Raw genomic sequence first — 115,343 nt, forward strand, 5'->3', positions numbered from 1 at the left:
TTTCGCTAGATCGACTCCAACAACTGAAATGTTATTCATAATCTTCTCCACTTACGTAAAATCATTTAGACAACGTAAAAGGGAGGAGCGTCCATCTCATTATTTGTATAGTGCGCATGCGCGTTTACCTCATTAGACCAGCTAAAACGCGCACAACTAAGTTTTTGTATTTATTGGGTAAAACGAAATATAGAAAAATAACCTTTTAGAGAAAACGCGCATGCGCGTTTATTAAACCTGTTATTTAAATAAACACCAATATAAGGCATTGATGTTACAGGACAAATATTTTCTCCTCAAGTATAAGTGCGCATCATTTGTACAATATTTTTCTGGAAAAATGAGCAAAGCAGATAATACTGTGTAAATAAACAGTTTAAGAGTGACTTCCCATGACAGCTAAAAAAAGCCCTTTTTTGACTCAAGTGAGTCAAGGTATGCGTATGCGCGGTTATAGTATCAAAACTGAAAAAGCATATTTATATTGGATTAAAGCCTTTATCAACTTTCAAAGAAAGCGCCACCCAGAAGTCATGGGCCATGCTGAAGTGACGCAATTCCTAAGCTTTTTATCTAACTCGCGTAATGTCGCAATTAATACACAGAAGGTTGCGCTTAATGCACTTGTGTATCTTTATCATAAGCACTTAAAACAAGAGTTAGGTGACTTGGGCTTTAGATATGCAACCAAGCAAAGGCAGTTACCTATTGTACTTTCAACAGACGAAGTTGCAGAGGTTCTTTGCCAGCTCAATGGGCGAGACCAGCTTATTGTCCAGTTACTCTATGGCAGCGGGCTACGTATCTCAGAATGTTTGAGATTGCGTATTCAGGATATCGATCTTGCACGTTGCTCACTCACTGTCAGAAATGGAAAAGGCCACAAAGATAGACAAACCATTCTCAGTCAAAAATGTGCTAATAAACTCCCTGCTTATATTGATGCTGCGCGTGCTATTCAAATTAAAGACAATACCAATGGTATTGGGCCATCTTTACCCAATGCACTAGAACGTAAATACCCCAATGCATTTAGGCAAGCAGGGTGGATGTTTGTTTTCCCATCAAGTACCACAAGTGATAACCCTTATACTAAAACCCACTGTCGACACCATTTACATCAGAGTGTTATTCGAAAAGCGCTTGCGGCAGCGGTACGAAAAACTAATATCATCAAGCGTGTTACATGCCATACTTTTAGGCATAGCTTTGCTACCCATTTACTTCAGGCTGGGAGAGATATAAGAAGCATTCAGGAGCTACTCGGTCACAATGATGTTAATACCACTCAAATCTATACTCATGTGCTTGGTCAACATTATGCCGGAACCGTTAGCCCGCTAGATAATCTTTAATCTACTTAAACGAGAGTCTCCTAGATTGACTTGTAACAATGTCCATATCTAACGGCCAGTTCAGAATCCTTGCTTCTCGTTTGTCACACAAAGTTTCGCTTTACTCACCGTGCTGCAGCAGTATCTGCACATAAGGTCGTTCCTTCACATCTGACCCATAGGGATATGGGAAATGTCATTATGATGTAGGGAACATCATTGACCGTGTGATCACGACATTCGGACATCCTGTCCAGCAGCCGCTGCAGGTGATTGATAGCTAAGTAGCTGCAACGCAAAATGTACTCACCCTTAGCCAATAACTAAAACATGTAATCAACCTTAATTCGAAGACTAACAAGCTTTGGGGCATTTCTAATTTAGAAACCAAACATCTCTGCCGAATGAGTACGCCAATTAACAAGTGTAGATACGGCTGAAGCCGTCGAAAACAGGGTGAGAGATAACGAAGTTATCAAGCTCTCGAACGAGAGGCATGGATGCCGAACTGGCTTTTAAACATGGAGGTAGTTTGTTTTCGTTGAGCCTACAAGGCCAATTATGTTCCTTACATAATTTGGCATTTCCTCCATCCTTGGAGGTCAGACGTACTTGAGGCGTGCTTCAGCAGTGTCTGCACATAAGGTCGTTCATTCACATCCATGTGGTCACGACATTCGGACATCCTGTCCAGCACCCGCTGCAGGCGATTGATAACTATGAATCAACAAGTTCAAACTGCTACTTGGTAGCACCAACCCCAAAAATGTAATCAGCCTTCATTCGAAGGCTAATCAACTAGTTGTAAGCTTCTAAACATTCAACAATTAAGTCAACAAAGCCTTGTCTATCGAGCTTGCACAATACTTGGGTGTTGTGTGGATTATTGGTTAGCTGATAGCGGTCAACCACCGTCATGCCCTGGGTGTACTCACCTTTGGTTTCAACACCGACCCAGCAATCGTACGAGGTGAATAACTCAGGCTTGAGTAACCAAGCGATGGTGCAAGGGTCGTGCAACGGTGCGCCTTCAAAACCCCATTTGGGATCCCTGTGGTAGATCATAAAGAAATCCAGAAGTTCGGCCACACACTTGGCGACTGGGTTATGAATTGCACGAATACGTTCAATATCTTCATCCATGATCTGCGCCTGGTGGGTAATGTCTAGGCCGCACATGGTGATAGGAATGCCCGATTTAAACACCATGTCAGCCGCTTCCGGATCGACGAAGATGTTAAATTCAGCCGCAGGTGTCCAGTTACCGGCTTCAGCTGCGCCGCCCATCAGTACGATGCGCTCAATCTTGCAGTGAAGCTCTGGGTAAGTTGCTAAAAATAGCGCAATATTGGTCAGCGGGCCTGAAGGCACTAGGGTTACGGTTTCATCACTTTCGCGCACTTTTTGCGCCATCAACTCGATACCTGAAATCGTTAGCGGCTCAAATGCAGGGTCGGGCAGTTTAGGGCCATCTAGGCCACTTTCTCCATGGACATTATCGGCAATGATCAGCTCTCGGGCTAAAGGCTTAGGCGCTCCTGCTGCAACAGGAATATCGTGACGCTCAAGTAGGGTTAGAATACGCAGCGCGTTGTTCAATGTTTTGTCTGGGGTTTGGTTACCTGCGCTGGTTGTTACCGCTAACGGTTTAAGTGCACTGCTGCTCATAGCGAGGATCAGAGAGATGGCATCGTCATGGCCTGGATCGCAGTCGAGGATAATTGGGGTAACTTTTTGGGATAGTGGTTTTGCTTGAGTAGGGCTCATTGTTTGGCTCCGCAAAATGAGTGACTATTAAAATAATTTATCGAATTTGTTTAGCATCCTAGTGAGTTATAGAGGTAAAAACTGTGACTGAGCAATCGCTTTGGGCCGCTGTGCAGATGTTTTGCTTCATGTTTACGCATTTGTTCAGCTTTTGCACAACCTATAAAAAAGGCCCTTACTAAAGCAATATTAGTAAGGGCCGAGTGTCGCTCTTGCTGTGTTAGTGGCTTAATTGCAACACTTCAGTAAACAAACTGCTCTCTATAGAATTCACTATTAGTAACCTGCAGTTTCGCTACCTGCGCGGCGGGGATCACTGGAGCCAAATATGCCTTGCTCTGTGACCATAATCGACTGAGTGGAGCCCATGGCATTATTTACCTTGACCTCATGGCCCTTGGCTTGAAGCAAGCTTTGGGTATCACGGTTAAGGGTATGCTCAACCCGCAGCACGTCCGGTAACCACTGATGGTGCACACGAGGGGCATAGGTCGCCTCGGCAATATTCAGATCATGATCGATAACATTCATGATGATCTGCATCGTGGTGGTGATAATGCGTGAACCGCCTGGGCTACCTGTAACAATATAGGGCTTGCCGTCTTTCATCACTATGGTTGGGCTCATTGAGCTCAATGGGCGCTTATTGCCTTCAACGGAGTTGGCTTCACCGCCCACTAAACCATAACCGTTCGGAGTGCCGGGCTTGGCTGAAAAGTCATCCATCTCATTATTGAGTAAAATCCCGGTACCTTTTGCTACAAGGCCTGAGCCATAGCTGAAGTTGAGGGTATAGGTATTCGATACCGCGTTACCCCACTTATCAACCACAGAGTAATGGGTGGTTTGATTGCTCTCATAGGGGGCAAGTTTGCCCGGCTTGATTTCGCTGCTAGGGGTTGCCTTGTCTAGGGAGATTTGGCTCGCTAGGTGCTTGGCATAATCTTTACTCAGTAGCGCTTTGACAGGCACATCATAAAAGTCAGGATCGCCTAGGTACTCGCTACGGTCGGCATAGGCGCGTTTCATTGACTCGGTCATCAGGTGCAGTGTGGCGGCAGTGTTGTGGCCTAACTCTTTAATTGGGTAACCCTCAAGCATATTGAGCATCTCGATAATGTGTATACCGCCAGAGGAGGGAGGTGGCATAGAGACCACTTGATAACCGCGATATTCACCCACGACAGGCTCACGCTCGACAACTTTGTAGTTTTTGAGATCGGCTAAGGTCATGATCCCGCCAGCTTCTTGAATGGCACTAACCAGCTTTTCTGCTGTTTCGCCTTGGTAGAAGCCTTTGCTACCGTGCTTGGCGATGAGTGATAGCGAATGAGCCAGTTCGGGCTGCTTTAATAACTCACCACTTTGATAGTCACTGCCGTCGGCCTTATAAAAAATTTCGGCAGAGCTAGGCCACTGTGCGATGCGTCTCTTAAGGCCCGATAGTGATGCTTGTAGATCGGGGGTAACAATAATGCCTTGTTTCGCCATCTTTATCGCTGCGTCGGTCACCTGTTTCATGGTCATAGTGCCGTATTTCTCGAGTGCCAACTCCATGCCCATCACAGTGCCGGGGACGCCGACAGCTAAACCGTGTTCACGGCTGAGCTTATCGACAGGATTGCCATCTTTATCGAGGAAAATATCGCGATGTGCGCTACTCGGGGCCATTTCTCGGTAATCGATGGCGATAGTTTTGTTAGGCTCATTTAGGTGAACCAGCATAAAGCCGCCGCCACCGATGTTGCCTGCTCTTGGCAGAGTTACCGCTAAACTAAAGCCTACGGCTACCGCCGCATCGACCGCATTACCGCCCTGTTTTAAGATCTCAACACCCGCTTGTGTGGCAAGAGCTTCTTGACTCGACACCATGCCGTACTTAGCCCAGATTGGCTGAGCGGTAGCGATATGGCTATAGATAGAGGTTTCGTTGGCCTGTGCGGGCAGGGGAGTTGTGGCACTAAGCGTTAACGGAATAGCCATTGAAATGGTGAGAGCCAATGCTTTTATCGAATAAGGCTTAAGTGAATAAGATTTAAGCAAGAAGGTCTTAAAAGCGCGCATGTTCAATCCTTTGTATTTATTGTTATCGCGAAACAGTAATGGTTGTCTGTTATGGCTTGAAGACAATCTGTTAGAACATTGTGACTTCAAACCTTATGACAGCAATGTGACGTTAATAGTCAATAAATGCAAGTGTGCGGTGCTGGGTTTATGAGCATTGCTTAATGAGCACTGCTTGAGGTTCAAGAGTTGTGCTGCTTTCTATTAAGGCAAGGCTAAAGCTTTAGTTCGACAGTGCCTTTAGTCTTGCTGACTCGGATTTCGCCTCTTGTAGGCCTTCGATTAGCTTATCCACCTGGGCATCATTTAGGCAGTAGAGCGACACGATATCGACTGCAAATTCGCCAACGGCGGTAAACTTTACTCCGCCATTAGCACAAAGAACCGGTGCCATGTAGGCTGATACGTAGAGCGTTGCGTCATTGGCACTGACTGATATTTTTTTGCCTTCAATGGTCATTGCATGGGAAGTTGTTGAGGTAAGTAAACCCATAATCATGATTAAAGCGATAATAATGTGAATGAAACTTGAGCTAAATATTCTGGTCATGTGGCGGTTCTCTGTAAGTTATGTTGGTATGAGTATACAGGTGTATACCGTCTGGGTTCAATACAGTTGTCTAGTTTGTTGTATTTTTCTTGAACTCAGTCAAATGAAAACGGTTGTGCAGCTTTTTAGCTTGATAGGAGAAGATTGATATCTCGGCGATAAGTATTGGAAATGATAGGGATTAGGTGAAAGGATAAGAAAATGCCAAGCATTGAGCCTGGCATTTTGGTAAAGATAATTTATTGGCTGCTTAGCTGTTGCTGTATAGACGCCGCTAATTTGTGGACCCACTTATTATAGTTTCGGTGGATCTCACCATCGCTATAATCGAGGTTAGTACTATCTACATAGTTGATATTGTAAAAATGCTCATCATAGCTAATACGCACATGTGCTTTATGGGATCTCACCGTGATGTAGGCATCGATGGTGTTGTTGTCAGCTTTGATTGGCGTCCAGCCCTTGGCTTTACAGCCTTTCATTATCGCAACTTCTATCGACTGCCTACTCTCTGCTGGTATCGGTTCTTGAGTTAGGTTGACGAGCTTAACTGAGGTGCAAGCTGACAAAGATAACGCGCTTACTAGTAAAAATAGTATTTTGAATGATTTCATTAGGTGTACCTTTTTATCCTTTGCTCTGTAAGCTTGATCCATTCGATTATTAAATCTAACTAACGTCTCTACTCTAAACGAGGCTTAGCCTAGCGCTAACCATATACCCACTGCTAACATCAAGCTACCTGCAATACGGTTCATCCATTTGATATTATCGCTGCGGCTTAAGAATATTCTAAGGCTCTTACCACCTGCGGCATAGGCCATCATGCTGATGAGTTCTGTGAATAGAATAATGCTCACCAGCGCTACAAGCTGTGGGGCAACGTCGCGTTCGACGCTGATAAACGGTGGTAATAAGGAGACCATAAACGCCCAACCTTTAGGATTGGCGATAGCGGTGAAAAAGCCTTGGGAGATCAGCTCAATATTACTGACGCTAGGCGTTTGCTGACCTTCAATGATGGCCATCTTGCCTCTTGAGCGCCACATATTGATGCCGATATAGCATAGATAGAGCCCGCCTACCCATTTGAGCATGGCAAAAAGCTCTGGGTAGTTAAGCATGATGCTGGCTACGCCCATTACCGCAGCAACGGCAACTAAAGCGACACCAACCAGCTCGCCGACCATCATCCACAGGGTACGACGAAAGCCAATACTCATGCCAAGCGTCATGGCTAATGTCATGCACATACCGGGTGTGATAGAGACAAAAAAGAATGTGGGAAGAAATACGGCTAATAAAGTTAAATCTGGCATTTTTTATAAGTTAAACAGCTAAACGTGAAAAGGCGCACAGTGTAGAGAAGAAGGGCAATTTTGGATAGGGGAAGATAATAAAAAACCAGCCTTTTAGCTGGTTTTTATCCTAATTGGCTCATCGTCACCAATCAAGGTGAAAGGGCTGTGGTTTAAAGCACGCCGCGGCGCTGTTGATCGCGCTCAATGGATTCGAATAAAGCCTTAAAATTACCTTCACCAAATCCGAGGTTATTCTTACGCTGAATGATCTCGATAAAGATGGGACCAAATAGGTTTTTGGTAAAGATCTGCAGTAGGTAACCTTCATCATCGCCATCAACCAAGATCTGATGATGCTTAATGCGCTCACGATCTTCCGTTACCTGGGGCACCTTGTCGAAGATGGTATCGTAATATTCAGGAATAATATCTAAGGTCTGAATCGATGTGCCTTCCATCGCATCGAGTGAGCCAACAATGTCACGGCTTCTAAAGGCAAGGTGCTGAACGCCTGGACCATCGTATTCACGTAGATACTCATCAATCTGGTTTTTATCGTTGCCTTTACCTTCATTAATCGGGATACAGAAGCTGCCATCGGGTGAGCGCAGGGCGTAGGAGATAAGTGCCGTTTGTGAGCCTTTGATGTCAAAGTAACGAACCTCAGTAAAGCCAAAGATATCTTTATAGAAGTTTGACCAATACTCCATGGTTCCTTTGTAGACATTATTGGTAAGATGATCCACCTCGATAAAGCCTTTCTCTTGAACGATGATCTGCTCGTCTAGATCTTCAAAATCGGTGGCATAGATATTATCTGTTTCGCCAAAGGTATCGATAAAGTAGATTAGGCTATCGCCAATACCGTAAATAGCGGGATAGGGCATGTCTTTTGCTGCGTCATCGGCAGGCTTTGCACCACGGGCTACCGCGCTATCGAATGCAAATTGGGCGTCTTCGACACGCCAACCCATAGAACAAATAGCCGGGCCATGGCTTTTTGCAAACTCGGCAGAAAAACCTTTGCGCTCGGTATTCAATAAAAAGTTAATGTCGTTCTGCTTGTAGTACAAAATCTCTTTCGTTTTTGACTTCTTTAACAGTGAAAAGCCAAAATCGATAAAGACTTGATGCATGAAGTCTTGTTCTGGTGTCGCAAACTCGGTGAATTCGATGCCGAGTAGGCCCAGTGGGTTTTGTTCGCTTGCCATTGTTGTGTCCTCTGTCAATTTATTGCTACATGCCAGCCATTCTGTTGATGGCTTCTTTTGATAGCTTAAAGTCTTGATAAATCGCCTTGGTTAGCTTTCAATCCAAGAGCGGTTGTAGTCGTTGCTCATGCAATGCTTTACATGTTCGGTTAGTTTTAGTGGGGCGAAGGTGTCGACCATCACTGCGTATTCATAAGTTTCAGTTTTGCCGATAGAGGCCTCTGTGCGGCCCGGCTGTGGACCGTGGGGTACCCCTTTTTGATGCAGGGTCATATAGCCTGCTTCTATGCCGGTACGACTCATAAAGTCACCGTCGACGTAATACAGCACTTCATCGCTGTCGATATTGCTATGGTAATAGGGGGCTGGAATCGACTCTGGGTGGAAATCATAGGGACGAGGCACGAAATTACAGATCACAAAGTTGTGGGCTGTAAAGACTAAGTGATCCGATGGCGGTAAGTGAATTTGGCCAACCTTTGGCGCGTACTCTTGAATGTTGAACGCCCAAGGGTATACACAGCCATCCCAACCCACGAGGTCGAATGGATGCCACTCAAGTGATGTCAGTTGATACTTATCGCCAAACTTACAAATAAGTGGGAAGTCGCCTTTTTCTACTATGGCCTCCTGTAACTCGGGTGTGCGGAAATCGCGCTCACAATAGGGGGCAGACTCTAGCATCTGGCCATATTCATTTCGAAAGTGCTTGGGGACTTCGACCATGCTCGATGACTCGATGACAAATAGGCGTACATTGCTGTAGTCATCAAACTTTAATTGGTAAGTCGTGCCCCGTGGGATCACTAGGTAGTCCCATTTTTTAACAGCTAGTGCGCCATATTCACTCAAGAGTGTGCCTTGACCTTCATGAACAAAAATCACTTCATCGGCATAGGCGTTGCGGTAAAACTCAGTACTTTCTTCGCTAACGCACGCGGTATACATGGCCACATCATTATTAAAGAAGATTTTATTGCGACTGCTAAAAAAATTGCCGCCGCAGTCGGCCTTCTTGGTGTCGAGCTTATAGTTCTGTACTAAAGAGTCTTGCCAGTCTTCGCCGTGGGATAAGCTATAAGGACTCACAGCTAATGCCTTCGTCGGCATGTTGTGATGGTACTTATTGGAGTAGATATTAGAAAAGCCGTGGGTAGAGAACAACTCTTCACGATAGAGCTCTCCATTGTCTTTTTTAAATGTGATATGGCGTTTAGGCGGCACCATTCCTTGCTTCACATAAGATGGCATATTTGCTTTCCTTCGGCGCTCAAGCGCACTTATTAAAATAATAATGTGATCTAGATTCAATTTAGTTGCTTGAATGAGCAAAAAAAAGAATAATAATTAACCTAACTTAATCGAAATTTTAGATGGTAATTTAAGGTTTACGCGGGAGGAGCTTATGCGTATCGATGTCGATGCTTTCAAAGTGTTACAGGTTCTAGTCGAGGAAGGCAGCTTCGCTAAGGCCGCAGAGCGCTTGCATAAGGCGCAATCTGCGGTGAGTTATCAAGTGAAGAAGCTGGAGCAGCACCTTGGTGTAAACCTTTTTTGTCGCGACCAATATCGGGCCGAACTCACTCCCGAGGGGGAGGTTATCTTGGCCGAAGGGCAAAAATTGCTGCAGTACCTTGCTAATATTGAACATTTAGCCAGTCGGTTTAGCGAAGGCTGGGAGCCTAAGCTTGAGATCATCATAGATGGTGCCCTGCCGATGAAGCCAATTATGCGAGCGTTGAAACGGCTGTCGCAGTTACAACTACCGACAAAGGTTCAGCTAAATATGGAGTTCTTAGGGGGCGTACAGGATAGGTTCGAGCGTGATAGCGCCGATCTAATGCTAGTAAAAGATTACCGCACCGGCCCGAATTATCGCCCTCAACCACTGCCGCAGATCACTAGTGTTTTGGTGGTCAGTGCCGAGCATCCTTTAGCGAAAGAGCAAAGTTTGAGTTTATTTGAACTGCAGCGCTATGTGGAATTAACCATCGAAGATTCATCGGCCGATAAACATTATCGAGATGAGTTGCAGTTCGGGGGAGATAAGGTGTTTTATCTCTCGGGCTTCATGATGAAGAAAAACGCACTCATGATGGGGTTGGGTTTTGGTTGGATGCCTGATTTTCTCATTGAAGAGGAGCTAAGCAATGGCGAGCTTGTCGAAGTGGATTTTAGTGGTGGCAGTCGTTACAGCTTTATTCCTCAGTTAGTTTCAACCATGGAGCGTCCGCTCGGCCGAGCGGGGCGTTTGTTTACCAGCTTAATTATGGAGGAGTTTGCCTTAGAGAAAAGCCTCGACTAAGAGCGAGACCTAGATCAAGCTTAAATCCTGCGCTTATTGCCGTTTTACTATCACTAGAATTGCAAAATGCGTATATAAATGCGATTGCTCCTTTAGCATTATCACTCTGCAGTACGTTTTAGAATAGCTTCTATCAACGAGGCTCCTGTATGAAAATCAATTTTAAATCGTTAACTGTCTGATTTGCTACGTTATTTATAACTTTCACTGTTTGTTTTAAACGTTAAGCTTGAGTTCAGTTTAGCCCAATTAGAATAGTCTTAATTAAGCTTGGTACAGCATATGCAAAAGTTAAGTTGCAGAAGTAAGTTCATGGCCATTATGGCGCGGCTTAAATTTAAGATGCATAGCTAGGTTAGGTGGAGGTTTATGATGAACAACTCAATATTACAAGGTTACCTTACTAGCCTGTACAGTAAGTATGTGAGCGATCTTAAGCTAGGTGAGCATCATGTCTCAGATAAAAGGCTTCAAGAGTTTGTTGCCGATCTAAAAAAGGCGGGTATCTTACTAGAGACATTTAACTGGGGCGAGTGGTATCAAAATAGCTATATGGTGGATAGACCTGAATACATAGCCGATGCGTCATTTTACGAGTGCCAGATCTTGTTAACTGCCATGTCACGCCTCCATAGGTTTAGCCCTGGGATCTTAAGTAACATGCGCTGCCAAGGAGTGTTAATCGCCATTTTGGAACGTTTTCAAAGCCTTTATTATCAAAAGGCTGTTTAATGGTAATGAAAAAATTCCCGCATTAGCCTGCTATACCTCAACTAGAAAGAGCCGCAATATGCGGCTCTTTTGCTTTGCAATTCGTTAAGCTGGTCTAGCCCTCGAAAGGCACCGGACGAGGTGTATTCTTATTAGACGGTGGTAAGATTGGCAACACAATTTGTGGCTGCTCACCAGTTAAAGAGTTTAGGAATGCGACCATCTCTTTGACCTCATTATCTGACAGCTTTTGTCCAAGCTGAATATCTGCCATGGTGTTGACCGCTTCTTCAAGCTCCCAAACACTGCCATCGTGGAAGTACGGATAGGTAAGCTCGATATTACGCAGTGTAGGAACCTTGAATACAAATTTATCGGCTTCTTTGCCTGTCACGCCTTTTCTACCCTCTGCTGGGTTATTGGTGTGGAAAGGCTTAACAAGACCCATCTTCATATACATGGTGCCACCAACCGCAGGGCCGTTGTGACAGCTCACGCAGCCTTTATCTTTAAATAGTTGGTAACCCGCCTTTGCTTGATCTGTGATTGCATCTTTATCGCCCTGAAGATATAGGTCGAACGGCGCATTTGGTGTGACTAAGGTTTTTTCAAACTCAGCAATGGCGTCGGTGATCATATCGATGCTGACATCTTTAGAGTCATACACTTTTTCAAAGCGTGCTTGGTATGCTGGCATAGAGCGTACCGTATCTACTGCTAGCTCATGGCTAAAGCCCATCTCTTTAGGGTTGGCAATTGGTCCACCCGCTTGCTCTTTAAGATCTTTAGCTCGACCATCCCAAAACTGTGCTAGACCATACTCGGCATTAAGTACGGTTGGTGAGTTAATCGGGCCTTCTTGCCAGTTATGCCCAATAGAGGTTGGTAGTGCATCAACGCCACCTATCGATAGGTTGTGGCAAGAGTTACATGAAATGAAGCCTGATTTAGATAATCTTGGTTCGAAAAATAGCATTTTACCAAGCTCTACTTTCTCTGGGTTGGTGATCACTGCCGCAGGGATAATTTCAATGGGCTCGTTAGCCGCATTTGCGCTGACGGATAAGGTGGAAAGTAGTGCGATGGAGAGTAAACTAAGCTTATTCATAATGGCCTCAAGTAAACATTACTGTCTGTAGGGTTAATTTATGAACCAATAATAATGAGCTTTAGAAAAAGAATATAACGCTTTGTTTCGATTAGGACTATCGTGGATTTGGATTGATATTTTGCGATATAGATCGCAGACAGACTACCTAATGATAGGTAGGTTAGGTTAAGCCTTAACCGAAAGAGGAACCCCTAATCGCAGTTAGGTTCTAATTGCAGTAAAAAACCGTTTAAGAGATAAAGACGGCTCCACTCTTATTTGTTCAGTCTTCTCAAAAGTAGTTTTCTATCTAACCAGCGTGCAGTTTGACTAAGGTGGACTTGGCTTTTTTTTAGCCAGTGACGCGCCCAAGGGTATTCAAGGCTCAATATTGCAAGGCCTATAGGCAGCAGTAACCAAGCTGGCCCGGGTAGCACAATTAAAAGCGCGCCTGCAAGCGTTAGACTCGCACCTACCAGCGTAATAACCGCTTTTTTTATCATTTTATTTACCTCTAGCTTTGTCTGCGTTTACTCCTCACTCGTTATCAGTGTAAACCAAAGTAAAAGTAATCATTTGTGTTAATTGTAACAAAGATTCCTTTTCAATAATCCTGCTTATAAAGCGGCTAGTGCTTAGATGCATCAAGGCTAAGGCTTGGTGTTATTCTGGGTTTTGACTAAAATCTTTGTGTAGATTAGATAAATTTCTTACTGAGCGCCAAGGGGATGATATCGGCTTTTGCAGTAAGTTATAGGGCAGGATGTGATATTGATTCTTAGTATGTGTATTCAGCTTAAAACAGTTTGGCGATCTTTTCGTAAAAGGTTCGCTAGGGCTAGCTTGTGCCTATTGCTTATCGGTTACTCAAGTGCGCTTTATGCTGACACCCTGTATTTGACATCTCTGCACTGGCCACCTTTCTCCGGTGCGCAGTTAAAGAACCAAGGGGCCTGTATTGCTATCGCAAGAGCGGCTTTAGAGGCGGAAGGGCATACACTCGTTGTGGACTTTTATCCATGGAGCCGTGCGGTGAGAATGGCATCTCGTCGTGACTCTAAATATTTAGGTTACCTACCCGAATATACTTACCCGACCGATAAGTTTATCTTTTCATTGCCGATGGGGAGAAGCGCACTAGGTATAGTCGAGCAAAAAATACACCCGATTAGTTGGACGCAACAAAGCGATCTTAATCACTATACGATAGGAGTGGTTAAAGATTATGTGAACACCCGTGAGCTTGACAAGATGATGGCACTCGGCATTCAGCCTTTTGAGGCGGTCGCATCGGATCTGCATAATGTAAATAAGGTCGCTACAGGCCGGATCGATGCGGCAATTATCGACGAACATGTGCTGCAATACTTACTCGCTCAGCCCAATATGAAGCATGTGAGGGATAAGGTGCAATTTAATAAAAAGTTACTGACCTACAAAGAGTTATTTATCGCATTTAAGAATAATCACGCAGGCCGTATGTGGCGCGACAGGTTCAATCAAGGGATAAGTAAAATCGATGTGCAGCAGATCTTAGAAAAGAATATGCGCCAATAACGCGTATTTCAGCTCCTAGTTAAGAGGCTGATTTTAAGGAAGCGAGTTTAACTGAGTAGGTTTAACGGAGCGAGTATGGCGACAGTGGTGTTAATCCGCGGTCTGATGCGCGATAAACGGCATTGGAATGAGTTTGCTAAGCTTCTGCAAAAGCGCCTACCTAATGGGCATCAGGTTATCTCGTTAGATATTTTAGGAAATGGCGACTCTGTGGACAGCAGAGGTCCGCTGACTATCGATGAATATGCTGAAGAGCTTCTATTTCGCCTGCGACAGCTTACCTGTGATGATTGCTATATCGTTGGATTATCGATGGGCGGCATGATAGCGCTACAGATGGCAAGTTTACAGGCAAAGTCTGTGGACATGGCTAACGAGGTACAAATAAAGGGGGTGGCTGTGCTCAACGCTAGCGCAGCAAATCTGTCACCTTGGTATCAGCGTTTTCAACTCGGGGCGGTGTTTAATGCGTTTCGTCACAGAGTTAAGGATCCAAAAGTCAGTGTACTGGAGGCCATGATTATTGCTTCAACGAGTGTGACTCAAGGCCGTAACCTACATTTAGTGCTCAAGTGGACTCAATACCGCACACTTGGCCATACGCATTTTTCCAATGTGCTACGCCAACTCTGGGCCTGCCGTCAGTTTAATTGCCCGGCTAAGATAGCGACGTCAATTACAGTCATGAGCGGTCTTAAGGATAAGTTGGTTAGCCCCAATTGCAGTCAAAAGCTTGCGCGGTATTATCGAAGCAAGCTTGTTGAGTTTGACTGCGCAGGACATGACTTGAGTTTAGATTGTCCTGAAAAGCTTTGTCAGATGCTAATTGAGCGTTTCTTTCTCAACTCCTAAGCTTTAGCAACGACGGTTTGGCCGATAGGCGTTAAACTCAATATGGCCAACTTTAGATGCTGTAAGGCAAATGGGATCCCTATGATGGTGACGGCACAGGCTAACGCATGAACGATATGACCTATTGCTAACCAGATCCCGAAAAATAGGAACCAAATAATGTTCCCCACCATGCCAAATGCTCCGGTTCCAAGGTCTTCGTTGCCTGTCAGTGTGCGCCTGTTAATGGCGTCTTGTCCAAAAGGCCAGAATGTCATTTCGCCTATCACGAAACAGGCTCTGCCAAAGGGGATGCCAATAATGCTGATAAAGCAGAGCAGTCCAGCTAGCCACCATGCGAGTCCCATCACAAAACCACCTAAAACAAACCAAGCAATATTAAACACTAAACGAAGTACTGCCATTAACGGCTCCTTATATTTGTACTCGCCCTTGTGGGCTAACTATAATTAAGCGATTTTCGTGCCAAACTCGCAATCAGCTGTATTTGCAGGTTTTATATGGGTTTTGCATTGGTTTTTAGTTTGGTGGAGTGGCAGGTTTGACTAATAGTTAGTAATTTCAACACCATGAATAATGAGAATTGACTAACTGTTGTGAACAATTGAGGTCAGCATTGGCCTGCTAGCTCTATTTATCACTGCGTTAAATGATTACGCGCACAAAGAGTTAAGGTTTACAATGGCAATATCAACCAGAACCAAACGATGAATTAACGGCTAGCGAGTTAAGTACCAAGTCTTTGTCGCTTGAAGTAAGCCCTCGTTAAACCATCTGTAATAATAGAATGTGAGTGAGTAGCTTTTGTTAACTAATACCCCTGTAGAGTCTATTAATTTTAATGGTATTCAGATCTATGTAAAACGTGACGATCTGCTTAGTGAAGAGTTTTCTGGCAATAAAGCCCGCAAATTTGCTTACTTTCTTGATAATGACGTAGTAGGAAAGAAGGTTTTAGTGGGTCATGGCTCACCCGTTGCCAACTCCTTATATTCCATGTCGGCGCTCGCCAAGCTCAAGGGATTACAACTGGATTTTTATGTCGATCATATTGCCAAGCAGGTATTAACTTCGACAGTGGGTAATTATGCAGCAGCCATAGCCAATGGAGCCAATGTTATTGACCTGTCTAAAGTTACCGATCGACAAGCGTTAAGCTGCATCGAGTATATCGAGCAAAAAGTGTTACCAGGAAACGATGAGCTGTTGTTTGTACCTGAAGGTGGCCGCTGTGAGTATGCAAGATACGGCGTTCACAAACTGGCACAAGAGGTTATTGAGTGGGCTAATGCACAGCAGTTAAGTCAACTACGTGTTTTCTTACCCTCTGGTACTGGCACGACTGCTGTGTTTCTCAGTGAATACCTCGCGATGAAAGCGCCGCATATTCAAGTGTTTACCTGCGCCTGTGTGGGAGACTCTGAATATTTGCAGCAGCAGTTTAGGTATCTTGTTGCGGATGAGAGTTTGCACCCACAGATTGTCGAACTCGGTAAGAAGTACCATTTCGGTAAGCTGTATAAGCCTTTTTACGAGATGTATAACAAGGTCTGTGCGTCTGGCATTGAGTTTGAACTCTTGTACGATCCTCTTGGCTGGATGTGCGTCGAGAAGTTACTCAACAGTGGAACGGTGCAGCCAATGCTTTATATTCATCAAGGTGGCTTACTGGGGAATGCGACTATGCTACCAAGGTACCAACGTAAATACGGTAACTAATGAGCAGTACAAAATGGTTTAAGGTTGGGGTTTCCATTTGGTTAGGCTTAATACCTTTTAAGGTATGGCCTAACCCAAATGAATTTGACTAAATAGCTGAGTAGATGTTTCAGTCCTATTCGTTTGCCTATGAAGACAAACATTCGATACGAGTGAGAGGAGGTGTATCGAAGAGTCAGTTTTTACTCGTTACTAGCTTATTTATTACCAGACAATAACCATTTCATAAATGATAGCGCTTCAGTACGCTTAGAAAAAGTCTGTCTATTTTTGCCTCGACTGTCAGTAAAGGCGATTGATGTTTTGTTGACTGAAATTGAGTCTACTGGAAAGTTAACGGTAATTTCATGTCCATTTACTAGGTATGACATATGCCACACTCCTTATATTTATTGCTACCTATTATAGGTAGTGTTTTTTAACAATAAGATATCCTTAGCATTTTTGCGAAAGATGAATTTTAAGTTCTCTGTGAGAGTACTCATCTTTTTATGCTTATACAAGCTGCTTGTGTTCAATAATATCTGTAAATATGTTTACTAGATCTCAAAATAAACATAAAACAAGCTACTAAAGTTAAGCATAAAGTTATGACAGTGATATGACTGTCAATAAAGATGATTTAACCTGTTGAGATAACGCTTATGTGGGGATCGAACGACGAGTCGTGGATTTTACAAAAAGACGGTTTTAACTATCTAAAAGGGACTTTCTTAAAAACTGGACGAATTATATTCAGTAAAAAAGCAATGTCAATAAGCCAAACTAAAATTTTGTCTAAATAATTGCCATAATGAAGTGTTAATAAGGAGTTGGAGTTTGTTAAGGTATCGGTAGTGCTTGCCATAATAGCAAGGGTACCTATTTTTGAATGGAGTCTATATGCCACTGCGAATTTTAAATACCTTGTTCCTGCTTATGGTATTTTCGAGCTCGTTTTTTACCCATGCAACAGGGCTTGTATCGGTAGCCAAGCAGTCTACTGAAGCGTCTGAAACTCAGTTACCTAAACAAGAGTCTTATGACTATAAAGACAGTCTATTTCGAGACACCCCAAGAGGCGCGCTAGCAGGCCTTTTTGAAGCGGCGTTTGAGCAAAATTATGACAAGGCTGCTAAATATTTAGATCTGCGTTACCTGCCCGAAAGCATGAACGCCGACCTCGGACCTGAATATGCTAAGCAGCTGATCGCCATTATCGAGCGTAATATCTGGGTTAATTTGCAAGAGGTAGATGATACTCCCAGCGGAAGCAGCAATGATCAATTGCCTAATTATCGGGACGCCTTTGGCCGAGTAGAGGTGAAAGGCAGTGAAATTACCTTATTACTTCAAAAAGTCCCTGACAAAGAGCTAGGTTCTATATGGAAGATCTCTAACGCGACGATTGCGAAAGTACCACTGCTATATAGCGAGTTGGGCTATGGACCTGTGGTCGAGTGGTTTGTACAGCATATCCCACAGGGGCATCTTTTTAAGTTAAACCTCTGGGAGTGGGCGCTTCTTGTCTGCTATCTATTACTTGCTCTGTTGGTGGTCATGCCAATAACTTGGATCGTTAAAAAGTTCATATTACGCAGTGAGTACCAGTATAAAGAGGATGTGGCGCATCTGATTATCGGCCCATTTCGCCTACTCGTTGCGCTATTACTGGTCAGGGCGTGGATGGCACACACCACACTGTCGGCTAACGTGATTGAAGTGGTGAATACTGGTGTCTTACTCTTAATCGCGGTGATCTGGTTTATCTGGTCGTTAACCGATGTGATTCAAAACAGTTTACGCCTGCGTTGGATAAAGCGAGGCAATAGTCAGAGTGCATCTCTATTAAGGCCTCTGGCCAATTTTACTCGAGTGGTGTTGGTGGCGTTATCGGTCCTTATCTGGCTAGAGCACTTAGGTTTTGATGCGTCAACGATATTGGCGGGTTTGGGCATTGGTGGTATTGCCATCGCCTTAGCCTCAAAGCAGTCGATTGAAAACTTTATCGGCACGATAACCCTCTACTCATCGGCGCCGATTAAAGTGGGTAATATCGGCCGTTTTGGCAGCATTACTGGCACTGTGGAGGAGATTGGACTTCGCTGTACCCGGATAAGAACCATCGATCGTTCGGTGATCAATGTGCCCAATGCGCGATTGTCAGAGATGGATATAGAAAATATTTCCGAACGGGAAAAAATCCGCCTTAAAACGGATATTCGCCTAGATTATCGGACAACAACTGAGCAGATCCACAACATTATTGATGATATACGCACGCTATTAGAGGAACATGAAAAAGTGGAGGAGAGCCCACTGAGAGTGACTTTTAAAGGTTTTGGTTTATATGGTTTGCAACTCAATGTGTTCGCTTATATCGGTACCACAGATTTTGCAGAGTTTCAGTTAGTGTCAGAAGAGCTACATTTTGGGATCATGAACGTCGTAGCAAGACATGGCTCGCGCATTGTGCCAGTGGTGCCGGTCGCGACAACTCAAGGTTAAATAAAAGGTTATTCTGTGGCATAGGTAAATGATTTACACTTGCAAATCATTATAATCTAGGCCAAATAACAAGATTTTCTAAGGGACTCACATGGCTCAAATGCTGGCAAGTGTCGATCAACGTACTAAGCTCGTGGGTGAAAACCGACTCGAGCTGTTACTGTTTCGGATCAGTGCGACTCAGCTCTTCGCGATTAATGTTTTTAAAGTGAAAGAGGTGGTTAAGGTTCCAAAATTAAGCGCCATGCCGGGCAGCCATAACAGTATCATTGGAGTCGCAAACCTGCGTGGTATGTCTATACCAGTTATCGATCTGCGCAAGGCGATTGGTTTTAGGCCCTCGGTTATTCAGCCTGAAAGCAATCTGATCGTCACGGAATATAACCGCTCCGTGCAGGGGTTCTTGGTCGATAAGGTTGAACATATCGTTAACCTTACCTGGGGCGATATTATGCCGCCACCAAAATCCGTTGGGCGTGATAACTATTTAACCGCAATAACACGTATCGAATATCAAGATAAGCAAGAACTGGTTTCGATTATCGACGTTGAGAAGGTGCTTGCCGAGATCATCCATTACGATATTAAGCTGTCGGACGGCGTACTCGATGAGCGCTTGTTGCCTTTGATGCATGGTCGTAGAGTGTTAATTGTCGATGATTCGGCAACTGCACGGCGTCAAGTGCGTGAAACCCTCGAGCAATTAGGTTTAGAAGTGATAGAGGCAACAGATGGCCTAGTCGCACTGAATCTTTTAAAGGGTTGGTGTGATGAAGGCAAAGTGATAACCGATCACATTTTAATGTTGATCACCGATGCCGAAATGCCAGAGATGGACGGTTATAAGCTCACTCATGAGGTGCGTAGCGACAAACGCATGTCAGATTTGTTTATCACTTTAAATACTTCTCTAAGTGGTAGTTTCAATAATGCCATGGTGGAGAAAGTCGGCTGCGATCGCTTTATCTCAAAGTTTCAACCGGACCTGTTAGTTGAGGTGGTACAAGACAAATTAAGAGCAAGCTTAACGGTTTAGCTAAGCTACTCGATTGAAGAGCCGCGACTGAAGTCTAAGCTGAGTTATTCTGCGTGCTCTTCTCTTAAATCCTGTAGTACCTGTTTTTTCAATTCAGGCACAGCAGCAATATTAATCTGGGCGATACGTACCGCAAAGCCGAACCTCTCTTTACCAACGATAGCGATTACATCTTCTAAAAAGCGTTTATCGAGGGTGAACTGTTTGGCGTAAAACCCAATGGCTTGGCTGACCGAACGGTAGCTCACGCCATCGAAGCTAAATGAGGCCTCGTAGCCATAATCGTCGATGACAACACCGTTAAGACTCAAAGGCCAGCCGCTATAGTTAACCCGGTCTCGGGCGATTTCATACATCATCCAGCCGCTTTTCCTAAAACCACCGAAGACTTTGTCCTCGAACTCAGACTCCTCTAGCTCCTGCTTGGTCCAATTAACACCTATAGCAAGGTGCTTCTCGTAGATCCGCATTAGCTCATCTTTGACCGCCATTTTACAGTCCCAAATTGAGGTCAACTTATGTTGCTTAGCGAGCCTTAAGCATTCACTGCAACAGGGAACGGTTAGGGAGGGGTGAGGAGTATAGGTTTCTTTAAGGTAACTCCATTGCTGATTGCTTGGCTCGCCGCAAAACCAGCAGCTATGCCTATGCTCAAAGGGAATATCGATTAAGGGGGCTAAATCCAGCACAGAAGCGTTCCTTCGTATAAAAACAAAGCGCACAATGGATTAGATTGTGCGCTTTGGCAGTTACGTCACATGAGACTAGTGATTACTCTTTTTCGATGTCCACAAGTGAAGTGGCTAGAACGATTGGGTCGACTTCTTGGCAGTCTTGATCGGCAATCCAGTCCACACCAATCAGTACGCCGTCATCGTTAAGATCGCCAACCCAGAACTCTAGAAACTCTTCAAGAGTAATAGCTACAGCTTTGTAGTCTTGCCATTCGTCAGTGCAGTGGCTTTTTGCTTGCGCTTCTTCAGACCATAAAGGCATCACGTCTGTGGCTTCATACTCAGAAGAGTCGCAGACAACCCAGCCTTCACCTGTTTCATCTTGTAGGCCCCAAACAACTTGGGATAATTTTACGTTGTTGATGAAACTTTCTAATGCAGGAGTCATTTCAGTCATGATTAATCTCTTGTTTGGTTAGATATCGATTAGCTATCGAAAAGACGAGCTTTAATGGGTATTAGTCTGCAGTTGACGCCGGATTTTAGCAAGTTATTTAAGGTATATATCTCAGTTACAAGTTACCAAGAGCAGGATATTTCAACGCCATTCGTTTGCAAATTGAGCACTTGCAACACAAACATCATTTGGTCGTAATATTTAAGTGAATTTAGTCTATATTATGCAGCGAACATAGTATGATATTTTACAAAGGTTTGATTAAACAATGCTCAAGGAGTAAGCGAGATTAAGTGTATTTAAGGAAAGTTTAATCAAACAGGGTCATGTTATACGTTACAGTCATTCATTTTGGGAGTCTTCAATTGTTAAAATCAATCCCCCTGGCTACAGCGCTTCTTCTATCTACCTCTGCTGCTTATGCGGCAGACGAGCAGCCAAACTGGGCTAGCTGCGTGGCCGATCTACAACAGACGGCAAAATCTGAAGGTTTGTCTCAACAAACTATCGAGCACACCTTGGCAAACGTTAAATATGTGCCAAGAGTGATAGAGCTAGATCAAAAACAACCAGAATTTAGTAGCTCTTTTGAAAATTACTTCAGCAAACGTGTCACCGACTGGCGAGTGGAGCAGGGAAGGAAGCTCTATCGTGAGCATAAAGTGCTATTACAAAAACTGGCAAAGGAGTATGGGGTTCCGCCTCAGTACCTACTCGCATTCTGGGGACTAGAAACCAACTTCGGCTCCTACAAGGGCAAGATGTCGGTGTTAGACTCTTTGGCGACCCTTGCATGCGATCCAAGACGCAGTCGCTATTTCACTACTGAATTAATGCAGGCATTAAAGCTTAAAGAGCGTTACAACTTTGCTGAAACCGATATGGTTGGCTCTTGGGCTGGTGCTATGGGGCACACTCAATTTATGCCATCGGCCTATGCAAAATACGCTATTGACGGTGATGGTGATGGTAAAGCAGACCTGTGGAATAGTACCGAAGATGCGTTAACTTCTGCGGCTAACTTCCTACAAAATTTAGGCTGGAAGCGCAACGAACGTTGGGGGCGAGAAGTAACGCTGCCTGCAAACTTCTCCTATGCTCACCTCGGTAAGGCCGAGGCGCAGCCGTTGACTCGTTGGGCTGAGCTTGGCATCACTCAGACAAATGGTGCACCTTTGAGTACGCCTGATATGCAAGCGGCGCTGTATCTACCATCGGGTCATACTGGGCCTGCGTTTTTAGGTTATGACAATTTTGACGTGATCATGCGCTGGAACCGGTCAACCTTCTACGCTATTGCTGTTGGCCACCTTGCCGATAGGATCAATGGCGGCGTAGCTCTTAATGTGGCACCACCTAAGATGCCAAACCTTAGCCGAGCTCGGGTTAAAGAGTTACAAGCCCAATTAAATACCCTAGGTTATGATGTCGGTAAGCCAGATGGTATTTTAGGTGCGAAGTCATTGAAAGGGCTGAAAGCTTTCCAAAAGAGCCAAGGACTCGTAGCCGATGGATATCCAGACGAAGCTACATTTAAGGCATTGAAAGTTAAATAGAGTTGTAAATTGCTAGGGGTGTAATCAAAACGATTGCACCCTTACTCTTTGTCGCTTAGATTAGAATCCATAAAATTTTGTTGGGGAATATTATGGACGATTTAACGCACGCGCAGCGACAACGTTTAGCCTTTATTGATTTTAGTCTGCAGTATTTTGGCCAAGTTTCACGGCAAGATCTGATTAAGAAGTTTGCCACGGGACTCGCCGCTGCAACCCGAGATTTTCAAAGTTACAAAGCCTTGGCGCCAGAGAACATGCGCCTAGTGCATCAGACGAAGAGCTATCACCGTCTCGACGACTTTACCCCGCTATTTGAGCACGAGCCACAAGCTATTTTGCACGGTTTAGCAAAAGGGTTCGGTGATGGTCTTTCTCATCCAGTTCAGCCTAGTAGTGTATGCATAGATGCGCTGCAGCTCATTCATCCACACACCTCAATCGTTGCGGCGCTGATGCGCGCCATTCAAGATAAGCAGGCGGTAAAGGTCGCCTATGTGTCGGTCTCCTCTGGAGAGAAAAGCCGCGAAATCGTTCCCCATGCGTTAGTCAATAATGGCCAGCGCTGGCACGTTAGAGCCTATGACAGGGTTAATGGGCTCTTTACTGACTTTGTAGCAACGCGTATTAAGTCCATTGAGCTGATTTGCGCTGAGATTAACGATAACGAGCACAGCGAGAATGATTTAATGTGGCATAAAGAGGTGCAGCTGATGCTAGTGCCTCACCCATCTTTGGCGCACCCAGAGGCGATTGAGCTGGACTATCAAATGCAAGATAAGCAACTAACATTAACTTCTAGGGCGGCTTTAGCCGGGTATCTGCTGCGTCAGTGGAGTGTTGACTGTTCAACTAAACACCAGATCACTTCAGGTGTTTGCCAGTTAGCGTTGGCGAACACAGAGGTTCTGCAACAGATTGAACACATAGCTATTGTGCCAGGCGCGAAGCATTAGTTTTTAACCGATCCAATGCCCTCTCGCCAAGGCGTAACGGCAGATAAAACTAGAGGCTTTTAGTCAGTTTTGCTAAGCTGCGGCCATTAATTAGAGTTAAGGAATACCATGAGTATTAAAGACGATTCAGTTGTGCAGTTTAACTACACACTACGTGATGAGCAGGGTGATGTGTTAGAAACCAATGAAGGTTTAGACCCGATTGCCTATCTTCACGGCCATGACAACATGATGCCTGGTGTAGAAGATGCGCTAACGGGTAAAGAGGTTGGGGCTAAGTTTTCTGTGACTCTGCCAGCAAGTGAAACTTATGGTGAGCGTAACGAAGATTGCGAGCAGCGTGTTTCTGTAAAGCATCTACAGGGTGCGAGCGTTTGGAAGCCAGGAATGCGAGCATTGATCAGCACAGATCAGGGCCAGCGCCAAGTGACTATCTTAAAAGTAGGTAAGTTTATGGCAACAGTGGATATCAATCATCCACTGGCGGGGCGAGAGTTGACCTTCGATCTAGAAGTCATGGGCGTACGTGATGCGACCAGTGAAGAGATTGCCCACGGTCATGCCCACGGTAAAGGCGGCCACCAACACTAAGTTGATGTCGGCGGATAGAAGCCCAACAGTGTTGGGCTTTTTTGTGGTTTTTAAAGAAGATAGTTCATTATGATTATTCAATTTTCCGCAGGAAAACTCATTGTTTCACCATTTGAAGTGCAAGTACGACTGAATAATGGTTGCCAGCTATATGCCATGGTTGACGATATCAAGTTTCATCAAGATGCACTGATACTTGTTGCCGATGCTGGCGCGGTGCGTTGGAACCTCAAGCTCGACTCAAATGAACAGCTACAAGAGATTAAAGACGAGCTTGGTATCTGCTGAATAAGTGAGTTAGCTGAGTGCTAAGTGTTGCTCATTAGGCTGCTATATCAAATTTTTTTTTGCTTTTCCGATAATAGTAAATAGAAAGGAACCCTATGTCTGTTTCCCAATTAGAGCGTATTACCATCGAACCAACTGTTGCCGCTAATGCCTGTGTTATCTGGCTTCATGGCCTAGGCGACTCCGGCTCAGGCTTTGCCCCTATTGTGCCAGTATTAGAACTTGGTACTGAGCATGGGATCCGTTTTATATTCCCCCATGCGCCAGAGCAAGCTGTGACCATTAACGGCGGCTATATTATGCGTGCTTGGTATGATATTAAGAGCATGGAACTGCACGAACGTGCTGATAAGCAAGGTGTTGAGCAGAGTGAGAGACTGATCATAGCCTTGATTGAGGAGCAAGTCGCGCTTGGGATCCCAACAGAGAATATTGTATTAGCGGGATTTAGTCAGGGTGGAGTAATGAGTCTTTATACCGGGCTTAGGTTACCACACAAACTGGCTGGCATAATGGCGCTTTCTTGTTACCTTCCAAGTGGTGATAACCTGCCTAAAGGGCTGTCAACTGTAAATCGTGACACGCCAATCTTGCTGCACCATGGTGTCGAAGATGATGTAGTGCCAGTGGACGCCGGCGAAATGGCCTTTAAGCTACTGCAAGGCGAGGGGTTTAACACCCAATGGAAAGCTTACAACATGGCCCACAATGTTGTGCCTGAACAGCTACAAGATATCTCACTTTGGCTGCAATCAGTGTTGCCATACGGTAAGTAAAATCTGTTTGCTTAAATTTTGTGCAGCGTGGCGACGGGAGTTTCGTTGCCTGCTGTTCTGCAATCAGGATAATCAACTCTATTTTGATATTATTTTAACTTAATGTATTTTAATATTTTATTCTTTTGTTAGCTTTTTCTCTCTCGATTTTCCCTATGCTTTCCTGTTTAGTTAACTTGCCTTGTTTTATATAGTGAATGATCTAACGCGTAATTTGTTTATAAAAGAGTCGCTTAGATCACGATGTGTAATAATTGTGACACAAATTATAGTTAAGGTTTGCTAAGATAGGGCGCGATTAAAAATCATCGTATTTTCTGCGAGATCATTTTAAAGCGATGAAATATAAAAATAATCAAGGGGTTGATTGTAATGAATAAGATTTTACTAAAAGGACTAGTTGCAACGGCTGTTGTATCTGCGTTAACAGCTTGTGGTAGCGATAATAACGACAACACGCCTAAGACATGTGCAGAAGCGGGTGAGGCATGTAAGACGTTCACAGTTTTGCATACTAACGATAACCATGGTCGCTTCTGGGAAAATAGTAAGGGCGAGTACGGTATGGCGGCTCGCATGACGCTTATCGAGCAGATCCGCTCTGAAGTTGAAGCTGCTGGTGGTGATACTATTTTGCTTTCGGGTGGTGACATTAACACGGGTGTACCAGAGTCTGATATGCAGGATGCAGTACCAGATTTCGTCGGTATGAACCTACTTGGTTACGATGCAATGGCAATTGGTAACCATGAGTTTGATAACGAGTTATCAGTACTCGATATGCAAGCTAAACTAGCTGACTTCCCAATGCTAGCAGCAAACATCTACCACAAAGATGATGAAGGCAATGTAACTGACGAGCGTTACTTTGACCCTTATAAAGTATTCGAAGTTAACGGTGTGAAAATCGCGGTTATTGGTCTAACAACAAAAGATACCGCTAAACTTGTTAACCCAGATAACGTTGCTAAGATCCACTTTGCTGATCCTGAAGAGGAGATTGCTAAAGCTATTGCTGAAGTTAAAGCCAATGAAACTGTAGATCTTATCTTTGCGACTACCCACATGGGTCATTACGCTGACGGTAATCATGGTAGTGAGGCCCCTGGTGATGTGACCTTAGCTCGTTCTTTAGAAGCTGGTCAATTAAACGCAATTATCGGTGGTCATTCACAAAACCCAGTTTGTATGGAAGGTGGCGAATACGCTGATTTTAATCCTGGCGACGAGTGTAAGCCGGATGAGCAAAATGGAACTTACATCATGCAAGCCCACGAGTGGGGTAAGTATGTTGGACGTGCAGACTTTGAATACTTTAACGGTGAGCTACAACTTGCTAGCTACAAACTTATTCCAATTAACTTAAAAACTAAGTTAAAAGATGAGAATGGTGAAACAGTTAAAGATGAAGATGGTAACAGTGTTTACGTAACTATTGGCGAAGAGATTGAGCCTGATCCCGTTGTTACTTCTGTATTGAAGCCATTCCAGCAACAAGGTCAAGAATTGCTTGATGAAGTGATTTCGGCAACTGACGCTAAACTGGAAGGTGATCGTAATGTCGTTCGTTCTGAGCAAACGAACTTAGGTCACCTACTTGGGCACGCGTACAGAACATTTAACCTTGTTAATGCTGACTTTGGTGTAATGAACTCTGGTGGAGTACGTGATTCAATCGCTGCCGGTGAGATCACATACCGAGACGTATTGACTGTACAACCATTTGGTAACTTCGTAACTAAAGCAACTATGACAGGCGCTGAAGTAAAAGATTATCTGAATGTTGTTGCTACTAAGACTGCCGGTTCTGGTGCATATGCTCAGCTTGAGAATATCTCTATGACTGTTGATTGTGATGCTGGTAAAGTTGATATTACCGATATCAATAATAAAGGCTTTAGCTCAACTGACACATACTCGTTCTCAGTTATTAGTTTCAGCGCAGCTGGCGGTGATGATTATCCTGTGATTGATGTTGAGTCAACTCAAATTACTGACGCTGCAGCATTACGTGAGTTCTTTGTCGCGAACCCGAGCGTTAAAGCTGCTGATTATGCGCCGGTTCCAGGCAAGCTTATATACATGCACAATGGTTCAGAAGTTAAGGGCTGTCCTGCTTCAAACTAATTACTAAAAAGCGAAATTTTAGTATTTACTCGTGAGCTATTTTGCTACATAAAACCAGTCCTTCGTGACTGGTTTTTTCTTAATTTCCCACTGCTTAATAAATTTTATATTCACAGAAGCTTAAAATAACGAGCAAATTTCATTATTTTTCGATCTCTTCCCTTGAAAACATTTTTTACGTCCACATATTAATTGTAAGGTCGCTCAACGAGGGCCTAAACAACCGACTTAGACTTTGTGCCTTCGGGGCAAAGGATAGGTGAGAAGCGAATAATCGCTTCGATGTGGTGCGACAGTTGTCGGCCACCATACTTTTAAATATATTGCTTAAGACAAGGATATACCCATGAGAAATTATGACTTAACACCACTATACCGCAGCGCTATCGGATTCGACCGTTTGGCACAACTTGCCGAACACGCAGCGTCGAATAAAGGCAATTCTGGTTACCCTCCTTATAACATCGAATTGATTAATGAACACCGTTACCGTATCACTATGGCTGTAGCAGGTTTTTCGATGCAGGAGCTTGATATAACAAGCGAAGGCGATAAGTTGTTAGTCAAAGGCACCAAAGCCGACGCAACAGATGAGCGTACGTACCTTTATCAAGGCATCGCAGAGCGCGGATTCGAGCGTACATTCCAACTTGCAGACTATGTGACAGTGATAGGTGCAGACTTAGAGAATGGTTTACTTAATATCGACCTTAAGCGCGAAATTCCTGAGGCGATGAAACCGCGAAAAATAGAGATTGGTAGCGCAAGATTACTCGACAGTGAGTAATAGGCTGGTAACCGCATAGGTTATTACCCATAAGCGAATTTAAAAAGGGAGCCAGTTGGCTCCCTTTTGCTATGTTATGGCGAGGACTTTCTAAGCTTTCATCGCCTTCTCGCCGCGGGCTAAGCCCACCACTCCTGAGCGTGAGATTTCAACCACCTTAGTAAAGTCTGCGAGTGCTGTGATACAGGCATCGAGTTTTTCACTGGTACCGATTAGCTGTACCGTATAAAGGCTTTGGGTAACATCGACGATTTGGCCACGGAAAATATCGGCCAAGCGCTTAACTTCTTCACGATTGTCACCGTGGGCTTTGACTTTGATGAGTGCAAGTTCCCGCTCCACATGTGCCGACTCGGTAATGTTAGATACCTTAAGTACATCAATCAGCTTATGCAGTTGCTTCTCAATCTGCTCCAAGACATATTCATCGGCATTGACCGTGACCGTTAAGCGTGACAGGGTCATATCTTCAGTCGGCGCAACGGTTAAGGTTTCGATGTTATAACCACGCTGAGAAAACAGTCCAACAACTCGTGAAAGAGCGCCGGGCTGGTTTTCAAGTAACACACATATAATCCGACGCATTAGCTTTTCTCCGTTTTGCTCAGCCACATTTCGTTCATTGCTCCACCGCGTATCTGCATCGGATGAACGTGCTCTGTCTCATCGACATGGATATCCATAAATACCAGTCTGTCTTTGATACTAAGGGCTTTCTCTAGACCCGCCTCAAGTTCGGCTGGGTTGCTAATCGTCATACCAATATGACCGTAAGCCTCAGAAATTTTAGCAAAATCAGGCACAGAGTCCATATAGGACTGTGAATGACGGCCTGCATAGATCATGTCTTGCCACTGCTTTACCATGCCCAAGAAGTGATTGTTCAAGTTAATGATAATCACAGGTATATCGTATTGTAGGGCAGTAGAAAGCTCTTGAATATTCATCTGAATAGAGCCATCCCCGGTCACACAGATGACGGTTTCCTCTGGCATTGCAAGCTTTACACCTAAAGCCGCTGGTAACCCAAAGCCCATGGTGCCAAGGCCACCGGAATTGATCCAGCGACGAGGTTTATTAAAGGGGTAGTAGAGTGCTGCAAACATCTGATGCTGACCCACATCGGATGCGACATAGGCGTCACCGTTAGTGAGTTTATGTAGTGCCTCGATGACCTGCTGTGGCTTAATCTTTTTGTCATTAGTAGAGTATTTTAGGCTATCAACAGCTCGCCATGTGGCGATATCACTCCACCACTCATCATTAGCGGCGGGATCTGTGATGCCAAAATCGTTGGCTTCAATTTGCTGGAGCATATCATCTAAGATTTTCTCTGCTGAGCCCACGATAGGAATATCGACTCTAATTGTTTTTGAGATAGAAGAGGGGTCGATATCAATATGTAAGATCTTGGCGTTCGGGCAGTACTTCTCGACATTATTGGTCGTACGATCATCAAATCTCACACCGATGCCGAAAATAAGGTCGCTATTGTGCATCGTCATGTTCGCTTCATAGCAACCGTGCATGCCTAACATGCCGACACTATTTTTGTGGGTGCCCGGAAATGCACCTAAGCCCATCAAGGTACTGACAACTGGGATCCCAAGCTTTTCTGATAACGCTAGAATTTGCGCATCGCAACCAGAGATCACCGCTCCACCACCGACATAGAGTACAGGCTTTTTAGCATTGAGTAGCGCTTGTAGACCACGGCGGATCTGCCCCTTATGACCAGATGTCGTCGGGTTGTATGATCGCATGCTGATATCTTCAGGGTACTGATAATCATGTAGAACTTGAGGGTTCATACAATCTTTAGGGACATCGACTACGACTGGTCCAGGTCGACCGCTAGAGGCGATATAGAAAGCTTTTTTGATAATGGCTGGAATATCTTTTGGATCGGTCACCAAGAAGCTGTGTTTAACCACAGGGCGTGAAATACCGATCATGTCACACTCCTGAAACGCATCATTACCGATGAGGTGGCTTGGAACCTGCCCCGAGATCACCACCAAAGGGATTGAGTCCATATAGGCGGTGGCAATACCGGTAATCGTATTGGTTGCGCCGGGACCAGAGGTTACTAAGACAACGCCGACTTCGCCAGTAGCACGGGCATAGCCATCAGCCATATGAACGGCAGCTTGCTCGTGACGGACTAAGATATGTTCGATATTAGATTTTTCGTGCAGGGCATCATAGATATCCAGTACGGAACCGCCTGGATAGCCAAAAATATGTTTAACACCTTCATCAATAAGAGAACGGACAACCATGCTGGCGCCTGATAACTTCTCCATAGTACTTCCTCTTAAGTTACCGCTACGGTATGCAGTATCTTGATACAGCGACGGTAATCGCTCTAATAATTAAGCTCAGATGGTAATCTTTGCTCACGAAATGCCAGATAATCTAAGGTAAAGATTAATGCGCAATCTAATTGCTCAGCAAACACTCGAAAACGAGAGTGGTTTCATCATATAAAACCCTTGAGTTATTACAAGTGCTTTAAGGGAAAAACTGTTCTTAATGAAGAAAATTCATTATTGCTAACAAAATAGTGAGTAAAAACAGAGGGGAATTAACGAGTGAGTAATAATTTACTCACCTAGATGGTGATAGCAAGCAGCTGGTTGGCCTCACTTTCAAGTTACGGGGTACTCTATGTGAGTCACTGTGACTACCCACATGCTTGCGCAATAAAACACCTTGCTTATTCTGCTAACGTAGCGGGTTCATGACGGCTTAGAAACTGGCACAGGGCCACTAACAACACCGCCGTTAGCATTAGTGCTGAGAAGGGCACTGCGGTTCCGGTATAAAACAGAGCGAGTAAAGGGCCCGCTAACGCACCAAAACCAAAACGTAATGTTCCAATGACTGCCGTTGCCGTACCCGTTTCCTTTTGAAACTTCATCAATACAATAGCATCGGCATTAACCGACATAACCCCTAGGCAGGCCATAAGGGGCAGAAGCATCATAACGGTAAAGTGATAGCTTAACCCAAGCAGATTGACGCTTAGCAGCGCAATACCAGAGATAGCTCCAAAAAATGTTGATACCTTAAGCATACGTTTAGAGCCGTAGCGGCCCACAATCTTACTGTTAACCACGTTAGCCAACATTAACGCACCAACGTTGGTGCTAAATAGAATCGCAAACAGTGACTTATCTAGAGCAAATACCTCCATATACACAAAAGGCGAAGCGGTGAGATAACAGAAAAAAGCAAATGAAGTCAGTACGCCGCTGGCAATATTGAGCTTGACGCCTTTTTTGGTAAACACTGTGGCGTAGGCTCTCAAAAATGATTGAGTGCTACGGTTGCTATTGTCTTTATCACTGGGCATCTTGAGTTTAAGGCTAACCAACACCAATAAAATAAAGGCATAGAGTGCCAATATAAAAAAGATCAGTTGCCATTCGCCGAGCTCTAAAATTAGGCTGCCGATACTCGGGGCTATCAGTGGCGCCAGCATCATAATAAGGCTGACGTAAGACATACCTTTAGCGGTATTTTTACCATATAACTCTTTAATATATCCCGGCACTACCACTGTAGCGGCCGCGCCAATAAAAGCTTGTAAAAAGCGAATACTTAAGAAGGCTTCGATAGAGGTGACAAAAGCAAGTGACAAACTGGTACACATAAATCCCGTTAAGCCCAGAAGTACTAGTCGTTTACGACCAAATCTATCGGCTAAAGGGCCAAAACAGAGCATGCCTAATGCATAGCCACCTAAGTAAAGGCTAAGTGATTGTTGAACTAAGGTGATATCGGTATTGAAACTTACAGCGAGTGTTGCCATTGCTGGCAGGTACATATCAATTGCAAGCGGTGTAATAGCGACTATGGCGGATAGCATAGGGATTAGTAATGTTAAGCTGGCACCAAATGGGTACTTAACAGTGGTTTGGAAATTTGGTGAGTTGTTCAACGAAACCTCTGCCTAGTGCTAAAACCTGTTATTGAAAATAAATGGAACAGTGAAACTTGTAATTTACACCTATTAAAGAGCCAAGCTTTAACGGGGATGAGTTTTGATAACTTATTGCCGATAAGTGATGAGAAGAAATCAATTTATCATTTTGAGGTGAGCTGAAAAGTGTTCTGTTGCGGCTGCTCAAGAGGTTCATATTAGCGTTTTGCACACTAGAATCAATTGTGAGAAGCTAATTTTTTATTGGGTATGCTTTTCAATTTGTAAGCAAACGCAACTGTAGTCAAGTAAGGCTGTAAGATTAATGAGTATGCATGTTACTCGGCTTAATACAGGCAATAGTGAGCGAGTTGGTTCTGCCTTCATTATTGCCTGATAATGTCATCAATAAAAGCTAGTGTGGAAACAAGGTTAGAACGCACTAAGATTTGAAAGTAATTATCGTGCTTGTATTTGTCTGGTTAATAATTTCTAGTGAAATCACTTTGCCATTATCATCTTGTTGTTGCCATATTTTATTCGGCTCACTGATGGTATGGGTGTAATCGATAGAATTAGTCCCCGTACTGATCGTGAGCTTATCTCCCTTATTCACTGGGTCATAATCAATGGCTAATAGAGGAGAGGCGTCAGCGAGTGGTTGATCTCCAACGGTCAGTCCAACCATTTCGATCGTGATCATACGACCCTTATTACCATTACTGAAAGTAACAAAATGGTCTAACCAATCTGCTTGGTGCAATTGCTTAGTTTGTTGCATAAAATTAGTCCTCTAATGAAATTGACCATGTCTTTTTAATAGCCTTGTAAAAGCCACAATAAATATAGTACAGCATACTTTTATGGGCAAGATATCGGCATGGGGAGGGCTCTGACGGTATTGTCTATCAGATGGTAGCTGCCAGCTAAGTGAGTTTTGAGTGACTTGAGATAATAAAAAACTCCGTTACCCTAAAGTGACGGAGTTTTTTATTAATCGAAGTTGGCAAATGGTTTGCCTCTACGATAGCTCTTAATCAATGATGATTAGAAACCGCGAGGAAGTTGACCTTTACCGGCTAGCTTTTCACGCCAGAGTTCTTTTGGTGTTTTACCACCACTTTTGGCTGCAGGCTTAGCTGCTTTTTTCGCTGGGGCTTTCTTAGCTGCAGGTTTAGCTACAACAGCCTTTTTCTCGGCTTTAGCCTCAACTGGTGCGCTATCGCCACCGAATTCAGCTAACATCGCTTCCAAATCACTAAAGCGTAAAGATTTACCGCCATCGATTTTGTACCAGCTACCTTTCTGTTCAATTTTAACAGCTTGGCCATCACGCTGAGTTAGCGCAGTCTCAAGTGAGCTGATAACTTCTTCTTTGGTCAGTTTAGACATAATAATAACCTGTTTATTTTTGTGTGTACTTGAAGGTTTGAACTGATTTTATCGTTTAATGTACTGTAAAGTCCAATTTTAGCCTGAACTGGCTGTATTTATATGACGTTTTGAGCACTTTAGCGTAAATAGTGAGTTAAATCGGTGTGCTTTTTAAGCAGATGCACTCAGCGTCTTATCTATGAGTTAATTGTCTATTTATACTAACAATAGGTTAAAATACGTTTTTTGCTACTCTCGGTGGATTTATGACTCGGACCGAATTAGGCCAATACTTGGCCAACTTATTACAACTCTCTAATTTTAAAGACTATGCACCAAACGGTTTGCAGGTCGAAGGTAAGGCAGAGATCAGCACCATTGTTACTGGGGTAACAGCATGTCAGGCATTAATAGATGCGGCGGTTGAGCTTAATGCCGATGCGATTTTGGTTCATCATGGTTTCTTCTGGAAAAGTGAGCCTGAAATCATCGTCGGTATGAAACAAAAGCGTATTAAAGCCCTATTGGTAAACGATATTAGCTTATTTGGCTATCACCTACCGTTAGATGCTCACCCTGAATTGGGGAATAATGCGCAGCTGGCAAAAGTATTAGAGATTGTCGAGCCAGAGAGCATTGAGAACGTTGCACAAGGTTTAATGTGGCAAGGAAGGCTCGCTACGCCTTTATCGGCCAAAAGCTTTAATGAGCATATTTCAGCGAAACTCAATCGCCAATGCCAACACCTCGGTGATAGTGATGCTGTGGTGAGTACCGTTGCTTGGTGCACGGGGGGAGCGCAAGATTATATTGATATTGCGGCCAATATGGGGTTCGATGCGTTTATCAGTGGAGAGGTCTCTGAGCGCACTTATCACTGCGCCGTAGAGCAGGGGATTCAGTACTATGCAGCTGGTCATCACGCGACAGAGCTATATGGTATTCAGGCGTTAGGTGAGCACCTAGCCGATAAGTTTGGCATTAAGCATCATTTTGTTGATATCGTAAATCCTGTTTAGTCTAAATTAAACAGGTTATGTTCGATGGCCTTGTTTGAACAGTTGTTTGCCGAAGTTAAGTTGTGCTATTTCTGATTAACTGAACGGCAATAAAAAAGCCGCTTATGAAATTAAGCGGCTTTTTAGTGTCTCAACGAAAAGTTAAGCTTAACAGTTTATTTTACTTTCATACCTGGTTGAGCACCTTCGTGCGGCTCCATGATCCACAAGTCTTTTCCACCAGGGCCTGCGGCAAGAACCATACCTTCAGATACGCCAAAGCGCATCTGACGCGGTGCAAGGTTTGCTACCATTACCGTTAGCTTACCTTCTAGGTCTTCAGGTGCATATGCAGACTTAATACCTGCAAACACTTGCTTAGTTTCGCCGCCTAAATCTAGCTCAAGACGCAAAAGCTTATTCGCCTCTTTTACGTGCTCAGCTTTAGCGATACGAGCAATTCGAAGATCGATCTTGGCGAAATCATCGAAGCTGATCTCATCGCTAATTGGATCTTGCTCAAGTGGTGATTTAACTTCTTTTTTCACTTCAGGCTCTGCTGCAACTTGAAGGTTTTCTTTAGAAGCTTCGATAATCGCTTCGATACTCTTCATCTCAACACGTTGCATTAACGCCTTAAACTTAGCGATTTCATGACCTGCAAGATCAATGTCTAGGTTATCCCACTTAAGTTCCATCTGTAGGAAGGCTTCAACATCTTGCGCAAGCTTTGGTAGTACAGGCTTAAGATAAGTCACCAGAATACGGAACAGGTTTAGTGCATTACTGCATACCTGATGTGCTTCTTCTTGCTTAGCGTCATCTTTAATTAACTGCCATGGAGCAGAATCTGCTACATAGGCGTTAGCAATGTCTGCCAAGGTCATCACTTCACGCATTGCTTTACCGAATTCACGGGTCTCGTAGAAGTTAGCGATGGTTTCTTGTTTAGCTAAGAAGCTCTCTGTTAGGCTGTTATCGGCTATTTTAGCCAACTTGCCATCGAAACGCTTACTGATAAAACCTGCAGTACGAGAAGCGAGATTAACCAGTTTACCAACTAAGTCAGAGTTTACGCGCTGGGCGAAATCTTCAAGATTCAAGTCCAGATCGTCAATTCTGCTGCTCAGCTTGGCGGCGTAGTAGTAACGTAAGTACTCAGGGTCTAGGTTATCTAGGTAAGTACGCGCCTTGATAAAGGTGCCTTTAGACTTTGACATCTTAGCGCCGTTAACAGTGACATAGCCGTGAGCATAAACACTTGTTGGTTTACGCAGACCTGCACCGTCAAGCATTGCTGGCCAGAATAGACTGTGGAAGTAAACGATATCTTTACCGATGAAGTGGTAAACCTCAGCTGTCGAATCCTTGTTCCAGAATTCATCAAAATTGAGATCGTCACGCTTGTCACATAGGTTCTTAAATGAGCCCATATAGCCGATTGGCGCATCTAGCCATACGTAGAAGAACTTACCTGGTGCATCTGGTATTTCAAAGCCGAAGTAAGGCGAATCACGTGAGATGTCCCACTGCTGTAGGCCTTGCTCGAACCACTCACCTAACTTGTTAGCCATCTCTTGTTGCAGAGAACCTGAGTTAATCCACTCTTTTAACATGCCTTCAAATGCAGGCAGGTCAAAGAAGAAGTGCTCAGTATCTTTCATCACAGGTGTTGCGCCAGATACAGCTGATTTAGGATTGATTAAATCAGTCGTGCTATATGTTGCACCGCAGTTATCACAGTTATCGCCATATTGGTCTTCAGACTTACAGCGTGGGCAAGTACCTTTAACGAAACGGTCAGGTAGGAACATCGACTTTTCAGGGTCAAATAGCTGAGAAATTGTTTTAGTCTTGATGTAGCCGGCGTCGCGTAACTTAATATAAATCTGGCTAGCAAGCTCACGGTTTTCATCACTGTGAGTGCTATGGAAGTTATCGAACTGAATATTGAAGTCGGCAAAATCCTTCTCATGTTCTTTTTGAACTTGAGCGATCATCTCTTCAGGAGTAATCCCCAACTGCTGTGCTTTAAGCATGATCGGCGTGCCATGAGCATCGTCAGCGCAGATGTAGTGACATTCGTGTCCACGTAGTTTTTGAAAACGTGACCAGATATCAGTTTGAATATACTCAAGCATATGACCCAAATGGATTGGACCATTAGCATACGGAAGTGCACTTGTGACTAGGATTTTACGTTGTGAATTTGCCATCTTTTCTCAAAATCGCTGGGAACCTAATTGGAATGGCATAGATACTAACCGATCCAATGCATAGTTTCATCAAAAGCTCGCACAAGTGGATTAAATCTAGACTAATGTTTGCCAGAATATCTGGTACAATTGCGCAAATTATATTTAGGGGGTCCGTATTTTGTCTTCAACACATCCAAATTATCATCTCGATGATGATCTTCTCAGCTCTGTATTAGCGATTCTCGATACTTTTCAAGACACGTATCTGAATAAAAGCCTGTTAAGCGCAGGAATGGTCACTAAACTGGCAATTGAAGGTAAGCGACTACAGCTGGGGTTATGCTACTCATACCCTTGCCAAACTCAATATCGCGACATCGTAATGGCCGTGACAAAAGAGTTAGCGGTATTGGATGCCATTGATGAAGTTGAATGCGAAATTGACTTCCAACCAGACACGGTCTCAGCAATTAGTGCAGTAGAGCCGCTACCTAACATTAAGCAAGTGATTGCTGTTGCCTCAGGTAAAGGCGGTGTAGGTAAGTCGACCACTGCGGTTAACCTAGCCTTAGCTTTGGCGGCAGAGGGAGCCAGTGTTGGTATTTTGGATGCAGATATCTACGGCCCATCGATTCCGATGATGTTGGGTGTGGAAGATTTCAAGCCTGTCTCTCCAGATGGCAAGATCATGACCTTTGCTCCGGCTCACGGTATCGCGGCGCAGTCTATTGGCTTTATGTTGGATGGCGACCAAGCCGCAGTCTGGCGTGGCCCGATGGCCGCAGGCGCTTTAGTACAGTTACTCACTGAAACTGAGTGGCCAGAGCTTGATTACCTCGTTATCGATATGCCACCTGGAACTGGTGATATCCAATTGACGCTTTCGCAAAAAGTACCTGTTAGCGGCGCGGTGATTGTCACCACCCCACAAGATATCGCGCTAGCCGATGCAAAGAAAGGCGTAAGCATGTTCCAAAAAGTGAACATCCCAGTTTTAGGCATCGTGGAGAACATGAGTTTCCACCTATGCCCAGAGTGTGGCCATAAAGATCACCCATTCGGTGCAGAGGGGGGGCAGAAAATGGCAACTCGCTACAATGTACCACTCTTAGGCCAATTGCCTCTGCAGTTAAACATTCGCGAAGATGTGGATAAAGGCACACCTACAGTTGTAGCCGATGAGTCTAGCCAAGTTGCTGGGATTTATCGTGAAATCGCTAGAAAAGTTGGGGCTCAGCTTGCACTATGTCAAGCGCAGCCAAAAGTATCAATCAGCATGTCTGATGACGAATAAAGGTTAGTTTAATGAACTCTAAAGATTGTGTTGTTATTGGTATTGCGGGTGCATCGGCATCGGGTAAGAGTCTTATCGCTAAGACGATTTATGAAGAACTTTGCCGTGACCTAGGTACAGATCAAATTGGCGTGATTGCAGAAGATGCGTATTATCGCGATCAAGGTCATCTGTCGATGGATCAGCGTATATTGACAAACTACGACCATCCAAAAGCCTTGGATCATGAGTTGTTATGCAGTCATTTGCGTGAGCTTAAAGCGGGTAACGCAGTTGATATTCCTGTTTACAGCTATAACGAACACACTCGTACCGATGAGAAAGTGACTCTAACACCAAAGAAAGTCATTATTCTAGAAGGTATTTTGTTACTAACCGATCCGGCTCTGCGTAAAGAGATGGACGCGTCTGTATTTATGGATACACCTCTGGATATCTGCTTTATGCGTCGACTTTCTCGTGACGTTGCTGAACGTGGTAGAACAATGGAGTCGGTCATGTCACAGTACACTGAGACGGTACGTCCGATGTTTTTACAGTTCATCGAGCCATCGAAGCAGTATGCCGATATCATCGTGCCGCGTGGTGGTAAGAACCGTATCGCTACCGATATCCTAAAGGCGCGTATACAGCACTTATTGGCAAAATAAGATCACTTATCAATATAAGGGACTCTAGCGATCATGCGTTTAACTGATATCGAAATTGAAGCGTGTTTAGACAACGGTACAATCATTATGGAGCCTCGCCCTGCGGCAGAGGCGATCAGTGGTGTGAGTGTCGATGTTAAGTTAGGCAATCAATTTAGAGTCTTTAAAGATCACACCGCCCCTTATATCGATTTGAGTGGCCCGAGCACCGAAGTGCAAGAGGCATTAGATCGCGTGATGAGTGAAACCATCGTTATCGAAGAGGGTGATTCTTTTTTCCTGCATCCAGGAGAATTGGCGCTATCTATCACTCATGAAACCGTGACTCTACCTGCTGATATCGTCGGATGGCTCGACGGCCGCTCATCACTGGCCCGTTTGGGCTTGATGGTACACGTTACGGCTCACCGTATCGACCCCGGTTGGCAAGGTAAGATCGTGTTAGAGTTTTATAACAATGGTAAATTACCCTTGGCACTAAAACCTAATATGACCATTGGCGCACTTAACTTTGAGCGTTTAGCACATGCTGTTGCGAGACCTTATAACAAGCGTGAAAGCGCTAAATATAAGGATCAACAAGAAGCGGTTGCTAGCCGGATTAGCCAGGATAGCTAATGACACAAGTTTGGGTCGATGGACAGCCCGATAATAGTGTTAATCCTCTCGATAGGGGATTGGCTTATGGTGATGGTTTATTCGCGACGATGCGAGTACATCAAGGCGAGATCCAATTCTTAAACACCCATTTTGAGCGTCTTACTCAAGGCGCTTATCGTCTTGGTTTCCAGTGGCAACCATCGAGCGATTTGAAACAGCAACTTAGCGCTTTAGCCAAGACTAACCCCAATGCTTGTATCAAAATAGTGCTGACGCGCGGAGTAGGCGGTCGAGGCTATGGTGCTGCCGTTGTTAGGCACAATCCAGCAATAATTCTCGATAACGAAAGCATCCAGCAAATCAATGATAAGCCGGTATCGAGTTCTCAAGTTTCAACGCCACTCAATACTACAGAGATTGTCTCTGTACATCCATTACCGACTTACTACAAACAGTGGCAGCAACAGGGGGTTAGTCTCGCTCTTGCTGATATTCGGTTAGGTCGACAGCCTAAGCTTGCAGGAATTAAGCACTGTAATCGCTTAGAGCAGGTACTGATCAAGTCTGTGGAGTTAGCTGAGGGAAACCAAGATTGGCTCGTGCTGGACTCTGATAACAATGTCATCGAGTCATCGATGGCAAATATATTTTTTGTGGTGGACAAGATAATTATAACGCCGCGAATCAGCTTTGCCGGAGTGGCTGGCATGATGCGCGAACAAGTTATCCATCAACTACTACAGATGGGATATAGCGTCCAGATCACCGACTTTCATCACAGCATGCTAGCAGATGCTAAGCATGTATTTATAACCAATAGCCTATTTGGGCTCGTTGATGTTGTGGCTATCGCTGATAGGCGTTTTAGCCGTGCATCTTGGACTTCTAGAATAAGAGAACATCTCTGTCTGACATTATGAAAAAAGCAATAATAGGTCTTTTCGCAACGCTTTTTACGCTATTAACTTTAGCTGCCGTTGGCGCATATTGGGGATATAACACGCTACAGGCATATGGCGAACAACCGATTAAGATAACGGCTTCTCAGGAGCTAGATATTAAACGCGGCACCACCTTTAGCCAGTTTATTGCTGTTTTAGAATCAGAGAAGCTGATCGATGAGGGCTGGAAATTAAAATGGTTGGTTCGCTTAAAACCTGAGTTAGCCAATATCCGTTCAGGCCTTTACGATGTTACGCCAAAGGATACCGTTAACAGTTTGCTAGAAAAAATCATTAACGGAAGAGAGAAATCTTTCGGCGTGACCTTGTTAGAGGGGCAAACGGTGAAAGAGTGGCGTCAGGTTCTGGATCTGCAGCCAAGACTGACTCAGCAAGAGGAGGTCTTTATTGAAGTATTACGTGCTAATGGTGATGAGTCGGGTCTTGCTGAAGGTAAGTTCTTTCCTGACACTTACCACTATCGTGCAGGCAGCAGTGAAAAAGCTTTACTCAATGAAAGCTATCTTAAGATGCAAGCTGAGCTCGATAAAGCCTGGCAGGGTCGCCAAAAAGATTTACCACTGAAGTCGGCCTATGAGCTGCTTATCTTAGCGTCTATTATCGAAAAAGAGACGGGAAAAGCGAGCGAGCGCCCTTGGATTGCCGCGGTTTTTGTTAACCGTTTGCGTAAAGGGATGCGTCTGCAAACAGACCCCACTGTGATCTATGGCATGGGGGATAGATATAAAGGCAATATTACCCGCAAAGACCTACGTGAAACCACGGCCTTTAATACATACAGAATTAATGGATTGCCACCAACGCCGATTGCCGCACCGAGTTTAGCGGCGATTCAGGCCGCTGCGCATCCTGCGGATGTCGATTATATTTATTTCGTTTCACGAAATGATGGCAGCCATGTTTTTTCAAGAACACTGAACGAGCATAATCGCGCAGTGAACAAATACCAGAGAAATCGATGAATACACAATCACAAGCAGTTCAGTCAGCCAAGTTTATCGTTATCGAAGGGCTAGAGGGAGCTGGGAAATCTAGCGCCATCGCGCTTGTTAGAGACTTTATCGAGAAGCATACAGGCAAAGCCCCTATCTGCACCCGGGAGCCTGGTGGCACGCCGCTTGCGGAGCAGATGCGTGATCTGGTTAAGATTGCCAATGAAACTGACCCATTGTGCGATGAAGCTGAATGTCTGTTATTTTATGCCGCTAGAGCGCAGCTTGTGGCAAATGTGATCAAACCTGCCTTAGCCAACGGCGAGTGGGTACTCGGCGATAGACATAACTTGTCTTCGCTTGCTTATCAAGGCGGTGGGCGAAACTTGATGCCGCTAGTTTCTGCTATCAGTGATGCAACCTTAAAAGGTTTTAAACCAGACTTAACCCTGTACTTAGATATCGACCCTAAACTTGGTCTCGAGCGCGCCGCCCGTCGTGGTGAGTTGGATCGTATTGAGCAGCAGGAGATCGATTTCTTTAATCGTGCACGGGCAACTTTCTTGTCATTTGCCGATGCCGATGACTCTATTAAGATTGTCGATGCAAGCCAAACGATGGCGCAGGTACATAAAGATATTATCGCAATCCTTCAAGAGCAGAGTTGGTAATATGGCTGCGCTTCCTTGGCTGCAAACCACTTTCGATAATTTCTCTGAGCAGATCAAGACTGCTAGAGTCGGCCATGCCTATCTTATCGGCATGGATACGGGCTATGGTGGCGAGTTATTAGCACTCGAATTAGCCAAAATGTCACTCTGTAATCAGCTTGGTCATGGCGGTGCGTGTGGGTTTTGTAAATCTTGCCAACTGATTGAAGCTAATAATCATCCCGATCTATACCGAGTCGAAGCCGATGGGGCGCAGATTAAAGTTGATCAGGTTCGAGAGCTTTGTCAAAAATTGACGACAACCGCCCAGCAGGGCGGCAGGCGAGTCGCGGTTGTTTTGAATAGTGAGCGCTTAAATCAGGCGTCGGCCAATGCCTTGCTTAAAACACTTGAGGAGCCAGGTAAGGATACGATATTACTATTACAAGCCAATGCGCCGAGTCGATTGATAGCGACTATTAGTAGCCGGTGTCAGAGATTGCGTGTTGAACTTCCAAGTAAGCAGCAAGTGAAGCAGTGGTTAAAAGAGCAATATAACTTTGCTGATGATCCGTCTTGGTGTTTGCCTGTTGTAGGTGGCCCTATGGCTGTGTTATCAGCTGTTGAAAATGACCGATATCAAACCTTGCTTAGCTATCGAAAGGGCTGGACACAAAGTTTGTCGTCAGGACAACTGTGTGCTAGTTTAATAAATGTTAATGAAAAGCAAGTTTCTGATGCTCTTAAAGTTTTGTATCTAGTGATACATAGGACTTTGATTAAGAAGCAAGACTGTGATCCACTAATTAGAACTCATCTCGCAAATTTTGCGGCGAAAGTGATGCAACTAGAAACTCGTTTATCGGTGATGCCAAACGTGAACACGTTAGCGTTATTTGAGGGGTTAACTATTGAGTATAATCAGCTAATGAGCCAATAAAAACCTATGACTAATCTTGTTGTCAAATTTGATTCTTTACAGCAACTCTACCGCGCTTATATGCCATTTATTAAGCCTGTAGGCATATTTGTGAGTTGCAGTGAAAGTTTTACGCTTGGCCAAGAGATACAGGTTTCCTATCAGCTACCAGGAGGTAGTGTGGCTCACAATTTTACTGGCTCGGTGATCTGGATTAATCCCCTAGGCGCCTCTGGCGGTCGACCCGCTGGCATAGGGGTCAAAATTTTATCTGACTCCGGTTTTCATAAGCATCAAATTGAGCAACTACTTTCACAGCAACTTGCCTCGGGTGATTTGACCTGCACAATGTAGCTGGGTAGACTTGCGGTCCTTTTTGTTGTTTGTTGGATTTTGACCGTGCTTATCGATTCACATTGCCACTTAGATCGTTTAAAAATAGCCCCAGATCAGGCTTCACTTCAAGATATTATTACTGCAGCTAAAGCTCGGGATATCGCCTACTTTCTTTGCGTCAACGTAAGACAGCAGGGTTTTGTCGAGATGAAGCAGAAAATGGCCGCATTCGACGAAGTGTTTCTTTCTGCCGGCGTACATCCTTTAGATGTACAAGATGGCTTGAATATTCAAGAAGTTGAGCAGTTTGCACGTGATGAAAAAGTCGTCGCCATCGGTGAAACAGGCTTAGATTATTTCTATGCCAATGAAACTAAAGCTCTACAGCAGACCTGCTTTGAGCAACAAATAGACCTCGCTGTCAAAGTCAATAAACCACTCATTATTCATACTCGTGATGCTCGAGAAGATACCATTAATTTTTTAAAGCGTGGTAAGGCTGACACTGTCGGTGGTGTATTGCATTGCTTTACCGAAGATTGGGAGATGGCAAAGGCGGCAATCGATTTAGGTTTCTATATCTCAGTTTCAGGAATCGTGACCTTTAAGAATGCAGGAGAGCTTCGAAACGTCATCAGAAAGGTGCCAAAAGACAGATTGTTGGTGGAAACGGATTCTCCCTATTTAGCGCCAGTTCCTCATCGTGGTAAAGAAAATCAACCCGCATTTGTACGCGATGTTGCCGAGTTTGTAGCTGAGCTCAGAGGGGAAAAATATCCAGAACTTGCCCAGTACACCACAGATAACTTCTTTAAACTATTTAAAGATGCAGCAAGGCTAGCAGGACGTTAATTCACCGTTTTGTTGGTAAATTCTAGACAAAAAAAGACCCAAAACTATTCCGATTGTTCTGGGTCTAGGGGAATGGCTCACAAGGAGCCGTGCGCTACTGTTGTTTACCATTACTGGTAAGAAAAGGTTAAATCACATCTTCGTTAAAGACTAATGATATAGAGTGTAGACCAGCTTTTAGTATTGTGGGAGGTTATTTTTTGACAACCCCCACCCAAATGTAACTAATTGTGTATTACTGATACAGTGCAATCTTGTCTTTGACTAAATCTCTAGGGAGGTTGTTCTTTAATTTATTTCCCAAGTGCTTGGCGACGCCGAGTGGATTATTCGCATAACTGACGATCACTTCCCCTTGAGGTTTGACTCTTTCTTGTAAGCTTATATCACGACCCATCAAGAAATCCTTAGCCTGCTCATCATTCAGCTCAAATCGTGTGGGAGATGATAGCGCCAATACCGCTTCATGGCGGACCTTGTAGCCTTTCTTTAGCGCATCGGCGAGCTTTATTCCTATCCGCTGAAAACGCATCTTACCAATCAGCGGCATGACAGGAGTTGGGAATAGCCAGAACTCCAGATCTCGCACCATTACTTGAGCATCTTCGGGTAGGTTGATAGAGAAGCTCTCTTTAAAGTATTGTGCTAATTCTTCTACTTGTTTGGTCTTAGCAGGCGTAAACGGAAAGTTTTTCTGCTTTCTTGGCTCCGGAAGTTGGCGCTCTACGGATACATGTTTGCGAATTTTGGCCACAAAGAAACCTTCACTGTCATAGAGCTGTGGCCAGACATGTAAAAAGCCCTCTTCGGTGCAGGCTTTTTCCGCTTGTGGGAATAGCTCTGTTAATGAGACAAACTCAACGGCTTCCCCATACAAGGTTCTTAAGTGGTGACAGACATCTTGGTTTTCTTGGCGGCTTAGTGCGCAGGTGGAGTAAACTAAGCTTCCGCCAACCTTTAATGCAAGAAAGGCCGACTCGATCAGTGCTTTTTGGGTTTCCACGATACCTTTGGCATCGTTGTTATCCCAATTTTTGAGTGCATCAGGATCTTTGCGGATCGTGCCTTCGCCGCTACAGGGAGCATCGAGTAGAATCGAATCAAAGGTCTCAAACATATATTCGCCAAAAACACGCGCATCGAAATGGGTTAGGGCACAATTAGCCACGCCCATTCGAGCTACATTGGCATGCAATACCTTAACTCGACTTGCTGAATACTCGTTGGCGACCAACAGGCCTTGGTTGTGCATAAGAGCGGCTATCTGGGTGGTCTTAGAGCCTGGCGCAGATGCCATGTCGAGCACTATGTTATCGCAAGAGGCATTTTGCAGCCCTTCGTTAGTGATGACGTCAAACAGTGCCGTTGGCGGCAACATGGAACTGGCTTCTTGGATATAAAATAAGCCTTGAAGATGTTCAATGGTATTGCCTAACTGGATGTCTTGGTTCAAGGTCACCCAAAAGCCATCTTTACACCAAGGGATTGGGTCAAAGTGCCAGCCTTTTTGCGTCATCAAGTCGATAAAGTTGTCGCTACTGATTTTGAGCGTATTGACTCGGATAGAAAGTCGTAACGGCTTATTGCTATAGGCGATAAAGTCTTCCATTGATAAGTGAGATGGAAGATCGCGTTCGATGCTATCGAGAAAATTCTGATTAAAATGAGCCATATGTCGAAGATAATGCGGTAAAGTAGCGGGATTATAACAGATTAACGAAATGATAAGAGGGAACTTGGGTGCTAAATAAGATCTGGTTTGGCTTTTTTGCTACCGCACTCATCGCAATATTGCTTCAGGTACTAACGGGACACACTCAGGTGCTCTCTGAAAGCGTGAGTGCAATTTTTTCGAGTTCAAAATTGGCGGCTGAAATCGCACTCGGCTTAATCGGGGTATTATCACTTTGGATGGGATTGATGCGGGTGGGGGAGAAAGCTGGCGTTGTGGCGGTGTTTTCGAAAATGTTTGAGCCATTATTGTCTAAATTGATGCCCGAGGTGCCAAGAGGTCATCCCGCTTTTGGCAGTGTCACCATGAACCTAACGGCGAATATGCTAGGTTTAGATAATGCCGCTACGCCGCTAGGGCTCAAGGCGATGCAGGATTTGCAAACTTTAAATCCCAATAAGACTGTAGCCACCAATGCCCAGATCTTGTTTTTGGTATTAAATACTTCTTCGATCACCTTAGTGCCAGTCACTGTATTTTTATACCGCGCACAGCAAGGGGCTGTAGCGCCTGCTGATATTTTCCTGCCGATTTTACTCGCCACAACGGCATCGACACTTGCAGGCTTAACTATCGTGGCTTTAGTGCAAAGGCTCTCTTTAATCAATGCAGTTGTGCTCGGCTATGCGGGTGTTATTCTGTCCTCCATCATAGGCTTAGTATTTTATTTGAGCACCCTGACGGTATCGGCTATTGGAGAGGTCAGTACTGGTCTTGGAAATGGTATTTTATTGTTGCTTATCTTCAGTTTCGTTTTGGTCGCTGGGATGCGAAAAGTCGCTGTCTATGATGAGTTTATTGAGGGCGCAAAAGAGGGCTTTTCACAATCAATAAAACTGATCCCTTATTTACTTGCAATGTTACTTGCTATCGCGCTCTTAAGGGCGTCAGGTGCATTAGATTATCTATTACAGTTGATTGCGGGCTTAGTCGCGTTTGCAGGCGGGGATGTGCGTTTTGTTGATGCCATGCCGACAGCGATTATGAAGCCTTTCAGTGGCTCTGGAGCAAGGGCTATGATGCTTGAAACGATGCAGCATTACGGTGTTGATTCATTCGCTGGGCGCTTAGCAGCAATATTACAGGGCAGTACTGAGACGACCTTTTATGTGTTAGCCGTATATTTTGGTGCTGTCGGGATCCGTAATGGAAGACATGCGTTGGCTTGTGGCTTATTTGCTGATCTCGCAGGGATCATTGCTGCAATAGTGGTTTGTTATCATTTCTATGGCTAATTAAAAAAGGGTGACATATCAGAAATGAAAAACGAGGCAAATAGCCTCGTTTTTTTAAGGTTGAAAGTACGTTTTAACTCTCGCTCAAAAGTACTTCCTCAATGTTAATTTAGTTAATCGCATTCGCTGCTTGCACCGGAGACCAACTTAGCCAGTCAGGATCGACTTTCGAATTGAGCTTAAACGTCTGCTGCTTAGAAAGGGTGTTTGCAGAGCTGGTCGTCTCCTTAGTCGCCATCCCAATGCCACCGGCTAAAATGGTTTCTAGGGAGCCAGTTTCAATCTGCGCACCTGAGAATAGGCCCACATCAACCTTTACCCCAGATAGATCCCAAAATACGCTAGATTGATTGACTAAGTGTCGATACTCATTTTGAACGTGGGCGCGCATAATCACGCCAGTTCCTTGTTGAGATAGCTGGTAACCATCAACTTGGCCGATTTTTACCCCTCTAAAGAAGATGGCCGTTCCGGCTTTTACTGAGCCGAGGTTAGCCTTACTCAAGTTAAAGGTTAGGGCGCCATCGATATTATGGAAAGGCTTTTCAATTTGTCCTGTAAAGCTAGATGACTTAACTGCGCTTTTACCTGGGAATACTTCAATATAAGGACCTGTAATAAGGGTTTCAGGTGCCTTAATACCCGCTAACGAGATATCGGCATCGATAATCGAGTAAGATGCATCCTTCTGGTTAAAGTTAGCTGCATATTCACCATATAGGTAGGCGGTAACATTTAGCCGTTTCAGATCTTTGGTTAAAGTCACTGAGTCGACTTCACCAACCTTATGGCCAAGATAACGTATAGGAGCCTTTGCAGCCAGTTTTACGTTAGCAGGGAAGGTCAGCTCGATTGCTTTAGCTTGGCTTAGGGCTAAAAAGCGGCTGTCATACAGATAGCGATTATCGGCGATTCGGTCGCCTTCGATTAGCCCAAGGCTAATGCCACCTTTTAATGCGCCTTTTAATGGAGCGACTTCGACCTCAACACCCGACAAACTCGCATTAATTGATATCGCACTGTTTCGCCAAAATACCGTTTTGCTGGTCAGTAGACTTTCAAACGCTCGCTCAATCGTCATATCGATAGCAAAATTATTGTCAGATGCCTGCCAACGAACGCTGGCAACTTGACCAATTTGCATCTTTTTATAATAGATGGGTGAGCCTGCGGATAAATCAGCAGCATCTTGGCTTAACAGGCGCTTTTTGATCAGGTTTTTACTGGCAAAAAAGTCTTTAGCTTCATCGTTATTAGCAAATACACGTAATGAACTTTTGCTAGTTGCTAAGGCTTTACTTGAGCCTCTAACTAGACTTAAAGCACCACTTGTTAAGGTATTTAAATCACGGGTCTTAACTTGAACACCATCAAGGCTGGCATTAATAGCTAGGGCAGACTCTGCGATAAAGTGGCTATTTGCGCTGACCAAATCGATGAAGTCTGGTGCTATCTCAATTTGGTATTCAACCTGAGTGAGTGCACTATTAAGTTGACTAGAAAGCACTTGGCCTATTTTTATCTGTTTATAGCGAATTTCGGCGCCAGCGCTGACCCCTGGATTTGTCTCTGAATAGAGTGTCAAAGTCAGCTTGCTGATATTTTTAGGCTCAGGCGCCTGTGTTAACAGGCTATATTCTTGCTTTGCAGCACCTGTACCAGGAACAAAATTGATCACACTGCCAGTGATTAAGCGCTCAGGATGTTTGATCCCTGATAGCGAAATATCGGCACCTTCAAGCCAGAAGTCTGCGGTTTCGGTCAGCAGTTCCTGGTAGTTCTTATCAATTATTGCCGTTAAAATAACCCCGTCATCACTCAGCGCCTTTTGAATGATTTGACCAATTTTAATGCCTCTATAGACGATAGGTGCATTTTGGTCGACCGATTCATTACCACTGGTCGTAAGGGTAAACTTGACACCGCCTAATGCATCTTCTTGATTATCGTAAAGGGTAAATTCGTGCTTATTCTCGGCGGGCTTAGCTGTGCCATTTGAACTAAAGCTAATCCCTCCTGCAAGAATGGATGCAAGGCTCTCGCTACTGACTTTCACACCTGACAGGGAGGCGTCAACGCTTATCCCAGATACGTTCCAAAACTGGGAGTCGACCTTTACTAGTTGGGCATATTGCTGCTGGATAAAGGCGGTAACCAAAATCTCATTGGCGCTTTCAAGGTGATAGCCCACAACTTGACCCACTGGGATCTGTCGGTAAAACACCGGCGAGCCCACATCTAACGACCCCAGTTTGTTAGTGGTGATGTGCACGATCAACCCTTCCACACCAGGAGTAATAACGGGGGCTGTCGTTTCGGCCTCGAAAAAGGAGCGTGAGTCACCTTCACCGGGTAGAATACCAATATAGTTGCCAGAGAACAGGGTATCTAACCCCTCTATACCTGTAATTGTCGCTTTAGGTTTAACCAACCAAAACTTTGTTCCTTGATTAACGAAAGGAGCTGCACGGTAATCCATGATGACATCAACATTTACACCTTGAAGGTCATCGGCGATACTCATATCGACAACTTTACCTACAGTCAGGCCCTGGTATTTAACTAGGGTTTTACCTATTTCCATACCTGTTGCGCTTGGGAAGTGGATCGTTACCTCTATGCCTGATTCACGTATGCTTTTCACACCGAGCCATGCGCCTAAAGCGAGGGCAATAATGGGTAATAACCAAATCGGTGAGAATAGTTTTTTCTTTACGATTTTAGGCGTTTGTACTTGAGTCATCTTTTGCTTCCAATCTATCCCAGAGTAAACGGGTATCTATGACTTTTGCAGCTAACTGCGTGAGTAGAATTACTAAAGCGAACGCAGTAGCAGCAGGAGCTGGCTTTGCGTCTAGAAGCTGTCCCATATTGACGACAGCAACGGTAAGAGAAATAACAAAAAGGTCTAACATGGACCAGCGGCCTATCCATTCAATGATGTGAAACCCAGTCATGAGTTTCTTTTTAGAAATAGGTAATTTAAAGCTAATTGCTGACAGGTAAATCGTTAAGCCTACAATTTTGAGGATGGGAACCAAGATACTAGCGACAAAGAGTATGATCGCGATTGGGATCATATCGGTTTTGACTAAGTGGGCAATGCCAGAAAAGATAGTATCTTGGGTTACTCGTCCCTGATTGGTTAAAGTGGAAATAGGGTAAATGTTGGCAGGGATTAACAAAATCGTGGCCGTTATGAGTAGCGCCCAGCTCTTTTGTACACTGGAGTAGTCTCTGACAGTCAGAGGTGCATCACAACGACTGCAATGGGTCGATTTAGCGCAGGTTACTTTATGGCATGTTGGGCATGAGGTAAGCCCGATATCTTTGCCAAGTATGATTGGCTGATTATCGCTCATCGAGATAACTCCACATATGTTCTAAGTCATACTCCCGCATTAAAAACAGTGTCATTACAAATAGCATAGTAAAACAGAACGTACCGAAACCAAAAGAAACCGTGGCAAAGTCGGCTAAGTTAAAAGCGGCCACTAAGAAGCTAATGACGAAAATTTCTAACATGGTGAGCTGAGTCAGCACTCCTTGTGTTTTTAACGCATGCTTTAGTACGGTTTTTAGGGAAGGGGAGCTCAGTCCATACTTTACGATTAAAATCTGCATCAGTATAGATAATAGTAAAAGACCAGGTGCGATGACTGCAGAAGTTAAAACGGCAATTCCCACTAACCAATACCCTTGATGGTAGACTGATAACGCCCCCTCTATCACTGTAGTGGTTCTCACACTCCCTAAAAACTCTAACTCTAAGACGGGGAATAGATTGGCAGGGGCGAAAAAGAAAATGGCTGTTAAGCATAAGGCCAGCATGCCGTTGATAGAACAGTATGGCGTATCGTATAACGAGGTGTGACATCGTGGACATATAGCACGTACGCCTGTTGGTAGTGCTCGTTTCCTAATAACTAAGTCACAGGAGCGACACAAAGTAATACTGCTGTCTACAGCTTCCTTTCCCATTCGTTTTAATATCCAAGTGTACCGTATACGCGTAAATAATACGCATAAGCTGGTCTTTGCAGCTATGCGGTTGAAATTACTGAGTCATTAACGCAATAAGTTTATCAGATATTCAAGAAAACTTGCATAAGAAGTTCAATGTATGAGACTCTCCACTGTATATAAAAACAGTGTGAGGTTGGATATGGCCGTTATAACTCAATTTGTTGTCGTTAGAGAAGGGGTTGAAAAGATGACTTTTACATCGAAGAAGGAGGCTGATGCCTACGATAAGATGCTAGATATCGCTGACAACCTTATTCCCTTCCTAAGTAAAAGTGAATTGGAACTCGACGAACGTGATGTGGAGAAGTTGAGCTTTTTCCTCGCTCAGAACAAGGAAGATCTGCAAGTATTGCTTAAGGGCGGTTCACTTAATAAGAAAGCGGCGCCTAAGAAAGCGGTAAAAAAGGCAGAAAACAAGGAGTCTAAATAAACAGCTTGTTAAAATACCCTAGTTTGTTGTTAAAATGCTGCAATTGTATTTTATTCGGTAGATAAACGGTTGGGAAGTATTCATTGTGAACGATTTTTATGACACGCTAAATCGTCAGGTGCTGGCATTACTGACCGGCGAGGACGATACGATTGCAGCGTTAGCTAATTTTTCAGCGCTGCTAAACGATAATCTTACGGATCTGAACTGGGTAGGCTTCTATTTACTGAAGAACGATGAATTAGTACTTGGGCCATTTCAAGGTAAGGTCGCTTGTTCACGTATTCCAGTTGGTAAAGGGGTCTGCGGTACGGCTGTTGCGACCAATTGCACACTGCGTGTCGATGATGTTCATCAATTTGATGGGCACATTGCTTGTGATAGCGCCAGTAATTCAGAGTTAGTCGTGCCGCTGCGTCAAAATGGAAAGGTTATTGGTGTGCTGGATATTGATAGCCCTTCGTTATCAAGATTCAGTGAAATTGATCAACAGGGCATCGAAACTTTGGTTAAAAGTCTCGAAATTTGCCTAATTGGTTAATCTACGACCAATTATCGCTAATTGTAGGTCGCAATCATTTGAAGCCTCTCTATAATAAGCGGTTTGAGTAATGAAAAAAGCAGACGCACTTGTATGCTAGATTTGAATACATGAAGTTTGTGATTTATTGCTAAGGTAGGTTTGGTTTTAGGACAAAAACAGATGTTAACAATTTTTCATTTGTGGTTTGTTCCTTGATCAGACAAATATAAACGACACATAAGTTGATACATGCCCTAGAGCTTGTCGGCGGTGTCCCTTTTTAAAACTGTGGAAGTAAAGATGGAATCAACAGAAAAGTTGACCGATACCAACGCTATTCTTGCGTATTTGTACGAAACATTTCCTTTGTGCTTTATAGCTGAAGGCGAAACGAAGCCATTAAAAATTGGATTGTTTCAAGATTTAGCGGAAAGGTTAGCTGATGATTCTAAAGTCAGTAAAACTCAGCTCAGAATCGCGTTAAGAAGATACACCAGCAGCTGGCGTTATCTAAAGTGCGTTAAAGCTGGCGCACAGCGTATCGATTTAGACGGCAATGCTTGTGGCGAGTTAGAGCAAGAGCATATTGATCACGCGGCAGCTACACTTAAAGAGAGCCAAGACAAAGCGAAAGCTAAGAGAATGGCTCAGGCTAAGAGTGCTAATCCAGCACCTAAAGCGGCGAAAAAGCCAGTTAAGAAGCCAGTTGCTAAGCGTCCAAAACCAGCTCAAAGTAACAAACCTGCAAAAGAAGCTGTTGTGGCAGAAAATCTAACGCCAGCAGTTTTAGCTGAATTGAAACCAAATCAGCGCGTGAATGTCAAACTAGGTAAGGCACCAGTCGCTGGTGTGATTTTGGACATCAAAAAAGAAGATGTTCAAGTTCAGTTAGACTCAGGTTTAACCATTAAAGTTAGAGCTGAACACATACTGCTGTAATGGCTTAAAAGCACATAAAGGAGTGACTTGTTGATGCGAAAACTTTCTCTGGCTGTATCCATTGCCGGTATTTTTGTCGGATTTTCGGCGTGGGCTGTGAGTCCCACAATTCAATTCAGCGAGTTACCCGCTCTTAAGCAGGAACCGCAGCATAAGGTAGCCAGTAAGCGTGTTACTGGATTATTTACCCGATCTCATTATCATCGCTTTGATATGGATGATGCATTCTCACAGCAAGTGTTCGAACGTTATCTAAAACAGTTAGACTACCGTAAGAATGTATTGCTGCAGTCAGACATCGATAGCTTTAAGCCGTACTCGAGTCAATTCGACGATATGTTGAAAAGTGGCGACCTGAATCAAGCTTATACAATGTATGAATTGGTGCAAAAACGCCGTTATGAACGCTTTGCCTACGCATTGTCTCTGCTCGATGAAGAGATGGCATTTGATGTGCCTGGTGACAAGTATGAGTACGATAGAGAAGATGCGAGCTGGCCAAAAACAGAAGCTGAGTTAAATGAACTTTGGCGTCAACGTGTTAAATACGACGCGTTAAATCTTTCTCTTACAGGAAAAAACTGGGACGAGATCGTTAAAGTGCTTGAAAAGCGCTATAACAATGCCATTAAACGCCTGAGTCAGACACACAGTGAAGATGTGTTCCAGGGTGTGATGAACGCATTTGCTCGTACGGTAGAACCACACACGAGTTATTTATCTCCACGCAATGCCGAACGTTTCCAGATGGAGATGAACCTAAGTCTAGAAGGCATTGGTGCGGTGTTACAAGTTGATGACGATTATACCGTTATTAAGAGCCTGGTTGCTGGCGGTCCCGCTGCGACGAGCGAGAAATTGTCACCTGAAGATAGAATTGTCGGTGTCGGTCAAGATGGCGAAGAGATAGTTGATGTTATTGGTTGGCGATTGGACGATGTGGTTGAGCTGATTAAAGGGCCGAAAGGCAGTAAAGTCGTGCTAGAGATCTTGCCAAAGAAGGGCGGAACGAGTGCGAAGACCTTTGAACTCACTATTGTTCGCGATAAAATTCGTTTAGAAGATCGCGCTGCAACCTCTAAGGTGATTGAGCCGACAGAGGGGCCGTATGCTGATCGTAAAGTCGGTGTTATTCAGATCCCTGGCTTTTACATGGATCTCTCTAAAGATGTTTCCAAAGAGTTAGCGGAACTAAAAGAAGCTAAAGTTGAAGGGATCATCATCGACCTTCGTGGTAATGGCGGCGGCGCTTTAACCGAAGCAACTCTTTTGACTGGTTTATTTATCGAGCAAGGTCCAGTCGTTCAAATTCGCGATGCCAACGGCAGAGTTTCACAAAATCGCGATAATGATGGACGTGTTACCTATGACGGTCCTTTGACTGTTATGGTTGATAGATACAGTGCATCGGCATCAGAAATTTTTGCCGCAGCACTTCAGGACTACGATCGCGCTCTCATTGTTGGTGAGTCGACTTTTGGTAAAGGTACGGTGCAGCAACATAAGAGCTTAGGCCGTATTTATGATATGTATGAGAAGCCTATCGGTCATGTGCAGTACACGATTGCAAAATTTTACCGCATTAACGGTGGAAGTACGCAGCTTAAAGGTGTGACACCTGATATTCCATTCCCAAGTGCGTTAGAGCCTGGGGAGTATGGTGAAGCAGAAGAAGAAAATGCTTTACCTTGGGATAAGGTCCCTGTTGCCCAATACGGTACGCTTGGTGAAATCTATCCGCAGTTGATTGCTAACCTAGATGGTAAGCACAAAGATCGTATTAAGTCTGATGTTGAATTTGGTTATATTTTTCAGGATATCGCTGAGTTTAAAGAAAATCATGACGACAAAACGGTTTCTTTGGTTAAGAGCGAACGCCTAGCTGAACGTGAAGAGAACGATGCGAAACAACTTACCAGAGCTAACGACAGACTCGTTAGAGAGGGACAGGAAAAGGTTAAGTCTTTGGACGATATCCCTGACGATGTTGAAGTTGCTGATGCCTTCTTAGATGAAACGGCATATATCACTCTTGATTTGGTTGATATCGAAAAGTTAGCTAAGAACCAGAAAAAGTAAAATTGAATAAATAAAAAAACGCGCTTACAGCGCGTTTTTTTTAATGAAAAATAATAGATAAGAGGTTTATTCATGTCACAGCCACAAGCCAAATTCCTCAGAGATTACCAGAAACCTAAGTTTAAAATTTCCCATATCGACTTAGACTTCACTCTTGCACAAAAGCAGACACAAGTTGTCGCAACCAGCAAGGTTTTTCGTCAAGGTCATCATCAAGAGCCATTAGTATTAGTTGGCGATGAGCTAACGCTGCTTAGTGTGATGATTAATGGCAACAAAGCTGAGTATCAGTTATTAGCTGGAGAGCTTGTTATCGATACGGCTCTTGATAATTTTGAACTGCAGATAATCACTCAGCTTGATCCTGAAGCAAACTCTAGCCTAGAAGGCTTATATATGTCTGATGGTGCCTACTGTACTCAATGTGAAGCCGAAGGGTTTAGACGTATCACCTATTTCTTGGACAGGCCTGACGTATTAGCCATCTATACAGTACGTGTTGAGGCTGATAGACAAGCATTCCCGTATCTGTTAAGTAATGGCAACTTGATTGATAGTGGTGAACTCCAAGGTGGACGTCATTATGCCAAATGGCATGATCCATTCCCAAAACCGGCCTATCTTTTTGCTCTGGTTGCAGGTGATTTTGACCTGTTAGAAGATAAGTTTACTACTTGCAACCAACGAGAGGTTAAGCTGCAGGTGTTTGTCGATAAGGGCAACCTAAGCAAGGCTCATCATGCAATGGCCTCGCTTAAGAAGTCGATGACTTGGGACGAGAGCCGCTTTAATTTAGAGTATGATCTCGATATCTATATGATTGTCGCGGTTGATTTCTTCAATATGGGGGCAATGGAAAACAAGGGCTTAAATGTTTTTAATACTAAGTTCGTCTTAGCCGATAAAGCCTCTGCAACCGATGATGATTATCACGGTATCGAGTCCGTCGTGGGTCACGAGTATTTCCATAACTGGACCGGAAACCGAGTCACTTGTCGTGATTGGTTCCAGCTTAGCCTCAAAGAAGGTTTGACTGTCTTTAGAGATCAGGAGTTCAGTTCCGATCTTGGTTCTCGAGCCGTTAACCGAATCCACGCGATTAAAGCGATAAAGAACCAGCAGTTTGCGGAAGACTCAGGTCCTATGGCGCATCCTATCAGACCTGAATCCGTTATCGAAATGAATAACTTCTATACGGTTACCGTCTACAACAAGGGAGCTGAAGTCATTCGTATGATGCATACTCTTCTTGGCGAGGCTGCTTTTCAACAAGGTATGAAGTTGTATTTTGAGCGTCATGATGGTCAAGCGGTAACATGCGATGATTTTGTTGCAGCCATGCAAGATGCCAGTGAAGTGGATCTTACCCAGTTTAAGCGTTGGTATAGTCAAGCAGGGACGCCTCAAGTTGATGTTAAAGAACACTATGATGAGCAGGCTCATGTATATCAACTAACGCTATCACAAATGACACCAGCGACACCTGATAAGGCAGAAAAACAGCCATTACATATTCCTTTCGATATTGAACTTTTAGATGTTGACGGAGATACGGTATTTAATAGGGTGTTAGATTTTACAGAAGAAACACAAGTCTTCACTTTCGACGGCATTAAACAAAAACCTATCCCGTCTTTGTTACAGAACTTTTCAGCACCAGTAAAGCTTAACTTTAATTACTCTGTAGAGCAGCTGGTACATATCATGCGATTTGCCACAAGTGAAGTTGCTAAATGGGAGGCATCTGTTTCACTATTTAGCCAGTCTGTTTGGCAAAATGTCGAGCGTCTGCAAAATAATCAGTCAATGTACATTGACCCGAGGATCCTTGATGCATTCAAGGGGGTTATTTTAGCGCAAGATCTTGATAAAGCCTTGATGGCAGAAATTTTAACACTAGCGAGTGCGAGTTCGCTTATTGAGCAAAAAGATGCTGTCGACCTCGATAGCCTTGCTTTAGCAAGGGAGTTTGTGGTGTTCGAAGTTGCTTCTGACTGTGAAGATGAATTGTTAGCAAGGTTCAGAGAGTTAGAGAAAGTTGACGATGCAGCAGCTCGAGCCCTGAAGAATATCTGTTTGAGCCTGTTGTTAAAGGTCGAACAAAGTTACGCTGCGCTGGCAAAGCAACAATTCCAGTCAGCTGAGAATATGACCGATAGTTTAGCTGCGCTATCTGCATTAAATAGTGAGTCATCTCTTATTCGCGATGAGTTGATGAGTCAGTTTGAGAGACAATGGATTGACACGCCATTGGTTATGGATAAGTGGTTGGTGTTACATGCGACATTGGCTTGCAGTAAATGTATTAATCAACTGCAATCCCTATTTGAGCATGAGGCATTTAGCTTTAATAATCCAAACCGGGTACGCTCATTGATTGGCGCATTCGCTGCAGGGAACACTTTTGAGTTTCACCGAAAGGATGGTGTGGGTTACCAATTTTTGGCCGATGCGATTATTAAGCTTAATAGTGTTAACCCTCAAGTTGCCGCGCGGATCATTACGCCGTTAATTCAATTTAAAAAGTTTGATGCGACGAGACAGGCAATGATGAAACAGCAGTTGCAACGTATTCTCGCTGTTGAAGAGTTATCAAAAGATCTGTATGAGAAGGTCACTAAAGCGTTAGCTTAGAGCGGCAGTAATATGTTGGATCTCAATCTTAGTCATCGTATGATACGGTTACTGAATTGAGGTCCAACTTCTTTAAGAGAATTAGGTTTTGGCATCATCCCATCAAGTTTTTCAATTTCCGCTGAATATCAGTTATCAAGAGTTTCTCCCCTACTATCGAGGTGAGGTTAATAAAGTCGAAGTCGTCGATATAAAGGGGCGGACGCTGTGGATCAATGCACGCCATTTCAGGCCTTTTTTGTCGAGTATTGGCATAAAAGCTTATTTCACTATGGTTGTCGATGGTCAGGGGAATTTAATCAGTCTTACAAAAATTTAGAGTAATTACTTCAAACGGTCGATTGCTTTAAACAACTATCTATCCACTCACATAAAATTCTTAGGTCATTGTAATAACGAATAAAATGACCTTAAAGCCTCTCTAGTTTAACTTTACCTATTGCTGATTTAAATACAGCGGTAAAAACCATCAATAAGATCTCTCTTAAGTAACGAAATCTTTTGAATATTTTCTATGTTTCATCCTTGCTCACTTCATGTAAATGCTGTAACAATGGTGTCACCTGTAAGTTAACAGAATGTTGGCTATCAATTCCTATAACAAAAGAATCCAGCAGGTTACGGAGAGAAGCTAAAATGAAAAAGGTTAAAAACGGCTTTAATAAGTCGGCGCTCGCTTTGGGGATAGTCGCGGCGCTCGGTTTTGGCATGACAAACCATGCTAACGCAGTCTCATTCAATTGGGGTGAGGTAGAAGGCACATTTGATTCAACTTGGACTGCTGGTGCAAGTTGGCGAGTTGAGGGGAGAGATTGGGATAACCAAATCGGTAAAGTAAACCATCCGCGTTTCGATTGGTCTGGTTATTCTGCTTTTGGTGACACTAAATACAGTTCGGCAGAGATCTGGGCTCAACCAGGATCTTATTCGAGTAACGGCGATTTAGCTGACCTGCTTTATACGCAAGGTGATACGACTGCTGAGATTTTTAAAGGTCTGCATGAGCTTTCCTTAAGATACAAGAATTTTGGTGTATTTGCTCGCGGAATGTATTTCTATGACCGTAAGGCTAATGATGGCGATTATGGTTATAGCAATCCATTAACTGGCAAAGAGTATGATCCTTGTGAAGATAAGAAAGCTTCTGAAGTTCAATGTAAAGATATTCGCCTACTAGATGCTTTTGTTTATGCAGATTTTGATTTTAACGATGGTGCAAACCCTCTTTCAATACGAGTGGGTAATCAGGTTGTCTCGTGGGGAGAAAGCACACTGATTGCACACGGTATTGGTGTCATCAATCCAGTAGATTTAAATATTCTAAATGCGCCAGGGGCCGAGCTTAAAGAAGCTTTTAGGCCACAAGGTATGGTTTGGGCTTCGTTTGGTGTGACCGACAACCTATCGGTAGAAGGTTTCTACCAATATGACTGGGAACCTGTTTGGGTTCCAACTCCAGGCTCATTCCTTTCAACGAATGATTTTGCAGGTTACGGTGGTTATTACCAAAATGCACAGCTAGGTTTTAATGCCAACCCTGATATGGATCTTGACTTTTTACTGTCTGAATATAACACCCTTGTTGGCATGGTCGGTTCCGGTCAGGTAGACGGCGCAACGCTAGCAAGCCTTGCACTCGCGTATCCAACCAAAGCAACATTAGTAGAAGATCCTGCCTCGGCAAGCGATGATGGTCAATGGGGGGTCAAGCTTGGCTATTATGCGCCGCAACTTGGTGAGACCGAGTTTGGCTTGTACTACATGAACTATCACAGTCGTCGTCCGCTGATCAGTGGTACTACGGCGAACTTTACTGAAGAAGCGATAGGTCGAGATCTGCAGCGACTAGGTGGTAAAGCACAGTCAGGTGAAGCCATGACTCGCGAAGATCTATTAGCGTTAGAGACGTTCTCAAAGGCACAGATTGTTTATCCTGAGGATATTCAGTTAATGGGCTTTAGCTTCAACACCTTGGTTGGTGATACTTCTGTCGCTGGTGAAATTGCTCACCGCCTTGATGAACCTCTGCAGATTGATGATGTTGAGTTGCTGTTTGCAGCTATGCCTCAGCAGTTAGCTAATGCTGGAATTCGTCCTGATTTTGATGGTATTTCGCAAGTTGAAAACTACGGGCCAGGTGAATATGCAGAAGGCTTTATTCGTTTAGATACCACTCAAGCACAGACTACTTTTACTCATCTATTTGGTCCAACTCTTGGTACCGATAACTTGACCATGTTAGCTGAGATTGGCGGTGTGTGGATCCATGATATGCCGAGTCAAGATGAGCTGAGACTCAACGGACCGGGTACCTCTCGTTCGGGCGGAAACCCCGATATGCCGGGAATTATTGAAGCCTTGCACAATGGTCCAGAAGTCAATCCGTTCCCTACCGATTTTGCTTGGGGTTATCGTATCGTGGCTAAGGCTGATTATAACAACGTATGGGGAGGGGTGAATATTGCACCTAGAGTCATATTCTCTCATGACGTTGATGGTATTACGCCAGATCCTATGTTCCTGTTTACTGAAGGTAAGAAGTCTGTTGCGCTTGGTATTAACTTTGACTATCAGAGCCGCTGGGGCGCAGATGTCTCTTATAACACCTTCTTCGGCGGCGTAGGCACGACAAACTCTCTGGCAGATAGAGATTATGTATCGTTCAATATTAAGTATTCAATCTAAATCACAAGGACAATAACAATGAATAAACTTGCGATATTGCCTGTAGCAGTGATGTTTGCGTTAAGCGCACCAAGTGCTTTGGCTAAAGTTTCTGAAGCAGATGCTGCAAAATTAGGTACCGAGTTAACCCCGTTAGGTGGCGAGAAAGCGGCTAATGCCGATGGTTCAATTCCTGCGTGGGATGGTGGTATTACAAAGCCTGTGGCTGGTTACAGTAAAGGTATGCATCACCCAGACCCGTTCACAGCTGACAAAATCGAATTTACCATCACTAATACCAATAAAGATAAATATAAAGACTATTTATCAGACGGTCAGCTCAAGCTGTTTGAGCTATATCCTGAAACGTTCAAAATGAATGTGTATCAGACCCGTCGCTCTGCTTCTGTCCCTCAGTTTGTTTACGATGCGACAAAAGAGAACGCAACGCGTGCAGAGCTAATTGATGGTGGTAATGGGATTAAAGGGGCATCAATTGGCATTCCGTTCCCAATGCCTGAAAATGGCTTAGAAGTTATTTGGAACCATATACTTCGTTTCCGCGGAGTGGATATTAAGACCTCTCGTAGCCAAGCGGCACCGACAGCAGGTGGTAGTTATACCCTTGTTGAAACGGCGGAAGAAATTCGTTTTCAATATTCTCGCCCAGAGATGTCGTTAGACAAGCTTTCTAAAGACAATACTCTGTTTTTCTTTAAGCAAGTTGTTACTCAGCCTGCGCGTTTAGCGGGTACAGCACTGTTAGTAAAAGAGACGATGGACCAAGAGAAGCTTCCACGCCAAGCTTGGACTTATAACACGGGACAGCGTCGGGTTCGTAAAGCGCCAAATGTCGCATTTGATACGCCAGGTACCGTTTCTGATGGCTTAAGAACAACCGATGATTTTGATATGTTTAATGGCTCGCCAGTACGTTACAACTGGGAGTTAGTCGGTAAACAAGAGCTTTACATCCCTTATAACGACTATAAGTTGCACTCTGATAAGCTTGAATATGAGCAGATTATCACCCCTGGTCATATCAATCCTGAACATGTCCGTTATGAGAAGCATCGTGTTTGGGTAGTTAAAGCGACGTTGAAAGATGGTATGCGTCACATCTATAAGGCCCGTACTTTCTATATCGATGAAGACTCGTGGCAAGTGTCTGTTGCTGATCTCTACGATAACCGAGATGAGCTTTATCGAGTTGCGATTGCTCATGGCCTTAACTACTACGAAGTACCAACTCAATGGAGCACCTTAGAAGTCTTCCATGATCTTCAGTCACGCCGATATATCGCAATGGGCTTAGATAATGAAGGCCGTATGTACGACTTCGATGCCAAGTTAAGTGAAGCAAACTTCACTCCTGCGGCATTACGCCGTGCTGGTATTCGTTAACCCTGCTTGTAGAGGGGCTAAGGCCCCTCACTATTTTAAAGGAAGTCTGTATGTCGTTTAGCATGCTTCGATTTGTCTCAGTATTGAGTTTAATGAGTCTTTTTCAGGCTTCTCCGGTATTGGCGCAAGAGAATAAATTACAACAACAAATTCAGCCTCTTGCTGCAAATTCTTTAGTCTTAGACATCGTAAATAATCAAAATGCCTTGGTTGCTGTTGGTGAGCGAGGTCACGCATTCATTTATCGAGATTCTTGGAGACAGGTACCTACGCCAACACAAGCCTTGCTGACTAAGGCCTTTTTTATCACACCTGATAAGGGCTGGGCCGTGGGTCATGACGCGACCATTCTCCATACCATAGATGGTGGTATGTCTTGGAAGCTGCAGATGCAGTCTCAGGAGATAGAAAAACCATTCTTAGATATTCTATTTTTTACAGAACAACATGGCGTCGCAGTCGGCGCCTATGGCTTATTTTATCGCACCATTGATGGTGGCAAAACATGGAATAGTGAATACCACCAAGAGCTCCTTTTTGAAGAGGATGTTGCTTATTTGGAAGAGCTAAAAGCTGAGGATGAAGCACTCTACCTTTCAGAGCGAAGCACATTACTACCCCACTTTAATCGTATTATCCACGCAACAGATAACACCCTTATTATGGTGGGGGAGTTAGGTCTGGTTGCTACTTCAAAAGATCAAGGGAAAAACTGGCTAAAGCAAGACTTTCTCTATGAAGGATCTCTGTTTAATGCTTCGATAGTGGGAGACACTGCATTTGTTATGGGCCTTAGGGGCAATATCTTTAAATCTGACTTAAGTCTTGTCGATTGGGAGAAGGTCAGTTTACCTGTTGATTCAACGATTAATGCAGGAATAAGGCTTGGTGAAGGTAGGTTGCGATTAGTGGGTAATGCCGGCGTTATTATCGACATATCTGCGACAGGGGAGAGCCAACTTGTAGAGCAGCGTCAGGGGGAAAACCTAGTCGCGATTGCCGAAGACTCAGAAGGAAACTTATGGGTTGCAGGTAATAAAGGTCTCATCAAATTAGAACAAAAATAATAGGACCTTACTATGTTAGATAAATTAGTTAATGGATTCGAATCTTATCTATTTCGTCATAGAGCGTTTGTCATATTCCTTTTTGCGTTAACGACAATTTTTCTCGGGATGCAAGCAAGTAATCTTAAAATGGATGCGGCGTTTGTAAAAAATATCCCACTTAACCATAGTTATATGCAGACTTATTTGAAGCACCAAAAACAATTTGGTGGTGCAAATAGCATTATGGTGGCTGTTGAAGACACTAGCGGTAATATTTTCAATGCCAACTTTTTCGATGCTCTGAAGAATGTACACGATCAGTTGTTTTTTATCCCGGGAGTAGACCGTGCCCAGGTTAAATCACTATTCTCACCTTCTACACGTTTTACCGAGGTGGTTGAAGATGGTTTTGCCGGTGGACCTGTCATTCCTGCAGACTTTTCAACCACAGAACAGGGGTTAAAAACTGTTCGTGGCAATATTGAGAAAGCGGGAATTGTCGGTCGTTTAATTGCCGAAGATTATTCTGCTGCCATGGTGAGCGCACAGTTAATGGATTTCGATCCGCAAACGGGTCAGGCGCTCGACACCTTAGCGTTTGCCGCTCAGTTAGAAAAACAGTTACGTGAACAATATGAAACCGATGAGATTAAGATCCATATCATAGGTTTCGCTAAGATGGCCGGAGACGTCGCCGATGGTGCTAAAGGAGTGTTGCTATTTTTCCTGATAGCGATTCTCGTTACCGCTGTGATGGTTTACTGCTTTTCCAAGTCAGTTGTACTGACTATCTTACCACTACTGTGTAGCTTGATAGCGGTGGTTTGGCAGTTGGGTTTACTTACGGTCGTTGGATTTGGCTTAGACCCTATGTCTATTCTGATTCCCTTCCTAGTGTTTGCTATTGGTGTCAGTCATAGCGTACAGATGATCAATGCTGTTAGAAGGCGGGTATCCGATGGGCGAACCACAAAAGCGGCTGCTGCACTCGCTTTTCGAAGTCTGTTGATCCCAGGTGGGGTTGCATTACTGTCAGACACCATAGGTTTTATGACCCTATTGGCGATCGATATTGGGATCATCCGAGAGTTGGCAATTTCTGCATCCTTGGGTGTGGCAGTTATCATCTTAACTAACTTGGTGCTCTTGCCATTGGTGATCTCTTTTACCCACCTTAAAGTAAAACAAGATAGAGAGCCTAGCGCTGTTAATATTATCTGGCTCAAGTTGTCTAAGTTCGCTACGCCAAAATATGCAGTGTGGGTATTATTGATTACAGCGGGTTTATATGCGGTCGGATTGCAGCAAGCGAATAAGATGAAGATTGGCGATTTACAAGGTGGAGCGCCAGCACTACACCTCGACTCTCGGTATAATCAAGATACTTTCTTCATCACCGATAAGTTCTCAATCACAACCGATGTGATGACAGTTATTGTTGAGGCGTTTCCTGAGGCTTGTACCTATCACTCGGTACTGACTCAAATTGATGAATTCGAATGGCAGGTGAGCAATACGCCTGGTGTTGAGTCGACTGCAAGTTTGGCATCGGTGGCAAAACGGGTTAACTCAGGCTTTAACGAAGGTAATCCTAAGTGGAGCGTATTGCCGCGTACCACTGCGAGCTTAGTGCAGGCTGTTGGGCGTGTACCGACAACCTCTGGATTGCTCAACAGCGATTGTTCGGTTATGCCTGTCTATCTGTTCTTAAAAGATCATAAGGCTGAGACCATTGAAGTGGTTATCGATAAAGTTAACCAGCTACAAAAACAGATGGATACCGATAAAATTCAGTTTAAGTTGGCGTCAGGCCCTGTGGGAGTGATGGCTGCAACCAATGAAGCCGTGGCCGAGGCGCAGTTGCCGATGATGCTGTACGTATATGGCGCGGTGTTCTTCCTTTGTTTAATCAGCTTTCGTTCATTGAGAGCCACGATTGCCGTGATTTTGCCTTTGTATGTGGTGTCCACCTTGGCACAGGCGCTAATGACACAGCTTGATATAGGGCTAGCGGTGAGCACCTTGCCTGTTATTGCTTTGGGTGTGGGGATCGGTGTTGATTACGGGATCTATATTTTGTCGACAATGGCTGTACGTTTACGAGATGGTATGCCAGTACAACAAGCTTATTATGAAGCCTTGGTCGAACGCGGCAGCGCTGTTATTTTCACGGGGCTGACTTTAGCGATTGGCGTCAGTACTTGGTTCTTCTCGGCACTTAAGTTCCAAATGGATATGGGGATCTTGCTCACATTCATGTTTTTGGTAAATATGCTCGGTGCCATAATTATCTTGCCTGCGATAGCCGCTATGTTTTGGCGGCAGCCCAAGTAGACCCGAATAAAGAGGAGCATTAGCTCCTTTTTTTTTATGCATAAAAAAACGTTCTTACCGATTGTTATTTCATATATAAGGAGAAAATACGACATAAGGGCGGCGCAGGGAGGCTGTACCACTAAAATAGTTCTCGAAATGAAGGGGATTTAGTAATAAACTTCGCGCTATGACCTAGGTCACAGAAATAGGCTCAGGTCGGTTTACGAAGCATCCATAAAAATTAAAAAGCGCTGCCATAGCCCCTAAGGAAATAGCAACATGGCCTTGAAAGATGCAATGCCTTCAGTACTGCTCGAAAACGTAGTCAACCTAATTCACTCTAAAGTACCCAATTCACAAGCTAAACAAGTAGAACAATTTGCCACCTGCCTCTATGCGCATATGTCGAAAGATGATCTTAATGCGCGTAATGACAGTGACCTTTATGGCGCTGTTTTGAGTCAATGGAATGCGCTGAATAAGACCGCCGTCGGGGAAGGTCATATCAGAGTATTTAATCCTAGTCAGTCAAAACATGGCTGGCAGTCAAGCCACTCAATTATCGAAATCATTCAGCCAGATATGCCTTTCTTAGTTGATTCGGTCGGAATGGCTATTAACCGTTTAGGGATTACCGCACATATGATGCTGCATACGCCGATGGCTATTGAGCGTAAAGACGGTGTGGTAACCCATGTAAGCTACAGTCCAGAACAACAAGAAAACGTCGATAAAGTTGCGGTATTTTTAATTGAGATTGACCGTCAAAGTAGTGATGACGATATTAAGGCGCTCACCATAGAGATTGAGTCGGTCATTGCCGATGTTGGCGCCGCGGTTAATGATTGGGAAGCGATGTCAGCTAAGCTTGGCGAGACAATTGCAGAGTTAGAAACCCGCCCTTACCCTGGTACAAAGGAAGAGCTAAACGAAGCGAGAAACTTCCTCTCCTACCTCAATGATCACCACCTGACATTGCTCGGTTACCGCCGGTACGACTTACATAAAGTCGAAGGTGACTTAGAACTCGTTGCAGATAAGTCGACCAGCTTAGGCTTGATGAGTAAATCGACAAAATCGAAAACTGAAACAGGTTTACTGCTTTCTAACTTCTCTGAAAATGCACGTAAAGAGGCGTTAGATAACAGCCTATTAGTGCTGACTAAGAGTAGTGAGAAAAGTCGCGTTCACCGTCCAGCTTATGTCGATTACATAGGTGTTAAACGCTTCGATGAACAGGGTAATGTGATTGGTGAAGACAGATTTATCGGTTTGTATGCATCCAACCTATATAATCGTAGCCCGCGTGAAATCCCACTTTTAGCACAAAAAGTTCAGCGCGTATTGGACCGTTCAGGTTTAGCACCGCGTTCACACGACTATAAAGCCTTAATGCATATTCTTGAGACGCTACCTCGTGATGAATTAATCCAAGCCAGTGTCGAACAACTTGCCTCAATCGCTCACGGCGTACTAGAGATGCAAGATCGTGACAAACTAAAACTGTTTGTTCGTAAAGATGGCTTTGGGCGCTTCTTCTCATGCTTAGTCTATGTATCAAAAGATAGATATAACACTAAGTTACGCGAAGACACTCAGCGTATTCTTGCGCAGCATTTTAATAGTAGTGAAGATGTGGAGTTCACTACTTATTTCTCAGAGTCTACTTTGGCAAGAACGCATTACATCATCAAAGTTGACAATAATAATATGGACGTAGATGTGGCAGCGATTGAGAATAATTTGACCGAAGCGGCCCGCTCTTGGGAAGACAAGTTAGCAAGCGCGGTGTTTAGTGCTCAAGGTGAAGAGTTAGGTAACAGCCTGATTAAGCGCTATGTAGATGCATTCCCACGTAGTTACAAAGAAGATGTACTACCAAGCTCTGCCGTCGTGGACATTCAGCACCTTGAAGAGCTTGATGACGATCATAAGTTGGGTATGTTGTTCTATCAGCCACAGGAAACGGCACTAAACGACAACAAGGTACGTCTTAAGTTATTCCACAAAGATGAACCTATCCATCTTTCAGATGTACTGCCTATGCTTGAAAACTTCGGTTTGCGAGTGATTAATGAAAGACCTTATGAAGTTAAAACCGTCGATGGTGCAACATACTGGATCTTAGACTTCTTGATGACAACTCAGGGGGTCGCCTCTGATGATTTGGCCGATAGCCAAGAACGTTTTCAGACTGCTCTGTCTCATGTATGGAAGAAAGAGTTAGAAGATGACGGCTTTAACCGCTTAGTACTCTCCACAGGTCTTACCGGACGTGAAGTATCGGTACTTCGTGCTTACGCTAAGTATATGCGTCAAATAGACTCTACATTTAGCCAAGCCTACATTGAAGAGACTTTCGCAAGTTACCCTCAAATTGCTGATTTGCTAGTTAAAATGTACATTCGCAAGTTCAACCCTAAGTTGAAAACGCGTACGTTGAACAAGTTTATTGAGCAGATTAATCTACGTTTAGATGATGTTTCTAGCTTAGATGATGACCGTATTATTCGCCGCTATCTCGATCTAATTAACGCGACTAACCGTACTAACTTCTATCAGCTTGCCGAAGCTGGCCTACCAAAATCATATATCTCGTTCAAGTTTGAACCCGCTATGATCCCTGAGATGCCAAAGCCGCTGCCTAAGTACGAAATCTTTGTTTACTCGCCACGTGTTGAAGGTGTTCATCTTCGTGGTGGCAAAGTCGCTCGTGGTGGTTTGCGCTGGTCTGACCGACGTGAGGATTTCCGCACCGAAGTGCTAGGCTTAGTTAAGGCGCAACAAGTTAAGAATACGGTTATTGTACCTGTTGGTGCAAAAGGTGGCTTCGTCTGTAAGCAGCTTCCAACTGACGGTGGTCGTGAGGCATTCTTTGCCGAAGGACAAGAATGTTACCGCTTATTTATTCGTGGTTTACTCGATATCAGCGATAACATTATTAATGGCGAAGTGATTGCCCCAGATAATGTTGTTAGGCACGATGAGGATGATCCTTATCTCGTGGTTGCCGCCGATAAAGGGACGGCAACTTTCTCTGATATTGCCAACGAAATTGCCATCGAATATAACTTCTGGTTAGGTGATGCGTTTGCATCAGGCGGTAGCAACGGTTATGACCATAAGAAGATGGGTATTACCGCGCGTGGTGCTTGGGAATCGGTTAAGCGTCATTTCCGTGAAATGGGGATTAACTGCCAAACAACCGATTTCACCTGTTTAGCCATCGGTGATATGGCTGGTGACGTGTTTGGTAATGGTATGTTGCTGTCTCAGCATACGCGTTTAGTCGCTGCATTTAACCATATGCATATCTTTATCGATCCAAATCCAGATGCTGCCACCAGTTATGCAGAGCGTGAGCGTTTGTTTGCACTGCCGCGTTCAAGCTGGGAAGACTACAACCAAGAGCTTATCTCCAAAGGCGGCGGCATTTTCTTACGTTCTGCTAAGTCAATTCCATTGTCTGCAGAGATGAAGAAGATGTTGGGGAGTCAGAAAGCTTCGATGACGCCACTTGAGTTACTTAAAGAGTTACTTAAGATGCAGGTCGATCTTATCTGGAACGGTGGTATTGGTACCTATGTTAAGGCGACAAGCGAGTCTCACGCTGAAGTGGGTGACCGCGCCAACGATGCTATCCGTGTTAATGGTAATGAAGTTAAGGCCAAAATTATCGGTGAAGGTGGAAACTTAGGTTGCACCCAATTAGGTCGTATCGAATACTGTGCGAATGGCGGCCGCATGAATACTGACTTTGTTGACAACGTTGGTGGTGTAGATTGCTCTGATAACGAAGTTAACATTAAGATTTTGCTTAATGCCTTGGTCGCTGATGGTGAGATGACGCTTAAACAGCGTAACCGTTTGCTTGAAGAGATGACCGATGAAGTGAGCCGTATTGTACTGCAGGACTGTAAAGATCAAACTAGAACGATTTCAGTGACTCAAGTACGCGGTGCAGAGCAGTTAAAAGAGCAGATTCGTTTTATTCATCACTTGGAAAAAGAAGGCAAGCTAGATAGAGCGCTTGAGTTCTTACCCAATGAAGATGAGTTGGCCGACCGTTTAGTTAACGGTAAATCATTAACTCGCCCTGAGCTGTCAGTTTTAGTTGCTTACGCCAAGATGGTGTTAAAGGAGCAGCTATTAACTTCAGAGATCACCGAAGACAGCTTCTTGAGTCAGCTATTAATCGAGTATTTCCCTAAGCAGTTGCAGGAAAAGTACATCGAAAGTATGGCATCGCATCCACTGAGAGGTGAAATTATTGCCACTTCTTTGGCCAATGAGTTGGTCAATGATATGGGACTTAATTTCGTTCAACGTATGCAAGATGAGACAGGTGCCTCAGTAGCGGAAGCTGCCATTTGTTATACTATGGCACGCGAAGTGTTTGGTTTAGCAGATTTAACTAAATCAATTACAGATTTGAACGGTGTCATTCCTGCTGTTGTACAGTGTGAGATGCTGCATCAGCTACGCCGTAATATTCGCCGCGCGAGTCGTTGGTTCTTGCGTCATCGTAATCGTAACTTGAATATCGAACAGACGATTGAGTTCTTCAAACCCGTATTTGATGAGTTGAAGGCAAGCGTTCACCAATACATGGTTAACGAAGAAGTCGAAGGTATTCGTGCTGAATCGAATGCGTTGATTAATGAAGGTGTACCTGAAGATGTTGCCATGGTTGTGGCAAATGTGAGTACCTTATTCTCTGCGCTGGATATTGCCCAAATCTGTGATCTTGAAAGCAAGCCAGTTCCGTTAGTGGCCGAAACATACTTTAAGCTTGGAGCAAGTGTTGATTTGCATTGGTTCCTAGAGCAAATTAGTGCTCAACCTGTTTCGAACCACTGGCAAGCCCTTGCTAGAGCAGCCTTTAGAGAAGAGCTTGATTGGCAGCAGCGTGCGCTTAGTTCTGTGGTATTGAGAACCTGTACCGAAAGCTGTGATGCGAATAAGATCATTTCAGAATGGATTGAGTCAAATCAAAGCCTATTGGAACGTTGGTTCCATATGCTCGCTGACTTTAAGACTTCGCAAAGCCATGAGTTTGCAAAGTTCTCTGTAGCCTTACGTGAACTTAATCTTTTAATCCTTCATTGTGAAGGACAAAAGTAATCTGATTATAAATCAGAAGCCCTGGCAGATGCCGGGGCTTTTTTCGGTCTAGGAGAAAACATGTTTTATAAAATCGCACAAAAGTTCATGTTTCAGATGGATCCAGAACTGGCCCATAATTTCGCTATCGGCAGTTTAAAATCTACTGGTAATTCACCTTTAAATTGCTTTTATGCGCAAAACATAAAGCCAGCCCCAGTTACTATGATGGGTCTAACTTTTCCAAATCCTGTTGGTCTTGCTGCAGGCATGGATAAAGATGGTGAGTGTATCGATGCTTTCCATGCAATGGGTTTCGGTCATATTGAAGTCGGTACCGTCACGCCGCGCCCTCAGCCAGGTAATGAGCAGCCGCGCTGCTTTAGACTTAAGCCTGCTAAGGCAATTATTAATCGTATGGGCTTTAACAATAAAGGTGTAGACAACCTTGTTGCCAATCTAAAAGCTGTCAAGTCGAATGCGATGGTGGGTGTCAATATTGGTAAGAATAAAGACACACCAGTAGAGCAGGGTAAAGATGATTACTTGATCTGTATGGACAAGGTTTACCCTTATGCAGCTTATATTGCAGTCAATATCTCATCACCAAACACACCTGGTTTGCGATCGCTGCAATACGGCGATCTATTAGATGATCTACTTGGATCACTTAAGCAGAAGCAGAAAGAGCTTGCTGAAAAGCACGGCAAGTACGTTCCAATTGCTCTAAAAATCGCGCCAGACCTTTCTAGTGAAGAGATTGAAAAAATAGCAGAAGCGTTAATTCGAAGCGAATTTGATGCGGCAATTGCGACTAACACTACCTTAACTCGTGATGGTGTCAGTGGGTTACTGAATGCTAATGAAGCGGGCGGTCTTAGTGGTAAGCCATTGAATGCATTATCAACAATGGTTATTAAACAACTTGCTGATTGTTTGAAGGGCCAGCTTCCTATTATCGGTGTGGGCGGTATTAACTGTGCTGAAGACGCGCTAGATAAATTAGATGCAGGTGCTGAAATGGTGCAAATATATACTGGCTTTATTTATCAAGGGCCAAAGTTAATTAAAGATATCGTCGAAGCATACAGAATTAAATAAGTCTGTTTAGATCTAAGCTTAATATTTAGATCGTAAAACGATCATTTGGATCTTAATTGGATCTTAATGATCGTTTTTATTAGTAAATTAAATATCATCTCGAACAAAATTTATTTTGATATTGATGAAATAATCATCTATTATTCAATTGTATCTAAATAAAGGTAAACGTTATGTTATTAATGCCAAAAAGGGATTGGCAATGGGGATATAATGAAACATATGGTGTATTAAGTGTTTCATTAGGGGATGACATGGAGTTTTTGTCACCTTACAAGTTGAAGTCCCTAATACCTGATGCCAAAGAAACAATGGAGTTTAGTGTCGAGCATGCTAAGTTCTATATCGATCTGGTTGACCGTTTATCAAAAACTCTTTCATTGAACGATGCACTCATTGTTCAAATAGCTTTGAATGCAACCGTTGCCCATTTTTTATTAAAACCTCAAATGCCTAAGTCTTGGTTTTTTAAAACGTCAAATCAATGTGTGTATAGCGAAGTAGGTAAACTATTTCAGCTGACAACAAGTGAGCACACTGTACTTGCTATGGTCATCGAGTCTGGATTACAAGCGTCTTTAGTCATGATAATGTCCACTGAGTGTCGTTTAACAGATTCTAAATCTTTAAAGCAGTTTGAGACGATCAAAGTGATGCACGATAGATTGGCACCTTTATCAGTTCAGACTCAGCAACAGTTCCACGCAGCCTAAAATTCATACTACATAACGCAATTCAGTGCTTTTTAGTGCTGTAATTAGGCTAGGGTCATGCATTTCTCATTTCTGAACGCTCTAACAGCTTTTCGTTAATAATTGTCCATAGCACGCTCGACTTTTTTGTTATTCACCACTTTATTTCCCATTCTTAAGTTATATGAGTTAAGTTATAAGAGAACGACGAATCATTTTTCTTTCAATGAAATTTTGTTCTTAATGGATAATGATAAGACTTAGGTGAACCTATGGTAGGGTTTATTCACTCATTGTTGTTCGATAAATGAGCAGCGAGTGTTGCGTGGGTTCTCGCTAATTATAAGAAATTAATATCGCGTCATGCTTAATATGACGCGATTATAGATTTCTTGGCTATTAATTAATCGAGCAGCTTGCTTCGGTGACTGAATTAATAATAACCTCTGTCTTTGGTAAATCATCGCTATTGGTATCAACGATACTTATCTGATCGACTATATCCATACCCTGTAAGACTTTGCCAAATACTGCATAGCCATAACTAGAACTCGAAGCATCAAGCTGAGGATTGTCTAATATATTGATGAAAAACTGAGAGGTGGCAGAGTGAGGATCATTGGTTCTAGCCATCGCTAACGTGCCACGTTTATTACTAATCCCAACAACTGCTTCGTTAGTGATTGGTTCATTTCCTGGTTTTAACACTAACCCACTAGTGAATCCGCCCCCTTGAATGACAAAGTTATTAATGGTGCGATGAAACAAAGTGTCGTTATAGAAGCCATCAGCGACATAGTTTTTAAAATTATTTCCCGTAATAGGCATATTCGTTAGGTCGATAGCTAGGGTCATATCGCCCATAGTCGTCGACATCAGGTAACAGACATCAGCTTGTAAATCTGGGGCCTGAGCTGGTGGTGGAAGTATTGCAGTATTTTCACTATCACTGCCACCACAAGCGGCTAAACTAAAACATAGTAGGAGAGGGATTGCTTTATTCATTTTGTTCTCTCTATTAGGACGTCAACAAAGTGTTGTAAGTTTTGCTTGTGTTGAATTTATGTTGCATTTATGTGTGGTTGCGATTTTAGCAACTTTGGAAATTGGATCAATAAGATAGTACTAATGGTTACAAACTGTCGCAGCTTTGAGTTGTCTTTATATTCTTCAGCTGCTGGAGTTATTTTTGAAGTAAAACATCGGCTCAAGAGAAAAATTGTGAATTTAAGGTATAAAAAATCAGCTTTCGTTGGCCTAGATGTCGCTGCTTTATCATGTAAAGTAAAAGTGGTTGCAACAAGGGAAGCGACCTTCGCTATACATTATTAAAGAGTTGAACACGACGAGCTAACAGACGACTTTATCGAGCGTATGAATTGTATTTTCAGCTTTCTTTCATCGGTAAGGAAGTGATTACGAAAGTAGTGTTACTTTTTATAAAGCTAGAATCGCAGTTAGTGCACAATAAGCAGTTCAGAGTCGTAGTTTTTATGGGAGCAATGGGGTGTAAGGGGGGAAGGGGTGTAAACATAAGTTTTAGGTACAAAAAAACCAGCTTTCGCTGGCCTACATATCGCTGCTTTAGCACATAAAGTAAAAGTGGTTGCGGGAGCTGGATTTGAACCAACGACCTTCGGGTTATGAGCCCGACGAGCTACCAAACTGCTCCATCCCGCGTCCGAATTGTAATTATTAGTTTTACTTCATTATAAGGAAGTGGTTGCGGGAGCTGGATTTGAACCAACGACCTTCGGGTTATGAGCCCGACGAGCTACCAAACTGCTCCATCCCGCGTCTGAATTGTAATTATTAGTTTTACTTCATCATAAGGAAGTGGTTTCGACAGCTGGATTACTTTCTATAATAGCAGGGCAACGACCTTCGCCATGTTTTATAAATAGTTGAGTCCGAGTAGCTTTTATACTGCTCCATCCCACGTCCGAATTGTATTTATTAGTTTTACTTCATTATAAGGAAGTGGTTGCGGGAGCTGGATTTGAACCAACGACCTTCGGGTTATGAGCCCGACGAGCTACCAAACTGCTCCATCCCGCGTCCGAATTGTATTTATTAGTTTTACTTCATCATAAGGAAGTGGTTTCGACAGCTGGATTACTTTCTATAATAGCAGGGCAACGACCTTCGCCATGTTTTATAAATAGTTGAGTCCGAGTAGCTTTTATACTGCTCCATCCCGCATCCGAATTTAAACCTCAAGGGAGTTAAACAGACTTAGTACTCAGCGTCTGCCCCGAAGAGGTGGCGAACTATAGCGATGGCTTAGGCTCATTGCAAGAAACTTTTAGAATTAATCATTTACATGGGTGTTTTTTATTCGCTTAATGATTTGTTGGCATCGAAATCACTATTGTTGGTTTTAAATTGAGCTTTAGCCAATAACTTTTATCATTTAACGGCGCTAACAGGTATAATGTCCAACTAATTTTTACTGTGTGTCGACTATCAATCAATGTTAAATTTTTTTGCTGCAGCTCCACGGGGCTATGAATACGCGTTATCACTTGAGCTTGCCGAGCTTGGCGCTTCTGAAATTAAAGAAAGTGTTGCTGGGGTTTATTTTTCGGCCTCGTTAGAGCTTGGCTATCGTATTACGCTGTGGTCGCGTTTGGCGAGCAGAATCATTTTCGTCATTTATAAAGGTCCTTGTGAATCACCTGAGCAACTTTACAATGCGGCTTATGGTATTGACTGGCAGATGCAGTTTTCCAATCGCAGTACCTTCAGCATCGATTTTCATGGCTTAGGTGGTTTCATTAAGAACACCCAGTTCGGTGCATTAAAAATCAAAGATGCGATTGTTGACCGTTTTAGAGACGATGACTTTTCTCGTCCAAACGTTGAAAGAGTGGATGCTGATTTTAGAATTGATGCCCATTTTAGACGTGGTGAGATCACTATCGGCTTCAATTTTTCTGGCCCAGCACTGCACAAACGTGGTTATCGCTCAACTACTGGTGAGGCGCCACTTAAAGAAAATCTTGCAGCTAATATGTTAGTTCGTAGTGGTTGGCAGGCTACTCCAACAGATCTGCTAGACCCGTTCTGTGGTAGCGGCACGATTTTGATTGAAGCTGCGATGATGGCTTGTGATATCGCGCCGGGCATCCATCGTGAGCGTTTTGGCTTTGACCATTGGTTACCCCATAACAAAAAAGTTTGGCAAGAACTATTAAACGAAGCCCGTGCGCGTGCGTCTATCGGTAAAACACGTTGTGGCATCAAGTTCTTTGGCTCAGATATTGATTCTAGACTGGTTGCGCTAGCAAAACGTAACGCTGAAAATGCCGGTGTACTTGAGCTAATCGACTTTAGTGTCTGTAATGCACTTGATGTCAAAGTTCCTGTAGAGACGGGATATTTAATTTCGAACCCACCATACGGTGAACGTTTAGGTAATGTGACTTCTCTACTTCAACTGTATTACCAGCTAGGTGATAAGTTTAAAGCTGAGTTTGGCGGTTGGAACATTGCTATCTTAAATAGCGATATCGAACTTTTATCTGCGTTGAAGCTTAAAGCTGATAAGCAGATGAAGATGAATAATGGCGCTTTAGAGTGTGCGTTTAACCTTTATACTGTGCATGCAGAAAATACCCGTCGTGTCGATCCTGCAAACATCAAGATTGAAGGGGATGTCAGTGATATCGCCGTGCCTTTTGCTAACCGTATTAAAAAGAATTTTAAGCAGTTAGAGAAGTGGGCTAAGAAAGAGGGCATCGATAGCTACCGTTTATATGATGCAGATATACCTGAATATAACGTAGCGATTGATAAGTACCTCGATTATGTTGTGATCCAAGAGTATTCAGCACCATCAGAGATCCCTGAAGCGGTGACCAAACGTAGATTAACTGACGTATTGATCTCACTACCTAGCGCAATTGGTATCGACCCGAATCATATTATTTTGAAGACCCGTGAGCGTAAGAAGGGCACGAATCAATATGAGAAGTTGGTTGCAAGCAAGCTTGAACTTATTACGACAGAATATGGCGCTAAGTTTAAGCTCAACCTGAAAGAGTATCTAGATACAGGCCTGTTTTTGGATCACCGTTTAACACGTAAGTTAGTGGGCGAGAAGTCAAAGGGGCGCAGCGTATGTAACCTGTTCTCTTATACCGGTTCTGCATCTGTACATGCGGCGCTTGGTGGAGCTAAGTCTGTCACTACCGTTGATATGTCTAATACCTATATCGATTGGGCAAAAGAGAACTTTGCATTAAATGGCCTAAACAGCGATAAATATCAGTTTGTACAGGCTAACTGTTTGCAGTGGATGAAGCGCACTCATGATAGATTTGACCTGATTTTTATCGATCCGCCGACCTTCTCAAACTCGAAGCGTATGGAAGACTCATTTGATGTGCAGCGCGATCACGTTGCCATGCTAAGCGATGTGTTCAAGCTTCTGAATCCTGGTGGGGAAATCATTTTCTCTAACAATAAGCGCAAATTTAAGATGGAAATCGCGGAGTTAGAAGCACAAGGTATGTCGGTTAAAAATATTGATAACCAAACACTGCCACTGGATTACAAGCGCAATCCGCATATTCACAACACATGGTTAATCACCCATGCAGGCTAACGCCTCAGTTATTTTATATCACACAGATGCGTGTCATCTGTGTGAATTAGCAGCTGATTTACTCATGCAGGCCGGCGTCACCTTTGATGCTTTGGATATCTGTGATGATGATAATTTAGCTGAGCAATATGGCATTCGAATCCCGGTCGTCAAAATTGTCGATTCCCAAAGTGAACTAAATTGGCCGTTTGATCTCGAAGCATTAGAAGAATTTTTAGGAGCGTAAGTTGAGTCTTGTACGTATTAATAACGGCTCTTTAGCCTACGGCTATACCCCATTATTACAAAATGCCGATTTTACTATTGAACCTGGCGAGCGTGTTTGTATCGTTGGTCGTAATGGTGCCGGTAAGTCTAGCCTGATGAAAGTTTTAAGCGGAGACGTATTACTGGATGAGGGTGAGTTTAATATCGCCACCGACGTTAAAGTGAGCCGTCTGCAGCAAGATCCACCTAAGGCGGAGCAAGGCACTGTTTATGCGTATATCGCCGCTGGCTTGAAAGAGGTCGGTGAAAAGTTAGAGCGTTACCATCAGCTTTCTCATGATATTGGCACCGCTTCTCCAGATGAGATGGAGCGAATGCTTAAGCAGATGGAACGTTTGCAAGAAGATATCGACCACCTTAATGGGTGGCAGTTAGATAACCGTATTAGTCAAAACTGTGAGTTGCTAGGCCTTGATGCTGATGCGCCTTTGTCCGAACTGTCGGGTGGTTGGCAGCGTAAGGTTGCCTTGGCACGCTCATTAGTCAGCGACCCAGATCTTTTACTACTCGATGAGCCAACCAACCATTTAGATATCGACACAATTGAATGGTTAGAGCAATTCTTATTAAGCTATCGCGGCGCTATTGTGTTTGTCAGCCACGATCGTGGTTTCATTCAACGCATGGCGACTCGAATCGTCGATTTAGATCGCGGTGTGGTCACCTCTTGGCCGGGGAATTATCAAGCTTACCTAGATGGTAAAGCCGAATGGCTTCGAGTGGAAGCTGAGCAAAATGCTCACTTCGATAAAAAGTTAGCAGAGGAAGAGGCTTGGATCCGTCAAGGGGTTAAAGCACGTCGTACCCGTAACGAAGGGCGCGTGCGCGCACTTAAAGAGCTTAGGGTTGAGCGTATGGCGCGTCTTAACCGTCAAGGCGGTGCCAAGATGGCGGTTGCCGACACTGAGCGTTCGGGTAAGTTAGTCTTTGATATCGAGAACCTTGAGTACAATTTACCAGAGAAGAACCTAGTTAAGAACTTTAGTTCAACGGTAATGCGTGGCGATCGTATCGCGCTAATCGGCCCTAACGGTTGTGGTAAATCGACACTGGTTAAATTGCTTATTGGTCAATTAGAGGCGCAATCGGGTAGTGTCAAAGTGGGTACTAAACTTGAAATTGCCTACTTTGACCAATATCGCGAAGCGTTAGATCCAGAGAAAACCGTCGAAGATAACGTTGGCGAAGGTAAGAAGACAGTAACTATCAATGGCCAAGATCGTCATATTTTGAGCTACTTACAAGACTTTCTGTTCTCTCCTATGCGTGCAAGAACGCCGGTTAAGGCATTGTCAGGTGGTGAAAAGAATCGTCTGCTGTTAGCGCGTTTATTGCTAAGACCGGCAAACTTAATTATTCTCGACGAACCAACAAACGACCTTGATATTGAAACATTGGAGTTGTTAGAGTCATTGCTTGCCGATTATAAAGGCACACTGTTACTAGTAAGTCACGATCGTGCATTTATTGACAATACAGTAACCAGTAGCTGGTGGTTTACTGGAAACGGTGGTTGGAGTGAGTATGTTGGTGGCTATCAAGATGCGGTTTCTCAAGGCGCTAGATTTTATTCTGAGGAACCTCAAGAGGTAAAAGCTGTCCAAGCTCCAGTGAGCGAGCCAAAAGCCGTTGAACAACCGAAAGTAGCTAAAGCTGAGAAGAAGCTTTCGTACAAGTTGCAACGTGAATTAGAGTCTTTACCTGCCTTAATGGAGCAGCTAGAGCAGGAAATTGAACAGCTGCAGACTGTTGTGAGTTCACCTGAGTTTTATGCTCAGGAGCAAAAAATAGTGAATGAAAACTTGAAAGCATTGTCCGATAAGGAAAGCCAGCTTGAAAGTTGCTTTGAGCGATGGGAAGAGCTCGAGTCATTGAAGTAAGCTAAAAATAAGAAATAGGAAGCGAGTTAATGAAGTTTAAGTTGGATAAAACCTTATCGTTAGTAGCTGTTGGTGTATTAAGCGTACTTCAAGGTGTGCAAGCGGCACCTGTTTATGAAATTGTTAATATTGATGGCTACCCTAATGTACAGAGCGGTACCTACGACCTTAATGGTACGATAGCCAATACTCGTAACGGCTACGGCATGGCTGTTAATGTGAATAATGAGGCGGTCGGTGCAGCGAAAGGTAAAAAGAAACTGACAGTGTCAGAAGATGACGATGGTGTGATCGACATCGAAGACGGAGTCGCGGATTCTGAAACGATCAGCTATTCTGTTGATCTTCCTATCATCGCTAACAACTTCACTTTTACTTCAGTTGGTAATGCGTGGATCCCTACGTTTGAAAGTGTCAATGGCACCACAGCGCCAACCTTTCCAGAAGATGAGGCCACGGTTAACTCGGTCGATACTTTTTTCTATGACATTAATGACAGCGGTCTTAAAGTTGGTGCGATGACTGCACCTGAGAAAACAGTTAAGTATGATGGTAGTAGTGAGACTCAGGAGTTTTGGTATTACCGTGATTACGAGCAGCGTGGCTTTGTTAAATCCGGGACCGATGCTGAAATTCCTTTAATCCCTCCTTACAGCGAATATATCTATAAGGAAGGCGAGTCCGGTGAGCAAATTATCAATGTTGGTGGTTTCTCAAGTGCCGCAGCGGTTAACGCTAGCGGTTTAGTTGCGGGTTATGCTAGTACAGATATCAGCGATAATAGTGCAAACATTATTAACTCATGTGTTGAAAAGGATAGTGAAACCGCGCCGCAAGAGATCTGTATACAAGGAAAGCAGTTTCCAAACCGATATGGCTACAGTGAAATTCAGTATCAGATCCGTGGTTATGTTTGGCAATATGAAGCTGGTGGCGTAACGGCGACAGAACTTCCGTTAGGCTTAGAGGTGACCAATGACAACGTTTATAGTGCTCAAGGTCTAGGAATCAATAGTGACGGGGTCGTTGCTGGCCGCTCTTATGTCTATCGCAAAAATGACAAAGACAGATTGTATTACGATGCAGCCTACTGGACTAAAGGGGCTGATGGAAAGTATGAGTACAATTGGGTAGATGTTGACGAAGCAAGAGATGTTTACTCATCGATTGCTTATGATATTAATGACAATGGCATCTTAGTCGGTAGTTACAATAAGTACATTAATGGCTATAGAAGAGATAAGTTCTTCTATTTCGATACTAACAGCCCTGAAACGCCGCTGGTTACGCCTAATGACTTCTATAACAACCTATCGGACTTGAGCAGCCGCGCGCGCGATATTAATAACCAAGGGCAAGTTGTTGGTTATATTGAGACGACTCACGATAAAGAGAAGCCTCGCCCTAAAGCGGCTTTTCTCTATGATCTACCGACCGATGAGTTTAGCAATGTAAATAACTTATTGACCTGTGAGTCGAAAGGGTATGCGAAAAATGCTGAAGGAAATTGGGAGCGCCACTTAGTTAAAGTACAAGATGGTTCGGGCAAGACATTAACCTATAAGAGCGAGATCATTGTCGTTGAGGGCAACAGCATCAACGAAGATGGAACTATAGTGGGTACCGCCTTAATTCGTAAGCCATCATATAAGTTTGATGAGGATGGTAACTTGGTGATTGGTGATAATGGGTTACCATTCTTCGAGATTAACGGTTATGGCGACCCAGTAACCTCTTTCTTACCTCGTATGGTTGTGCTACAGCCTGCAGCTGCAGGTGCAGAAGCTTGTACGGTTAAAGATGATGACGATAATAATGATAACTATAAGCGTAAAGGTGCGGCGAGTTTTGCATGGTTGCTAGCTTTACCACTACTATGGTTTAGACGTCGAGCTAAATAAGCACGATAGATTATTTACGCAGTATAAATCGAGGCTATAGGCCTCGATTTTTTTTGAAATAAATTTGTAATACTTCTCAATAGGTTAAAATTTAACCGTCATTTGAGCGGTTTTTAGGGATTGATCTCGAGTTTAAAAAGCATTATTTATGGTGGTGAAGCGTTAGCTTCTTTTGTTATCTCAAAGAGGATGCTTGCATGAAAAGACAAAAAAGAGATCGATTAGATAGAGCTTTTTCTAAAGGCTTTCAAGCAGGAATTGGCGGCCGGTCGAAGGAGATATGTCCATATTCGACACTTGATTCAAAATCGCAATGGCTGGGAGGATGGCGTGAAGGCGTTGATGGCAGACTGAGTGGCTTATTTAATAAGTAAGGCTCAGCACCTTATTTTAAGAAAGGGTTCTTGAAGTAAAGAATCATTGAGAAACTATTTTGCCCTCTAGGATAAAGAGGGCATTTTTATAGCATTAGCTAGTGTTTCATTGCCAATTAGAAGCTTGTGGTATCAGTAAAGATGCCAACTTTAAGATCTTTTGCACTGTAGATCTCACGACCATCCACTTCCATCGTAGCATCTGCGATACCCATAACGAGTTTACGGTATACCTTACGTTTTATGGTGAGCTTGTAGGTGACTTTTTTTGCCTCAGGCAGTACCTGTCCAGTAAATTTGACTTCACCGACACCTAGCGCACGTCCTTTGCCCTCAGCGCCTTCCCATCCAAGAAAGAAACCGACTAGCTGCCACATAGCATCCAGACCTAAACAGCCCGGCATAACCGGATCGCCTGCGAAGTGGCAGTCAAAGAACCAAAGTTCAGGATTAATATCGAGTTCTGCAACAATTTCACCCTTACCATATTCACCACCATCCGCGTTAATCTTAAGAACACGGTCGATCATCAACATGTTGTCTTTCGGTAATCTCGGAGAGTTCGGTCCGAATAGTTTGCCAAGTCCACAGGCAATAAGATCTTCTTTGGTAAAACTGTTTGCGTTACTCATTATTTTTGATACTCCAGCAATTTGAGCTGCCAAGGTTAGCGAACACGTGTACGCTAAACAACTCCGATCAGCTAGAAAATCTTAATTTTTCGATCAATCTTGCAAAAAGGCTCTTGTCCTCTTCTTGGTAGCCAGCCAAACTTTCTAAGCGTGATTGCACCAGGCCATAGAGTGACTCTTCAGGGAATTGGTTGTCTTCATCGGCAGTTCCGGCTTGGGTTTGCATCAAGATCTCGACGGCTTCATCAATATGCTTCACTTGATATAAGGTGAACTTTCCAGCCGTAATCGCTTCGACTACATCGTGATGCAAATTGAGTTGCTGCATGTTAGAGCTAGGGATAATAACACCTTGCTGCCCAGTGAGTCCTCGACGTTTACACAGCTTAAAGAAGCCTTCAATTTTTTCGTTTACGCCACCAATGGCTTGAACATTACCAAATTGGTCAATAGCGCCAGTCGCTGCCAAGCTTTGCTTAATTGGCTTTTCTGAAATAGCTGAAATCAAACAACAATATTCTGCAAGAGATGCACTATCACCATCGATCTCCTGGTAGGATTGTTCAAAAACAATATTGGCATTGAGGTGTAGTGGGGCATCTTTACCGAAGATCCGATAGAGGCATGCAGAGAGGATCATCATTCCCTTTGCGTGAATATTGCCGCCTAATTCTGATTTACGCTCAATATCGGCAACTTCCCCATCGCCATAATGAACAGATGCGGTAATTCGAGCCGGTTCACCGTAACTAAATTCAGCATTTTCAACTACGGTCAAACCATTTATCTGACCTATGATTTCATCTTGAGTAGGTAGGTTGATAAAAAGGTCATCAAAATTCTGCTCCGAGAGTTTCTCCGATGCATTATGACGCTGATTAATCATGGCAATGCTGTGCAGTAACACCTGCTCAGAGATCTCAAGGCTTTGGGCATAGGCTTTAGCTTGAGCCAACAGCTGTTCAATGTTTATCGCCATGAGGCTAAGGCGCTGCTGATGATCCGCTAGTTTTGAGCTGTATTGTAGCAGCAACAGCAGTGCTGAGCGGGTGAGGCTGATATTAAGATCATTGAATATATGAGCTAGCCAGTGGCAGTAATCTAATGCTGAATGTTCGGACAGATCCATCTCATTGATCAACTCGCCAAGCAGTGGGAAGTGGCGTGAGAAGCTCGGTTCACCCAACCAGCAACTACCATATTGATGGCTAGAGCCAATAAGCACAATTTTGCACTTTAAAGCGACAGCGGGTAGCTGTGAGTGGACATGATAAGTTTGCTTGTCGAGTATTTCGAGTAGCAGATCCCACAGGTTTTCTTTTTTCCACAAAGAGTCGGCGCAGATAAAAAGATAGTGGCTGCTGGCTAGCATTCCGGCTTCATAAGTTTTTGTTTCGCTGTTATAGCGACCAATTAAATCGGCCTTGCGTATGGAGCCCGACAGATATTGATACTGGTGAGTCTTGGTGGCAAGCACTTTACTTTGCTGTACTTCATGTTCAACCCAAGTTGTGACGTTATCTTCATCAAGGATTAAGCAAGATGTTTGAAGCTGTCCTTGCTCTTTAACTAAGGCATCGATAATTCGCTTTCGGTTACAACCAAAATAATCAGCCAAAAACATATGCTGATTATCTGTCTCAGTGAGTAAGCGAAATGCGTCTAGGCTGCGCTCTTGACCGAGTAGATCTGCCTTGGGGCTTGAGATGAACGCCTGTTCAGCAGCAAGGTTGAAACTGGGAAGAAGAGCAGAAGCAGGAATAACGTTTGAGTTCATAAATGTATATGTCTAGTTTTAGTAGGGAGATACTAGCACATTTTTAAGCAGGCTTTGACTGTTAACGTTTTGCTTATATATTTGAGTGCATCCGAGTGATATTGGAGTTGTTAAGTTAGACGATAGAGAGCCGCTTCAGAACTTATCGATCAATAGTTGAGCGGTAGAGCGCGTTTGGGAGCTTTTTTGCTGGAAATGGGTTTACATCACTAAAGGAAACACCTAATATTTACCTCGTTCGGAGAGATGGCAGAGTGGTCGAATGCACCGGTCTTGAAAACCGGCATGGGTTTGTAGCCCATCTAGGGTTCAAATCCCTATCTCTCCGCCATATTTAGAAAAGGTAGCCCAAAAGGCTGCCTTTTTGCATTTTCATCATTAAGTTATTGAATCTTAATGGTATCCCCTTCCTCTATCTTATTCATTTTAGATAAATTTTACTTTCTATATTCAGTTAGATGCGATAAATTAACCTTTATAACATTATCGATTTGATGTCTGTTAATTAGCAGATTTTAAGTTGAACTGCGAAGGGTAAGGCGACTTTGATCTCTGTATATTTAGTTGATGACCATGAGTTAGTAAGAACCGGCATTCGACGGATCCTCGAAGACGAACGTGGCATTAAAGTCGTGGGTGAGGCCGGAGATGGCGAAACCGCTGTCCAGTGGTGCCGTAAGAATGAAGCCGATGTTATTTTGATGGATATGAATATGCCCGGCATCGGTGGTTTGGAGGCAACACGTAAGATCCTACGTTTTCAGGCTCATGCAAAAATTATTGTACTCACCATTCATACCGAAGATCCTTTTCCGACTAAAGTGATGCAAGCGGGGGCATCAGGTTACCTGACCAAAGGGGCGACTTCTCCTGAAGTCTTACAGGCGATTAGGTAGGTGGCTCATGGGCAGAGATATCTGTCACCAGAAATTGCCCAGCAGATGGCCTTGAGTCAATTTAACCAATCTGAAGAGAATCCATTTAAGTCGTTATCGGAAAGAGAACTGCAGATCATGCTGATGATCACTAATGGTCAAAAAGTGAGTGAGATCTCTGAACAATTAAATCTAAGCCCTAAAACCGTCAATAGCTATCGTTACCGTTTATTCGCCAAATTGGGTATAGGTGGAGATGTTGAGCTGACTCGCTTGGCTATCCGGTATAAAATGTTGGATACAGGACAATTTTAAGAATTTAGCTCCCAACTTATGTCTGATGCATTTAATGCCGAACAATTTTTAAAGACAGTGACATCATCACCCGGTGTATATCGGATGTATGATGATAAAGGTGTTGTTATTTATGTGGGGAAAGCCAAAGATTTAAAGAAGCGACTTTCCTCTTACTTCCGCAAAAATTTAGCCAATGTTAAAACTCAGGCATTGGTGTCCCATATCGCTAATATCGACGTCACTGTGACTCATAGTGAAACCGATGCCTTGATATTGGAAAATGATTATATCAAGCAGTACATGCCTAAATACAATGTATTGCTGCGCGACGATAAGTCTTATCCCTATATTCTTCTAAGTGACCACAAATATCCTCGCTTGGCGTACCACCGCGGTGCTAAGCGTGATAAGGGGCAATACTTTGGCCCGTATCCTAATGGCGGCGCCGTACGAGAAAGCCTGCATTTAATGCAGAAAATATTCCCGATAAGGCAGTGTGACGATCTTTACTATAAAGCTCGTTCGCGGCCTTGTTTGCAATACCAGATTGGTCGGTGTAGTGCACCGTGTGTAGGTAAGATTTCATCACAAGATTATCAAGAACAGGTTAGGCTCGCGACTCTGTTTTTAAAAGGCAAGAATCAGCAGGTGATGTCGGTGCTGGTTGACAAAATGGAACATGCTGCGGCCGATATGCGTTATGAACAGGCTGCGCTCTATCGAGATCAAATTACCGCCTTAAGACGGGTCTCTGAGCAGCAAGAGGTATCAAACGCTTCGGGCGATATGGATGTAATAGGTGCATATTATGCTTCCGGTGTGGCTTGTTTTCATCTGCTATTTATCCGGGAGGGTAAGATTTTCGGTAGCCGCAGTTATTATCCTAAGGTTCCGGTCAATACCGAAGTGTCAGAGGTATTGCGCTCGTTTATGCTGCAGTTCTACCTTAACTCGGATAGCCAGCGATTAACGCCAAAAGAGATCTTAATCAGTGAGCCGTTCGAGGAGCAAAATGAACTTGCTGACGCAATTAAAACCGCTCAAAATAAGAAAGTTGAGATAAAAACACAGGTTCGTGGTGAGCGAGCAAGCTTTTTACGCTTGGCATTGACCAATGCGACTAATGCCGTTAATACGCGACTTTCTCACAAGAATACAGTTGAGCAGCGCTTCCTTCTTCTAGAAGAGGCGATTGAGTCGACAAATAAAATTCAGCGCATGGAGTGTTTTGATATTAGCCATACAATGGGGGAGAGCACAGTAGCCTCCTGTGTGGTGTTTAATCGAGAGGGGCCAAGCAAAGCTGACTATCGACGCTATAATATTACTGGGATCACCCCAGGCGATGACTACGCCGCAATGAAACAGGCGATAACCCGACGTTTTGATAAAATTGGTAGTGGTGGCAAAGTCCCCGATATCCTGTTTATTGATGGCGGAATAGGGCAGTTACGAATCGCTCAGAAAATAGTAGATGAGAAATTTGTCGCGTTAGACAATGCGCCGACCTTAATCGGTGTGGCGAAAGGAGAAGGGCGTAAGCCAGGCCTAGAAACATTGATCTATGGTGAGAATGAAGAATCATTCACACTACCTGCAGATTCAGGCGCTTTGCATCTCATTCAACATATTCGAGATGAGTCCCATCGTTTTGCTATTACAGGCCATAGAAATAAACGCCAGAAAACGCGCAACACCTCTACCTTAGAGTCGATAGCCGGAGTGGGACCTAAACGGCGCAAAGCGCTACTGCAATATTTGGGTGGTTTGCAGGAAGTTAAAGGTGCAAGTGTGTCTGAATTGGTAAAAGTGCCCGGTATTAGCTTAGAAATGGCACAAACGATACATGATGCATTGCGAGGGTAACAAAATTAAGGCAAGATTGGCGCTGCTTTTGAATATTAGGTTCTAAAATGCCGTTTAACATTCCTATTGCGTTAACATTGTTCAGGTTATTACTGTTACCTGTTTTTGTTGTACTTTTTTATATACCAGCACCTTGGTCACCCTTTGCTGCTGCATTTGTGTTTTGGCTTGCTGCGGTAACAGATGCGTTAGATGGTTACGCTGCGAGGAAATTAAAGCAGTCGACCCGTTTTGGTGCCTTTCTCGATCCTGTTGCCGATAAAATTATGGTGACAACGGCGCTAGTCTTATTGATTTCTGAATACAGCAATATTTGGCTGACACTACCCGCGTTATTTATGATTGGCCGTGAAATCGTGATTTCGGCCCTGCGAGAGTGGATGGCTGAAATTGGCAAGAGAGGAGCTGTTGCGGTTTCTTGGATTGGTAAATATAAAACCGCTGCACAGATGATCGCAATCACAGGATTGATTTGGCAACCGAATGAACTATTAACTTATGCTGCGTTTGCGCTGTTTTATGTGGCTGCGGTTCTGACATTCTGGTCTATGGTTAGCTACATTCTAGCCGCTTGGAAAGATTTGACGGCCGAATAGTCTGTTAAATCAACGATAAGATCAAATAGTGCGCAAACGGTTATTTATCTATAAATATAGCGTTGACTCTTAGAAGTAAATCGGTAGAATGCCATTCCGTAGTCAAGGGGAAGCGAACTAAGCAAGAACTTGAATACAGTTTAAATTGAAATGCGACATTAGCTCAGTTGGTAGAGCGATACCTTGCCAAGGTATAGGTCATCGGTTCGAACCCGATATGTCGCTCCAATTTAAACCATGTGGCGCGATGGCAGAATGGCTATGCTGCGGATTGCAAATCCGTCGATCTCGGTTCGACTCCGGGTCGCGCCTCCACAAATTAAGAGTTTGATGAGTTTAACCTTAATCTGGTTAGGCAATATTGATACCGACAATATGTATCATCAGAGTCAAAGAGTTTGCCCGTGTGGTGGAATCGGTAGACACAAGGGATTTAAAATCCCTCGCTGAATAAGCGTGCCAGTTCAAGTCTGGCCACGGGTACCAAATAACTCTCTTGTAGAGTTGCAGAGAAGCCTCGACACTGTCGGGGCTTTTTTGTATCTGGCGCTTAAAAGCACAAGAGATTTATTTTTTATAAGAGATGTCTCGTTGAATAGGCGTGCCAGTTCAAGTCTGGCCACGGGTACCATCTTCTTTTAGAAGAGTGACTAAACCAGCCTAGAGCTGGTTTTTTACATCTGAAATTTGAGATTTTATATCCCAAGGGATTTACTTTTTATAAGAGGTGCCTCACTGAATAGATGTGTTAGTTCAAGTCTGGCCACGGGTACCAAATAACTCTCTTGTAGAGTTGCAGAGAAGCCTCGACACTGTCGGGGCTTTTTTGTATCTGGCGTTTACAACAAAAGCACAAGAGATTTATTTTTTATAAGAGATGCCTCGTTGAATAGGCGTGCCAGTTCAAGTCTGGCCACGGGTACCATCTTTTTACGAAGAGTGACTTAACCAGCCTAGAGCTGATTTTTTTACGTCTGAAATTTGAGATTTCATATCCCAAGGGATTTACTTTTTATAAGTTCTGCCTCACAGAATAGATGTGTTAGTTCAAGTCTGGCCACGGGTACCAATAACTCTCTTGTAGAGTTGCAGAGAAGCCGCGACACTGTAGGGGCTTTTTTGTATCTGTTGTTTAAGGCGAAACACAAGTTATAAGGGATGCCTCGCACTCTTTACAAAGTAAGGCGTGCCAGTTGAAGTTTAACCACGGGTAGCACTTCTATTGAAGAGTAGGCTATCGAGCTAGTTTTTTATGGCTGATATTTGCCGCTGATGAAGAGAGTTCAAGGGGATTACTTTTATAACAGACGCCTGATACTCTCATAAAGCAAGACGTGTATACTCATGTGTGCTAGGGATAGGGCTAGGGGCTGCACCTTCTTGCTTCAGAGTGATTAATCTAGAATAAAACAGGTTTTCACATCAAAAATGAAAATTCAAATTGTTTAATCTCAACTGATTTTACTAAACTTAATTAATCCCAAGTGACGAAACTGAATTTGCGCGTTATATTGTCATCGATCTCATTGTAATGGATTTTCCTATGAAAGTATTAGCTAAAGGTTTTACCCTAATTGAGTTAGTGGTCGTCATCATAGTGTTAGGGATTTTAGCCGTTATCGCCGCTCCCAAATTTATTAACCTCAGCCAAGATGCTCATGACGCATCGATCAAAAGTGCTTTTGGTAGTTTTACTTCAGCTGTGAAACTGTACCACAGCTGCTGGTTAACATCGGGGAAGAGTGGTTACCAAGTGGATTTAGCTTGCTATGGCGATGGTACACTCGACTCTTCAGTAACAGGCTACCCTCTGGGGAAAGATACCTCACAGAGCGATAATGGTACAAAGCTACAGGGAGAGTATTGCAAAGAGATTTGGCAAGGCTTGCTAGATAACGATGAATATACGTTAGAAAGCCATGGCAATAACACCTTTGACAAGGGAGATGACATCATTTATTGGTACTCAGGAGGGCCGTTGAGCTCGAGTAATACCTATTGTTATTACAACTATATTGCAGATGATCGTAGCCAAGGTGTTAAAAATTGGCAATTGAAGTACTATCCTGCAACAGGAAAGACTGAAGTTGGTAAAGGTGAGCTTAGTGTAAACTAATCCCTTTAAGACAATGGCTTATAAAAGTTTTAAAATGCTCCTCTACGCAGGAGCTTTTTTATGCCATAACGCCCACCATAAATGCCAACTTACAAACTTGGCGACTTAATTTTTGACCCGTCATATACAAAACATAATTGTTTGCCATACTTTAAATATTGGCGATGATGGGGCGGTTAAATGCGAGTTGTTAGTGTTATTTGCTGTATAGCATTGTTGTTTATGACTTTTACTTCACCTGCAAATGAGCGGATGAAGAGTGCTCAAAAATTATTATATCAGCAGGTCTCTTTACTCGCCTTAGTCGAAAATAGCGACAAGTTTAATGAATATAAACAACTACTTTTTAAGTCTAGTTTATCAGTAGAACAATTGATAATCATCGAGTCTGATATTGCTCAGTTTTGGTTTCAGCGCCAAATACCCATACGAAGTGAAGAGTTAACCCAGACCAAAGATCCTTTTGTTAGAGCGATGGCAATAGAGCCTCAATTAGCAGGTTATCTTGAGCTTCAAAATCGTATTCGTCACTTGCAATGGTTAGCTGAACAGGATTGGTGGCAGCCGATTGAGCTTGACCACTTGGTTAGACCTAACCAAATGGATGCAATCGTTCCTGTGGTGCTTAGGCGGCTATGGTTACTCGGTGATGCTAAAGTTGCAGTTACCGAATCGACTCGTTTGAGCCCCGCTATTGTAGATGCTATTAAGCGGTTCCAGGGCCGTCATGGTTTGAAAGCCGATGGGATCATAGGACCTGAAACGTTAAAGTGGCTCAATGTGTCCCCTAAAAAACGAGCATCAATTTTAGCTAAAAACTTTGTAAACAGAGCCGAGTTTATGGCGCAGAGAGGCGATCGTTTCCTGGTGATTAATGTGCCTGCATTTGAAATGGAACTGTTCAATAATGGAAAAGTTGAATTAGTTTCTCGAGTAATAGTGGGCAAGCCCTACAGGCCAACACCGCTTCTCAGTAGTTCCATTTCTAATGTAGTCATTAACCCAAGCTGGCGAGTCCCTAAAAAAATTCTTTATAACGACCTATTACCTCAGGTTAGAAAAGATGGAAACTATATTGCGGAGCGTAACTTCGATGTGTATGACCGAAATAATAATTTGGTTGTAAGAACGCCCGAGCAGTGGCGTGATTTAGCTAAAGGGCCATTTCCATTTAGGTTTGTACAACGTCCTGGAAGTAATAATACACTTGGACGATACAAGTTCTACTTTCCGAATGAGTTTAGTGTTTATCTGCATGATACTTCTGATCCTAGATTGTTTCAGCGAAGTAATCGAGCCCTCTCATCAGGCTGCATACGAGTCGAGAATGTTGAGGGATTGGCAAATTGGATGGCCGCAAACTTAGTTAAAGATAAGCAAACTTGGGTTGATAGGCATGCAGATCGAAACCGGACCCAATGGTTTGCACTGAACTCAACGCTTGATGTGCATTTAGTTTATTGGACAGCTTGGATAGACGATTCCAATCAAGTGCAGTATAGAAATGATATCTATCAAATGCAGGCTGGCTCTTAGGTCACAGCCATCTGACAAGCATAGATCAACGACTTATAATGCAGTTTTTACTAATTTAGTATAATTGCTTGCTTTCTTGGAACCAACGAGGTAATTTTCTGCCAGTTGTTGGAAAAGTAGTCAGTGGTGTAAGTGTGTCAGTAGTATGTTCCTCTCGTAGACAGTTATTATTAGGTTTAGGCGGCGTAGCGATGTTTTCTATGTTGCCTTCTAAAGCACAAGCAAGTCGTTCAACCAAGGGAGTTAGAAGCCTAGGGTTTTATAATCGTCATACCGGTGAACGCGGGCAGGGAAGCTACTGGGTAGATGGTGATTATCAGAGTCAAATTTTGACTGACTTTAGTCAGATCCTTCGTGATCACCGTCAAAATGAATCCGCACCAATGGATAAGCGCTTATTTGATTTTGCTTATCAATTAAGAGAGTCATTGAGTTTTAAAGATGATCTGCATGTAATATCAGGCTATCGCTCACCGAAAACCAATGCAATGCTAGCAAAGCAGAGTAATGGCGTGGCCAAAAAAAGCTATCATATGAAAGGTATGGCGTTAGATCTTGCCCTGCCGGGTGTAAAACTTGCTCATATTCGAGAAGCGGCTATAGAGCTTAAACTTGGCGGTGTCGGATATTATCCAAACTCTGGCTTTGTTCATATCGATACTGGTCCGGTTAGGCACTGGTAATTTCGCTTGAAACAAAGTTCAATTGTGGGCGTGATAGTCTTTGTGAAGTGAAATGTTTTATGGTAGAATCCGCCCGCTTTTAGCAGGTCATGGTTGGTCGAAAATCGTGGCCGTTATTTTATATCTTTTTATTAAGTGAGTTAAATATGTCTTACACTATCGCAGCACAAGTTCGTACAGAAATCGGGAAAGGTTCGAGCCGCCGCCTACGTCATGCGAAAAAAGTTCCTGGTGTTATCTATGGTCCAGGTAAAGAAGCTATCTCTATTGTTTTTGAACACAAAGATATCATCAACATCCAAGAGAACCAAGATTTCTACACTTCTGAGCTAACTATCGCTCTAGAAGGTAAAGATGTTAAAGTTCGCGTTCAAGACATGCAACGCCACGCGTTCAAGCCAATGATTGAACACGTTGACTTCAAATTCGCTTAATTGTTAAGTTGATTTGATAAAAGCGCCTAATTAGGCGCTTTTTTTATGTCTAACTTTAGTCAAAGATTAAGCTATGGTGCTTCGGCTTTCTCTGGGCAGGAGGCGATGATGTGGGATTTACCATCATCATATTGCTCAAGTTTTACGTCAAATCCCCAAAGTCTATGCAGATGCTTAACCACTTCATGGCAAGTTTCCGCCAGCGGGATCCTAGAGTTCGGTACATATCTTAAGGTGATAGAACGATCACCAGTGACTTCTACATTCTGTACTTGAATATTAGGTTCCAAATTAGACAGGTTATACTGTTGCGATAATTTCTGCCTGATCTCTTTATATCCCTCTTCATCGTGAATAGCCGAAACACTGATGTGGTTTTTTCTATCATCATCTAAAACCGAAAAAAGCTTAAACTGCCTGATGATATTAGGCGAAAGGTACTGACTGATAAAACTTTCATCCTTAAAGTTTTCCATGGCGAAGTGTAACGTTGTCAGCCAATCACTGCCTGCTATTTCCGGAAACCACTGTCTATCTTCATCGGTTGGATTTTCACAGATCCGTCTAATATCGACAAACATATTAAAGCCTAATGCATAGGGATTAATACCGCTGTAATAGGGACTATTGTAGCTAGGTTGGGCGACCACGTTGGTGTGGCTTTGTAAAAACTCCAGCATGAAACGGTCCGTTACTAACCCCTCATCATAAAGGTGATTGAGGATGGTATAGTGCCAAAATGTTGCCCAGCCCTCATTCATTACCTGAGTTTGTTTTTGCGGATAGAAGTATTGCCCCATTTTTCTGACAATCCGCACTATCTCTCGTTGCCATGGTTCAAGTAGGGGGGCATTCTTTTCTATAAAATATAGAATATTCTCTTGTGGCTCAGACGGAAAGTGCTTTGCTTCCTCTTTTACCTCCTCCTGTGGCAGATCGGGTATGGTGCGCCAAAGCTCATTTACCTGACTCTGAAGATAAGCCTCTCTATCTTTTTGGCGCATCTTCTCCTCTTTGAAAGAGATCTCACTGGGACGTTTATACCGATCGACACCATAACTCATGAGCGCATGGCAGGAGTCGATAATTCCCTCTACTTTTTCAATGCCATAAAGCTCTTCACACTCGCTGATGTAATTTCTAGCAAATACAAGGTAGTCAATAATTGAGCTAGCATCAGTCCAAGTTTTAAACAGGTAGTTACCTTTAAAAAAACTATTATGACCGAAACTTGCATGAGCCATCACCAGTGCCTGCATGGTGATGGTGTTCTCTTCCATTAAATAGGCAATACAGGGGTCGGAGTTGATGACAATTTCATAAGCTAAGCCCATTTGCCCACGCTTATATCCCTGCTCTGTTTCAATAAAACGTTTACCAAATGACCAATGTGTGTAGCCGATGGGCATTCCAATACCTGCGTAGGCATCCATCATCTGTTCTGCGGTAATCACTTCAATTTGGTTAGGGTAGGCATCTAAACGATAAAAATCTGCCACCCGCTCAATTTCAGTAAGGTAGGTCTGTAATAAGTCGAAGTTCCAATCTGGGCCATCGTCTAATGGTGTTCTCTTGTTTGGATTTTCCATAATCGCCCCCTAAACAGCCTGCTTTTTAAATAACTCTCTAAATACTGGGTAGATGTCTTCAGCTTGTTTTATATGTTGTACGGCAATATTGCTGTGAGACTTCTGTAGATCTTCATATTCGCGCCAGAGTGTCTGATGAGCGCGATTGGTGATCTCTATGTAGCTAAAATAACGAACAACGGGCAGTAACTGCTTCTCTAAGATCTCATGACAAGAGGGGGAGTCATCTGCCCAGTTGTCGCCATCAGATGCTTGGGCCGCATAGATGTTCCACTCATTTTCGGGATAACGCTTTTGTTGAATTTCATGCATCAACTTAAGCGCACTCGATACTATGGTGCCACCAGTTTCTTGAGAATAGAAAAACTCGTGCTCATCGACCTCCTTAGCTTGGGTATGATGACGAATATACACCACCTCAAGATTCTTGTAGGTCCGTGTCAAGAATAGATAGAGTAGTATATAGAAGCGTTTTGCCATGTCTTTGGTTGCTTGATCCATGGAACCCGATACATCCATTAAGCAAAACATAACCGCTTGGCTTGACGGTACCTCGCGCTTGGCGAAGTTGTTGTAGCGAAGGTCAAAAGTATCAATAAATGGAACTTTCTTAATTCGCTGTTTAAGATCGGCTATCTCATCCTTAAGCGTAAGAATACGTTCGGCCTTAGAGCCGGGGGTATTCTCTAGTAACGCTAACTCCTCCTCAAGCGCCTTTAACTTAGCTTTCTTAGTCGAAGTCATCGCAGTTCTTCGAGCGAGTGATGAACGAAGTGAGCGCACAATATTGATATTGGCCGGTACGCCATCATTGGTAAAACCTGCACGATAGACCTGATATTCAACCAGTTTATTTAAACGATTGTTCTGGAGGTTCGGTAGTTCTAGATCTTCAAACAGAAGTTCAAGATATTCATCTTTTGAGATCTGAAATACAAAGTCATCTTGACCCTCACCAGAGTCAGAGGCTTCACCTTGACCCGCACCTTGGCCTTGACCAGATGGTGGACGCTCGATTTGGTCTCCTCGAGCAAATTTATCATTTCCCGGGTGAACTCGCTCTCGAACACCGCCATTACCTTGATGAAAGGTGGGCTCAGTGATGTCTCTGGTCGGAATACTGATCTTCTCACCCTTGTCGACATCGGTAACGCTACGATGGGTGACGGCATCACTAACGGCTTTTTTTATCTGCTTTTTATAGCGATTGATAAAGCGCTGTCGATTAACCGTGCTCTTACCCTTAGAGTTAAGCCTTCTATCAATGAAACTTGTCATGCGCACCTCCTAGCCAATTAGAAGGGGAGAAACCTCCCCTTAGGGCTTTTTACGAAGACTTTCTTACTCTCAAATACCACTCTGAAAGGAGTCTTACTTGTTTTTGGGTGTAGCCTTTTTCCATCATGCGATTGACAAAGTCGTCATGTTTACGCTGATCGTCTGTCGAAGTTTTACCGTTGAAAGAGATAACAGGTAACAGATCTTCGGTGTTAGAGAACATCTTCTTCTCGATAACGGTTCTCAGCTTTTCGTAACTGGTCCATAACGGGTTTGTACCTTCGTTGTTTGCTCTAGCACGTAATACGAAGTTAACGATTTCGTTTCTGAAGTCCTTTGGATTACTGATCCCGGCAGGCTTTTCGATTTTCTCTAGCTCAGAGTTCAACGCTGCGCGATCAAATAACTGTCCTGTTTCTGGATCGCGATACTCTTGATCCTGAATCCAGAAGTCGGCGTAGGTAACGTAGCGATCGAAAATATTTTGACCATATTCAGAGTAAGACTCTAAATAAGCTGTTTGGATCTCTTTACCGATAAACTCTACATATTTAGGGATAAGGTAGCCTTTTAAGAACTCAAGATAGCGCTCTGCAGCCTCTGATGGGAACTGCTCTTGCTCAATTTGACGTTCTAAGACATAAAAAAGGTGTACTGGATTTGCCGCAATTTCGGTGTGATCGAAGTTAAACACCCTTGAAAGGATCTTAAAGGCAAAACGGGTGGATAATCCCTGCATGCCTTCATCTACACCTGCATAATCACGGTATTCTTGATAGGATTTGGCTTTTGGATCTGTGTCTTTTAAACTCTCACCGTCATACACACGCATCTTAGAGTAAATCGATGAGTTTTCTGGAGCCACAACCCTAGATAGCACACTAAATTGTGCCAAGGTTTCCAACGTTCCTGGTGCACAAGGAGTGTTAGCTAATTCAGAGTTAGCAAGTAACTTCTGATAGATCCGTACTTCCTCTGAAATTCTGAGGCAATAAGGCACTTTGACAATATAAACACGGTCAAGAAAAGCCTCGTTGGTTTTGTTATTTCTAAAGGTTGTCCACTCAGACTCGTTGGAGTGAGCAAGGATAATACCACTAAAGGGCAGGGCGGATAGCCCCTCTGTGCCGTTATAATTACCCTCCTGTGTCGCAGTCAAAAGTGGATGTAGTACCTTAATTGGTGCCTTGAACATCTCCACAAACTCCATCAAACCTTGATTGGCACGACATAAGGCTCCTGAGTAGGAGTAAGCATCAGCGTCATGTTGGGCAAAGTGTTCGAGTTGACGGATATCGACCTTACCTACGAGTGAGGAGATGTCTTGATTGTTCTCATCGCCGGGTTCGGTTTTCGCAATGGCTAACTGATCGAGAATTGAGGGATATACCTTAACGACTTTAAATTTAGATATATCACCGCCAAACTCATGTAAGCGCTTCACCGCCCAGGGTGACATGATAGTTTTGAGATAACGCTCTGGGATCTCATATTCCTGCTTAAGAATCGCCCCGTCTTCATCGATATTAAATAGACAGAATGGATGGTCGTTTACAGGACTACGAACGCCATCGGCCGTAAGAACGTAGATTGGTACATTTTGCATTAAGGCTTTAAGTTTTTCTGCCAGCGATGACTTACCACCACCCACAGGGCCAAGCAGGTAGAGGATCTGCTTTGATTCCTCTAACCCTTGAGCTGAATGTTTTAAATATGCAACAATCTGCTCAATCGCCTCTTCCATACCGTAAAAGTCTTTAAATGCTGGGTAACGAGAAATTAGACGGTTTGAAAATAGGCGGCTGAGAACAGGATCTTTAGAAGTATCGATGAGTTCTGGTTCACCGATGGCCATTAATAAACGCTCAGCTGCCGAAGCATAGGCGCTTCTGTCTTTTTTACAGATAGCTAAAAAGTCTTCTAATGAATATTCTTCATCAAGCTTCTTTTCATAGCGCTGTTGGTAATGCTCAAATATACTCATAATCAGGCCCCCTGAAACGCAAAAATAGTCAGTTTAGAGGTGAATAAAGTGCACCTCCTACCTTTAATGTTAGACGTTAAATGAGACATGTGTTGTAAAAAACTAAATAAAAACAACAAGAAATAGTTGCATTTGCAATTATTGCACTTGATATAAAAGCCTAAGGTTTTTACAGGTCATAAAAAAGGAGCCCTAAGGCTCCCTTTAATTAATGGCGAAGTTAAATAGTTAACCTGCGAAGTTTGCGTTAACAAAATCCCAGTTAACCAACTCCCAGAAGTGCGCTAAATAGTCAGGGCGCACGTTACGATAATCGATGTAATACGCATGTTCCCATACGTCAACAGTCAAGATAGGAGTCACACTTTCGTCTGTCAGTGGTGTTGCTGCATTACTTGTATTAACAATAGCAACGCTGCCATCGGCATTCTTTACTAGCCATGTCCAAGCGCTACCGAAATTGTTAACCGCTGCATCGGTAAACTGGGTCTTAAATGCTTCAAACGAGCCAAAAGCTGCGTTGATAGCATCGGCTACTGCACCTGTGGCTTCACCACCACCATTTGGTGATAGGCAGTTCCAGTAAAAAGTGTGATTCCAAATCTGAGCTGCGTTATTGAAGATACCACCAGTAGAGGTCTTGATGATCTCTTCTAGGCTCTTCTGCTCAAGTTCAGTACCTTCAACTAAACCGTTAAGCTTTACAACGTAAGTGTTGTGATGCTTACCGTAATGGAAGTTAATTGTTTCTTCCGAGATATGTGGCTCAAGTGCGTTCTTTGCGTAAGGTAATGCTGGTAATTCAAAAGCCATTTCTGTTCTCCATTAACTCTGGTTTGTTATTTTGTGCGTTCTTGCTCACTGCGACACATTTTACCTAATAAACTTGTGAAGTGTATCATTGTTTATTCAAAAAGAGCGATTATCTTAATCGATTATTTCTATTAGTAATTGTCCCTGCAAAAAGTAGGTTTTTGTTCTGTGAAATACTGACGTACAATGGGGCGATTGTAATGATGTTTAAATCAGGAAGAAAAATGGAAACTGTAGATAAAATCAAGCAGCAAATTGCTGAAAACCCAATTATCGTTTACATGAAGGGCTCACCAAAGTTACCAAGTTGTGGTTTTTCATCTCAGGTAGCACAGCTCATGATCAACTGTGAAGAGCAGTTTGCATTTGTTGATATCCTTCAGCACCCAGATATCCGTGCTGAGCTACCAAAATACGCTAATTGGCCTACCTTTCCTCAGCTATGGGTTGAAGGTGAGTTGATTGGTGGTTGTGACATTCTGACTGAAATGTACCAAAAGGGTGAGCTACAGACGCTTATCAAAGAAACAGCGGCTAAATTTAAGACTGAAGACGATCAAGCATAAGCTTTTTTAAGTTACAAACTTTAGTTAATAAAAAGCCCCTAATGGTGATACCAATAGGGGCTTTTTAATACACAGAATAAATTATGAGGAAGGGTTAATTTTCTCTGCGATAATTTTTTCATGTGAGGCAGCATTATCCGGTAGTAATAAATTCATACCAATAGCCAAGATACCGCAAAGACTGATCCCCGTTAAGCTAAATGAGCCGATGCCAAAAGCCATTCCGCCAATACCAAATACTAATGTGACACCAACGATACTCAGATTGCGTGGCTCGTTCATATCGACGTGATTCTTAATTAGTGAGTTAAGTCCCACAGCTGCAATTGAACCAAACAGTAAGCACATGATACCGCCCATGACTGGTACCGGGATCGTCTGCAGTAGCGCACCGAGCTTGCCAACAAAAGAGAACAGAATCGCAGTAATGGCAGTCCAAGTCATCACGACAGGATTAAAGTTTTTAGTGAGCGTTACCGCCCCTGTGACTTCACTATAGGTAGTATTCGGTGGGCCACCAAATGCAGAGGCTGCTATGGTCGCAACGCCGTCACCTGCTAGTGTGCGGTGTAATCCCGGCTTTTTAAGGTAATCTTTACCGGTCACGTTTGAGATAGCGAGAATATCGCCGATGTGTTCTACTGCTGGTGCAATTGCCACTGGGATCATAAATAGAATGGCATGCCAGTTAAACTCGGGAGCGACAAAGTTTGGCATCGCGATCCACGCTGCCTCTCTAACAGGAGTAAAATCAACAATGCCATAAGCAAGGCTTAAACCATAACCTACAGAAATACCTGCAAGGATTGGCATTAGCTTTAATAGCCCTTTAGCGAAAATGGCGACAGCGATAGTGGTAAATAATGATGCAAGGGAGATAAATAGCGCGACATTCTGCTCAACGAGCACTAAGCTACCATCACCACTTTTTCCGACTGCCATATTAACGGCAACAGGGGCTAGACCCAAACCAATAACGATAATGACAGGTCCGACAACAACTGGCGGAAGCAGGCGCTTAATAAAACCGCCACCTCTGACTTTTATTACTGACGCTAAAATAACATAGACCACGCCTGCCGCCATTAAGCCGCCCATGGTTGATGGGATCCCCCAAGTTTGTACGCCATACATAATAGGCGCGATAAACGCGAAGGAAGAGGCAAGAAAGATAGGGATCTGACGTTTTGTAATCAATTGGAAAAGCAGGGTGCCAATGCCAGCGGTAAAGAGTGCGACGTTTGTATCTAAGCCCGTAAGTAGGGGCATTAATACCAGGGAGCCAAAGGCGACAAACAGCATTTGCGCTCCCTGCAAAGGCATCATTAATTTTTTCATTATTTTTCTCTTAATTTTATGTAAACCTATCAATGATAACTGCTTTTAGGTTTTATGTGTGTGACCTTGGTTGGGTAAATGAAGGGCGCTTTACGAAGGCGTGATGGTTTTTACTCGGCCTAAAGCATAAAAGATGTGGTACAATTTTGCCTATTGAGTCGTCCTTGAATCTTAAACATGTTGAAATTCATATTAGGTATTTTTGTTATTTTTCCCTTTCTTGCGAGTCTATCTGCATCTGTACATGCTGCAGATGTCAGTTCGCTTGATGAAGCCGCAGTCTCTATTGAATCAAGAGCTACAACACTGAGAAGTGAGGGAATCAAGCAGGCCTTTGAGGCTGTAATTTTGAAAAACTCTGGCACACAGGCGGCCTTAATCAATCCTGTAGTTCAAAAACAGTTAAAGAGTGCTAGCTCGTTAATGACTCAGTATGGTTATTTTGAAGATGCCGGTGAGTTGTATCTGAAGGTGAATTTTGACCATAAACGCATTATTCGACTACTAAGGGATGCGGGTTTACCTGTATGGGGTAAACAGCGTCCATTAACCCTAGTTTGGCTGGTTATTAATGAAAATGGCGAACGCGAAATATTAAGTGACGGCGCGATTTCTTCTAGCCGCAACACATTTGATTCTCAGTCAACGAGCCGCGCAGTTCCCTTGTTGTTTCCTTTGATGGATCTTGATGACTCGATGAAGGTGGGGGTGAACGATGTTAGGGGACGTTTTACTGACAACATTGCCAATGCCTCGCTAAGGTATAAGGCAAATTATTTTTTAATTGCCACAATCGAACCTCAAGGAGCTGTGTACCAGTATCAGATGGGACTGTATCCAAGAGACAAAGATCCGCAAGCGCTGCAGATGACATCGCTTATTACCAGTAGTGGTGAAGCGGCGACCGTTGAAGATGCTGTTACCGCGATAGTGGCTGCAACCAGTGAATATTATGTTGGCCAGTACGCGATTGCCGATTCGGGTGAGCGTAATACCACAAAAATTGCTTTTGTTGATGTGACGGATATCAAGCAGCTTGTGGCAATTGAGCGATTCCTTGCTCAACTAAGTGCGATTAAGTCAGCCAGTATAGCCAGTATTCAAGGACAAACAGTTGAGTTTAATTTAGCTCTATTTGGCGATGAAGCCGATCTACATAGACTGATGTCTCTCGACCCTCAAGTGGGGGCGATTGAGTCAAATAATCAACAAAACCTTGATTACTCGTCGGTAGAAGCGGTAGAAGCACCCCAGAAAGAGACACAGATCTATTATTGGAAAGGGCAATAGCTCCCAATCATGAGACACACATGCTACCATGTGTGTCTAATATAGAAATATTGCGTCCTTGAGAAGTACCTGAGTGAAGTTAAACTCTCCTTTACAATTATCACTGCCAGTTCATCTACCAGATGATGAAACTTTCAATAGTTATTACCCTGCAGCGGGTAACGATGAGCTTATCCAAAGTTTACAAGATTGTGCTGAAGGCAAGTCAGATGGTGCTGTATTTTTGTGGGGGCCTGAAAAATCAGGGCGAACCCATCTTATGCATGCTGCCTGTGCTCACGCCAACGACCTCGGGCGAAGTAGTTTCTATATTCCCCTTGGGATCCATGCAAGTATCTCTACAGCTTTATTAGAAGGTTTAGAAAAACTGGATTTAGTCTGTATCGATGATGTTGACGCAATAGCAGGCCACCCTCTGTGGGAAGAAGCAATATTTGATTTGTATAATCGAATTTCAGAACAGAAAACCTGTGCGCTAGTCGTAAGTGCAAGTGTTTCACCTAGTGACAGTGGTTTTTCACTACCAGATCTCGTGTCTCGTATGCAGTGGGGACTCAATTATCAGCTGCAGCCTATGGCTGATGATGAAAAGCTAGCTGCACTGCAGCGTAGAGCGGCTATGCGTGGCCTGCAACTTCCTGAAGATGTTGGACGTTTCCTACTGAATCGTTTAGCTCGAGATTTAAGAACTTTATTTGATGTACTAGATAGACTAGATAAGGCCTCTATGGTACATCAGCGAAAACTGACCATCCCTTTTGTTAAGGAGATGTTGCGACTCTAGCTGCGTGATTTCGTTAAATAAACAAGCCCAGATAATAGTCATTATCTGGGCTTTCTGTTTTCAGTGTTTATTTCGTCTTTAATCGACAGGCCTTACATGTCTATCTCCACTTAATCGTAGCTCTGGAGAGGAATTTGCTTTAGGTGCAACTCTATAAAGCTGTGGGCTATTAACTGGAGAGATGGTTAAGTTATCTGACCAAGACTGCCCCTGTTTCATCTCTATCGGAGTCGGCAAATCACTAACCAAAGAGAGCCCATTAAGTTCAGGCATCATCTGGTCAATGACAAATGCGGCTCGGCTCTCAAGTTTTATATCACCAATTCTTCCACGCTGGCCCCAGTCAACGGTAATGCTACTCGCTGTCGGATTATCAGGCTTATCGGTAACAGCGACGTCTCGTTGTATGGCGTATCTGTGGCTCATCAAGGCTTCTTCGAATAACATTGCCGCATCTTCACGTCTAGTTGAGTAGGCATAGTAATCTGTGGCGCGGTCAGGCGAAAAGAAGCTGCTGATATCACTAGCAATGTAGGATTTTTGAGTGTCATTAGCCGTTTCACCTTTAAAGCTGACTTCAGCTAAATTGACCATTTCTTGGCTTGCTAAGGGATAAAGCTCAATGAGCTGATCGGAAACCAGTTGTTCTGCATCGCTTCGGCGAAGGTAGTCATCAAGCAGTGTTGGCCCAGACAAACTAGCATGTACGCTTCGCGGGAAAAAATCATTTGCGTGTGCAAGTTCATGGTAGAGAAGCGATGCGAGATCTGGCATCAGCTCTTGAGGTGTACGGTCGGTACGGACGCTTCTTGGCACAACATAAGAGGTGTAGCTGTTATTCTTAACATATCGCCAGGGCATCAAAAAATTCAAATCATTGCCAAAACCACTGCGATAATCAGGAGCTTCATTGATGGTGTCGCGCTCCTCTGCTAATAGCCATAGATCGTTTGGATCTAAGTAGATGGCCCCAGTAAGAACCCAATAAAAAGAGGGACGCACATCATAACTAATCACAATAGCCGTGACAGATTGTAACAGGGTGGCGAAATCGCTGTTGGGATCAAGGTTTTCAAGGAAGTACTCAAAGTTCTGCCCCATCCACTGATGGGATACTAACACTCTGTCCAATATTGCTTGCTTGTCGATACTGGCTTGCTGACCGATTAACGGCAGACGGGCTATAGTGCAACTTTGCTGAAGCTGATTGGAATATACACACGCCTGTAGGTCATTTTTATATGGAGAGTTATCCTTATAGGCGAAGGTTTTTGCCACTCTTTCATCAAAATACTGGGAGGTGATGGCGTCCTCTTTAGTGATCAGCAACTGTACATCATCGGTAACTGACTGACCGTCGATAACAGCCGAGACTCTTAGAGTGGATAGGGTGTCCTCTGCGACACTCGGGGCGGTGAATAAAGCGATTTCCGGACTGCTAATATCAACATTAAGATCCGGGCCTGCAGCCACACACCAACTAATTTGTGAAGGCGTGTTGACATCTGGGGTATCGATTCTAAAGCTAACAGAATTGCCTTCACTGGCTTGGTGATCTACTCGTATGGCAAGTTGAGCTGAATTTGCTGCATCTATGCTTATCTCTATTGATTCTGTATAAGATGCTTGGCTGCTGACTGCTGTTAATTCAAACTTGTAGTTACCACTTTCACTGGCTGTAAAAGCCAAAACCGGACTTTTATTGCTGATTAAAATGAGATTCGGGCCGCTGGTTTGAGTCCAATTGTACTGATAGTCCGAGACATTTTTACCTTTGATAGTTGCGATGACGGCTGCGGGTTGGCCCGCTTTGTAATGTGCCTCAGTAATAAACATAAGATCGGAAGAGGTGCTGATTTGATTGTGCTGAGATTGTGCGTCACAACGCACTAAACCATCGGGCACAACCGGCGGGGGAGTCACTATACCGCCACTGGAGTTATCGCCACTTCCACCGCAGGCTGTTAATCCGAGGGCACTTATCAATAGGTAACTTAAGGATCGTTGCATAAATTTATCCTTTATTTTTATTGTTTTTATTGCAGGTTAAGTAGGCAATATAGCACGGCAATTGTTGCACAAACAAAGGATAGTTTAATGATTTGTTAGGGTTTTGGCGTGAAATCGCGATATGACAATCGGAAAATCGAAGACGAGTCAAAGCCCGTCTTCATTAATGAATGGGTTAGCTTTTCTTTTTCTTTAAGCCAAGGCCGAGTTCACGGCCGCGGATCCGTGCATAAAAAGGAAAGCCAATGAGTAGGCAAGCTATCAGCAAGCACTCAATGATCGCGAATAGGGTGTCAGTTTCGGTCACATAGACTAAGGTCAGTCCATGTAACATATAAAGGCACAAGATAAAACTAGCCCAGGCATAGGTGTAGGGTTTGCCAGTTAAGATCCCTTTTAGAGGGAGCAATAGCGGTACTAGCCAGAGTAGACTAAATAGCATCGAATATTCGCCAGTTAGCCCTTGGCGTATGAACCATGCCCCTAACAACATGACCAATGCCACATAACCCGTGCGGCAGAGCTTAAATAGGGTGGTTGAGTTCATGGTAGGCCTCACTTATAAAATAGAGAGTACATTTTCTGGAGGTCGGCCAATCGCGGCCTTGTTATTTGCTAATACAATTGGACGCTCAATAAGTTTTGGCGTCGTGAGCATAGCTTGGATTAATTGCTCATCGGTTAGCGATGAATCGGCTAAAGCTAACTCTTTATACTCGGTTTCTTTGACTCGCATCAGTGCTCGTGGGCTAATATCGAGTTTTGTTAAAATATCGGTAAGTTCAGCAGAGGAAACAGGGGTTTTTAAATATTCTACGATATGAATGTTACAGTTATTCTCTTCTAATAAGGCAAGAGTTTGGCGGCTTTTGGAACATCTTGGATTGTGATAAATAGTAACGTTTGTCATATGCTTTTTATTGTTATTGAAAATTGTGACCATGATACTTTATTTTGTGATCATAGTCACAATCAAACTGGCGCTATTGTAATTGTTCTATGGCTCGTTCAGCCTGTCTAAACTGTCTTATCCGCGCTTCAATTCTCGCAAGTTGTAGCGCATCACCTTTTGAAGCCTTGTAAGCAAAATTGAGCTGGTCAATAGCGGTCTTATAATCGGCTACCAGTGCCAGCGACTCCGCTTTGACGAAGTGTTCCATCGCCTTGTTACCATTTTTCTTGTACGCTTCATTCAATAAGAAGTAGGGTAGCTGGTTTTGTTTATCGAGAAAGATTAGATCTTCAAGCAGAGGAATTGCTTTGCTGACTTGATTATCTTCAATGTAGACGTTTGCAAGGTTGGTATTAATCACTTGAGAAGTCGGTTTCAACTGCTTTTCAGTTAATAACAGTGTAATCGCTTCCTTCTGTGCGCCTCTTTGACTAAGCAGATCGGTTTTAGTATCGATAAAAAATAGGTTATTGGGACTCTTAGCTAATAGTTCATCGATAATTTTTTCTGATTCGTCATATTTCTTTAATCTAAACAATGCCAAAGCCTTACCATACTGTGCTGCACTCTTAAATGTATAGCGATGATGCTTTAACTGTTTATCAAAGATGGAAAGCGCTGCTTGCTCGCTGTAACCAGAAAACCTGACTTGAATTCGTGCTTTCGCAAGCTGAAAATTAAGGTTATCTGGGATCTGCCGATGAGGATATTGCTCGGCTCTAATTCGAGCCTCTGAGATCCGTGATTCCGGCAAGGGGTGAGTCAGTAGCATTTGTGGTGGTTTAGTGGTGAAGCGATATCGAGTTGCAAGCTTTCCGAAAAAGTCCGAGGCTCCGTTGGGGTCAAACCCTGCATCAACCATGACCTGCATCCCTATACGGTCAGCTTCTTTCTCATGTAAGCGAGTGTAGTTAATCTTTGACTGCGTCGCTAGAGCTTGAGTCGTTGCTAATGCAGCCATACCAGCTTGAGGGGATGCAATCGTTAGCAGGATAGCGCCGAGCATACCTGCAATAGTCGCTGGAGACGTTTTTTGCTGCGCCTCAATTGAGCGTGCTAGGTGGCGCTGGGTAACGTGAGTGATCTCGTGACCTAGGACTGAGGCCAACTCACTTTCAGTATCTGCATTGAGAAATAAGCCTGTATGAACTCCGACATGTCCACCGAAAAAAGCAAATGCGTTGATCTCATCGTTTCTTAATAAGAAAAAATAGAATGGTGTTTTTACACCAGTTGCATGAGCGACCAGTTTATTACCTAGCTCTGTTAGGTATTGGTTTAACACAGGATCATTAAGCATTGGAGCTGAGCCGCGGATCACCCGCATATAGGCATCACCGACTTCAGTCTCTTTTTCCAAACTGAAAGTATTAACAGCTGCAGTGCCTAAGTCAGGTAAGTCATTATTGGCATAAGTGACTGCTGAGCTTGTACATAAAATAAAAGACAGGGCACCAGCGATAATGGATTGTGATAAAGTTGATTTACTCAAGCGGATCCTTAATTTGGGCTATGCTTCTGTTATTAGCAATTCACAATGCTTGCTTGTGGTTTGCGTTGCTTATTAGGATAATGGTCTTAGATTGGATATAGCAAGTTCATTATGATTATTATTGATTTAACGCCATATCGTTGTCCGTTACCGCTAGTTAAAGTCAAGCTTGCTCTCAAGCAACTTTCTGCGGGCGACTGCATTCGTGTTGTATTATCTGACCCTGGTTCTAGGCAAGATGTTCCCCGTTATCTTAAAAAAGCGGGATATTGTCATACAGTCGAGCAAGATAATGACGCCATTTTGTCTATAACAGTGTCTAAGTAAAAGAGAGTTTATACAATTTTACATTGAGTGAAATATCATTTTAACGATGGCTGCAAGGAGTCACTCAGTCGTCTAGCTAGGGAGTATGAATGTTATCTGTTTTAAGCCGTTGGTATAAAGAACGTTTTAGTGATCCACAAGCTGTAACCTTAGTACTCATTTTAGTGGGCTTTGCGCTCGCGATATATTTTGCCGGTGGCTTATTAGCCCCATTACTGATTGCACTGGTATTGGCATTTCTCCTTGAGTGGCCCGTTGCTCAGATGGCCCGAATCGGGATCAATAGACCTACAGCCGCTTCTTTAGTTCTTGTTCTGTTTATCGGTTTAATGCTGTTAATTAGTTTTGGTCTCGTACCGAGTATTTGGCGTCAGGGTGTAAACTTGATGGCAGATTTACCGAGCATGATCGATAAAGGCCTGAATACCGTCCAACTCTATATTAATCGATATCCCCAGTTTGTTAATCCAAGTCAGCTAGACACCATGGTTGCAGAACTTAAGAAGCTGTTAGATACCCAGCATCTGCTGGATATAGGTAAGCAACTTTTGGGATACTCTGCATCACTATTAGTGCTGATGGTGTATGCGATATTAATCCCTTTATTAGTGTTTTTCTTTTTAAAAGATAAAGATGAACTGATAAAAGGCAGTAAGCGTTTCTTTCCTACCAATCGTGATTTAGCGCGTAAGGTCTGGAATGAGATGAATCAACAGATTTTTAATTACATTCGCGGAAAAGTCATCGAGATTGTTATCATCGGCGTGGTCAGTTATATCTTCTTTGCCGTAATGGATCTGCGTTATGCCGCCTTACTTGGCGTGTTGACTGGACTGTCGGTACTTATTCCTTATGTCGGCGCAACATTAGTGACTCTCCCTATCGCTTTAGTCGCATTTGTGCAGTGGGGAATTAGTCCTGAGTTTGGCTATCTAATGGTGGGCTATGGGATTATTCAAGCCTTAGACGGTAACGTATTAGTCCCGATTTTATTCTCAGATGCTGTCGATCTACACCCGGTATTTATTATTGCTGCGGTGCTGATATTTGGCGGTTTATGGGGCGTTTGGGGGGTATTCTTTGCGATTCCGCTCGCCTCGTTAGTCAAGGCTGTCATCAATGCTTGGCCTGTACCGATTCAAATTGATGAGAATCAAGATGAGTCTCAGACCGGTGAAAGAGTATTACATGACAGCAAATAGCATCGTATTTGCTAGATAAAGGGGCTAAGGCCCCTTTTTTAATGAGGCAACTTATATGAAGCCGATTTAGGTCAGTAGCAGTTCTTTGGCACTCGTGGCTAATGCACGGTAAATGATGCTAGTTTGCTTCGCCTTAATGTTCCAATGTTGCCAATATAGTGGTACCTGCATGCGTTTATGGGGAAAAATTTCTATCAGCTCGCCTTTCTCGAGTAGGGGTTTAGCCTGTAAGTGGGCCACTAAGCCATAACCCAGTCCCATTCTTATGGCTTCAAGAAAACTCTCGGAAGAGGGAATTTTGTGTTCCCGCCAACTCTTGTCATTGATATCAAAGTAAAAGCTTAAGAACTTGTCGTGAAGTTTATCTTTAGTTGAAAACACTACCGCAGGAGCATGCGCAATGTCATCAGTAGCCAGATCAGATTGAAAATACTGCTCGATAAATGCTGGTGTTGCGACACATTGATACTCCATATTGCCAAGGTATTCACTGCTACACCCTGATAGGGCAAGCTGTGTGGTCGTTACACATCCAACAGCTTCACCATTTTTTAAAAGGTGATGTGTGTAAGCCTCATCATCAACAACGAGTTCTAATAACCATTTATGATATTTAAATGTCTCGGTTAATGCAGGAAGAAACCATGTCGCGAGGCTATCGGCATTAACCGCAATTCTAACTATGGTTGGAAGCGAGGGGTCGTCCACATCCATTTCAGAGCGAAGCTCACTCTCGAGCAGTTGTACTTGAGCATAATGTCTGAGTAGTCGTTTACCCGTTTCCGTAGCGACAACTGGGTTTGACCTAACGAGTAGGGCTTGTCCTACTTTATCTTCAAGCTGTTTGATCCGCTGTGATACTGCTGATTGACTGATATACAGATGTTGTGCTGCTTTATCAAATCCACCTTGAGACACGACAATTGACAAGGCTTTAAGGTGGGCGTAATCAAACATCTGTAGCTCCTTAGAATAAGTCTCAATCGAGATAAGTTTTACTTATACATTATTAAATTTATTAGTTGTACTTATTTTTTGCTCAGCATTATTCTTGCGCTATTAAAATTTAGTTCGTTTTGAGGCAGATATGCAGACAGCATTTATTCAGGGGATGGGAATTGGCGGAAGCCTAATTATGGCAGTAGGTGCACAGAATGCATTTGTTTTAAAACAAGGGCTTAAACGGTCGCATTCGTTACCGATAGCGGCTATCTGCTCCTTTATCGACGCGGTCATGATAACCGCTGGTGTCGCAGGATTAGGCCACCTTATCTTGGCTTTCCCACTGATTAAGGATATTGCCAGTTTTGGTGGAGCGCTGTTTCTGCTTATTTATGGTTATGGTGCCCTCAAATCGTCTTTTAGTGAGTCGAGAATGGAGAGCGATGAGACGTTAGCTGCCGATAGTTTAAAGAAGGCGATATTAACGACTCTGGCGATTAGCCTACTCAATCCGCACCTTTACTTAGACACAGTGGTGTTACTCGGCAGTATTAGCGTGCAATTTGAGGGAACGGACAAACAGTGGTTTGGTGCGGGAGCGGTATTGGCATCCTTCGTTTGGTTTTTTAGTTTAAGCCTAGGTGCTAAATATTTAAGCCCTGTGTTTAAAAAGCCAAAAGCTTGGTGTTACCTCGATAGGTTTATCTGCATCACCATGTGGTCAATTGCCGCAGCATTGATTTATCCCTATCTTGCATAAAACCTGCGTAAAAAAAGGAGCCAATGGCTCCTTTTTTTACGGGCAATATCAGCTATTTTTAAGGTGTGCTAATACAACTTCGTGATGCTCTTTCGTTTTGAATTTATTGAACACATGAGCCACCTTACCATCTTGGCCGATCAAGAAACTCAAGCGATGAATGCCGTCATAGACTTTACCCATGAACTTCTTTTCACCCCAGACACCAAACGCATCGGCTATTGCATGATCTTCATCGCTCAATAGAGAGAAGTTAAGTGCTTGCTTGTCAGAAAACTTAGCAAGTTTAGCAACAGGATCTGGGCTTAGCCCCAACACTGTCACAGATAACTCGTTAAGCTCGGCCATACTGTCTCTAAGACCACAGGCTTGTATCGTACAACCAGGCGTCGACGCCTTTGGGTAGAAGTAAACCAGTACAGGGCCTGTTTTCAATGCCTCTGCAAGACTAATGGTTTCGTCTCTTTGGTTTTGTAGGGTAAAAAGTGGCGCATTGTCGCCAACGGTTAAGGTTTTCATATTCTAATCCTTAAAAGTTTAGCTTTCGACGCCTTGTATACGTTCAATCGTACACTCGAGCGTTAATTCTTCTGCTAATTCGTTTATACCAATTTCGAGTTTATCTAAGTCAACTTTTTCAGGCACATTGATAGTTAAACTAATATTTTGTGTTGGCTTACCAGTAGCGTCTTCTTCTGCATGAGACTTCACCGCAGCAAGATCTAATGATCTGTCAGCTAAAAACTGGGTGATCTTTTTCATTGTGCCACGCTGATCATGACCACTGAAGTTAACATCTAAGCTAGAGATGTAGTTTTGTGGTGTGTGTTTCGACGTGCGCTTCATAACCGTCAATAATTCTAGTTCGACACTTAAGCTTGGTAACATCGACTCAATTTTAGTGATTGATGGCCATGATCCGGAAAGCATCATAATTAGGGTAAATTCATTACCAAAAAGTGCCATGCGACTATCAACGATATCGCAGTCACACTCACTAGCGAGTCGTGCAAACTTACTTACAATACCTGGACGGTCGGCCCCCATTGCAGTAACGACCAAGTGATTGGACATTTAATACCCCATTTTCTTATTAGTTAGACTTAAAAAAAAGCGTCAAATAAATAACGTTTTTTTGTGCGGTGGCTAATGCTATCACAACTTAATCAGAATGCGACCCTTGTCATTGTGATCCTGTAGCATATTTAATATGTTTCAACTTGATGATGAATATGCTTAAGTCTTGCGTCGTAGTGCTTGTTTTTAGTGGATTGCATCAGTACCATAGCCTGTCCTGAACCCTTGGGGAATATACATGATATACGGAAGCATCGTAGCCTTAGTCACACCAATGAATAGTGACGGCACAGTTGATTATAAAAGTCTTGAAAGTTTAGTTGAGTACCATATCGCCCAAGGTACAGATGCCATCGTAGCGGTAGGCACAACTGGTGAGTCAGCCACATTGCCTGCTAAAGAGCATATTGCTGTTGTTGAGCAGACAGTGAAGTTTGCCGCAGGTCGAATTCCAATTATTGGCGGTAATGGCGCCAATGCAACCGCTGAAGCAATAGAGCTGACTAAAGGTCTATCTAATACGGGCGTAGCGGCAATGCTAGGTGTTACCCCATATTATAATAAGCCTACCCCAAAGGGGCTTATTGCTCATTATACCGCGGTTGCCGCAAGCACTGATGTGCCGCAAATTCTTTATAACGTGCCGGGAAGAACCGCTGTTGATATGCGTCCTGAAACCGTTGCTGAACTAGCCGGAATTAGTAATATCATTGGTGTTAAAGAGGCAACGGGAGATCTTTCTCGCGTAAAAGAGTTACGTCAATTATGTGGTGATGATTTTCTTCTTTATAGTGGCGATGATGCAACCGCAAGAGAGTTTCTCTCTTTAGGCGGCAATGGCGTCATCTCTGTTGCTAACAATATCGTACCTAAGCAGTTTAAAGCCATGTGTGATGCGGCTTTAGCTGGCGACATCCCTGCAGCACTTACCGCAGAAGAATCGATTAAAGAGTTGTTTAGTGTACTGTTCTGCGAAGCCAATCCTATCCCTGTAAAATGGGCTGCCCATCGTATGGGACTCATTAGCAATGGAACAATTCGTTTGCCTTTGACTGAACTTTCTACCGAGTTTCATGGTCTGTTGCTAGAAGCGATGAAAAATGCCCGAATAGAGGTTAAATAATAAATGCTAAAGCAAATATCACCACTGATTTTAGTTGCAGCCGTTACTGCATGTAGTACGCCGATTGACAGAAGGCAGGCTAACGACACAGATCAGAACTATCAAGATCTCACTGTCGAGCCACAGCTCGTTATTCCAGCTGGCTTACATAAGCCGACATATAGCAAGGAGTATGATATTCCTGCTGTAGGCAGTAAAGTCGACCAGAGCTTAGTGGGTAAAAAATTAGATATTCGTCCGCCGCTACAGGTATTGCCAATGGCAGAAGGTACCCGTGTAGAAGAGGGCAGTGATAATATCAAAATCGTTGTTGAGTCGATTGATAATGATATCGATCTTAAGCAAGAGCTTTTCGAGGTGCTAAAAGAGTACTTCGCCAGCAAATCGATTTCGTTACGCAGTGAAGATTACGACAAAGGCACACTAGAGACTGATTGGATCGAGAGTGACCAAGTGATTGAGTCAAGCCTCTGGGGAAGTGATAAGGTCTATAAGCTCAAGCAGCGCTATATGTACCATGTAGATGTTCGTCCCCATGGTCGCAGTGGTAATTTAACTATTGATCTTATTGAACATGAAGAGAGCTATGATGGCGATCTACAGGACATTTTACTAAGTGGCGAAGATAAGCGTCGCTATACTATCGATAGATTGAATGACTCGATTAGCTATATCAGCATTGAACGTGCTAAGGCACTGAAGGCTAAGCGTCTTAAGCAAAGTCTAGGTATCGATGTTAACCTAATAAGTGAGGCTGAAGAGCAGGCGTATTGGCTAGCCGATGCTGAGTTTAAACGTACTTGGGATCGTCTACGTATCGTATTACCAGAGATGGGCTTTGAAATTGTCGATATGGACAGCAACAAAGGCTTGCTTTATATCAACGTCACCGATGACTCAGGCTTCTGGAGTTCACTCTGGAGCGAGAAAGAGCTGCCAATCGAGGCGGGTTCATACCGTATTGAACTAAAAGATGGCATTGATGATAAAACAGAAATCCACCTATTGAATGCGAAGAATGAACCTCTATCAAACGAGGTTGTTACCGCTGTTTATGATGGTTTCTCAGAGTTAATGCAAGAAGATCGTAAAGTGCGTTAAATTCGTCATCAACCAAAAGAAAAGGAGCCCTAGGCTCCTTTTTTGTTATTTATACATCTCAGGTGTGACAGTCACCTTTCTATTGTCGCCATACTCTCTAAAGACACTTTCTGCTTGTTAAATAGTTCATGCCCATTAATTATCCTCCCGCAGCCGCTGATTAACCAATATTGCTTCAATATTGTTGGTAATATCCTGTTTTGCATCGCCACCGAACGAGTGTGACTCAAGTGTGTAATTTGTAAGAAAAAGTAAAACGTATTGAAGCCAGTTTGTATCAAGGTAAACTAGACAGAATTGGATATAGTCGTCTGTCAGGGCACTCATGAAAAAAATAATAATAATAATCTTCCTCGCATTAATTGGCGCCGCAGGTGCTTATTTCTACCAACAACAACTCCCGAGCGAAAAAGTTAATAGAGCGCGGCCCACACCTAACGTAGTTGTGACTAAGGCATCGATGCAAGCGATTCGTGACGAGGTTGAAGCCCTCGGCACGAGTAAAGCTAATGAATCGATTACCGTGACACCAAAAGTGACTGATGTGGTCACAAAGGTAAATTTCGATGACGGTGATTTAGTTAGCAAAGGTCGCTTATTGGTACAGCTTCAAGATAGTGAACAGCGCGCCCGTGTCACCGTGGCGAAAGTAAAAGTAAAGGATCATCAGCGAGAGCTCGAACGTATTCGCACCTTAGTCACGAGCCAAACTATCGCCGAACTGGAACGCGATAGACTGCAAACACTTATCGATACGGCGAAAGCCGAACTTGCTCAGGCTGAGTCAGCATTGAGTGATAGACGCATCATCGCGCCATTTTCGGGCTCACTTGGTTTACGTCAGGTGAGCGTAGGCGCGCTGGTCTCTCCTGGCAACGCCATTACCACATTAGATGATATTTCTGTTATTAAACTTGATTTTTCAGTGCCAGAACGCTTTCTACAAGCATTGGCACTGGGCAAAACCGTCGAAGCGACTGCGGTTGCGTTCGATGGTGAGGTGTTTAAGGGCAAGGTTGTTTCAATCGACAGCCGCATAAACCCAACGACTCGTGCGGTGATTGTCAGAGCTGAACTCCCCAACCCTAAGCAGCGTTTACTGCCAGGGATGTTGATGAAGGTTAAGTTGATTAAAACCAGTCGAGATGCGCTGATCTTACCTGAGTCTGCAATTATTCCCATTCAAGATAGGCACTATGTTTACTTGGTTAATGAGGAGGGGGTGATAACACAGAAGCAGGTCTCTTTAGGTCTTCGTAAGCGAGGTTGGGTCGAGATCTTAGATGGCGTAGCGCTAAATGAACAGGTCGTGATCCGCGGATTATTAAAGGTGCGCCCAGGCGATAAGGTTAAGGTGACCTTTAGCGAGCGTTTTAGTTTTCTTAAGCAAGCGAGTGTGGAGCCTGTGGCATGATCTTAACTGATATCTCGGTTAAGCGACCGGTTTTCGCTTCGGTGATCAGCATTTTGCTGATTATTTTTGGACTCGTTGCGTTTGAAAAGCTGCCGTTGCGAGAGTACCCCAATATTGACCCACCAGTGGTGTCGATACAAACAAATTATCGCGGCGCAAGTGCTGCGGTGGTTGAGAGTCGCATTACCCAGCTTGTCGAAGACAGGATTAGTGGTGTTGAGGGCATCAAGCATATCAGTTCATCGAGCAGTGACGGACGCTCGAACGTGACTCTGGAGTTTGATGTAGGTCGTGACATCGAGGCCGCGGCAAATGATGTGAGAGACAGAGTCTCGGGTCTGTTAAATAATTTGCCGGAGGAAGCCGATCCGCCAGAGGTACAAAAAGCCAATGGCGGCGATGAAGTCATCATGTGGTTAAACCTGGTTTCCGATCAGATGACCACACTTCAACTGACCGATTATGCAAGGCGTTACTTAATCGATCGCTTTTCGGTGATTGATGGGGTGGCCAATATGCGCCTAGGTGGAGGTAAAGTCTATGCTATGCGGGTGTGGATCGACAGACAGGCACTCGCGGCAAGAGATTTAACCGTTGCCGATGTGGAAGCGGCACTGCGCTCGGAAAACGTAGAACTTCCAGCCGGTAGTGTCGAATCTAAAGAGCGCCACTTTACTGTGCGCCTAGAGCGAAGTTTTAAAACATCTGATGATTTTGCCAACTTGGTATTGGCAGAGGGGGAAGATGGTTACTTAGTTAAATTGGGTGATGTTGCAAGAGTTGAAATAGGCTCTGAAGAGGAGCGTATTACCTTTAGGGGCAACCGCGAAGCCATGATAGGTCTTGGTGTATCAAAGCAATCAACGGCTAATACACTCGATGTTGCCCGTGCCGCTAACAAGTTAGTCGATCAGCTCAATCCAACGCTACCTGCCGGCATGGAGATCAAGCGCTCCTATGATAGCTCGGTGTTTATTGAAGCATCGGTCAAAGAGGTATACCAGACGCTGTTTATTGCGATGTTTCTGGTGATAGTGGTGATCTACCTATTTCTTGGCAGCGTACGCGCCATGCTCATTCCAGCCTTAACGGTGCCTGTATCTTTGATGGCGACATTTATCGTACTGTTTGCCTTAGGTTACACCATTAACTTATTGACGCTGCTGGCAATGATTTTGGCAATCGGCATGGTCGTTGACGATGCCATTGTGGTTCTTGAAAATATTCATAGGCGAATAGAGGAGGGAGACTCACCATTAAAAGCGGCGTACTTGGGAGCTCGTGAAGTGGCTTTTGCCGTGGTGGCGACCACCTTAGTGCTAGTCGCGGTATTTATGCCGATAACCTTTTTAGAAGGGGATTTGGGGAAGCTGTTTAAAGAGTTCGCGGTTGCCATGAGCGCAGCGGTGATATTCTCCAGTATTGTGGCTTTGACCCTAAGCCCTATGATGTGCTCAAAGGTACTTAAGCCCTCAGGGCAAGATCCTTGGTTAGTGCGTAAAATTGATGCGGGAATGGATAGCTTGTCAAACCATTATCGCGCCATTCTCGCCAAGGCTATGCGCCATCCATTTTTAGTCTCTTCATTAATTCTCGTTGCTCTGGTGAGCAGTGCATTTCTTGCAAAAGAGGTGCCTCAGGA

The 115,343-nt window shown here is 43.6% G+C and carries 98 protein-coding genes, 7 tRNA genes and 1 pseudogene (1 of these 106 running past the window's edge); 65 read left to right on the forward strand and 41 right to left on the reverse strand.

Annotation, left to right across the window (positions count from 1 at the left end; translation table 11 throughout):
* The first annotated feature begins 392 nt into the window (after positions 1-392).
* Positions 393-1,355 carry an integron integrase gene (locus tag JMA39_RS11230; RefSeq protein ID WP_202721966.1) on the forward strand — a complete coding sequence of 321 codons (963 nt, stop codon included), beginning with the start codon at positions 393-395 and terminating at the stop codon, positions 1,353-1,355.
* Between the two features lie 777 nt (positions 1,356-2,132).
* Here JMA39_RS11230 and rihA read toward each other — a convergent pair.
* The 7 genes from rihA to JMA39_RS11265 all read right to left on the reverse strand — a co-directional run bounded on the left by rihA (position 2,133) and on the right by JMA39_RS11265 (position 9,478).
* Positions 2,133-3,101: a pyrimidine-specific ribonucleoside hydrolase RihA gene (gene rihA, locus JMA39_RS11235; protein ID WP_202721967.1), complete on the reverse strand. Its 969-nt coding sequence runs from the start codon at positions 3,099-3,101 to the stop codon at positions 2,133-2,135.
* Between the two features lie 276 nt (positions 3,102-3,377).
* Positions 3,378-5,165 (reverse strand): gamma-glutamyltransferase, encoded by a 1,788-nt coding sequence (gene ggt / locus JMA39_RS11240; protein WP_202721968.1) that lies wholly within the window; start codon positions 5,163-5,165, stop codon positions 3,378-3,380.
* Between the two features lie 223 nt (positions 5,166-5,388).
* Positions 5,389-5,715, reverse strand: a complete 327-nt coding sequence (locus JMA39_RS11245) for a hypothetical protein (RefSeq protein ID WP_202721969.1) — start codon at positions 5,713-5,715, stop codon at positions 5,389-5,391.
* A gap of 239 nt (positions 5,716-5,954) precedes the next feature.
* Positions 5,955-6,329 (reverse strand): hypothetical protein, encoded by a 375-nt coding sequence (locus JMA39_RS11250; RefSeq protein ID WP_202721970.1) that lies wholly within the window; start codon positions 6,327-6,329, stop codon positions 5,955-5,957.
* Positions 6,330-6,413: 84 nt separating this feature from the next.
* A complete protein-coding gene (locus JMA39_RS11255; RefSeq protein ID WP_202721971.1) occupies positions 6,414-7,034 on the reverse strand; it encodes a LysE family translocator in 621 nt (206 codons plus the stop codon).
* 152 nt (positions 7,035-7,186) lie between these two features.
* A complete protein-coding gene (hppD, locus tag JMA39_RS11260; RefSeq protein WP_202721972.1) occupies positions 7,187-8,227 on the reverse strand; it encodes a 4-hydroxyphenylpyruvate dioxygenase in 1,041 nt (346 codons plus the stop codon).
* A 90-nt stretch (positions 8,228-8,317) separates the two neighbouring features.
* On the reverse strand, positions 8,318-9,478 hold the full coding sequence (locus JMA39_RS11265; RefSeq protein WP_202721973.1) for a homogentisate 1,2-dioxygenase: 1,161 nt from the start codon (positions 9,476-9,478) through the stop codon (positions 8,318-8,320).
* Between the two features lie 154 nt (positions 9,479-9,632).
* Between JMA39_RS11265 and JMA39_RS11270 the strand changes: the two genes are divergently transcribed.
* Positions 9,633-10,532, forward strand: a complete 900-nt coding sequence (locus JMA39_RS11270; protein WP_202721974.1) for a LysR family transcriptional regulator — start codon at positions 9,633-9,635, stop codon at positions 10,530-10,532.
* Between the two features lie 372 nt (positions 10,533-10,904).
* A complete protein-coding gene (locus JMA39_RS11275; protein ID WP_202722274.1) occupies positions 10,905-11,264 on the forward strand; it encodes a DUF6508 domain-containing protein in 360 nt (119 codons plus the stop codon).
* Between the two features lie 94 nt (positions 11,265-11,358).
* On the opposite strand, the gene JMA39_RS11280 is transcribed toward JMA39_RS11275, so the two are convergent.
* Positions 11,359-12,351, reverse strand: coding sequence for a cytochrome-c peroxidase (locus JMA39_RS11280; RefSeq protein ID WP_202721975.1), 993 nt, complete (start codon positions 12,349-12,351; stop codon positions 11,359-11,361).
* A 257-nt stretch (positions 12,352-12,608) separates the two neighbouring features.
* Positions 12,609-12,836: a PGPGW domain-containing protein gene (locus tag JMA39_RS11285; protein WP_202721976.1), complete on the reverse strand. Its 228-nt coding sequence runs from the start codon at positions 12,834-12,836 to the stop codon at positions 12,609-12,611.
* 280 nt (positions 12,837-13,116) lie between these two features.
* On the opposite strand from JMA39_RS11285, the gene JMA39_RS11290 reads away from it, so the two are divergent.
* Positions 13,117-13,890 (forward strand): substrate-binding periplasmic protein, encoded by a 774-nt coding sequence (locus tag JMA39_RS11290; RefSeq protein ID WP_202722275.1) that lies wholly within the window; start codon positions 13,117-13,119, stop codon positions 13,888-13,890.
* A 75-nt stretch (positions 13,891-13,965) separates the two neighbouring features.
* Positions 13,966-14,742: an alpha/beta fold hydrolase gene (locus tag JMA39_RS11295; RefSeq protein WP_202721977.1), complete on the forward strand. Its 777-nt coding sequence runs from the start codon at positions 13,966-13,968 to the stop codon at positions 14,740-14,742.
* Here JMA39_RS11295 and JMA39_RS11300 read toward each other — a convergent pair.
* Complete coding sequence (locus tag JMA39_RS11300) at positions 14,739-15,146, reverse strand: YccF domain-containing protein (RefSeq protein ID WP_202721978.1); 408 nt, start codon at positions 15,144-15,146, stop codon at positions 14,739-14,741. The two genes, JMA39_RS11295 and JMA39_RS11300, sit on opposite strands and share 4 nt — an antisense overlap.
* Before the next feature lie 400 nt (positions 15,147-15,546).
* Between JMA39_RS11300 and JMA39_RS11305 the strand changes: the two genes are divergently transcribed.
* Positions 15,547-16,461, forward strand: a complete 915-nt coding sequence (locus JMA39_RS11305; RefSeq protein WP_202721979.1) for a pyridoxal-phosphate dependent enzyme — start codon at positions 15,547-15,549, stop codon at positions 16,459-16,461.
* 197 nt (positions 16,462-16,658) lie between these two features.
* On the opposite strand, the gene JMA39_RS11310 is transcribed toward JMA39_RS11305, so the two are convergent.
* Positions 16,659-16,832, reverse strand: a complete 174-nt coding sequence (locus tag JMA39_RS11310) for a hypothetical protein (protein WP_202721980.1) — start codon at positions 16,830-16,832, stop codon at positions 16,659-16,661.
* Between the two features lie 511 nt (positions 16,833-17,343).
* On the opposite strand from JMA39_RS11310, the gene JMA39_RS11315 reads away from it, so the two are divergent.
* Both JMA39_RS11315 and JMA39_RS11320 read left to right on the forward strand, forming a co-directional pair.
* Entirely contained in the window at positions 17,344-18,948 is a 1,605-nt protein-coding gene (locus JMA39_RS11315) for a mechanosensitive ion channel family protein (protein ID WP_237732793.1), read from the forward strand.
* A 91-nt stretch (positions 18,949-19,039) separates the two neighbouring features.
* Positions 19,040-19,984, forward strand: a complete 945-nt coding sequence (locus JMA39_RS11320) for a chemotaxis protein CheV (protein ID WP_202721981.1) — start codon at positions 19,040-19,042, stop codon at positions 19,982-19,984.
* A 44-nt stretch (positions 19,985-20,028) separates the two neighbouring features.
* On the opposite strand, the gene JMA39_RS11325 is transcribed toward JMA39_RS11320, so the two are convergent.
* Together JMA39_RS11325 and JMA39_RS11330 are read right to left on the reverse strand one after the other, a co-directional pair.
* Positions 20,029-20,673, reverse strand: a complete 645-nt coding sequence (locus tag JMA39_RS11325; protein ID WP_373316360.1) for a hypothetical protein — start codon at positions 20,671-20,673, stop codon at positions 20,029-20,031.
* 82 nt (positions 20,674-20,755) lie between these two features.
* Positions 20,756-21,115: a DUF2750 domain-containing protein gene (locus JMA39_RS11330; RefSeq protein ID WP_202721982.1), complete on the reverse strand. Its 360-nt coding sequence runs from the start codon at positions 21,113-21,115 to the stop codon at positions 20,756-20,758.
* Positions 21,116-21,480: 365 nt separating this feature from the next.
* On the opposite strand from JMA39_RS11330, the gene JMA39_RS11335 reads away from it, so the two are divergent.
* The 7 genes from JMA39_RS11335 (at position 21,481) to JMA39_RS11365 (ending at position 28,196) form a co-directional block, all read left to right on the forward strand.
* Positions 21,481-22,671, forward strand: coding sequence for a lytic murein transglycosylase (locus tag JMA39_RS11335; RefSeq protein ID WP_202721983.1), 1,191 nt, complete (start codon positions 21,481-21,483; stop codon positions 22,669-22,671).
* Positions 22,672-22,763: 92 nt separating this feature from the next.
* Entirely contained in the window at positions 22,764-23,627 is an 864-nt protein-coding gene (locus tag JMA39_RS11340) for a WYL domain-containing protein (RefSeq protein WP_202721984.1), read from the forward strand.
* A 108-nt stretch (positions 23,628-23,735) separates the two neighbouring features.
* Complete coding sequence (locus JMA39_RS11345) at positions 23,736-24,218, forward strand: FKBP-type peptidyl-prolyl cis-trans isomerase (RefSeq protein WP_202721985.1); 483 nt, start codon at positions 23,736-23,738, stop codon at positions 24,216-24,218.
* A 69-nt stretch (positions 24,219-24,287) separates the two neighbouring features.
* Entirely contained in the window at positions 24,288-24,506 is a 219-nt protein-coding gene (locus JMA39_RS11350; protein WP_202721986.1) for a DUF3389 family protein, read from the forward strand.
* 95 nt (positions 24,507-24,601) lie between these two features.
* Positions 24,602-25,282 carry an alpha/beta hydrolase gene (locus JMA39_RS11355; protein WP_202721987.1) on the forward strand — a complete coding sequence of 227 codons (681 nt, stop codon included), beginning with the start codon at positions 24,602-24,604 and terminating at the stop codon, positions 25,280-25,282.
* A gap of 372 nt (positions 25,283-25,654) precedes the next feature.
* Positions 25,655-27,409, forward strand: a complete 1,755-nt coding sequence (gene ushA, locus JMA39_RS11360; RefSeq protein ID WP_202721988.1) for a bifunctional UDP-sugar hydrolase/5'-nucleotidase UshA — start codon at positions 25,655-25,657, stop codon at positions 27,407-27,409.
* 346 nt (positions 27,410-27,755) lie between these two features.
* Complete coding sequence (locus JMA39_RS11365; RefSeq protein ID WP_202721989.1) at positions 27,756-28,196, forward strand: Hsp20 family protein; 441 nt, start codon at positions 27,756-27,758, stop codon at positions 28,194-28,196.
* A 90-nt stretch (positions 28,197-28,286) separates the two neighbouring features.
* Here the strand turns inward: JMA39_RS11365 and ilvN are convergent, their stop codons facing one another.
* From ilvN to JMA39_RS11390, 5 genes are all read right to left on the reverse strand, one after another.
* On the reverse strand, positions 28,287-28,781 hold the full coding sequence (gene ilvN, locus JMA39_RS11370; RefSeq protein WP_202721990.1) for an acetolactate synthase small subunit: 495 nt from the start codon (positions 28,779-28,781) through the stop codon (positions 28,287-28,289).
* A complete protein-coding gene (locus JMA39_RS11375; protein WP_202721991.1) occupies positions 28,781-30,502 on the reverse strand; it encodes an acetolactate synthase 3 large subunit in 1,722 nt (573 codons plus the stop codon). Before JMA39_RS11375 ends, ilvN begins: the two co-directional genes overlap by 1 nt.
* Positions 30,503-30,915: 413 nt before the next feature.
* The gene (locus tag JMA39_RS11380; RefSeq protein WP_202721992.1) at positions 30,916-32,142 is read right to left on the reverse strand and encodes a multidrug effflux MFS transporter; all 1,227 of its coding nucleotides are present in this window, start codon (positions 32,140-32,142) and stop codon (positions 30,916-30,918) included.
* A 424-nt stretch (positions 32,143-32,566) separates the two neighbouring features.
* On the reverse strand, positions 32,567-32,905 hold the full coding sequence (locus JMA39_RS11385) for a DUF5335 family protein (RefSeq protein ID WP_202721993.1): 339 nt from the start codon (positions 32,903-32,905) through the stop codon (positions 32,567-32,569).
* 266 nt (positions 32,906-33,171) lie between these two features.
* The gene (locus tag JMA39_RS11390; protein ID WP_202721994.1) at positions 33,172-33,516 is read right to left on the reverse strand and encodes a hypothetical protein; all 345 of its coding nucleotides are present in this window, start codon (positions 33,514-33,516) and stop codon (positions 33,172-33,174) included.
* Positions 33,517-33,764: 248 nt separating this feature from the next.
* Here JMA39_RS11390 and JMA39_RS11395 point away from each other — a divergent pair, with 248 nt between their 5' ends.
* Complete coding sequence (locus JMA39_RS11395) at positions 33,765-34,517, forward strand: Nif3-like dinuclear metal center hexameric protein (RefSeq protein ID WP_202721995.1); 753 nt, start codon at positions 33,765-33,767, stop codon at positions 34,515-34,517.
* Between the two features lie 155 nt (positions 34,518-34,672).
* Here JMA39_RS11395 and metG read toward each other — a convergent pair whose 3' ends face one another.
* A complete protein-coding gene (gene metG / locus JMA39_RS11400) occupies positions 34,673-36,712 on the reverse strand; it encodes a methionine--tRNA ligase (protein WP_202721996.1) in 2,040 nt (679 codons plus the stop codon).
* Positions 36,713-36,872: 160 nt separating this feature from the next.
* Between metG and apbC the strand changes: the two genes are divergently transcribed.
* From apbC to JMA39_RS11445, 9 genes are read left to right on the forward strand one after another with little or no spacing between them, the layout of a single operon-like run.
* Positions 36,873-37,988, forward strand: coding sequence for an iron-sulfur cluster carrier protein ApbC (gene apbC / locus JMA39_RS11405; RefSeq protein WP_202721997.1), 1,116 nt, complete (start codon positions 36,873-36,875; stop codon positions 37,986-37,988).
* An 11-nt stretch (positions 37,989-37,999) separates the two neighbouring features.
* Positions 38,000-38,638, forward strand: coding sequence for a uridine kinase (gene udk / locus JMA39_RS11410; protein ID WP_202721998.1), 639 nt, complete (start codon positions 38,000-38,002; stop codon positions 38,636-38,638).
* A 33-nt stretch (positions 38,639-38,671) separates the two neighbouring features.
* Positions 38,672-39,256, forward strand: coding sequence for a dCTP deaminase (gene dcd / locus JMA39_RS11415; protein WP_202721999.1), 585 nt, complete (start codon positions 38,672-38,674; stop codon positions 39,254-39,256).
* Positions 39,256-40,158 (forward strand): aminodeoxychorismate lyase, encoded by a 903-nt coding sequence (gene pabC / locus JMA39_RS11420; protein ID WP_202722000.1) that lies wholly within the window; start codon positions 39,256-39,258, stop codon positions 40,156-40,158. The genes dcd and pabC overlap by 1 nt, the downstream gene beginning before the upstream one ends.
* Positions 40,155-41,162 carry an endolytic transglycosylase MltG gene (gene mltG, locus JMA39_RS11425; protein ID WP_202722001.1) on the forward strand — a complete coding sequence of 336 codons (1,008 nt, stop codon included), beginning with the start codon at positions 40,155-40,157 and terminating at the stop codon, positions 41,160-41,162. The genes pabC and mltG overlap by 4 nt, the downstream gene beginning before the upstream one ends.
* Positions 41,159-41,803 carry a dTMP kinase gene (gene tmk, locus JMA39_RS11430; protein ID WP_202722002.1) on the forward strand — a complete coding sequence of 215 codons (645 nt, stop codon included), beginning with the start codon at positions 41,159-41,161 and terminating at the stop codon, positions 41,801-41,803. Before mltG ends, tmk begins: the two co-directional genes overlap by 4 nt.
* A 1-nt stretch (position 41,804) precedes the next feature.
* Positions 41,805-42,722, forward strand: a complete 918-nt coding sequence (gene holB / locus JMA39_RS11435; protein WP_202722003.1) for a DNA polymerase III subunit delta' — start codon at positions 41,805-41,807, stop codon at positions 42,720-42,722.
* A gap of 6 nt (positions 42,723-42,728) precedes the next feature.
* Positions 42,729-43,055 (forward strand): PilZ domain-containing protein, encoded by a 327-nt coding sequence (locus JMA39_RS11440; protein WP_202722004.1) that lies wholly within the window; start codon positions 42,729-42,731, stop codon positions 43,053-43,055.
* A 45-nt stretch (positions 43,056-43,100) separates the two neighbouring features.
* Positions 43,101-43,889 (forward strand): TatD family hydrolase, encoded by a 789-nt coding sequence (locus JMA39_RS11445; RefSeq protein ID WP_202722005.1) that lies wholly within the window; start codon positions 43,101-43,103, stop codon positions 43,887-43,889.
* 235 nt (positions 43,890-44,124) lie between these two features.
* Here the strand turns inward: JMA39_RS11445 and rsmF are convergent, their stop codons facing one another.
* Positions 44,125-45,561 (reverse strand): 16S rRNA (cytosine(1407)-C(5))-methyltransferase RsmF, encoded by a 1,437-nt coding sequence (gene rsmF, locus JMA39_RS11450; protein ID WP_202722006.1) that lies wholly within the window; start codon positions 45,559-45,561, stop codon positions 44,125-44,127.
* Between the two features lie 68 nt (positions 45,562-45,629).
* Between rsmF and JMA39_RS11455 the strand changes: the two genes are divergently transcribed.
* Positions 45,630-46,856: a nucleoside recognition domain-containing protein gene (locus tag JMA39_RS11455; RefSeq protein ID WP_202722007.1), complete on the forward strand. Its 1,227-nt coding sequence runs from the start codon at positions 45,630-45,632 to the stop codon at positions 46,854-46,856.
* A gap of 109 nt (positions 46,857-46,965) precedes the next feature.
* On the opposite strand, the gene JMA39_RS11460 is transcribed toward JMA39_RS11455, so the two are convergent.
* Genes JMA39_RS11460 through JMA39_RS11470 form a run of 3 tightly spaced genes read right to left on the reverse strand, consistent with a single transcriptional unit; the run spans position 46,966 to position 50,837 of the window.
* Complete coding sequence (locus JMA39_RS11460; protein ID WP_202722008.1) at positions 46,966-49,599, reverse strand: MlaD family protein; 2,634 nt, start codon at positions 49,597-49,599, stop codon at positions 46,966-46,968.
* A complete protein-coding gene (locus JMA39_RS11465; protein WP_202722009.1) occupies positions 49,577-50,218 on the reverse strand; it encodes a paraquat-inducible protein A in 642 nt (213 codons plus the stop codon). Before JMA39_RS11465 ends, JMA39_RS11460 begins: the two co-directional genes overlap by 23 nt.
* Positions 50,208-50,837 carry a paraquat-inducible protein A gene (locus JMA39_RS11470; RefSeq protein WP_202722010.1) on the reverse strand — a complete coding sequence of 210 codons (630 nt, stop codon included), beginning with the start codon at positions 50,835-50,837 and terminating at the stop codon, positions 50,208-50,210. The genes JMA39_RS11465 and JMA39_RS11470 overlap by 11 nt, the downstream gene beginning before the upstream one ends.
* A 184-nt stretch (positions 50,838-51,021) precedes the next feature.
* Here JMA39_RS11470 and JMA39_RS11475 point away from each other — a divergent pair, with 184 nt between their 5' ends.
* From JMA39_RS11475 to JMA39_RS11535, 13 genes are all read left to right on the forward strand, one after another.
* Entirely contained in the window at positions 51,022-51,312 is a 291-nt protein-coding gene (locus tag JMA39_RS11475; RefSeq protein ID WP_202722011.1) for a YebG family protein, read from the forward strand.
* Between the two features lie 82 nt (positions 51,313-51,394).
* Positions 51,395-51,853: a GAF domain-containing protein gene (locus JMA39_RS11480; RefSeq protein ID WP_202722278.1), complete on the forward strand. Its 459-nt coding sequence runs from the start codon at positions 51,395-51,397 to the stop codon at positions 51,851-51,853.
* Between the two features lie 282 nt (positions 51,854-52,135).
* Positions 52,136-52,774: an RNA chaperone ProQ gene (proQ, locus tag JMA39_RS11485; RefSeq protein WP_202722012.1), complete on the forward strand. Its 639-nt coding sequence runs from the start codon at positions 52,136-52,138 to the stop codon at positions 52,772-52,774.
* Between the two features lie 33 nt (positions 52,775-52,807).
* Positions 52,808-54,853 (forward strand): carboxy terminal-processing peptidase, encoded by a 2,046-nt coding sequence (prc, locus tag JMA39_RS11490; RefSeq protein WP_202722013.1) that lies wholly within the window; start codon positions 52,808-52,810, stop codon positions 54,851-54,853.
* A gap of 72 nt (positions 54,854-54,925) precedes the next feature.
* Positions 54,926-57,487 (forward strand): aminopeptidase N, encoded by a 2,562-nt coding sequence (pepN, locus tag JMA39_RS11495; RefSeq protein ID WP_202722014.1) that lies wholly within the window; start codon positions 54,926-54,928, stop codon positions 57,485-57,487.
* An 88-nt stretch (positions 57,488-57,575) separates the two neighbouring features.
* Positions 57,576-57,806, forward strand: a complete 231-nt coding sequence (locus JMA39_RS11500; protein WP_202722015.1) for a DUF2835 domain-containing protein — start codon at positions 57,576-57,578, stop codon at positions 57,804-57,806.
* Between the two features lie 317 nt (positions 57,807-58,123).
* On the forward strand, positions 58,124-60,172 hold the full coding sequence (locus JMA39_RS11505) for a DUF1302 domain-containing protein (RefSeq protein WP_202722016.1): 2,049 nt from the start codon (positions 58,124-58,126) through the stop codon (positions 60,170-60,172).
* A gap of 18 nt (positions 60,173-60,190) precedes the next feature.
* Complete coding sequence (locus JMA39_RS11510; protein ID WP_202722017.1) at positions 60,191-61,555, forward strand: DUF1329 domain-containing protein; 1,365 nt, start codon at positions 60,191-60,193, stop codon at positions 61,553-61,555.
* A 50-nt stretch (positions 61,556-61,605) separates the two neighbouring features.
* The gene (locus tag JMA39_RS11515; protein WP_202722018.1) at positions 61,606-62,622 is read left to right on the forward strand and encodes a WD40/YVTN/BNR-like repeat-containing protein; all 1,017 of its coding nucleotides are present in this window, start codon (positions 61,606-61,608) and stop codon (positions 62,620-62,622) included.
* Between the two features lie 12 nt (positions 62,623-62,634).
* Entirely contained in the window at positions 62,635-64,938 is a 2,304-nt protein-coding gene (locus JMA39_RS11520; protein WP_202722019.1) for an efflux RND transporter permease subunit, read from the forward strand.
* A 261-nt stretch (positions 64,939-65,199) separates the two neighbouring features.
* Positions 65,200-70,044: an NAD-glutamate dehydrogenase gene (locus tag JMA39_RS11525; RefSeq protein WP_202722020.1), complete on the forward strand. Its 4,845-nt coding sequence runs from the start codon at positions 65,200-65,202 to the stop codon at positions 70,042-70,044.
* A gap of 60 nt (positions 70,045-70,104) precedes the next feature.
* Positions 70,105-71,124, forward strand: a complete 1,020-nt coding sequence (gene pyrD, locus JMA39_RS11530; protein WP_202722021.1) for a quinone-dependent dihydroorotate dehydrogenase — start codon at positions 70,105-70,107, stop codon at positions 71,122-71,124.
* A gap of 173 nt (positions 71,125-71,297) precedes the next feature.
* On the forward strand, positions 71,298-71,837 hold the full coding sequence (locus JMA39_RS11535; protein ID WP_202722022.1) for a cell division protein ZapC: 540 nt from the start codon (positions 71,298-71,300) through the stop codon (positions 71,835-71,837).
* Between the two features lie 378 nt (positions 71,838-72,215).
* Here the strand turns inward: JMA39_RS11535 and JMA39_RS11540 are convergent, their stop codons facing one another.
* The 4 genes from JMA39_RS11540 to JMA39_RS11555 form a co-directional block, all read right to left on the reverse strand.
* The gene (locus JMA39_RS11540; protein ID WP_202722023.1) at positions 72,216-72,821 is read right to left on the reverse strand and encodes a peptidylprolyl isomerase; all 606 of its coding nucleotides are present in this window, start codon (positions 72,819-72,821) and stop codon (positions 72,216-72,218) included.
* Between the two features lie 598 nt (positions 72,822-73,419).
* Positions 73,420-73,496 (reverse strand) — tRNA-Met (locus JMA39_RS11545).
* 40 nt (positions 73,497-73,536) lie between these two features.
* Positions 73,537-73,613 (reverse strand) — tRNA-Met (locus tag JMA39_RS11550).
* A gap of 184 nt (positions 73,614-73,797) precedes the next feature.
* Positions 73,798-73,874, reverse strand: a tRNA-Met gene (locus tag JMA39_RS11555).
* 415 nt (positions 73,875-74,289) lie between these two features.
* On the opposite strand from JMA39_RS11555, the gene rlmKL reads away from it, so the two are divergent.
* The 5 genes from rlmKL (at position 74,290) to rmf (ending at position 80,847) form a co-directional block, all read left to right on the forward strand.
* Complete coding sequence (gene rlmKL / locus JMA39_RS11560; RefSeq protein ID WP_202722024.1) at positions 74,290-76,425, forward strand: bifunctional 23S rRNA (guanine(2069)-N(7))-methyltransferase RlmK/23S rRNA (guanine(2445)-N(2))-methyltransferase RlmL; 2,136 nt, start codon at positions 74,290-74,292, stop codon at positions 76,423-76,425.
* Entirely contained in the window at positions 76,415-76,651 is a 237-nt protein-coding gene (locus tag JMA39_RS11565; protein ID WP_202722025.1) for a glutaredoxin family protein, read from the forward strand. Before rlmKL ends, JMA39_RS11565 begins: the two co-directional genes overlap by 11 nt.
* Position 76,652: 1 nt before the next feature.
* Positions 76,653-78,572 (forward strand): ABC transporter ATP-binding protein, encoded by a 1,920-nt coding sequence (locus JMA39_RS11570; protein ID WP_202722026.1) that lies wholly within the window; start codon positions 76,653-76,655, stop codon positions 78,570-78,572.
* A gap of 29 nt (positions 78,573-78,601) precedes the next feature.
* Positions 78,602-80,473 carry a DUF3466 family protein gene (locus JMA39_RS11575; protein WP_202722027.1) on the forward strand — a complete coding sequence of 624 codons (1,872 nt, stop codon included), beginning with the start codon at positions 78,602-78,604 and terminating at the stop codon, positions 80,471-80,473.
* A gap of 197 nt (positions 80,474-80,670) precedes the next feature.
* The gene (rmf, locus tag JMA39_RS11580) at positions 80,671-80,847 is read left to right on the forward strand and encodes a ribosome modulation factor (protein WP_202722028.1); all 177 of its coding nucleotides are present in this window, start codon (positions 80,671-80,673) and stop codon (positions 80,845-80,847) included.
* A 116-nt stretch (positions 80,848-80,963) separates the two neighbouring features.
* On the opposite strand, the gene fabA is transcribed toward rmf, so the two are convergent.
* Positions 80,964-81,479: a bifunctional 3-hydroxydecanoyl-ACP dehydratase/trans-2-decenoyl-ACP isomerase gene (gene fabA, locus JMA39_RS11585; RefSeq protein WP_202722029.1), complete on the reverse strand. Its 516-nt coding sequence runs from the start codon at positions 81,477-81,479 to the stop codon at positions 80,964-80,966.
* Positions 81,480-81,546: 67 nt separating this feature from the next.
* Positions 81,547-83,256, reverse strand: coding sequence for a S16 family serine protease (locus JMA39_RS11590; RefSeq protein ID WP_202722030.1), 1,710 nt, complete (start codon positions 83,254-83,256; stop codon positions 81,547-81,549).
* Positions 83,257-83,496: 240 nt separating this feature from the next.
* On the opposite strand from JMA39_RS11590, the gene JMA39_RS11595 reads away from it, so the two are divergent.
* The 11 genes and pseudogenes from JMA39_RS11595 (at position 83,497) to rplY (ending at position 91,659) form a co-directional block, all read left to right on the forward strand.
* Positions 83,497-83,587: transfer RNA gene (locus tag JMA39_RS11595), tRNA-Ser, on the forward strand.
* 214 nt (positions 83,588-83,801) lie between these two features.
* Positions 83,802-84,446 (forward strand): annotated as a pseudogene (gene uvrY, locus JMA39_RS11600) (UvrY/SirA/GacA family response regulator transcription factor).
* An 18-nt stretch (positions 84,447-84,464) separates the two neighbouring features.
* A complete protein-coding gene (gene uvrC / locus JMA39_RS11605; RefSeq protein WP_202722031.1) occupies positions 84,465-86,294 on the forward strand; it encodes an excinuclease ABC subunit UvrC in 1,830 nt (609 codons plus the stop codon).
* A gap of 47 nt (positions 86,295-86,341) precedes the next feature.
* Positions 86,342-86,890, forward strand: coding sequence for a CDP-diacylglycerol--glycerol-3-phosphate 3-phosphatidyltransferase (pgsA, locus tag JMA39_RS11610; RefSeq protein WP_202722032.1), 549 nt, complete (start codon positions 86,342-86,344; stop codon positions 86,888-86,890).
* A gap of 152 nt (positions 86,891-87,042) precedes the next feature.
* Positions 87,043-87,118, forward strand: a tRNA-Gly gene (locus JMA39_RS11615).
* A gap of 13 nt (positions 87,119-87,131) precedes the next feature.
* Positions 87,132-87,205 (forward strand) — tRNA-Cys (locus tag JMA39_RS11620).
* Between the two features lie 85 nt (positions 87,206-87,290).
* Positions 87,291-87,376: transfer RNA gene (locus JMA39_RS11625), tRNA-Leu, on the forward strand.
* 1,057 nt (positions 87,377-88,433) lie between these two features.
* Positions 88,434-89,006, forward strand: coding sequence for a type II secretion system protein (locus JMA39_RS11630; RefSeq protein WP_202722033.1), 573 nt, complete (start codon positions 88,434-88,436; stop codon positions 89,004-89,006).
* Positions 89,007-89,228: 222 nt separating this feature from the next.
* A complete protein-coding gene (locus JMA39_RS11635) occupies positions 89,229-90,542 on the forward strand; it encodes a L,D-transpeptidase family protein (RefSeq protein ID WP_237732795.1) in 1,314 nt (437 codons plus the stop codon).
* A 191-nt stretch (positions 90,543-90,733) separates the two neighbouring features.
* A complete protein-coding gene (locus tag JMA39_RS11640; protein ID WP_237732811.1) occupies positions 90,734-91,225 on the forward strand; it encodes a DUF882 domain-containing protein in 492 nt (163 codons plus the stop codon).
* A gap of 146 nt (positions 91,226-91,371) precedes the next feature.
* Positions 91,372-91,659 (forward strand): 50S ribosomal protein L25, encoded by a 288-nt coding sequence (gene rplY, locus JMA39_RS11645; RefSeq protein WP_202722036.1) that lies wholly within the window; start codon positions 91,372-91,374, stop codon positions 91,657-91,659.
* Positions 91,660-91,730: 71 nt separating this feature from the next.
* Here the strand turns inward: rplY and JMA39_RS11650 are convergent, their stop codons facing one another.
* The 4 genes from JMA39_RS11650 to sodB form a co-directional block, all read right to left on the reverse strand.
* Entirely contained in the window at positions 91,731-93,248 is a 1,518-nt protein-coding gene (locus tag JMA39_RS11650; RefSeq protein ID WP_202722037.1) for a SpoVR family protein, read from the reverse strand.
* A gap of 9 nt (positions 93,249-93,257) precedes the next feature.
* On the reverse strand, positions 93,258-94,526 hold the full coding sequence (locus JMA39_RS11655; RefSeq protein ID WP_202722038.1) for a YeaH/YhbH family protein: 1,269 nt from the start codon (positions 94,524-94,526) through the stop codon (positions 93,258-93,260).
* 49 nt (positions 94,527-94,575) lie between these two features.
* On the reverse strand, positions 94,576-96,510 hold the full coding sequence (locus tag JMA39_RS11660) for a PrkA family serine protein kinase (protein ID WP_202722039.1): 1,935 nt from the start codon (positions 96,508-96,510) through the stop codon (positions 94,576-94,578).
* A 228-nt stretch (positions 96,511-96,738) separates the two neighbouring features.
* Positions 96,739-97,323: a superoxide dismutase [Fe] gene (sodB, locus tag JMA39_RS11665; protein ID WP_202722040.1), complete on the reverse strand. Its 585-nt coding sequence runs from the start codon at positions 97,321-97,323 to the stop codon at positions 96,739-96,741.
* Between the two features lie 224 nt (positions 97,324-97,547).
* On the opposite strand from sodB, the gene JMA39_RS11670 reads away from it, so the two are divergent.
* Positions 97,548-97,889, forward strand: coding sequence for a Grx4 family monothiol glutaredoxin (locus tag JMA39_RS11670; protein ID WP_202722041.1), 342 nt, complete (start codon positions 97,548-97,550; stop codon positions 97,887-97,889).
* A gap of 81 nt (positions 97,890-97,970) precedes the next feature.
* Here the strand turns inward: JMA39_RS11670 and JMA39_RS11675 are convergent, their stop codons facing one another.
* Positions 97,971-99,227, reverse strand: coding sequence for a uracil-xanthine permease family protein (locus JMA39_RS11675; RefSeq protein ID WP_202722042.1), 1,257 nt, complete (start codon positions 99,225-99,227; stop codon positions 97,971-97,973).
* Positions 99,228-99,404: 177 nt separating this feature from the next.
* Here JMA39_RS11675 and JMA39_RS11680 point away from each other — a divergent pair, with 177 nt between their 5' ends.
* Both JMA39_RS11680 and hda read left to right on the forward strand, forming a co-directional pair.
* Entirely contained in the window at positions 99,405-100,517 is a 1,113-nt protein-coding gene (locus JMA39_RS11680) for a DUF2066 domain-containing protein (RefSeq protein ID WP_202722043.1), read from the forward strand.
* A gap of 73 nt (positions 100,518-100,590) precedes the next feature.
* Entirely contained in the window at positions 100,591-101,301 is a 711-nt protein-coding gene (gene hda / locus JMA39_RS11685; protein ID WP_202722044.1) for a DnaA inactivator Hda, read from the forward strand.
* A 78-nt stretch (positions 101,302-101,379) separates the two neighbouring features.
* On the opposite strand, the gene JMA39_RS11690 is transcribed toward hda, so the two are convergent.
* From JMA39_RS11690 to bepA, 4 genes are all read right to left on the reverse strand, one after another.
* Entirely contained in the window at positions 101,380-103,311 is a 1,932-nt protein-coding gene (locus JMA39_RS11690; protein WP_202722045.1) for a PKD domain-containing protein, read from the reverse strand.
* Positions 103,312-103,486: 175 nt separating this feature from the next.
* Positions 103,487-103,858 carry a DUF2069 domain-containing protein gene (locus JMA39_RS11695; protein ID WP_202722046.1) on the reverse strand — a complete coding sequence of 124 codons (372 nt, stop codon included), beginning with the start codon at positions 103,856-103,858 and terminating at the stop codon, positions 103,487-103,489.
* Positions 103,859-103,870: 12 nt separating this feature from the next.
* Positions 103,871-104,221, reverse strand: a complete 351-nt coding sequence (gene arsC / locus JMA39_RS11700; RefSeq protein WP_202722047.1) for an arsenate reductase (glutaredoxin) — start codon at positions 104,219-104,221, stop codon at positions 103,871-103,873.
* A 73-nt stretch (positions 104,222-104,294) separates the two neighbouring features.
* Positions 104,295-105,755 (reverse strand): beta-barrel assembly-enhancing protease, encoded by a 1,461-nt coding sequence (gene bepA / locus JMA39_RS11705; RefSeq protein ID WP_202722048.1) that lies wholly within the window; start codon positions 105,753-105,755, stop codon positions 104,295-104,297.
* A 111-nt stretch (positions 105,756-105,866) separates the two neighbouring features.
* Between bepA and JMA39_RS11710 the strand changes: the two genes are divergently transcribed.
* Positions 105,867-106,082 (forward strand): sulfurtransferase TusA family protein, encoded by a 216-nt coding sequence (locus JMA39_RS11710; RefSeq protein ID WP_202722049.1) that lies wholly within the window; start codon positions 105,867-105,869, stop codon positions 106,080-106,082.
* Between the two features lie 89 nt (positions 106,083-106,171).
* Positions 106,172-107,284, forward strand: a complete 1,113-nt coding sequence (locus tag JMA39_RS11715) for an AI-2E family transporter (RefSeq protein WP_202722050.1) — start codon at positions 106,172-106,174, stop codon at positions 107,282-107,284.
* A gap of 66 nt (positions 107,285-107,350) precedes the next feature.
* Here the strand turns inward: JMA39_RS11715 and JMA39_RS11720 are convergent, their stop codons facing one another.
* Positions 107,351-108,241 carry a LysR family transcriptional regulator ArgP gene (locus tag JMA39_RS11720; RefSeq protein WP_202722051.1) on the reverse strand — a complete coding sequence of 297 codons (891 nt, stop codon included), beginning with the start codon at positions 108,239-108,241 and terminating at the stop codon, positions 107,351-107,353.
* Positions 108,242-108,371: 130 nt separating this feature from the next.
* On the opposite strand from JMA39_RS11720, the gene JMA39_RS11725 reads away from it, so the two are divergent.
* Positions 108,372-108,986, forward strand: coding sequence for a LysE/ArgO family amino acid transporter (locus JMA39_RS11725; RefSeq protein WP_202722052.1), 615 nt, complete (start codon positions 108,372-108,374; stop codon positions 108,984-108,986).
* A 48-nt stretch (positions 108,987-109,034) separates the two neighbouring features.
* Here the strand turns inward: JMA39_RS11725 and bcp are convergent, their stop codons facing one another.
* Positions 109,035-109,505 carry a thioredoxin-dependent thiol peroxidase gene (gene bcp, locus JMA39_RS11730; protein ID WP_202722053.1) on the reverse strand — a complete coding sequence of 157 codons (471 nt, stop codon included), beginning with the start codon at positions 109,503-109,505 and terminating at the stop codon, positions 109,035-109,037.
* Between the two features lie 18 nt (positions 109,506-109,523).
* Positions 109,524-110,060, reverse strand: coding sequence for a glycine cleavage system protein R (locus JMA39_RS11735; RefSeq protein WP_202722054.1), 537 nt, complete (start codon positions 110,058-110,060; stop codon positions 109,524-109,526).
* Positions 110,061-110,301: 241 nt separating this feature from the next.
* Here JMA39_RS11735 and dapA point away from each other — a divergent pair, with 241 nt between their 5' ends.
* The 4 genes from dapA to JMA39_RS11755 form a co-directional block, all read left to right on the forward strand.
* The gene (gene dapA / locus JMA39_RS11740) at positions 110,302-111,186 is read left to right on the forward strand and encodes a 4-hydroxy-tetrahydrodipicolinate synthase (protein WP_202722055.1); all 885 of its coding nucleotides are present in this window, start codon (positions 110,302-110,304) and stop codon (positions 111,184-111,186) included.
* Between the two features lie 3 nt (positions 111,187-111,189).
* Complete coding sequence (gene bamC / locus JMA39_RS11745; protein ID WP_202722056.1) at positions 111,190-112,287, forward strand: outer membrane protein assembly factor BamC; 1,098 nt, start codon at positions 111,190-111,192, stop codon at positions 112,285-112,287.
* A gap of 325 nt (positions 112,288-112,612) precedes the next feature.
* Positions 112,613-113,701: an efflux RND transporter periplasmic adaptor subunit gene (locus tag JMA39_RS11750; protein ID WP_202722057.1), complete on the forward strand. Its 1,089-nt coding sequence runs from the start codon at positions 112,613-112,615 to the stop codon at positions 113,699-113,701.
* Positions 113,698-115,343, forward strand: the 5' portion of a protein-coding gene (locus tag JMA39_RS11755) for an efflux RND transporter permease subunit (protein ID WP_202722058.1). It continues 1,447 nt past the right edge of the window; the window shows 1,646 of its 3,093 coding nt (coding positions 1-1,646); the start codon lies at positions 113,698-113,700; its stop codon lies beyond the right edge, outside the window. The genes JMA39_RS11750 and JMA39_RS11755 overlap by 4 nt, the downstream gene beginning before the upstream one ends.

The organism is Shewanella schlegeliana, assembly GCF_016765635.1.
GTDB lineage: Bacteria > Pseudomonadota > Gammaproteobacteria > Enterobacterales > Shewanellaceae > Shewanella > Shewanella schlegeliana.

Coding starts and splice junctions, on each gene's coding strand:
- JMA39_RS11230 (WP_202721966.1), top strand. CDS start 393: ATGACAGCTAAAAAAAGCCCTTTTTTGACTCAAGTGAGTCAAGGTATG.
- rihA (WP_202721967.1), bottom strand. CDS start 3,101: ATGAGCCCTACTCAAGCAAAACCACTATCCCAAAAAGTTACCCCAATT.
- ggt (WP_202721968.1), bottom strand. CDS start 5,165: ATGCGCGCTTTTAAGACCTTCTTGCTTAAATCTTATTCACTTAAGCCT.
- JMA39_RS11245 (WP_202721969.1), bottom strand. CDS start 5,715: ATGACCAGAATATTTAGCTCAAGTTTCATTCACATTATTATCGCTTTA.
- JMA39_RS11250 (WP_202721970.1), bottom strand. CDS start 6,329: ATGAAATCATTCAAAATACTATTTTTACTAGTAAGCGCGTTATCTTTG.
- JMA39_RS11255 (WP_202721971.1), bottom strand. CDS start 7,034: ATGCCAGATTTAACTTTATTAGCCGTATTTCTTCCCACATTCTTTTTT.
- hppD (WP_202721972.1), bottom strand. CDS start 8,227: ATGGCAAGCGAACAAAACCCACTGGGCCTACTCGGCATCGAATTCACC.
- JMA39_RS11265 (WP_202721973.1), bottom strand. CDS start 9,478: ATGCCATCTTATGTGAAGCAAGGAATGGTGCCGCCTAAACGCCATATC.
- JMA39_RS11270 (WP_202721974.1), top strand. CDS start 9,633: ATGCGTATCGATGTCGATGCTTTCAAAGTGTTACAGGTTCTAGTCGAG.
- JMA39_RS11275 (WP_202722274.1), top strand. CDS start 10,905: ATGAACAACTCAATATTACAAGGTTACCTTACTAGCCTGTACAGTAAG.
- JMA39_RS11280 (WP_202721975.1), bottom strand. CDS start 12,351: ATGAATAAGCTTAGTTTACTCTCCATCGCACTACTTTCCACCTTATCC.
- JMA39_RS11285 (WP_202721976.1), bottom strand. CDS start 12,836: ATGATAAAAAAAGCGGTTATTACGCTGGTAGGTGCGAGTCTAACGCTT.
- JMA39_RS11290 (WP_202722275.1), top strand. CDS start 13,117: ATGTGTATTCAGCTTAAAACAGTTTGGCGATCTTTTCGTAAAAGGTTC.
- JMA39_RS11295 (WP_202721977.1), top strand. CDS start 13,966: ATGGCGACAGTGGTGTTAATCCGCGGTCTGATGCGCGATAAACGGCAT.
- JMA39_RS11300 (WP_202721978.1), bottom strand. CDS start 15,146: ATGGCAGTACTTCGTTTAGTGTTTAATATTGCTTGGTTTGTTTTAGGT.
- JMA39_RS11310 (WP_202721980.1), bottom strand. CDS start 16,832: ATGTCATACCTAGTAAATGGACATGAAATTACCGTTAACTTTCCAGTA.
- JMA39_RS11315 (WP_237732793.1), top strand. CDS start 17,344: ATGCCACTGCGAATTTTAAATACCTTGTTCCTGCTTATGGTATTTTCG.
- JMA39_RS11320 (WP_202721981.1), top strand. CDS start 19,040: ATGGCTCAAATGCTGGCAAGTGTCGATCAACGTACTAAGCTCGTGGGT.
- JMA39_RS11330 (WP_202721982.1), bottom strand. CDS start 21,115: ATGACTGAAATGACTCCTGCATTAGAAAGTTTCATCAACAACGTAAAA.
- JMA39_RS11340 (WP_202721984.1), top strand. CDS start 22,764: ATGGACGATTTAACGCACGCGCAGCGACAACGTTTAGCCTTTATTGAT.
- JMA39_RS11345 (WP_202721985.1), top strand. CDS start 23,736: ATGAGTATTAAAGACGATTCAGTTGTGCAGTTTAACTACACACTACGT.
- JMA39_RS11350 (WP_202721986.1), top strand. CDS start 24,288: ATGATTATTCAATTTTCCGCAGGAAAACTCATTGTTTCACCATTTGAA.
- JMA39_RS11355 (WP_202721987.1), top strand. CDS start 24,602: ATGTCTGTTTCCCAATTAGAGCGTATTACCATCGAACCAACTGTTGCC.
- ushA (WP_202721988.1), top strand. CDS start 25,655: ATGAATAAGATTTTACTAAAAGGACTAGTTGCAACGGCTGTTGTATCT.
- JMA39_RS11365 (WP_202721989.1), top strand. CDS start 27,756: ATGAGAAATTATGACTTAACACCACTATACCGCAGCGCTATCGGATTC.
- ilvN (WP_202721990.1), bottom strand. CDS start 28,781: ATGCGTCGGATTATATGTGTGTTACTTGAAAACCAGCCCGGCGCTCTT.
- JMA39_RS11375 (WP_202721991.1), bottom strand. CDS start 30,502: ATGGAGAAGTTATCAGGCGCCAGCATGGTTGTCCGTTCTCTTATTGAT.
- JMA39_RS11385 (WP_202721993.1), bottom strand. CDS start 32,905: ATGCAACAAACTAAGCAATTGCACCAAGCAGATTGGTTAGACCATTTT.
- JMA39_RS11390 (WP_202721994.1), bottom strand. CDS start 33,516: ATGTCTAAACTGACCAAAGAAGAAGTTATCAGCTCACTTGAGACTGCG.
- JMA39_RS11395 (WP_202721995.1), top strand. CDS start 33,765: ATGACTCGGACCGAATTAGGCCAATACTTGGCCAACTTATTACAACTC.
- metG (WP_202721996.1), bottom strand. CDS start 36,712: ATGGCAAATTCACAACGTAAAATCCTAGTCACAAGTGCACTTCCGTAT.
- udk (WP_202721998.1), top strand. CDS start 38,000: ATGAACTCTAAAGATTGTGTTGTTATTGGTATTGCGGGTGCATCGGCA.
- dcd (WP_202721999.1), top strand. CDS start 38,672: ATGCGTTTAACTGATATCGAAATTGAAGCGTGTTTAGACAACGGTACA.
- pabC (WP_202722000.1), top strand. CDS start 39,256: ATGACACAAGTTTGGGTCGATGGACAGCCCGATAATAGTGTTAATCCT.
- mltG (WP_202722001.1), top strand. CDS start 40,155: ATGAAAAAAGCAATAATAGGTCTTTTCGCAACGCTTTTTACGCTATTA.
- tmk (WP_202722002.1), top strand. CDS start 41,159: ATGAATACACAATCACAAGCAGTTCAGTCAGCCAAGTTTATCGTTATC.
- holB (WP_202722003.1), top strand. CDS start 41,805: ATGGCTGCGCTTCCTTGGCTGCAAACCACTTTCGATAATTTCTCTGAG.
- JMA39_RS11440 (WP_202722004.1), top strand. CDS start 42,729: ATGACTAATCTTGTTGTCAAATTTGATTCTTTACAGCAACTCTACCGC.
- rsmF (WP_202722006.1), bottom strand. CDS start 45,561: ATGGCTCATTTTAATCAGAATTTTCTCGATAGCATCGAACGCGATCTT.
- JMA39_RS11460 (WP_202722008.1), bottom strand. CDS start 49,599: ATGACTCAAGTACAAACGCCTAAAATCGTAAAGAAAAAACTATTCTCA.
- JMA39_RS11465 (WP_202722009.1), bottom strand. CDS start 50,218: ATGAGCGATAATCAGCCAATCATACTTGGCAAAGATATCGGGCTTACC.
- JMA39_RS11470 (WP_202722010.1), bottom strand. CDS start 50,837: ATGGGAAAGGAAGCTGTAGACAGCAGTATTACTTTGTGTCGCTCCTGT.
- JMA39_RS11475 (WP_202722011.1), top strand. CDS start 51,022: ATGGCCGTTATAACTCAATTTGTTGTCGTTAGAGAAGGGGTTGAAAAG.
- proQ (WP_202722012.1), top strand. CDS start 52,136: ATGGAATCAACAGAAAAGTTGACCGATACCAACGCTATTCTTGCGTAT.
- prc (WP_202722013.1), top strand. CDS start 52,808: ATGCGAAAACTTTCTCTGGCTGTATCCATTGCCGGTATTTTTGTCGGA.
- pepN (WP_202722014.1), top strand. CDS start 54,926: ATGTCACAGCCACAAGCCAAATTCCTCAGAGATTACCAGAAACCTAAG.
- JMA39_RS11505 (WP_202722016.1), top strand. CDS start 58,124: ATGAAAAAGGTTAAAAACGGCTTTAATAAGTCGGCGCTCGCTTTGGGG.
- JMA39_RS11510 (WP_202722017.1), top strand. CDS start 60,191: ATGAATAAACTTGCGATATTGCCTGTAGCAGTGATGTTTGCGTTAAGC.
- JMA39_RS11515 (WP_202722018.1), top strand. CDS start 61,606: ATGTCGTTTAGCATGCTTCGATTTGTCTCAGTATTGAGTTTAATGAGT.
- JMA39_RS11520 (WP_202722019.1), top strand. CDS start 62,635: ATGTTAGATAAATTAGTTAATGGATTCGAATCTTATCTATTTCGTCAT.
- JMA39_RS11525 (WP_202722020.1), top strand. CDS start 65,200: ATGGCCTTGAAAGATGCAATGCCTTCAGTACTGCTCGAAAACGTAGTC.
- pyrD (WP_202722021.1), top strand. CDS start 70,105: ATGTTTTATAAAATCGCACAAAAGTTCATGTTTCAGATGGATCCAGAA.
- JMA39_RS11535 (WP_202722022.1), top strand. CDS start 71,298: ATGTTATTAATGCCAAAAAGGGATTGGCAATGGGGATATAATGAAACA.
- JMA39_RS11540 (WP_202722023.1), bottom strand. CDS start 72,821: ATGAATAAAGCAATCCCTCTCCTACTATGTTTTAGTTTAGCCGCTTGT.
- rlmKL (WP_202722024.1), top strand. CDS start 74,290: ATGTTAAATTTTTTTGCTGCAGCTCCACGGGGCTATGAATACGCGTTA.
- JMA39_RS11565 (WP_202722025.1), top strand. CDS start 76,415: ATGCAGGCTAACGCCTCAGTTATTTTATATCACACAGATGCGTGTCAT.
- JMA39_RS11575 (WP_202722027.1), top strand. CDS start 78,602: ATGAAGTTTAAGTTGGATAAAACCTTATCGTTAGTAGCTGTTGGTGTA.
- rmf (WP_202722028.1), top strand. CDS start 80,671: ATGAAAAGACAAAAAAGAGATCGATTAGATAGAGCTTTTTCTAAAGGC.
- fabA (WP_202722029.1), bottom strand. CDS start 81,479: ATGAGTAACGCAAACAGTTTTACCAAAGAAGATCTTATTGCCTGTGGA.
- JMA39_RS11590 (WP_202722030.1), bottom strand. CDS start 83,256: ATGAACTCAAACGTTATTCCTGCTTCTGCTCTTCTTCCCAGTTTCAAC.
- uvrC (WP_202722031.1), top strand. CDS start 84,465: ATGTCTGATGCATTTAATGCCGAACAATTTTTAAAGACAGTGACATCA.
- pgsA (WP_202722032.1), top strand. CDS start 86,342: ATGCCGTTTAACATTCCTATTGCGTTAACATTGTTCAGGTTATTACTG.
- JMA39_RS11630 (WP_202722033.1), top strand. CDS start 88,434: ATGAAAGTATTAGCTAAAGGTTTTACCCTAATTGAGTTAGTGGTCGTC.
- JMA39_RS11635 (WP_237732795.1), top strand. CDS start 89,229: ATGACTTTTACTTCACCTGCAAATGAGCGGATGAAGAGTGCTCAAAAA.
- JMA39_RS11640 (WP_237732811.1), top strand. CDS start 90,734: ATGTTTTCTATGTTGCCTTCTAAAGCACAAGCAAGTCGTTCAACCAAG.
- rplY (WP_202722036.1), top strand. CDS start 91,372: ATGTCTTACACTATCGCAGCACAAGTTCGTACAGAAATCGGGAAAGGT.
- JMA39_RS11650 (WP_202722037.1), bottom strand. CDS start 93,248: ATGGAAAATCCAAACAAGAGAACACCATTAGACGATGGCCCAGATTGG.
- JMA39_RS11655 (WP_202722038.1), bottom strand. CDS start 94,526: ATGACAAGTTTCATTGATAGAAGGCTTAACTCTAAGGGTAAGAGCACG.
- JMA39_RS11660 (WP_202722039.1), bottom strand. CDS start 96,510: ATGAGTATATTTGAGCATTACCAACAGCGCTATGAAAAGAAGCTTGAT.
- sodB (WP_202722040.1), bottom strand. CDS start 97,323: ATGGCTTTTGAATTACCAGCATTACCTTACGCAAAGAACGCACTTGAG.
- JMA39_RS11670 (WP_202722041.1), top strand. CDS start 97,548: ATGGAAACTGTAGATAAAATCAAGCAGCAAATTGCTGAAAACCCAATT.
- JMA39_RS11675 (WP_202722042.1), bottom strand. CDS start 99,227: ATGAAAAAATTAATGATGCCTTTGCAGGGAGCGCAAATGCTGTTTGTC.
- JMA39_RS11680 (WP_202722043.1), top strand. CDS start 99,405: ATGTTGAAATTCATATTAGGTATTTTTGTTATTTTTCCCTTTCTTGCG.
- JMA39_RS11690 (WP_202722045.1), bottom strand. CDS start 103,311: ATGCAACGATCCTTAAGTTACCTATTGATAAGTGCCCTCGGATTAACA.
- JMA39_RS11695 (WP_202722046.1), bottom strand. CDS start 103,858: ATGAACTCAACCACCCTATTTAAGCTCTGCCGCACGGGTTATGTGGCA.
- arsC (WP_202722047.1), bottom strand. CDS start 104,221: ATGACAAACGTTACTATTTATCACAATCCAAGATGTTCCAAAAGCCGC.
- JMA39_RS11710 (WP_202722049.1), top strand. CDS start 105,867: ATGATTATTATTGATTTAACGCCATATCGTTGTCCGTTACCGCTAGTT.
- JMA39_RS11715 (WP_202722050.1), top strand. CDS start 106,172: ATGTTATCTGTTTTAAGCCGTTGGTATAAAGAACGTTTTAGTGATCCA.
- JMA39_RS11720 (WP_202722051.1), bottom strand. CDS start 108,241: ATGTTTGATTACGCCCACCTTAAAGCCTTGTCAATTGTCGTGTCTCAA.
- JMA39_RS11725 (WP_202722052.1), top strand. CDS start 108,372: ATGCAGACAGCATTTATTCAGGGGATGGGAATTGGCGGAAGCCTAATT.
- bcp (WP_202722053.1), bottom strand. CDS start 109,505: ATGAAAACCTTAACCGTTGGCGACAATGCGCCACTTTTTACCCTACAA.
- JMA39_RS11735 (WP_202722054.1), bottom strand. CDS start 110,060: ATGTCCAATCACTTGGTCGTTACTGCAATGGGGGCCGACCGTCCAGGT.
- dapA (WP_202722055.1), top strand. CDS start 110,302: ATGATATACGGAAGCATCGTAGCCTTAGTCACACCAATGAATAGTGAC.
- bamC (WP_202722056.1), top strand. CDS start 111,190: ATGCTAAAGCAAATATCACCACTGATTTTAGTTGCAGCCGTTACTGCA.
- JMA39_RS11750 (WP_202722057.1), top strand. CDS start 112,613: ATGAAAAAAATAATAATAATAATCTTCCTCGCATTAATTGGCGCCGCA.